Source organism: Massilia oculi (assembly GCF_017582745.1).
Taxonomy (GTDB): domain Bacteria; phylum Pseudomonadota; class Gammaproteobacteria; order Burkholderiales; family Burkholderiaceae_D; genus Telluria; species Telluria oculi_A.
Genome location: NZ_JAFVIM010000003.1, coordinates 1 through 115,343, shown reverse-complemented (window position 1 = coordinate 115,343; position 115,343 = coordinate 1). Strand labels below are relative to the sequence as shown.

Here is a 115,343-nt window from a genome sequence, read left to right as displayed (position 1 = left end):
GGCCGGTATGTCGTCAACCGTCGCCTGCCTGAAGATCGCGCCTGTCATGGCCATATTTTGTGCAGCTTGCCTTGTGCGGCGTTTTCGAGCATGGTGCGCGCGCGTGGGTCGATCCGTGCCGCAGGCACATGCCGGAGCACGTGGGCGGCGAATTCCGGAAGACCCATCTGCATTCCTGTCACCCGCACCATGATGCCCGATTCAAGCTCGAGCCGGTACCAGTTCATGCGCCTGTTAAAGGCGACACGCCGGACCTCGCCCCAGCGAAGATCCCCCCGCTTGCCCAGCGTGCGGCCATACGCCATTCCCTGGTCGTCGACCACGTGACGCGCCAGGTAATAGTCGCCGATGAGATACAGGGAGAGCAACGTCATCGTAGCGCCGACCACGAACGGAATCGGACCACCAGTTTCGGTGTACGAACCGAACAGCATCCCGATGGACATCGCGAGGCAGACGATGCCGACGATCAGAAGTGGCGTCGGCTGCCTCAGATTGCGGGCCTCGCTCGCAGGCCGCTCGCGCAGGCGGCTGCGGGCGAACCAGCGCATCATGAACGTCATGGCGACAATCCAGAACACGACCTGGAACAGAATGCCGAAGTAGTCAAAATCCATTGAGTTAAGTGCCAAGGAAAACCGCAACGATAGCAGATAGGTCCAGGCACGAAATGCACGGATATTCACAGCGGGCAGGGCGGCGGCAAGGTAACGCGCTCGCAAGGCGTGCGACCATAAAAAAAGCGCCCCCTCAGGAGCGCTCTTCGATGCCGTCAACCGGCGATTACTGCACCTTGGCCTTCTTGACCAGGCTTTCGCGGTACGCTGCCAGCTGACGCTGCTGCAGGCCTTCCGCGACTTGCTGCTTGACTTCGTCCAGTGCCGGGATCTTGGTCGCGCGCACGTCTTCCAGCTTGATGACGTGGAAGCCGAACTGCGATTTCACCGGGGTCTCGGTGATGGCGCCTTTTTGCAGGGCTACCATGGCTTTCGAGAACTCAGGCACGTAGGTGGCCGGGCTTGCCCAGCCCAGGTCGCCGCCGTTCTGGGCGCTGCCGTCTTTCGACTGCTTGGCCAGCTCTTCGAACTTGGCGCCGCCTTTCAGCTTGGCGATGATGTCCTTGGCGGTGGCTTCGGAATCGACCAGGATGTGGCGGGCGTGGTATTCCTTGTCGCCGATCATGGCTTTCTGCTTGTCGTACTCGGCCTTGATCTCGGCATCCTTGACCGGGTTCTTCTTGACGTAGTCGGCCAGCATCGCATTGATGATGATGCTCTGGCGGGCATTGTCGATGGCCGATTTGACGTCGGCACGGTTGCCGATGTTCTGCTTGTCGGCTTCCTGGATCAACACTTCACGGCTGATCAGGTCTTTCTTGATCGCTTCGCGCAGCTCAGGCGAGTCGGTGGCGCGGCCCTGGGCGACGACTTGCTTGACCAGCTGGTCGACCCTCGCTTGCGGGATCGCCTTGCCATTGACGGTTGCAGCGTTTTGCGCGAGTGCAGGCAGGGCAACCAATGCGGTCATGGCTAACAACAGGCGGGCTGGCTTCAAAATCATTGTTGAGATCCTATATAAACACGATAAGTATCGCCGCAGGCGACGAAAGCCGGCGCAAACTCAGCGCCGGCGACAGTACATATTACTGCACCTTTGCCTTTTTGACCATTTGCTCCTGATAGTCACGCAGCTTCTCTTGCGACAGGGAGTCGGCGATCTGCGGCTTGACTTCTTCGAGCGACGGCAGCTTGACCGCACGGGTGTCGTCCAGCTTGATCACGTGGAAACCGGCGTTGGTCTTGACCGGCACGTCGGTGATCGCGCCTTTCTGCAGCTTGGTGAAGCCGGCCGAGAATTCCGGCGGCAGGGCGTTCGGGGTGACCCAATCCAGGTCGCCGCCGTTGTTGGCGGTGCCGGTGTCCTTCGAGGTCTTGGCCAGATCTTCGAACTTGGCGCCGCCTTTCAGCTTGCCGATGGCAGCCTTGGCTTCGTCCTCGGTCGTGAACAGGATGTGACGCACATGGTATTCCTTGTCGCCGGTCTGCGCCTTGAACTTGTCGTACTCGGCCTTGATCTGGGCGTCGCTCACCGGATTCTTGGTGATGTACTCGCGGGCCAGGGCGTTGACGACGATCGACTGGCGGGCATTGTCCAGCGCTTCGCGCACTTCGGGCTTCTTGTCGTAGCCTTGCTTGACGGCTTCCTGCATCAGCACTTCGCGGGCGATCAGGTCATTCTTGACGGCTTCGCGCAGTTCTGGCGAATCCTGGCCCTGGCCCTGGGCCACGACCTGCTTGACGACGGCTTCTGCGCGCGACGAAGGGATCGCCTTGCCGTTCACCACTGCGAGGTTCTGGGCGAATGCGGGAGCCGATGCAACGGCGACAAGGGCTAACAGCAGGCGAGCTGGCTTAAAGGTCATGTGTGTTCCTGTAGCGGGGATAGTTGCTGGACGAGATTAGATTAGTTCTTGTGACTAGCAGTGTAAATTGTCGGGCACATTACTTAAAACTGCCTGAAGCCGACGCTCAGGACAGCTCGGAAGGCGCGGTCGCCTGGATGGCGAGCGCGTGGATTTCCGCCTTGTTGATCATATCGTGAACGGCATCATACACAAGACGATGGCGCATGACCAGCTTGAGGCCTTCGAAGCGCGATGACACGATTTTGACCGTGTAGTGGCTGCCCCCGGTGTTGCCCGCATGGCCGGCATGCAGGTGCGAGTCGTCGATGATCTCGAGCGACGCCGGGGCCAGCTCGGCCTCGAGGATGGCGCGCAGGCGTGATTCGCGGTCTATGGTGGTCATGCTTCTTCCTCCTTGATGTATTTTGAAAGCATCATCATCTGGATCACGATGAACCCGAACATGATGCCGGTAAAGCCGAACAGCTTGAAGCTGACCCAGGCGCTGGTATCGTTACGGAAGACCACGAAGGCCATCAACAAGTTCAACAGGCCCATGCCGGCGAAGAACAGGATCCAGCTGTAGCCGAGCCGGCTCCACACCAGATCGGGTAGCTTAATATTGGCCTCCATCACGGAGCGCATCAGGTTCTTCTTGTAGAACACCTGCGCCACCAGCAGGGCGACGGCGAAGGCCCAGTACAGGATGGTCGGCTTCCATTTGATAAACAGGTCGTCATGGAAATAGATCGTGGCGCCGCCGGCAACCAGGATCACGGCCATCGACAGCCATAGCATATTGTCGACCTTGCGTCCTCGCACCAGCAGGTAGCCCACCTGCAGCGCGGTGGCGACGATCGCGACCGCGGTGGCCAGCAGGATCGCCGATTGCGCCGGCGGCACCGCGCCGCCTGCGATCAGTCCACCAAGGTACTCGACGGCCATGCGGTGCGCCCACTCCTGGTTGCTGTCGCCGTATTTGTAGACGCCGAAGAACAGGAGGACCGGGAACAGGTCGAACAGAAATTTCTTCACTGCGTCACCTTCAGATCGGTTCGAACCGCATCGAGGCGGAATTGATGCAATAGCGCAGGCCGGTCGGCGGCGGGCCGTCCGGGAACACGTGGCCCAGGTGGGCGTCGCATACGCCGCAAATGACTTCTGTGCGCACCATGCCGTGGCTGCGGTCGACCTTCTCGATCACGTTCGCCGGGTCGAGGGCCTTGAAGTAGCTGGGCCAGCCGCAGCCCGAGTCGAACTTGGTGTCCGATTCGAACAGCGGGGTGTCGCAGCACACGCAGTGATAGATGCCGTGTTCGTGGTGGTCCCAGTACTTGCCGGTAAAGGCGCGCTCGGTGGCGGCGTGGCGGGTCACCTGGTATTCCATCGGGTCGAGCTGGGCGCGCCACTCGGCGTCGGTCTTGGTCACTTTATCGGTCATGATTCTCTTTCGTTGTGTGAGAGGCTGGGCCCGGATGCGGCCCAAGCGAGGCTCAGGACGAGCAGCTCACCTCGAGGTGGGCTGCCCAGTCAGGCGGCAGGGCCGCATAGGATTCGTTGTCGGGCTGGTCGTCGAACGGGCGTTCCAGCACGGCCAGCAGCTTGTGCACGCCACTGAAGTCGCCGTTCTGCGCCTGTTCGATGGCGATCTGCGCCAGATAGTTGCGCAGGATGTATTTCGGATTGACCCCGTGCATGGCCTCGCGCCTGGCCGCGTCGCTGCTCCCTTCCTGGCGCAGGCGGGCGCGGTATTCACCCGTCCAGGCGTCGCAGGCGGCGCGGTCGATGAGGAGGTCGCGCAATGGTTCATCCAGAGCGGGCTCCTCGACGCGCAGCTCGCCCAGGCGGCGGAAGAACAGCGTGAAGTCGGCATGGTTGTCCTGCAGCAGCGTGAACATATTGTCGAACAGGGCCGCGTCGCCGTCGCGCGTTTCCTTAAGGCCGAGCTTGGCGTGCAGCAGGGTGTCGAGCTGGCGGCCGAACTCGGGACGGTAGAGGTCGAGCGCTTCCTCTGCCGCCTCGGGCTCGCCGATCAGCGGCAGCAGGGCGTTGGCCAGCGCATAGCAGTTCCAGTGGCCGACCGGCACCTGGTTGGCATAGGAATAGCGGCCGCCCTGGTCCGTATGGTTGCAGATGTGCTTGGCATCAAAGGCTTCCATGAAGCCGAACGGGCCGTAGTCCAGGGTCAGGCCCAGGATCGACATATTGTCGGTGTTCATCACGCCATGCATGAAGCCGACCGCCTGCCAGTGCGCGATCATGCGCGCGGTGCGGCGGGTGACTTCGGCCAGCAATTCCTTGTATGGGTTGGCGGCGTCCTGGAATTCCGGGTAGAACTGGCGGATGACGTAGTCGGCGAGCGTCTTCAGCTCGGCCTCCTTCCCGCGCGACGCCCAGTGCTCGAAGGAGCCGAAGCGCACGAAAGTGGGCGCCATGCGCGTCACGACGGCGGTGCTTTCCATCGTCTCGCGCGCCACCTGCTGTGGCGAGCCGGTCACCATCAGTGCGCGCGTGGTCGGGATGCCGAGGGCGGCCATGGCTTCGGAACACAGGAATTCGCGGATCGACGAGCGCAGCACGGCGCGGCCGTCGCCCATGCGCGAATACGGCGTGCGCCCGGCGCCTTTCAGTTGCAGCTCCATCGGACCGCCCGGTGTGGCGAGGTCGCCCAGCGTGATCGCGCGGCCGTCGCCGAGTTGCCCCGCCCAGACGCCGAACTGGTGGCCGGAATACACGGCGGACAGGGGCTGCGATCGCGCCGCGACCTTATTGCCGGTAAAGACGTCGACAAAATCAGGGCGAGCAAGATCGGCCGCATCCAGCCCGATCAGGGCAGCGGCAGGACTGCTTGCCGCCACGAAATGGGGCGATGGCAGCGGCGTCGGCATGAGGCGCGTGTAGAACGCCGGTGGCAATTCGGCAAACGAATTGTTCAGTGGAAGTTCGTCGGCAGTGATGGCAGTATCCGTGGCAAAGTGGTCAAGATTGGCGGGATTTTACCGCACCAGGCCGATTCTATTCGCGCACCCGTGCGGTGTGGGCCGGCGTTACATCCGGTAACCGCTCATTGCCGATCTGGCTCAAGGAGTTGATGCGGTGCATCATCGAATCCGGTTGACGGGCGCAGGCTTCGGGTTAGACACTTTTTGTGTTGCCAGACTATTCATGGAGACCCGATGCACGCGTACCCGATGAGTCCTTTGCAAGGCCAGATGATGGATCAACCGCTGCTGGTCTCGGGCATTCTCGAGTTCGCGGCGCGCCATTACGGCGATACCGAGATCGTTTCGCGCCGCGTGGAGGGCGATTTGCACCGCTACACCTACCGCGATTGCGCGCGCCGCGCGCGTCAGCTGGCCAACGCCCTTGGCGCCCTGGGCATCGGGATGGGCGAGCGCATCGCAACCCTGGCCTGGAACGGCTACCGCCACCTGGAGCTGTACTATGGCGTGTCGGGCTCGGGCGCAGTGCTGCATACGATCAATCCGCGCCTGCATCCTGACCAGGTCGCCTACATCGTCAACCACGCCGACGATCGCGTGCTGTTCTTCGATTTGACCTTCCTGCCGGCGATCGAGGCGATGGCGCGCCAGTGCAAGACCGTCAAGGCTTATGTCGCCCTGTGCGGGCGTGAGCATATGCCGCAGGCGGGGGCGATTCCCGGCCTGCTGTGCTATTAAGAACTGATAGAACAAGCATCCAGCGATTACGACTGGCCGCAGTTCGACGAGCGTTCGTCGGCGGCCCTGTGCTATACCTCGGGCACGACCGGCAACCCGAAGGGCGCCCTGTACTCGCACCGCTCCACAGTGCTGCACGCCTATGCCTCTGCGCTGCCGAACGCGCTCGGTATCGCGAGCGCCGACGTGGTGCTGCCGGTGGTGCCAATGTTCCACGTCAACGCCTGGGGTTTGCCGTATTCGGCGCCGCTGGTGGGGGCGAAGCTGGTATTCCCGGGGCCTGCGCTGGACGGCAAGTCGCTGTACGCGCTGTTCGAGGCCGAAGGCGTGACGTTTTCGGCCGGCGTGCCGACGGTCTGGCTGGGGCTGATCAACCACGTGCTGGCCAACGACCTGCGCTTCTCGACCTTCCGCCGCACCGTGATCGGTGGTTCGGCCTGCCCGTCGGCGATGATGGACACCCTCATCGACCGCCTGGGTGTGCAGGTGGTGCACGCCTGGGGCATGACGGAAATGTCGCCGCTCGGCACCGCCTGCACCCTGCAGGCCAAACATACTGCATTACCGCAGGAGGCGCAGCGCTCCGTGCTGAGGAAGCAGGGCCACGCGATCTGTGGCGTCGACATGAAGATCGTCGACGACGACGGCGTCGAATTACCATGGGACGGCGCAACCTTTGGCCATTTGCTGGTCAAGGGGCCGTGGGTGGTGTCCGGGTATTTCCGGGGCGAGGGTGGCGACGTGCTGGAGGACGGCTGGTTCCCGACCGGCGACGTGGCCACGATCGACGCCGATGGCTACCTGGCGATCACCGACCGCAGCAAGGACGTCATCAAGTCGGGCGGCGAGTGGATCGGCACGATCGACCTGGAGAACGTCGCGATGTCGCACCCGGGGGTGTTGCAGGCGGCCTGCATCGGCGTACAGCATCCGAAGTGGGCCGAGCGGCCCTTGCTGGTGGTGGTACGCCGGCCCGGCATGGAAGTCTCGCGTGAAGATCTGCTGGACTGGTTCGCCGGCAAGGTTGCTAAATGGTGGACGCCGGACGACGTAGTGTTCGCCGAGAGCTTGCCGGTGGGCGGCACCGGCAAGATCCAGAAGAACAAGCTGCGCGAAGCGTATGCAGAGCATCGCTTGCCGACCGCCTGAGCCGCCTCAGCCGGCTAGGGATCGACTGCGACGGTCTCGCTGCGGCGCCGCTCGGCATGATCGAGGTCCGCGATCGGCGCCAGCAGTCCGCGATCGAAGTCGTCGAGCGGCAGGCTTGCCTGCACCCGGTGCGGCCAGTCGGCATGGGTCAGCGCACCGCGGCCCAGCGACACGAGGTCCGCCGCCCCATCGGCCAGCATCGCGGTGGCGCGGGCCGGATCGTGCAGCGAGCCGTTCGCCATCACCGGCAAGCCTGCATGGCGCCGCGCCAGCGCTGCCAGGCTCGGGGCGCCGCCGAAAGCCGGTTGCCAGGCCTCGAATTCGGTGATGTGCAGATAGTCCAACGGCAGCTCACCCAGGGCGCCGAAGATCTCGGCGGCTTCGTGTTCGCCTCGCCATTTGTGCACGAAATCGTTCACCTTGCCCTGCGAGATGCGCAGCCCGAGTGTGAAATCGCTGCCCAGCGCCGCGCGTACGGCGTGCACGGTCTCGCGTATCAGGCGCAGGCGGGATCGCGCTGGTCCACCATAACCGTCCTGGCGCTCGTTCACGCCCTCGGTCAGGAACTGGTCGAGCAGATAACCGTTGGCGCCGTGGATCTCCACGCCGTCGAAGCCCGCCGCACGGGCGCGCCGCGCCGCGTTGGCGAATCCCTCGACCGCCTCCGCGATCTCGGCCTCGTTCATCGCGCCCGGTACCGGGTATTGGCCATCGCCCCGGTAGAACGCCATCTGCGTGCCTCTCGGCCGAACTGCCGACGGCGCACGGGTGTCGTCGCGGTAGCGATTACCCTGCGAAAGGGCGCCGGCGTGCATCAACTGGGCGACGATCGCGCCGCCGTGCAGGTGCACGGCGTCGACCACCGGCTGCCAGGCATCACGTTGGGCGTCGTCGGCCAGGCCCGGCTGGAACAGGTAGCCCTGCGACCAGGCCTCGTCGGTGTAGATGCCCTCGGTGGTGATCAGCCCGAAGCCGCCGGCGGCGAAGCTGCCGTAATAGTGCCTCATCTGGGCGGTGGCCAGTCCCTCGGCGCTGGCGCTGACCCGGGTCATCGGCGCCACCGCGATCCGGTTGCGCAGGCGCAGCGCGCCGAGTTCGAACGGCGTGAACAGCGTGCTGGTGCGATCGATGTCCATTTCAGCGGCCCTCGCTGTCGCGCACGGCGGCGATGGCTTCGATCTCGATCATCGCGGCCGGGTCGTACAGGGCTTTGATCTCAGCGATGGTGTCGGCCGGGTAGGGGGCCGTGAAGTACTTGCGACGCAGCGCCACCACGTCGTCGAAGTGGCCCATGTCGGTGACGAAGATGGTGACCTTCACGACGTCTTCCAGGCGCGAGCCGCCCGCCTCCAGGGCGCGGCGCAGGTTGGCGAAGGCTTGCTCGCCCTGAGCCCGGAAGCCGCCGTCGACGATCTTGCCGTCATCGGCGGCGCCGGCCTGGCCCGAAATGAACAGCAGGTTGCCGAACTTGATGCCCTGCGATAACAGGAAGGGCTCGTAGTTGTCGGGCTGGGTGACGATGCGTTCGAACATGGTGGTTTCCTTTCTCATGAAGAGTCGTTTGAGGCTGCTGCGAAAGGCAGCGGCACCTGCACAAGATAGAGAGCCGGGCCTGCGTTGACAAACTCGAAATCGTCAGGCATAAGATGAATTCATTTCATCCGTACGCCATGCGCCGCCTTCCACCGTTATCGTCCTTGCGCGCCTTCGAGGCTGCGGCCCGCCATGGCAGTTTCAAGCTGGCCGCCGGCGAGCTGGCCGTCACGCCGACGGCGATCAGTCACCAGATCCGCTTTCTCGAGGAGTACACCGGCTTGACGTTGTTCGAGCGTCAGGTACGCAAGGTGGTGTTGACCGAGGCCGGCAAGCAGCTGTATCCGGTCTTGCGCGACGGCTTCAACGCGTTCGAGCACACGCTGTCGCAGTTGACGGCCGCCGGCGCGCGGCGCGAAGTCACGATTTCGGCCACCAGCGCCTTTACCGCGAAATGGCTGGCGCCGCGCGTAGCGCGTTTCAACGAACGTCATCCCGGCATCGACCTTCAGTTGCACGCATCCGACGTCCCCGCCGACGTGGCCGGCGCCGCGGTCGATATCGCGATCCGGTATGGCCGAGGCCCCTATGCCGGCGTGACAGCCGAGCCGATGTTCTCGGACAGTTTCGCACCGGTGGCGAGTGCGCAATTGGATCCGCTAGCCATCGCCGACCTGGCCCGCGTGCCGCTGATCGGATTTCGCTGGCTGCACCCGGACCCGCTGAACCCGACCTGGGAACGCTGGTATGCCGCTGCCGGCCTGCCATGGGAGCGCCCGGCCGGCCAACTGCGCTTCTCGGATGAAGGGCATGCGATCCAGGCGACGTTGGCAGGCCAGGGCATTGCGCTGCTCAGTCTGGCGCTGGTGGCGGACGACCTGGCGGCCGGACGCCTGGTGCGGCCGTTCGGGCCGGAGATTCCAGGGCATACCTACCACCTCGTGACCGGCGACGGCCGTGCGCCCGACGCAGCGGTGCTGGCGGCGGTGGACTGGCTGCGCGCGGAGGTGCGCGCCTTCCTGGGCTGAAGCCGCGGTGCGCCACCCGGCCGTGAGGGAAGGTAGACTGGTGCAAATTTTGCAAACTTTCGTCGATAAGGAAAACGCATGCGCCTGCTCATCGCCCTCGTCCTCCCCTGGCTGACCTTCTTCACCATCGGCCGCCCGATCGCCGGCATCATCTGCCTGATCCTGCAAATCACGCTGATCGGCTGGCTGCCGGCAGCGATCTGGGCCGTCTACGCACTGAGCCAGTACAAGACCGACCAGAAGATCGAGCGCGCACGCCAGCAGCGCGAGTTCTGACCGGGGCGGGCCGTTGCCTGAATAGTACGTTCGTGCATTTTCTACGGTATAGTGGACGGCTCAGCCAGCACCACCTACAAGGAGAACCAGAGACATGAGCGCCGACTACCAGGTCCACGGCAGCGTTGCCGTCATCACCCTGAACAACCCGCCGGTCAACGGACTGGGGCTCGCGACCCGCAGCGCCGTCGTGCAGGGCGTGCAGGCGGCCGAAAGCGATCCGGCGGTGAAGGCGATCGTGCTCACCGGCGCCGGCAAGGCCTTCTCGGGCGGCGCCGACATCCGCGAATTCAATTCGCCGAAGGCGCTCACCGAGCCGACGCTGCATTCGCTGATCCGGGTGGTAGAGGGTTCCTCCAAGCCGGTCGTGGCGGCGATCCACAGCGTGGCCATGGGCGGCGGCCTGGAGCTGGCGCTGGGTTGCCACTACCGTGTGGCGCTGCCCGGCGCGCAGATCGCACTGCCTGAAGTGAAGCTGGGCCTGATCCCGGGCGCCGGCGGCACCCAGCGCCTGCCGCGACTGCTCGGCCTGGAAAAGGCCTTGGGCATGATTCTCGGCGGGATTCCGGTGCTGTCCGAAAAGCTGGCCGGCACGCCGCTGTTCGACGAGGTGTTCCAGGCGGGTACCGAGCTGCTGCCGGCCGCCATCGCCTACGCCGAGCGCATCGCCGACTTGCGTCCGCTGCCGAAGGTGCGCGACCGGGCAGTCGAGCATCCCGACGCCGCCGGCTTCCTGGCCTCCGCACGCGCCCAGGTCGACGCCGCCGCCGGCCCGTTCCCGGCCCCGCGCGCCTGTGTGGAAGCGGTGGCCGCTTCGGTGACGGCCGACTCGTTCGAGGACGGCCTGCGCTTCGAGCGCGAGCGCTTCATTCAGCTCACCACGACGAGCGAATCGAAGGCGCTGCGCCATGCCTTCTTCGCCGAGCGCTCGGCCGGCAAGGTGCCGGACGTGCCGGCCGACACGCTGCTCCGCCGCATCGCGACGGCGGCGGTCGTCGGCGCCGGCACCATGGGGCGCGGGATCGCCATGAACTTCGCCAACGCCGGCATTCCGGTGACCCTCCTCGAGACGAAGCAGGATGCCCTGGACGGGGGGCTGGCCGCGATACGCAAGATGTACGAAAGCAGCGTCAGCAAGGGCAAGCTGAAGGCCGAACAGCTCGAACAGCGTATGGCGCTGGTCAGCGGCACGCTGTCCTATCACGCCATCGGCCAGGCCGACATCGTGGTCGAGGCGGTGTTCGAGGACATCGGCGTCAAGGAGCTCGTGTTCCGTGAGCTGGACAAGGTGATGAAGCCGGGCGCGATCCTGGCCACCAATACCTCGACGCTCGACGTGAACCGGATCGCCGCATTCACGCGGCGCCCGCAGGATGTGATCGGCCTGCATTTCTTTAGCCCCGCCCACGTGATGAAGCTGCTCGAGATCGTGCGCGGCGCCCAGACCGGCAAGGACGTGCTGGCCACCGCGCTGGCGCTGTCGAAAAAGCTGAAAAAGACCGGCGTGGTGTCGGGTGTGTGCGACGGCTTCATCGGCAACCGCATGCTGGAGCAGTATCTGCGCCAGGCGTATTTCCTGCTGGAGGAAGGTGCGCTGCCGGAGCAGGTCGACCGTGCGATCGAGGCCTTCGGCTTCGCCATGGGGCCGTTCCGCATGAGTGACCTGGCCGGCAACGACATCGGCTGGCATATCCGCAAGCGCCGCGCCATCGAGTCGCCGGGCTTCACCTATTCGAAACTGCCTGACCAGCTGTGCGAACAGGGGCGTTTCGGCCAGAAGACGGGAGCCGGCTGGTACGACTACCGCGCGGGCGAACGCAAGGCAGTGCCGTCGGATGCAGTGAACGACATGGTCGTGCGTTATTCGGCCGACATCGGCGTGACGCGGCGCGCGGTTTCCGACGAGGAGATCGTCGAGCGCCTGGTGTATGCGCTGGTGAACGAAGGCGCCAAGATCGTGGAAGAGGGCATTGCGCTGCGCGCCTCCGACGTCGACATGGTGTATCTGAGCGGGTATGGCTTCCCGTTGCATCGGGGTGGGCCGATGCTTTATGCGGATAGCGTCGGCTTGCCGAAGGTGCTGGCGGCGGTCGAAGGGTTCGCCCTCGGGCGCCAGGGCGATGCGTGGCAGCCGGCGCCATTGCTGGCGCGCCTAGTATCACTAGAGCTAAATTTCAACGATTAGCTAATTAAATATTTCCACGGTCAAGCCTGCTACATGCACTATCTTGGGAGTAGGTTCAGTTTGCGTCGGTCTAGCTAAATTTGTTAACGCCTCCCGCCATGCGTGGTCCAGGCGCGCTGTGCGGTCAGACGCGCACAGCATGAGCCAGCATAAGCGAGACCACGAGATCCAAGCAGCCCGTGGGTCAAAAGCCTCCTTGCCACTGAACCGAGTCCAGCCACGGTTGAGCAAAAGATAGCGTACCTTCAGAGTAGGTATATCGATAGATATATTGTCGATTCCGACATGCTGGAGGATTTCTGCCGTCGCTTTTCTATTTACCCAGCTCTCTACTTTATCAAGCCAACTTGTTCCCTTCTCCACTAATTCGTTATGTTGTTTCTCACGTAGTTCGAAGTTTGCACTGTGGACAGCCAGCCATTTCAGTTGTATTAAATACAAACAGTTGGTTGCTTTCTCGTATATTACCGAATCGATATCTGTCAGCGGTCGATTTCTAGCCCCGTAAATCTTCACCCCCGGTTCACCGAATATATAGTTGTCATCGGAAAGACGTCTCTGCAGATCTTTCTGAAACGGTTCCTCCCGTTCTTTAGTAAGGCGACGCATCTGAAAGGCATAGACCTTTGCCAAACGCATGACTAGAAACATATACGGATTGCCGAGTCGACCATAGCGCGTGATGTAGACGTCTTCGCCAAGGCGCACCAGGCAAGGCAGAGCTCCATCTGGCCCATATTCTGCTGTAGCGTTATCGCTGCTAAGAATTATACATTCCGCAAGCTCCTGAAAATCTGGCAGATTCTCGGTTGCCCCGGTAACATCGAAACACTTGCGTAACTCTTCATGCGTAATTAGTGACGGTCTCATCATCAAAAAACCTTCCGGATAATACAGATTTTCAAGCTGGAGTCCGGCGTCTTCCAATTCGCTTTTGGCAAAGCCTAATGCGCATATGTTAATCATAATTTCTTTCCACTGCTTAAATTTGAGTGGGCCAACAAATGATTCATCTGCAAATGCCTCGGCCTCAGGATACTCGTTTAGGTAGAATTCGAGGTAACGACGGCCAAGCTTGGCGAATGCGTCAAGGTCAGTCTGGGAGCACGGAAAGCCGCGAGCGACGTGTGCTTGGTGCTCACTTCTGACCATTGCAGCGATTTTTTTCCTTATTTCATCTCGCTGATCATGCTCAGCATCTAACAGCGCATTACGGTCGGCGTGTTCCAACGATTCCTGATCTTGCACGAGGTGATGAATTTGAATGTGGTCAGACGCAATTGTTCGGCACCGAGTCAGTCCATATCGCTCAATGTCTACATATCTTTGTGCTTGGATTAAATCGCCCATTACCCCTAAATACGAGCGCACGAGCAAATGGTCAACTAACACGCATTTCTCAGTTGTGGGGCTGCAGTTCGCGGCATGTTGCACCAGCCTTGGTAGTAGCACTGCAATTCCTTTTGATATTGCGCGATACGCACTGCCGGATTTTTTCTCAATTCCGACATAATCGCCTCGAGCTATCATGATCTCGAGATCAGCCACCTTAATCATTGCCAGTGCTGTTGGTATTTCGAGGCCATCAAATTCTTGATCAAACTCAGCCATGAATTTTGTGAGCTGGCGCTCAATGAGTGTCGTCGCGGATTCTACATCGATCATATTTTGCTCACTAAATTCTTAACTAAAGAATCGCTATTCGAATTGACGCCGAATAGCTCCTGATGGGAGGAGGTGTGTCGCGCTGTTTAGTGCTAGACGTACGGGTATGCGTGCGAGACTGAGTAACTGGTCGTGTTGCGAATTTTGCTCGTGAGTGAGCCCGTTAGGGGGGCAAGCCTCGGAATTCGCTGTAAGTTATTGAGGGCGAATTTCGCCTTTTTGTGTTCGTGGTCATAAAGAAGCACGTAATCATCAAGATATCGATTTCGCGTAATTATTTTTCAGTAGAGGGTTTAACTTAAGTAACATAGTTGGAAGTTGGAGCCTGTTCGTAAAAAAGAACAATGCCGCTGATTTTTCAGCGGCATTGTCTGATGAGAGCGTCAACTGTTAATCATTGGCGTAGATATTATTGTCCTTGGTCTCCCGCACGAACAGGGCGCCGATCACGAAGGTGATGAGCGCAATGATGATCGGATACCACAGGCCGTAATAGATGTCGCCCTTGAACGCCACCAGCGCGAAGGCCGTCGTCGGCAGCAGCCCGCCGAACCAGCCGTTACCGATGTGATACGGCAGCGACATCGAGGTATAACGGATCCGGGTCGGGAACATCTCGACCAGCATCGCCGCGATCGGGCCGTACACCATGGTCACGTATAGCACCAGGATGAACAGCAGCAGCACCAGCATCGGCTTGTTGATCTGCGTCGGGTCGGCCTTGTCCGGATAGCCGGCGGCCTTCAGCGCGCCGTTGACCTCCGACTTGAGCGCAGCTTCGCTGGCCAGCGAGGCCTTGTCGAAGTTGAGGTTATCCGGCGTCATGACGGCGTTGAACGAGCGGTACTCGGTCTCGCCGATCTTGATCGTGGCGACCGTGCCGGCCGGCGCATCGATGCGGTTGTAGCTCACCGAGGCGGCAGTCAGCATGCGCGTGGCGATGTCGCACGAGGACGGGAATTTCTTGGTGCCTGTCGCGTCGATCTGGAAGCTGCAGGTGTTCGGGTCGGCGACGACGACAACCGGTGAGGTCTGGATCGCGGTTTCGAGCGCCGGGTTGCCATAGTGGGTGATGGCCTTGAAGATGGGGAAGTAGGTGGCCGCGGCGATCACGCAGCCGCCCAGGATGATCCACTTGCGGCCGATCTTGTCCGACAGCGCGCCGAAGATGATGAAGAACGGGGTCGCCAGCAGCAGGGCGATGGCGATCAGGATGTTCGCGGTCGGGTCGTCGATCTTGAGCGTCTTGGTCAGGAAGAACAGGGCGTAGAACTGGCCGGTGTACCACACTACGGCCTGGCCCATCGTCAGGCCGATCAGCGCCAGCAGGGCGATCTTGGCGTTCTTGGGCTTGAGGAAGGCTTCGGACAGGGGCGCTTTCGAGGTCTTGCCCTCGGCCTTCATCTTGGCGAAGGCGGGCGATTCGTTCATCGACAGGCGGATCCAGACCGAAATGCCGAGCAGGATCACCGAGATCAGGAAGGGAATGCGCCAGCCCCAGGCCTGGAATTCCTCCTCGCCGGTCAGGGTGCGGGTGCCCAGGATGACCAGCAGCGACAGGAACAGGCCGATCGTGGCCGTGGTCTGGATGAAGGCCGTGAACAGGCCGCGCTTGCCGTGCGGCGCGTGCTCGGCCACGTAGGTTGCGGCGCCGCCGTATTCTCCGCCCAGCGCCAGGCCTTGCAGGATGCGCAGCGTGACGAGGATGATCGGCGCTGCAATGCCGATCTGGGCGTAGCTCGGCAGGATGCCGACCAGGAAGGTCGAGGCGCCCATCAGCAGGATGGTCACCAGGAAGGTGTACTTACGGCCGATCATGTCGCCCAGGCGCCCGAACACCAGCGCGCCGAACGGACGCACGATGAAGCCGGCGGCGAAGGCGAGCAGGGCGAAGATGAAGGTGGTGCTGGGGTCGCCGATGAAGAACTGCTTGGCGATGATGGAAGCGAGCGAACCGTAGAGATAGAAGTCGTACCATTCAAAAACGGTGCCGAGGGAAGAGGCGGCAATGACCTTGCGTTCTTCCTTGGTGAGTCCGGCGGAGGTGGGTGCAGCTTGTCCTCCGACAGTATTGCCGGGTGTGATAGCCATGGTGTCTCCGTAATTAATTTTGTGTAACCGGAAATGCTGATTGTTGGTCAGCTAACTTCACTGTGCGCCCGAAACCTTACGCGAATCTTGCATCATTCTTACACGCAGCTTACATGGCGCCTCAAGTGCCCCGTTTCTCCGTGTCGGAATACTCCCCGTTCATAGGAGAGAATCATCCTAGTTAGTCCGCGATATGAATTCGACATTTCATCGCGAACGGTCGTGCTGTCGCTATGCTATGCTCGATCGGCTTCCCTCCCCCGCAACGGCAGGCAAGGCAATCACCCACCATGAATAGAACAGGAAACAGAATGATCAAGCACATCGTGATGTGGAAACTGAAGGAACAGGCCGAAGGCGCGGATCGCGCCGCCAATGCGCGCGAGATGAAGCGCCGGCTGGACGAGTGCGCGACCATCGTGCCGGGCATCCTGACTTTTGAAGTGACCCTGGCCCAGCCCGACCTCGAGGCGACCTATGACGTGGTGCTGTATTCCGAATTCGCCGACCGCGCCGCGCTCGAGGCTTACATCAAGCACCCGACCCACCAGGCCGTCGTCCCCTTCATCGGCGCGATCCGCGAAGGACGCCAGTGCATGGACTACGAGGTCTGAGTTTTCACCACAAGAACCAGGAGAGCGCATGCGCACCACGCAGGAGCTGTTTTCACTGAAGGGCAAAACCGCCGTCGTGACCGGGGGCTCACGCGGCCTCGGCCTGCAGATGGCGCAGGCGCTCGGCGAGCAGGGCGCGCGCCTGGTGATCTCGTCGCGCAAGCAGGATGAACTCGACGCCACCGTCGCCCAGCTGCACGCGCTCGGCATCGAGGCGAGCTGCTTCGCGAGCGACCTGTCCGATCCCGCGCAGGCGCAGGCGCTGGTAGAGCAGGCGATCGCGCGCCTCGGGCACGTCGACATCTTGATCAACAATGCGGGCGCCACCTGGGGCGCGCCGGCCGAGGACTATCCGCTCGAGGCCTGGGACAAGGTGATGAACCTGAACGTGCGCTCGATCTTTCTGGTGTCGCAGGCGGTCGGCAAGCTGTCGATGATTCCGCGCCGCTACGGCCGCGTCATCAATATCTCGTCGATCGCCGGCCTGGCGGGCAACCCGCCCGATGCGATGCAGACGCTGGCGTACAACACGTCCAAGGGCGCAGTGGTAAATTTCACCCGTACGCTTGCCGGCGAATGGGGACGCTACGGCATCACGGTCAACTCGATCGCACCGGGCTTCTTCCCGTCGAAGATGACGAAGGGCGTGCTCGCCACCTATGGCGTCGATGGGCTGGCGGCCGCGGCGCCATTGAAGCGCTTGGGCGACGACGAAGACCTGAAAGGCGCCGTGGTGCTGTTCGCTTCGGATGCGGGCAAGCACATCACCGGACAGGTGCTGGCGGTGGATGGCGGGGTGACGGCGGTCTAGCTTAGGGAGGGGCAGGGATGGACGAGTTTCACGGAAAGGTTGCGGTCATCACGGGCGCCGCCAGCGGCATGGGGCGAGAATTCGCCAACCTGGCCGCCAGCCTGGGCATGAAGCTGGTGCTGGCCGACGTCCAGCCCAAGGCCCTCGAGAAGGCGGCCGATGAACTGGCGAAGCAGACCGAGGTGCTGGCCATGGTGTGCGACGTGCGCAAGGGCGAGCATGTGCAGGAACTGGCCGATTCGGCGATGGCGCGTTTCGGCGCGGTGCACCTGGTGTTCAACAATGCCGGCGTGGGCGCCGGGGGCCTGGTGTGGGAGAACTCCGAGGAAGACTGGGAGTGGGTGCTGGGCGTGAACCTGTGGGGCGTGATCCACGGCGTGCGCGTGTTCACGCGCACGATGCTCGAATGCGCGGCGCAGGACCCGGGCTATCGCGGATGGATCGTCAATACCGCCTCGATGGCGGGGCTGCTCAATTCGCCGGCGCTGGGCGTCTACAATGTGTCCAAGCATGCGGTGGTGTCGCTGACCGAGACCCTGTACCACGACCTCAAGCTGGTCGACGCGCCGATCGGCGCCTCGGTGCTGTGCCCGTATTTCATCCCGACCGCGATCGCGCAATCGCACCGCCACCGGCCGGACGAATTGCGCACCGACGAAATCATGACCGCGAGCCAGATGGCGGCGCAGGCGCTGACCGAAAAGGCGGTCGGTTCAGGCAAGGTGTCGGCGGCGGACGTGGCGCGGCTTACTTTTGACGCGATCCGTGAGGAGCGCTTCTATGTGTTCTCGCATCCGCAGGCGCTGGGCGCGGTGGCCGAACGCATGGATGCGCTGGTGCATGCAAGGCAGCCGGCGGATCCGTATGCGGCGACGCCGCATTTGAAGGAAATTTTGAAGGCGGGGATGAAAGGGCGACGATAGGTCGCGCTTTCAGGGCGACGATAGGTCGCGCTTTCAGGGCGACGATAGGTCGCGCTTTCAGGGCGACGATAGGTCGTGCTTTCAGGACGGCGGTAAATACTTGGGTTCCAGCGGAGGCGGGAACCCAAGCTCGCTCGCGTCTTCGCGACGTCGAATCACGCCGCGGCGACGACGCTCGGCTGCACCACCCGTTCATGCAACTCCGGCGCCGCATCCCGATACAGCTTGACCACGGTCGAGGTGCGTGTACCATACTCGGGCGACTCGATGCACACCGGCGACAGCATGCGCTCCATCTCAATCGGCACGCCGGTCTCCGGCAAGCGCACGTCCGGCGCGCGAGTGGTATCGGCCAGCATCTCGAAGTAGGCATCCTCGGGCGCACCCTGGCACAACAGGCTCGCGAACTGCGCCTTGGTGCGCAGCACCTTGGGCCAGGGCGTGTCGAGCAGGCCGTTGGAGATGCCGTAGATGCGGCCGCGTTCCAGCGGCTGGCCGTTGCGCGGATCTTCCTTGCCGCGGTTAGAGTACCAGTACAGGGAATCGCGGTCGCCCAGTACCAGGTTGTAGCCGTTGTACAGGTCGGGACGCGCCGCCAGTTCGGCCACATAGGCCGCCGCATCGAGCTCGCCGCGCAGGTAGTCGGCCACCAGCGCGCCGCGCGACGGCGCGTCCGTCCGGCGTTCCTGCGGGCCGCGGATATTCGTCAGCGCCGCGAAGCGCGGCCCGGTGGGGCCGGTGACCGAGACGCCCATCCAGCTGCCGCCGCCTTGCAGGTCGCGGCCCGCGATCACGTGCGGCGCATTGGGCCAGGGGCCGGCAGGCAGGGCGGGGCGGTCATAGAATTCGTCGCGGTTGGCGGCCGCGATGACGGGCACGCCGGGGACGACGTGCCAGGCGAAGACGATCAGGCACATGGCGGCAAATCCGTGAAAATTTCAAGGCGGCGCGGCCCGGCGAGCAGGCCGTCGATGCCGGCGTCACGCACCGCCTGCGCCAACACGGCATCGAAGGCATCCGTCACGCCCGGATAGACTTCCATCCAGGTCTGCAGGCCGTCCTTGTCTTCGGGACGGCGCTTGAGCGCTACCTGCACGCCCGCGTCCTGCGCCAAGCGGCGACCCATGGCGTGCACCAGTGGCGCCAGCTTGCCGGCGTCTTCGCTGCGCACCTTGTAGTAGACGTAGAGGTCGACCATCGCTAGTCGTCGATCGCGTCGAGGCTGTAGGGCATGGGCAGGAAGCGCAGCGGCGCGCCGGCGGCCGAGCCCAGGTGGACGTCTTCACCGAGCGCGGCCAGCTTGATCTCGACCAGCGCATCGGCGCCGCCGCGGCCGTTCGGCGCGGCGTTGACCACCATGCCGCAGGGTTGATCGGGGTCCGCCGCCGAGAAGACCTCGTCGCCGGCGCGCGCGGCGGCATTCTCGATGCCGGCCAGCGCGGTGCGGCGCTTGATCTTGCCCAGGTATTTGGTGCGCGCGACGATTTCCTGGCCCGGATAGCAGCCCTTCTTGAAATTGACGCCGCCCAGCAGCTCGAGGTTGACCATCTGCGGCACGAACTGCTCCTGCGTGGCCGCGTCCACCTGCGGCTCGCCGGCGTGGATCGCGGCCAGGCGCCAGGCCTGGTTGCCGCCCAGGGCCAGTTCTTCCTTCAACACCGGCAGGGCGGCGCTGGCCGTTTCGCTTGATGCGATCCACAGGTAGCGTGGCGCGCCGAAGGCGTCGTGCAGGCGCAGCGCGGTGCCGAATTCACCGCTGGTTTTACCCATCGGTGCAGTCGGGAGCGTATTGACGAAGCGACCCAGCGCCGCCTCCGCCTTGGCGCCGCCAAGGCCGAGCACGGCCGCGAACGGCGCTTCGTCGGTGGCGTCGCGCAGCTTGGCTTTGCTGCGCAGCACAAACATCGACAGGCGTTTTTGCAGCGGCGCCTGGATCGCGCGCGGCAGCTGCAAGTACACCGCGTCAGCATCGCGCCACATCAGGAAACTCGCCTGCAGGCGGCCTTTCGGCGTGCAGAATCCGGCGAAGCGGGCCTCGGTTTGCTGCAGGTGCTCGACGTCGTTGGTGAGCTGGGCATGCAGGAATTTCGCGGCTTCTTCGCCGGCGACGGCGATCAAGCCCTGGTCGGTCACGGTGGCGACGAAACCGGTCGCGAGCGCGTCGATATCCAGGGGCTGGCCGAAGTCCTCGACCTGGGTGGCTTCGTCGAGATGGAAGCGGGCGCCGTGCGTGGCGAGGTGATCAGTCCAGTTACTCATGAAATTCCGAAATATTTTGGCAATTAGGCTTTATCATTACGGCCTCATTATAGAGTTGTCGGGGAAATCGCGCCGGGAGCGCCGCAATCCGCATTTGCATCCGTGTTTGAACCCGCACACACCACATGGCAATCATAAAAAAATTACTCGTTACCGGCGTCGTGGTCACGCTGGCAGCCGCAGGCGGATTCTCCTGGTGGACCAAGCACTCGCTCACGACGAGCGGTGAGCCGATCGAATTCACGATCAATCCCGGCAGCGGTGTCGCCTCGAGCGCGCAGCAGATGGTGGCGGCCGGCGTGCCGATCAACCCGACCATGTTCGCGCTGCTGGCGCGCCTGACGGGCGACGCCGCCCGCATCAAGGCCGGCAGCTATGAACTCAAACCCAATACCAGTCCGCGCCGCCTGCTGACCCAGCTCGTACGCGGCGAGTTTGCGCAAGAAGCGATCGTCATCATCGAAGGCTGGACCTTCCGCCAGATGCGCCAGGCGATCGGTTCGCACAACCGTCTCAAGCACGATACCGTCAAGCTGTCCGACCAGGAATTGATGGGCAAGATCTCGACTGAATTCAAGGACCCGGAAGGGCTGTTCTTCCCGGATACCTATCTGTTCGCCAAGGGCTCGTCGGAAATCGAGATCTACCGGCGTGCGCACCAGGCCATGCTGGACCACCTGAATGCGGCGTGGGAAAAGCGCAATAAGGAGCTGCCGTACAAGACGCCGTACGAAGCGTTGATCATGGCCTCGATCGTCGAGAAGGAAACGGGCCAGAAGAGCGAGCGCAGTATGATCGCCGGCGTGTTCGTCAATCGCCTGCGCACCGGCATGCTGCTGCAGACCGATCCGACCGTGATCTACGGCATGGGTGAAGCCTATGCGGGCCAGATCCGCAAGAAGGACCTGCTGACCGATACCCCTTACAATACCTATACGCGCAGCGGACTGCCGCCGACGCCGATCGCGCTGCCCGGCTTGCAGTCGCTGAACGCGGCGCTTGCGCCAGCCGAGACTCCTGCGCTGTATTTCGTGGCGCGCGGCGATGGCACCAGCCACTTCTCGGACAACCTGCTGGACCATAACCGGGCAGTCAACCGGTTCCAGCGTGGCATCACCAACGGCCCACTTACCGAATCCCACTAACAAGAAGCAAGGCAGCACATGCAGGGCAAGTTCATTACATTCGAAGGCATCGACGGGGCCGGGAAATCGACCCACATCGGCTTCGTCACCGATTACCTGGCGTCGCGCGGCAAGCAGATCGTCTCGTCGCGCGAACCGGGCGGCACGCCGCTGGGCGAAAAGCTGCGCGACTTGCTGTTGCACGAAAAGATGCACCTGGAAACCGAGGCGCTGCTGATGTTCGCCAGCCGGCGCGAACACATCGCGCAAGTCATCGCGCCCAATCTGGCCGCAGGCAAATGGGTGCTGTCGGACCGTTTTACCGACGCCAGCTTCGCCTACCAGAGCGGCGGCCGCGGCCTGCCGCGCGCCAAGATGGAAGCGCTGGAAGCCTGGGTGCATCCAGAGCTGCAACCCGATCTGACCTTGCTGTTCGACGTGCCGCTCGAGGTAGCGCGCCAGCGCCTGGACGCGACGCGCACGCTCGATAAGTTCGAGCGCGAGCAGGCCGACTTCTTCGCGAAATGCCGCGCCGAATACCTGCGCCGCGCGGAGCAATTTCCCGAGCGTTTCGTCGTGGTCGACTCGACCAGGAGCATTGCCGATATCCAGGCCAGCCTGGCCCAAGTTCTGGAGAAATTGTTGTGACGATGTACCCGTGGCAAGGGGCCGCCTGGTCCCAGCTGCAGCAGATGCGCGAGCGCATGCCGCACGCGATCCTGTTCCATGGTCCGGCCGGCACCGGCAAGGCCGACTTTATCGAGACCTTTGCCCAGGCCCTGCTGTGCGAGAGCCCGCAGCCTGACGGCCATGCTTGCGGCGCCTGCGCGTCCTGCGGCTGGTTCGTGCAGCACAATCACCCGGATTACCGCCGCGTGCGGCCCGAGGCACTCGAAGACGACTTGCCGGCCGAGGGCGAGGACGGCGAGGCGGGCACCAAGTCGAAATCGACCAAGGCGCCGTCGAAAGAGATCAAGATCGAGCAGATCCGCAACTTGTCGGATTTCATGAACATCTCGACCCACCGCCAGGGTTTACGGGTAGTGGTGCTGTATCCGGCCGAGGCGTTGAACATGCCGGCCTCGAATGCGCTGCTCAAGACCCTGGAGGAACCGCCGCCGGGAACCGTGTTCCTGCTGTCGTCCAACAGCCTCGACCGTCTGTTGCCGACGATCTTGTCGCGCTGCCGCAAGTTCGCGCTGCCGACGCCGTCGCATGACGAGGCCCTGGCCTGGCTCAAGGAGCAGGGCGTGCCGGACGCGGACAGTTGGTTGCGCGAGCAGGGCGGCGCGCCGCTGACGGCGCTGGCCGAGTCGACCAACGGCAGCCGCGACGACATGGAGGCGCTGCTGCAATTCCTGGCGCGGCCCGCGCCGGATTCTGCGCTGCGCGCCGCCGAGAAGCTGGCCAAGGCCGAGCTGCCGGCCCTGGTGTCCTGGACCCAGCGCTGGCTGTACGATGTATTTTCGTACAAGTTGTCGGGCAAACTCCGCTACTACCCGCGCTACCAGAAGGAGCTGGCGGCGCTGGCCGGTCGCGTCCAGACGCCGGGCCTTCTACGGGTCATCAAGGCCGTGAACGAGCGGCGGGCTGTGGCGGATCATCCTTTGTCGGCAAAATTGTTTGTCGAAGATATGCTGCTTGAGTACACTGCGTGCTGCACATGAAAGGACCACGATGAGCGTCACCCAGCCAGAGACAAACGCAGCCCAGGCCCCGCGGCCTTCGGTGCTGTCGCTGGCGATCAAGGAAAAGGCGGCGCTGTACGCGGCCTACATGCCGTTTCTGAAGAATGGCGGCATGTTCGTGCCCACCAACAAGCCTTACAAGATCGGCGACGAGATCTACCTGATCCTGGCGCTGATGGACGACCCGAACAAGTATCCGATCGCCGGCACCGTGGCCTGGATCACCCCGAGCGGCGCCAATAACAACAAGGCGCAAGGCATCGGCGTGCATTTCCCGGCCGACGAGGCCGGGCAGCGCGCCAAGGCCCGGATCGAAGAGATCCTCGGCGCGGCGCTGCGATCGTCGCGCGCAACCCATACCCTGTAACCACCACCTTTCGTTTCATGCCATCCTACGTCCATCGCCTGGCTCGACGCGATGACCTGCCGGTCATCGTCGATATCTACAATTCCACCATCGCTTCGCGCGAGGTCACCGCCGACACCGCACCTATTACCGTCGAATCGCGCGAGGGCTGGTTCAACGATCACACGCCGGAACGTCGTCCGCTGTGGGTGATCCATGCCGCCGACGACAAGAGCGAGCATCCTGAAGTGCTGGGCTGGCTGTCGTATTCGAACTTCTATGGACGTCCGGCTTATTCGGGCACGGCCGAGGTGTCGATCTATATCGCCGAAAGCGCGCGCGGCAAAGGATTGGGGCGCTATTGCCTGGAGTTGGCGATGGCGTTTGCGCCCGAGGTCAAGGTGCATACCTTGCTGGGTTTCATTTTCGGCCACAACCAGCCAAGCTTGGCGCTGTTCCGCAAATACGGCTTCGAAACCTGGGCCAACTTCCCGCGGGTGGCCAATCTCGACGGGATCGAGCGCGACCTGATAATCCTCGGCAAGCGCGTCGCGGACTGATGTAAAAGAGCGGGATACATACCGCTCTTTTTTCTTGGGCACGACGCTGAGTCAGCGCAGCCTGGCGCTGTTTCAGCAATCACTTCGGCTTGTAGGAAACGCGTCCCGATAACGCAATCGTACCGGCGCCGGTGGACAGGTCTTCGGTGCCGCTCAAATAGCCGCCGCCGGTTGCGCGAGAATAGGTGCCGGAGCCGCCGGTGATGGTGAAGGTGCCGCCGTTCATGACGTAGGCAGTGCCTGCGCCGGTGGGAAGGAACTGGCCACCGTAGTTGGCGAAGATCTGGTCGCCGTTCGGAAACAGCAGGATGAACTTGCCGTTGCTGAAGGTGAATGTCGTGCCAGATTGGGCGAAGCAATCTCCGCCGACGAACGCGACTGGCGTTCCTTCGGCCGTCTCACCGTGGCCGGCAAGCTTGCCGCCGAGGGTGGACGCACATTGCGGCGCCGGACCGACTTTTTCATTGAATACGCCTTTGACTTCAAGCGCCGTGACCACGGTCGGGCCGGCCAAGGCCGGGAACGAAGCTGCCATCAGGACCAGGCTGGACAGGAGGCGGGTTGAAACACAAGTCATTGCAAGTTCCTTGGTTGTTAAAAAAATGATATTGCACATACTAAGATAAGCGACTAATTTTGTTGCGCGCACGATTCAATCTTTTTACTTTGTTGTAAGTTATTCACGCATAGACAACCGCGGTCCAGCATCTGCCAACGAATTCCAGCGCACACGCGCCGCCGATTTGCCGCATTGCGAACGCTACCCCGAAGGAGGATTGACGCTTCTGTCCGGTAAGTGGCCCGCATGGCACTCCCCGCCGCCTGCCTTTACAATGGCGGGATGTATATCGATTCCCATTGCCACATCAATTTCCCGGAACTGGCAGCCCGCATGCCCGAAGTCCTGGCCAAGATGGCCGAGAACAAGGTGACGCACGCACTGTGCGTGTCGGTCGACCTGCCGGACTTCCCGCAAGTGCTCGCCCTGGCCGAGCAGCATCCCCACATCTTCGCCTCGGTCGGCGTCCACCCCGACTATGAAGACACGCCGGAGCCGACCGTGCAGCAATTGGTCGAGCTGGCCAACCACCCGAAGATCGTCGCCATCGGCGAAACCGGCCTGGACTATTACCGTCTCGAAGGCGACCTGGAATGGCAGCGCGAGCGCTTCCGCGTCCACATCCGCGCCTCGCGCGAAACCCGCAAGCCCCTGATCATCCACACCCGCGCCGCCAGCGACGACACGATCCGCCTGATGAAGGAAGAGGGCGCCGGCACGGACGCCGGTGGCGTGGCCGGCGTCATGCACTGCTTCACCGAATCGCTGGCCGTGGCCGAAGCCGCCATGGCCCAGGGTTTCTATATTTCGTTCTCGGGCATCGTCACGTTCAAGAGCGCCAAGGAATTGCAGGCGGTGGCGCAAGCCGTGCCGCTCGAGCGCATGCTGATCGAGACCGATTCGCCGTATCTGGCGCCGGTGCCTTTCCGCGGCAGGATGAACGAGCCGGGCTATGTGGCCCACGTGGCCGAATACATCGCCACGCTCAAGGGCGTCTCGCTGCGCGAGGTGGCCGACCGCACCAGCGAGAATTTCTTCAACTTGTTCCAGACCGCCAGGAGCTGACACGTGCCGATCCGCCGCTTGCTTGCCACCAGTTTGCTGTTTGCCGCAATCGCCGGCGCCCACGCCGTCGAGCCGCCAACACCCCAGCAGGTGAGTTCCTTCTTCCGGGCCGTGCAGATGGATGACGCCAGTACGGTGCGCAAGATGGTCGGCGCGGTCGTCAATGCCAACGAGCTCAATCCCCTGGGGGGCGAGCCGGCCCTGGTGCTGGCGATCCGCGAAGGCTCGCGCGAGGTGATCCTTGAACTGCTGCGCCATCCGGGCACCGACCTCGAGCGCAAGGCGGTCAATGGCAATACGGCGCTGATGATGGCCGCCTTCAAGCGCGACGGAGAAGTCGTCCGTGCCTTGCTTAAAAAAGGCGCCAAGGTCAACCAGCCAGGCTGGACCGCGCTCCACTACGCCGCCGCCAGCGGCGACGACAAGATTGCGCAATTGCTGATCGAGCACGGCGCCAAGCTCGATGCCGTGTCGCCGCGCCCCAGCGGCGCCTTCACGCCGCTGATGATGGCGGCGCGCGAAGGGAAGGACACGACGGCGAAGCTGCTGGTCGCCCGTGGCGCCAACACCGCGCTGAAGAATACGGAAGGGCATACCGCGGCCCAGATCGCGAAGCAGGCGGGGCGCGACGAACTGGCCAAGGAATTGACACCTGCGCCGCGCTGATCCTGCCCGCGTGACAATTCGCTCGTGAATTAGACGGTAAAACGCACTTAGCTCGACCAATTGCGTGAGGGCAATGGTATCCATAATGTGTCTACGGTTTAACGACCACCGACCAACAAGGATACCCATGCTCAACGAACGCGAAATCGAAAGCTGCTACCTGGGGCAGTTCATTCCAGTCCACTACCATCACAATATGCTGATGGACCAGAACCGGATGCACAGCTTCAAGAATGCCATCCACTATTCCGTGTTCCCCGGCGCGAAAGTGCTGGAGCTGGGCGGCGGCACCGGTGTCCTTTCGTTCTTTGCGGCCCAGAGCGCCTCGAAAGTGTATTGCGTCGAGTTCAACCCGGACATGGTGCAAGAGGCGCGCCGCTTCCTGGCGATGAACCCCAACGGCGATAAAGTCGAGGTGATCCACGCCGACGCTTTCGACTACCTGCCGCCGGAGCCGGTCGACGTCGTGATCTGCGAGATGATCCACGTCGGCATGCTGCGCGAAAAACAGGTCGAGGTGATCGAATCGTTCAAGCGCCGCTACCTGGCCAAGTTCGGCGGCCCGCTGCCGCTGTTCATCCCGGAAGCGGTGATCATGGCGGCCCAGCCGATCCAGCAGGCGTATGATTTCGACGGCTTCTACGCCCCGATCGTTCAGTTCCAGGAAACCGGCGTGGTCCAGCCAGGCACGGTCGAACTGGCCCAGCCCGCCGTGTACAGCATCCTCGATTTCAGCCAGCCGGTCGACAGCCTGATCGCCTGGGAGGGCTCGATGGTGGTGGAGCAGGGCGGCACCCTGAACGCGATGCGATTCGTGACCAAGAACGTGCTGGCCATCGTGCAGGAGCAGGCGACCACGATCGATTGGCTCAACCACTACATGACCCTGCCGCTGTACCGTCCGGTCGAGGTCAAGGCCGGCGACCTGCTGCGCATCTCCTTCGCCTATCGCGCCGGCGGCTCGATCCCGTCGCTGCAGGCGTCGATCAAGGTCGAGGTCGTGACCGAGCAGGCGGCCACCGAAGAGCACGCGCCGGCGGTCGAAGAAGCAGCCAGCTTCGCCTGATGCAGGTCTTACGGGCGGACCGGGTGGTCCGCTCATCCTTTCCGGCGACCGTTCGGCCCGCCGTTTTCCCCGTTTATCGCACCCCGCTGGCCCCAGCACCGCTTTCGGCATACATTGACCATGATGCTTCTTCATGGAGAAAGACAATGCTGAGTTTCCTGGTATGGTTGGTGCTGCTGTTCCTTTGCTGGCCAATCGCGCTGCTCGCCCTGGTGCTGTATCCTGTGGTGTGGCTGCTGTTGCTGCCGTTCCGCCTGCTTGGCATCGGCGTCGATGCCGTATTCAGCCTGCTGCGCGCAATCGTCATGCTGCCCGCGCGCGTGCTCGGCTACAATCCGGCGCGCTGACGAGCTTGCTTAAGCCTTCGGCAGAATGTTCGGCAGATAACAGACTATGGCCACTTGATCTTCTACTGTGGAGCTGCGCGCTTTCATCCGGAAAGCGCGCATTGAATAGAGGAAAATGACTATGCGCCTGGATATTTACCGCAGAGCCGAACACGACGGCAAGTTCTCGTACCTGGCCGTGCCCGAAGCCAAGAACATCCCCGAAGAAGCTACCAATACCGACTGGGAGATCGAAGCCCGTGCCTTCGAGGTCGACGACAACGCCGACCAGATCGAGGATTTCGACATCGATAACCTCAACGGCCAGATCGCCGAAAAAGGGTATGCGATGACGTCGGTGCTGCACTGACATTTTCCCGGCGGTGTTGCCACCGCCAGCGCCGGCAGGCGGGCCATCCGGCCCGTACGCCGGCGCCATCCTCCCTCTCCACGAAGTCGGCGGGGCTCCACGGCCCAGTAGCCGATGTGGTATCCTGCGTCCTTGATCAAGAAGGTCAGCCACTCTCATGGCTGCGATGGAGGATGTGATGAAGTGGGTCGTGGTGGGTTTCTATATTCTGTCTATCCTGCACATCCATTTCCGCGGGCGCGTGCGTCTGCCATTCCGTCGCCAGATCTTCGACCATTCGTCGTTCATGGCGCCGATCAATATTTTCATGCACAAGTTCTCGAAGGTGCCGAACACGCCCTTCATCCCGGTGAGCGAGTTCCCCGAACTGGCGCGCCTGCAAGAGAACTGGCCGATCATCCGCGCCGAAGCCGAGAATCTGCTCGCGCTCAAGAAGATCAAGGCCGCCGAGCAGAACGACGATGCCGGCTTCAATTCCTTCTTCAAGAACGGCTGGAAGCGCTTCTACCTCAAGTGGTATGACGCCAGCCACCCGTCGGCTGAGCGCCTGTGCCCGCAAACCTATGCGCTGCTGCAATCGATCCCCTCGGTCAAGGCGGCGATGTTCGCCGAGCTGCCGCCGGGCGGCAAGCTCAATCCCCACCGCGACCCGTTCGCCGGCTCGATGCGCTACCACCTGGGCCTGGCCACGCCGAACGACGACCGCTGCTTCATCGACGTCGACGGCGAGCGCCACAGCTGGCGCGACGGCCAGGGCGTCGTGTTCGACGAAACCTTTATTCATTGGGCGATCAACGGCAGCGAGAGCGATCGCGTGATCCTGTTCTGCGACGTCGAGCGCCCAATGCGCTACCGCTGGATGCAGGCCTTCAACCGCTGGTTCGGCCGCACCGTCATGACCGCCGCCGCCTCGCCGAATGAAACCGGCGACCAGGTCGGCCTGGTGAGCAAGCTGTTCCGCATTTCCTTCTACGCCGGCCAGTACCGCCGCCGCTTCAAGGCCTGGAACAAGACCGCCTACAACATCACCCGCGTGCTGCTGGTGATCGCGCTGGCCGCCTTCATCTACTGGATCTGATCCCACTTAAGCCCTAGTGCGCGCAGGCGGCGGCGCCTGCACAATCCCTGTGTTCCCGAAAACGGACATTCGGCCATTGTCGCTACAATGGCCGTCCTGAATCCCACACATGGAGGAAGTCGATGGCAAAAGTACTGGTTCTGTATTACTCGTCGTATGGCCACATCGAGACGATGGCGAACGCCGTCGCCGAAGGCGCGCGCAGCACGGGCGCGACGGTCGACGTCAAGCGGGTTCCCGAAACCGTCCCCGAAGACGTCGCCAAGGGAGCCCACTTCAAGCTCGAGCAGGCCGCGCCAGTCGCCACCGTCGCCGAGCTGGAGCACTACGACGCCATCATCGTCGGCGCGCCGACCCGCTATGGCCGCATGCCGGGCCAGATGGCGGCCTTCCTCGACCAGACCGGCAGCCTGTGGGCGCGCGGCGCCCTGAACGGCAAGGTGGGCGGCGCCTTCACCTCGACCGCCACCCAACACGGCGGCCAGGAAGCGACGCTGTTCTCGATCATCACCAACCTGCTGCACTTCGGCATGACCATCGTCGGCCTGCCGTACAGCTACCAGGAACAGATGACGCTGGACGAGATCGTCGGCGGCAGTCCCTATGGCGCCACCACCATTGCCGGCGGCCAGGGCCAGCGCCAGCCGAGCGAGAAAGACCTGGGCGGCGCCCGCCACCAGGGTGAACTCATCGCCAAGACTGCCAACAAGCTGTTTGGCTGATCCGCGCGTTCTTGCCCGCCGTGCCGCTGGTGCGCGGCGGGCGTATTGAATATTTGGTATCGTGGCACTCTGCCGCCGCGGCGGTTCCAGAAGAGGCGCCAACGACATGACCACGCTTTCCGACTTTCCCATCACCCAGAAATGGCCGGCCGCCCATCCCGAGCGGTTGCAGCTGTACTCGATGCCCACTCCGAACGGCGTCAAGATCCCGATCATGCTGGAAGAGATCGGCCTGCCGTATGAGGTGCACAAGGTCGACTTCGCGAAAGACGAGCAGAACTCCCCGGCCTTCCTGTCGCTGAACCCGAATAACAAGATTCCCGCCATCATCGATCCGGACGGCCCGGACGGGCAGCCGCTGGCCTTGTTCGAATCGGGTGCGATCCTGCTCTACCTTGCCGAGAAGAGTGGCAAGCTGATCCCGGCCGATGCAGCGGGGCGCTATCGTGTCATCCAGTGGGTGATGTTCCAGATCGGCGGGGTGGGGCCGATGTTCGGCCAGCTCGGTTTCTTCGTCAAGTTCGCCGGCAAGGACTACGAGGACAAGCGCCCGCGCGATCGCTACGTGGCCGAATCGCGCAGGCTGCTCGGCGTGATCGACGCGCAGCTGGCGCAGCATACCTGGATCGCGGGCAACGAGTTCACGATTGCCGACATTGCGGTATTCCCCTGGATTAACGGCCTGCTGAACTTCTATGAGGCGGAGGACCTGATCGGCGCCGAGGATTTCGGCAATGTGAGGGACGCGCTGGAGCGCTTCCTGGCGCGCCCCTCGGTCAGGAAGGGACTCAAGATCCCCGCCTGACTCCGTTGCGGATCAGTAGGGGCTGGACGTCGGCCGCACGATCATCTCGCTGACGTCGACGTCCGCCGGCTGCTCGATGGCGAAGGCAATGGCGCGCGCGATCGCTTCCGGCTTGATCGCGCCCTTGCGGAATTCGCGCATCGTGTCGCGCGCCAGCGGGTCCGAGATCGAATCGGCCAGCTCCGACTCCACCACGCCGGGCGAGACCAGCGTCACGCGGATGTCGCTGCCCACTTCCTGGCGCAGGCCTTCGGTGATGGCCGCCACCGCGAACTTGGTGGCGCAGTAGACGGCCGCCGTCGGGCTGACGGTATAGGCGCCGATCGAGGCGATATTGATGAACTGGCCGCTGCGGCGCGCCTGCATCCCCGGCAGCACGGTGGCGATCCCGTGCAGCACGCCGCGGATGTTCACGTCGATCATGCGGTTCCATTCGTCGATCTTGAGCGCATCGAGTTTCGACAGCGGCATCACGCCCGCGTTGTTGATCAAGACGTCGACCTGGCCATGGCGCTCGATGGCGAAGTCGACGAATTCGCGCATGCTTTCCAGGCTCGTCACGTCGAGCTGGGCGACGTCGGCCTTGCCGCCGGCTTCGCGAATATCGGCCGCCAGCGCCACCAGGCGCTCGGTGCGGCGCGCGCCCAGCACCACGCGGTGGCCGAGCGCGGCGAGATGGCGGGCGGTGGCTTCGCCGATGCCGCTGCTGGCGCCGGTGATCAGGACGACTTTGTACAGTTGGTCTTTCATGGTGGGCTCCGTTGTGTGGTTGGACAGTGGAGCCAGTATGGACGCGGACGCGCGCGCCGCCCATGCCGAAAAATCGCGGCGGATTGCACAATAGTCCGGATGTGAAAACGGCGCCCACAGGCGCCGTTGAAAGAGGCAGCGTTCAACGCCGCCCGCACAAATCCCGTTTACGCTTTTGATCCTGCCGGGTCGCGCGGACGCTGGCGGTGGAACGTCAATGGGGTGTAGGCCACGTTCGACGGCGGCGGCGACTTCAGGATGTTCGTCTTCATGGCGCCCACCACGTGCATCTCGCACGGCTTGCAATCGAAGCGCAGCGTGTACTTCTCGTCGCCGCTCACCAGGGTCATCGGCTCGGCCTTCACCTGGCCCTGCACGCCTTGCACGCCTTTGGCCTGCTTCGGACAGAGGTTAAACGAGAAGCGCAGGCAGTGCTTGGTGATCATCAACGACACTTCGCCGGCTTCCTCGTGCGCTTCATACGCCGCGTCGATCAGCTGCACGCCGTGCTTGTGATAAAAGGCGCGCGCCTTCTCGTTGTAGACGTTGGCCAGGTAGCTGAGCTGGGTTTCCGGGTAGACGGGCGGCGGTTCCACCGATGCCTTGCGCTGCGGGCGCTCCCAGGCCGCAAGGCGCGCCGCTTCGTGCGCCGCGATGGCGTCGCGGCGCAGGGCGTTGATGGCGGCGCTCGGCACGAACCACGGCTGGCTCAATTGCAGCGCGACGTGGCCGGCCTCGAACATCGTGTTGCCCAGCTTGGCCAGGCTGGCGCGCAACCCCGCTTCGGCCTGTGCCGCCTGCTGGGCCGGCTGCAGCTCGAGCATGGCCTCGGCGCTCGAGGCGATGCCGTCCTCGTCGACGATGTCCAGGCGCAGGCCGCCCGCCACTTCGCTCAGGATCAGGTCGATCGCCACCTTGCGCTCGGACGACTTTTTACTGAGCGTGGCTTCCCACTGGTGATCGCGGTTGCGGTGGATGACGGTGCCCACTTTCAGACCGGCCAGCGAAGGCATTGGCTCGTTCGGGAACACGCGCCAGCGCTGGCCGTCCGGCTCTTCGCCCAGCTTCTCGGCGCGGTTGGCCTGGATACCGCAGGTGGCGCGCTTGTTCATGTAGTTCAGGCCGTCGCCATTGGCCATCGGCGCATTGGTGACGATATCGAAGCTGTCGCCGTTCAGGCGCGCCACGATGCCGAGTTCCACCCCGACGTATTTCGGCGAATCGAAGGCGCCGATGTCCGGCAGGCGGCCCTGGGCGAAGTATTCGGTGTGGCCGCGGTGGAAGTTCTTGTCGACGTCGGGCGTGAACATCACGCGGGTGCGGCCGCTGGCGGCGCGCGCGAATTCGGGACGGCGCTCGAGCAGCTCGTCCAGCAACAGGCGGTAGTGGGCGGTGATGTTCTTCACGTAACCCATGTCCTTGTAGCGGCCCTCGATCTTGAACGAGCGGATGCCGGCGTCGACCAGCGCTTCCAGGTTGCGGCTCTGGTCGTTGTCCTTCATCGACAGCAGGTGCTTGTCGTAGGCGACCACGCGGCCCTGGCCGTCGGAGAGGGTGTAGGGCAGCCGGCAGGCCTGCGAGCAGTCGCCGCGGTTGGCCGAGCGGCCGGTGTCGGCGTGCGAGATATAGCACTGGCCCGAATAGGCCACGCACAGCGCGCCGTGCACGAAGTATTCGAGCGGCGTGTCGGTGGCGGCGTGGATCTTGCGGATCTGGTCGACCGTCAGCTCGCGCGCCAGCACCAGCTGGGAAAAGCCGACGTCGCCCAGGAATTTCGCCTTCTCGGCGCCGCGGATGTCGCACTGGGTGCTGGCGTGCAGCTGGATCGGCGGCAGGTCGAGTTCGAGCAGGCCCAGGTCCTGGATGATCAGCGCATCCACGCCGGCCTCGTACAGCTGCCAGATCTGCTTGCGCGCCAGATCGAGTTCGCTGTCGTGCATGATCGTGTTCATGGTCACGAAGATGCGCGCACGGTAGCCGTGGGCGAACTGGACCAGCGCGGCGATGTCCTCCAGCGGATTGCTGGCGTTGTGGCGCGCCCCGAAGGCCGGTCCGCCGATGTACACGGCGTCGGCGCCGTGGAGGATCGCTTCGCGGCCGATCTCGGCGGTCTTGGCGGGCGAAAGCAATTCGAGCTCGTGGGCAAGCAGGGACATGGTATTTCCTTTGGGGCGAAGGACGAGATTATAGCGAGATGGCGCCTGCGCGTCATGCTTGGCGTGGCGTCTTGTCAGGATGAAACCATCTCGAGCGAACGCCGCAGCCTGGATGCGGTCCAACCCGCATTGACGCCGCATGCGAAAGGATGGCCGATGGCGGATCAGCCACAGTCCGGAGAGCCCACCGCGCAAGACCACGCGCGGCATGCGAGCTACCTGCTGCTCGGCGGTGGCCTGGCCGCGGCCACCGCCGCCGAAACGCTGCGCCTGGAGGGCGCGCAGGGCGCCATCGTGATGGTGGCGGACGAGCGCGACCCGCCTTATCACCGGCCGCAGCTCTCGACGCGCTTCCTCGAGGGGGACGTCGCGCCGCCCCTGGCGACGGTGCTGCCGCCCGACTACCTCCATGACAATGGCGTGACCCTGCTGTCCGGCGTGCGCGCGACAAGCCTCGATGCCGAGGCCAAGCTGGTGCGCACCGATCACGCGGGCGCGATCCGCTACGACCGGCTGCTGGTTGCCACCGGGGTGCGTCCCATTCACCTCGACGTGCCGGGCGCCGGGCTGCCCGGCATCCACTACCTGCGCACGGCGAGCGATGCGCGCACCTTGCGCGGCGCGATGGAGGGCGCGGCGCGGGCCGTGGTGGTCGGCTCCGGCTTCATCGCCCTCGAGCTGGCCGCGGCCTTCGCGCGCAAGGGCGTGCGGGTGACCGTGCTGGCGCGCCACGGCATCCTGTTCGACAAGCTGCACGATCACGGCATCAGCGACTACCTGCGCGCGCTCTACGTCGGCCAGGGGGTGGAAGTGCTGGCCGATAGCGCCGCCGCCTTCCATGGCGACAAAATGGTGGAAATGGTCGTGACCGAGGGCGGACGCCGGCTGCCGTGCGACCTGGTCGGGGTCGGCATCGGCGTCGCGCCCGATCTCGGCTGGCTCGAAGGCAGCGGGCTGGCGCTGGACGACGGCGTGTGCGTCGACCAGTACCTGCAAGCCTCGCATCCGCTGGTGTGGGCGGCGGGCGACGTCGCCAACTTCACCGATCCCGTGTTTCGCTTGCGCCACCGCATCGAGCATTGGGACAACGCCGTCAAGCAGGGGCGGCTGGCGGCGCGCAATATGCTCGGCATGCGCCTGCGCTACGACGAGGTGCCGTATTTTTCCTGCGAGCTGTTCGGCCAGGGCTTCCAGTTCCTGGGCATGCCCGAGGCCGGCCACCAGCATGCGCGGCTGGGTCGCCCCGACACCCGCTCCTGGGGCTGCCTCTACCTCGACCACGAGGTGCCGCGCGCCCTGTTTTCCACCGGGCGGCCGGCGATCGAGACGCGCGCGATCGAGTCCCTGATCCGCTACCGCACCAATATCGGCTGGGCCTGCAAGCGCCTGCACGAGCCGGATTTTTCCATCACCCGCATTCCCAGCCAGACCGCGCTGATCCTGCAGGGCGGCGGGGCGCTGGGCGCCTTCGAATGCGGCGTGGCTCATGCGCTCGAAGAAGCGGGCATTCAGCCCGACGTCATCGCCGGGGTGTCGATCGGGGCTTTCAATGGCGTGATCATGGCCGCCAATCCGGGCCATGCGGCCGAGGCGCTGGAGGACTTCTGGCGCAGGCTGTCGCTCGACGTGCCGCTCGACCTGCCACAGGCCGCCGAGAGCCTGCTCGACGATCGGGTGCGCCGCCTGCTCGGATCCTGGCAGACGCTCGCCTTTGGCGTCCCCGCGTTCTTCCGGCCGCGCTGGGCCGGCCTGCCGTTCATGGGCACGACGCCGCTGGCCTGGACCAGCCTCTACGATCCGACCCCGGTCAAGGAACTGTTGAAACGCTACGTCGATTTCGGAGCGCTGAAGTCGAGCCCGGTGCGGCTGCTGGTCAGCGCCGTCAACGTCGAGACGGCGCGCCTGGAAATCTTCGACAGCTACGTCGACGACCTGAGCGCCGACCACATCCTGGCCAGCGGCAGCCTGCCGCCGGGCTTTCCCTGGACCACCATCGACGGCAAGCACTACTGGGATGGCGGCATCATCAGCAATTCGCCGCTCGAGCTGCTGCTCGAGCATTCGGGCACGGCGCGCAAGCGCATCTTCATCGTCGACCTGTATCCGGAAACCGGTTCGCTGCCCACCAGCCTGATGGAGGTCCTGGGCCGGCGCGACGAGATCGTGTTCGCCGAGCGCATCCGCCGCGACAGCGCCGAGCAGTCGCTGGTGCGCGATTTTCGCAAGCTGGTCGAGGGCATCCTGGCCTACGCCACCTCGCCGGCCCAGGCCGACCAGGTGCGCCAGTGGCCCACTTATATCCAGCTGATGGGCGACAAGGATGCGGCGCCCAGCATCACCCGGATCGTGCGCAAGGGCACGGAATGCGAGACGGCGGCGCGCGACTACGATTTTTCGGCGCTGTCGATCGCGCGCCATATGGAAGAGGGGCGGACAGCCGCCCGCGAGGCGCTCGCGGCGCAGCGCGGCTAGGGATATCATGTCGTCGCGGCGCGCATGTTAGCGCAAACGGCAGGATGCTTTCCCCTGTTTCGCCCGAGAATCAAACCTTACCCGCAAAATCGGAAGCGGTCCCGATGGCAAAACCATAATCATGCTAACATCGGCCAACATTACTAACTTCTAAAGAAATTCACCGACATGAACAAAACCAGCATCGAGGCCGTCCGCGAATCGATGGAGCAGGGCAAGCCCACCATGGTGGACGTGGCCAGGCTCGCCGGCGTGTCCGCGATGACCGTGTCGCGGGTCATGAACGGCAAGAGCCTGGTGCGTGAAAGCACGCGGCGCAAGGTGGCCGAGGCGGTCGCGGCGCTCAACTACACCCCGAACCAGGAAGCGCGCAACCTGGCCGGCTCCAAGCCGATCCGCGTCGGTTTCCTGTACAGCAATCCGAGCGCCGCCTACCTGAGCGAATTCCTCGTGGGCCTGCTCAACCAGTCGGGCCTCAACAATGTCCAGCTGTTCGTCGAGAAGTGCGAAGCCGGCAACCACGAGATCGAGCATACCCAGCGCCTGATCAATAACGGCCTGGATGGCGTGATCCTGCCGCCGCCGCTGTGCGACAGCGTGGCCGTGCTCGACTGCGTGGCGAAAGCCGGGATTCCGGCGGTGGTCGTGGCCTGCGGCTCGCCGGCGCCGAGCGTGGGGGCGGTCAGCATCGATGACTACGAAGCGGCCCGCTACATGGCGCGGCACCTGATCGCGCTGGGCCACCAGCGCATCGGCTTCATCGTCGGCCATCCGAACCAGACCGCCAGCGCGCGGCGCCTCGACGGCTACCGTGCGGCGATCGCCGAAAAGGGCGCCGATGCCTCCGACGAACTGGTGGTGCAGGGCATGTTCACCTACCGCTCCGGCCTGGACGCGGCCGAGCAGCTGCTCGCGCTGCAGGATCGGCCGACGGCGATCTTTGCCAGTAACGACGACATGGCGGCCGCCACGGTGGCGGTCGCGCACCGCCTGGGCCTGGACGTGCCGGGCGACCTGACCGTGACCGGTTTCGACGATACCGCGCTGGCCACCACGATCTGGCCGGAACTGACCACAGTGCGCCAGCCGATCGCCGGCATGGCGCGCGAGGCGGTGCAGGCGCTGGTGCGCCGCGTGCGCGCACTGCGCGAAGACGAGCCGGCCGAGCCGGAACAGACGCACATGGACTTCGAACTGGTGCGGCGCCAGTCCGACGCCGCCCCGCGCATCCGCCCGCCGGCGCGCCTGCCGTCGGTGGCGAAAGCGCACTGATATCCGATAGATCCTGTCCCTATGAAATCCATTTCAATAATTCGTTGACAACCGTCAAAGGCGCGCTTTAGACTGGGATGATCGCGCTAACACTCCTGTTAAGGGAGTGTCCTGTGCATCCATAATACTCAGAATAATCTGGAGACGACCATGACGGCAGCCGCCGCCCCGACGCTGGGCTACGCGACCTATCCGGACCTGCGCGACAAGCGGGTCGTGATCACCGGGGGCGGCTCGGGGATCGGTAGTGAACTGGTCCGGGCCTTCGCCGGCCAGGGGGCGCGGGTCTGGTTCCTCGACATCGCGCAAGCCCCGGGCCAGGCCCTGGCCGCGGCGCTCCAGGCCGCGCCGCATGCGCCGCGTTTCCTGCACTGCGACCTGGCCGACCTCGATGCACTGGCCGCGAGCTTCGCCGCCATCGAGGGGGAGCTTGGTGGCATCGACATCCTTCTCAATAATGCCGCCAACGACGACCGCCACCACATCGAAGCCGTGACGCCGGCATACTGGGAAAACCGGATGGCGGTCAACCTGCGCCACCAGTTCTTCTGCGCCCAGGCGGCAGTCGATTCGATGCGGCGCCAGCAGGGCGGCGTGATCCTCAACTTCGGGTCGATTTCCTGGCACCTGCCGCACACCGAGCTGGCGCTGTACATGACGGCCAAGGCCGCGATCGAGGGCCTCAGTCGTGCGCTGGCGCGCGACCTCGGGCCTGACCATATCCGCGTCAACACCGTGGTGCCTGGCGCCGTGCGCACCCCGCGCCAGCAAGCGTTGTGGCATACGCCAGAAGAAGAAAACCGCATCCTGGCCGGCCAGTGCCTGCCGGCGCGCGTCGAGATGCAGGACGTGGCGGCGCTGTCGCTGTTCCTGGCTTCGAACAATGCGCGCCGCTGCAGCGGACGCGAATACTTCGTCGACGCTGGCTGGTACGGCGCGTGACTCGAATAGAATGTCAATACGGCGCATCGCGCAAGCGCGCGCGCCGACAATAAAGGAGACAACGATGAAACAAGGCTTCACGAAGATGGGCGTCGCCATCGGACTCGGTTGCGCGCTGCTGTTCGCATCCGGCCTGAGCATGGCCGACGCCAAAAATCCCAAGATCGGCTTCTCGATCGACGACTTGCGCCTCGAGCGCTGGACGCGCGACCGCGATTACTTCATCGGCGCCGCCGAGAAGCTCGGCGCCAAGGTCTATGTGCAATCGGCCGACGCCAGCGAGCAGCGCCAGATCGCGCAGATCGAGAACCTGATCTCACGCGGCGTCGACGTGCTGGTGATCGTTCCCTATAACGCCACGGTGTTGAACAATGCGATCCGCGAAGCGAAGAAGGCGAAAATCAAGGTGCTGTCGTACGACCGCCTGATCCTCAATGCCGACGTCGACGCCTACATCTCGTTCGACAACAAGGCGGTGGGCGAGCTGCAGGCGCAGTCGATCGTCGGCCTCAAACCGAAGGGTAACTACTACCTGCTGGGCGGGGCGCCCACCGACAACAACGCCAAGATCCTGCGCGAAGGCCAGATGAAGGTGCTGCAGCCGCTGATCGACAAGGGCGACATCAAGGTGGTCGGCAGCCAGTGGGTCAAGGACTGGAGCGCATCGGCGGCGATGTCGATCGTGGAGAATGCGCTCACCGCCAACGGCAACAAGATCGACGCCGTGGTCGCGTCCAACGACGCCACCGCCGGCGGCGCGATCCAGGCGCTGGCCGCGCAGAAGCTGGCCGGCAAGGTGCCGGTATCCGGCCAGGACGCCGACCTGGCCGGGGTGCGCCGCGTGATCGCCGGCACCCAGGCCATGACGGTCTACAAGCCGCTCAAGACCATCGCCACCAGCGCCGCCCTTCTCGCCGTGCAGCTGGTGCGCAATGAAAAGCCGGCCTATAACTCGCAGATCAACAATGGCTACAAGCAGGTCAGCACCGTCCTGCTCAAACCCATACTGCTGACCAAGTCGAACGTCGACATGCTGGTGAAGGACGGGTTCTATACCCAGGGCCAGCTGGCCGGCAAATAAGTCCGGATCTCTCCTTTCCCCGTGCCCGCTACCGCGGTCCGGGGATTTTTTCACGCCTTGGAAGTCTTGCGATGTCGGGCTATCTGCTTGAAATGAAGGGAATCGCCAAGCGATTCGACGGGGTACCGGCGCTGGACGGCATCGACCTGGCGATCCGGCCAGGCGAGTGCGTCGGCCTGTGCGGCGAGAACGGGGCCGGCAAGTCGACCCTGATGAAAGTGCTGTCGGCGGTCTACCCGCACGGCAGCTGGGATGGCGAGATCCTGTGGGACGGCCAGCCGCTCCGTGCGCGCTCGGTGCGCGAGACCGAAGAAGCGGGGATCATCATCATCCACCAGGAACTGATGCTGGTGCCCGAGCTGTCGGTCGCCGAGAACATCTTCCTGGGGAACGAGATCACCTTGCCCGGCGGCCGGCTCGACTATCCGGCGATGAACCGGCGCGCCGAGGAAATCCTGCGCGGCCTGCGCCTGCCGGACGTGAACGTGGTGCTGCCGGTGAAGCACTACGGCGGCGGTCACCAGCAGCTGATCGAGATCGGCAAGGCGCTGAACAAGAATGCGCGGCTGCTGATTCTCGACGAGCCGTCGGCTTCGCTCAGCGCCTCCGAGATCGACGTGCTGCTCGAGACGGTGCGCGACCTGAAGGCGCGCGGCGTGGCCTGCGTCTACATCTCGCACAAGCTCGAGGAGGTAGCGGCCATCTGCGACACCATCGTCGTCATCCGTGACGGCAAGCACATTGCCACCACGCCGATGCCGCAGATGAGCGTGGACCGGATTATCGCCCAGATGTGCGGGCGCGAGATGAACCAGATGTATCCGCTGCTACCGCATGACATCGGCGAAGTCGTGATGGAGGCGCGCCACATCACCTGCTACGACCCCGAGAATCCGCGCCGCAAGAAGGTGGACGACGTCTCGTTCCAGGTGCGCCGCGGCGAGATCCTCGGCATCGCCGGCATCGTCGGCGCCGGCCGCACCGAGCTGGTGACGGCGATCTTCGGCGCCTATCCGGGCCGCCACGAGGGCGAGGTCTGGCTCGAAGGGCAAAAAGTCGACACCTCGGACCCCTTGAAGGCGATCCGCGCCGGCTTCGCCCTGGTGCCCGAGGACCGCAAGCACCACGGCATCGTGCGTGACCTGTCGGTGGGCGAAAACATCACGCTGTCGGTGCTGCAGCGCTATGCGCACCTGACCCGCATCGACGACGGCGAGGAAGCCAGCGCGATTGGCGAACAGATCGGGCGCCTGGCGCTCAAGACCGCCAGCCCCGCGTTGCCGATCACGGCGCTCTCGGGCGGCAACCAGCAGAAGGCGGTGCTGGCCCGGATGCTGCTGACCGGGCCGAAGGTGCTGATCCTCGACGAGCCGACGCGCGGCGTCGACGTCGGCGCCAAGTTCGAGATCTATCGCCTGATGCTGGAACTGGCGGCCCAGGGCATCGCCATCGTCATGGTCTCGTCCGAGCTGGCCGAGGTGCTGGGCGTGTCCGACCGCGTGCTGGTGCTGGGCGAAGGCAAGCTGCGCGGAGAATTCATCAACGATGGCCTGAGCCAGGAGACGGTGCTGGCCGCCGCCCTGGGCCAGGCCTGACAAGCAAACGACATCCATGGATACAACGACACTCAAGCGGCTGTTCACCCAATATAAAATCCTGGCGCTGCTGGTGGCGGTCGCCCTGATCTGGACCTTCTTCCACTGGATGACCGAGGGCGGCTTCACCTCGGCGCGCAACGTCTCGAACCTGATGCGCCAGATGTCGATCACCGGCATCCTGGCCTGCGGCATGGTGTTCGTCATCATCGCCGGCGAGATCGACCTGTCGATCGGTTCGCTTCTGGGCCTGCTGGGCGGGATGGCGGCGGTGCTCGACGTCACCCACGGCATGCCGCTGCCGCTGTCGATCGCGGTGGTGCTGGGCGCGGGCTTGATGTGCGGCTTCCTCAACGGCTATCTGACGGCGTATGCGGGCATACCGTCGTTCATCGTCGGACTTGGCGGCATGCTGGCCTACCGTGGCGTGGTGCTGGGACTGACCGACGGCGCCACCGTGGCGCCGGTCTCGCCGGGCTTCGAGCAGATCGGTCAGGCCTATCTGCCGCCGGCATGGGGGATTGGACTCGGCGTGCTGCTGTTGGCGCTGGCCGGCGTGCTGGCCTGGCGCCAGCGGGTCAACCAGGCGCGTCATGGTTTACCGGTAATCGCGTTGTGGCGCTCGGTGGCTCGCGTGGCGCTGGTTGGCGCAGCGCTGGCCGGCCTGATCTCCACCTTCAACAGTTACGAGGGCATTCCGCTGCCGGTGCTGATCCTCCTGACCCTGCTGGGCGTGTTCAGCTACATCGCGCGCCAGACCGTGTTCGGCCGCCGCATCTATGCGGTGGGCAGTAATATGGAGGCGACCCGCCTGTCCGGCATCGACGTGCGCAAGGTGAAATTGTGGATCTTCGGCCTGATGGGGCTGATGTGCGCGCTGGCAGGCCTGATCAATACCGCGCGCCTGGCGGCCGGCTCGCCGTCGGCCGGCGTGTCGGCGGAGCTGGACGTGATCGCGGCCTGTTTCATTGGCGGCACCTCGATGCGCGGCGGCGCCGGCACCGTGCACGGCGCCCTGGTTGGCGCGCTGGTGATGGCCAGCCTGGACAACGGCATGTCGATGCTCGACGTCGACGCCTACTGGCAGATGATCGTCAAGGGCCTGATCCTGACCCTGGCCGTGTGGCTGGACGTGGCCACGCGCAGCAATACCCGCTGACGCGCGGCCACGTGGCTGGCGATTACGCCAGCTTCACTTCACCATCCACCAGGCGCACCAGGCCGAGCGGATTGCCGTCTTGCAGGGCTTCCGGCAGCAGGTCGGCCGGCACGTCCTGGTAGCACACCGGACGCAGGAAGCGCTCGATCGCAGTGGCGCCGACCGAGGTGCTGCGCGCATCCGAGGTCGCCGGGAACGGGCCGCCGTGCACCATCGCATACGACACCTCGACGCCGGTCGGGAAGCCGTTGAACAGGATGCGGCCCACCTTGCGCTCCAGCAGCGGCAGCAGGGCGCCGGCCAGTGCATGGTCGCTCTCCACCGCGTGCACGGTGGCGGTCAGCTGGCCCTCGAGGTGGCGGGTCACGGCCAGGATCTCGTCTTCAGTGCGGCAGGCGATCATCAGGGACACCGGTCCGAAGATTTCTTCTTCCAGCGCCGGGTTGGCGAGGAAGGTCGCGGCGTCGCACTGGTAGAGGGCGGCGCGCGCGGCGCAGCCGGGGCCTTCCTGGCTGCCGTTCGCCACCAGCTGTACGCCGCTGACGCCCGCGCGCTTGGCCGTGGCGTTGTCGTAGGCCTGATGGATGCCGGCCGTGAGCATGGTGCCGGCCGGCTTGAGCTGCAGCGCGGCAGCGGCGGCGTCGCGGAAGGCGTCGAGCTGCGGGCCTGCCAGGCCGATCACCAGGCCCGGGTTGGTGCAGAACTGGCCGACGCCCAGGGTCAGCGAATCGACGAAGGCGCCAGCCAGCCTGGCGCCACCCGCTTCCAATGCGCCCGGCAGCAGGTAGACCGGATTGATGCTGCTCATCTCGGCATACACGGGAATCGGTTCCTTGCGCTTGGCGGCGATCTGGGCCAGCGCCAGGCCGCCTCCGCGCGAGCCGGTGAAGCCGACGGCGCGGATCGCCGGATGGCTCACCAGGTCGCCGCCGATCTGATTGCCTTCGCCGATCAGCAGCGAGAACACGCCTTCCGGCATGCCGCATTCGAGGGCCGCCTGCAGCACGGCCTTGCCGACCAGCTCCGAGGTGCCGAGGTGGGCGTTGTGGGCCTTGACCACGACCGGGCAGCCGGCAGCCAGGCTTGATGCGGTGTCGCCACCGGCCACCGAGAACGCGAGCGGGAAGTTGCTGGCGCCGAAGACGGCGACCGCGCCGAGCGGGATCTTGCGCATGCGCAGGTCGGGGCGGGGCGGGGTGCGCTCGGGCAGGGCCGAATCCAGGGTCGCTTCCAGGAAGTGGCCGTCGCGGACCACCTTGGCGAACAGGCGCAATTGGTTCACGGTGCGGCCGCGCTCGCCCTCGAGGCGGGCCGCCGGCAAGCCGCTTTCCTGGCCGGCGCGTTCGATCAGCAGCGGGCCCAGGTCGAGGATGCGCTGGGCGATCGTCTCCAGGAAGCGTGCGCGCTGTTCCAGGGGCAGGGCGCGATAGGGCTCGACGGCGGCATCGGCCAGTTCGCAGGCGCGGGCCAGGTCGGACGGCGTCGCCAGGCCGAATTCGGGTTCCAGGTTTTGCTTCTTGGCGGGATCGTAGGCGCGGACGACGCCGGCGCTGCCGCGCAGGATCTGGTGGCCGATGATCATTTCGCCGCTGATATTCATGGTGGATCTCCTAGTTGGAATTGGTTGGGTTGTTGATGTCATACGCAATCAGGCGCTGTTGCGGGATCGTCGATAGAACATTCAGCCTAAATGATAACGTTTTCTGTTAGCGCGAACATTTTAGTTGCAAGCGTCTCCTGTATTGATTAGCATGGTTGCCAGCAAGCTAATAATAAAGACAGGCAGGAGACAAGATGCGTACCACGATCGCCCGTCGACCCGTCATGGGTTGGCGCTCGACCATGGGTGTGGTTGCGACCGTGTGCGTCGCCGCCGTGGCCATGGCCGCCCCTGTCGTCCAGGACGGCGCCAGCTATGTCTGGGACAGCGTCACCATTGGCGGCGGCGGCTTCGTGACCGCGATCGTGCCCAGCCGCAGCGAACCGGGCGTCGCGTACGCCCGCACCGACGTCGGCGGCGCGTATCTGTGGCGGGCAAAAGAAGGCCGCTGGACGCCGCTGCTCGATTGGGTGGGTGAGGACCAGACGGGCTTCCTGGGCATCGACGCGCTGGCGATCGATCCCGACAACGCCTCCAGGGTGTGGCTGCTGGCGGGGATCGCCTACCTGAACGGCGGACGGACCGCCATCCTGCGCTCGAACGATTACGGCAAGACCTTCGACGTGATCGACGTCAGCCATCAGTTCAAGACCCACGGCAACGGCTTCGGGCGCCAGGGCGGTGAGCGGCTGGCCGTCGATCCGGGCGCCAGCAAGCGCCTCTACCTCGGCTCGCGCCGCGATGGCCTGTTCGAGAGCGCCGACTCTGGCGCCACCTGGCAGCGCAACCGGGCGCTGGCGGTAACCACGACGCCCAACGACGTGGGCCTGAACATCGTGCTGCCCGACCCCGCCAGCGTGAAGAACGGCCGCGCGCAGCGCCTGTTCGTCGGCGTATCGCGCTTCGGCAGCGTCGGCCCGAACCTGTACCGCAGCGACGACGCCGGCGCGACCTTCGTGCCGGTGGCGGGAAGCCCGGCCGGCCTGATGCCGCAGCGCGCGGCCTTCGACGGCGCCGGCAAGCTGTACATCACCTATGCCAACGGCGCTGGCCCGCACCCGGACAAGAGCGCCAGCGAGCCGATCGACCGCGGCCAGGTGTGGCAATACGAAATTGCCGGCGGCGCCTGGCGCAATGTGACGCCGGTGGGATCGAACCGGCCGTTCGCCGGGATCAGCGTCGATCCGCGCAACCCCAGGCGGCTGGTGGTCTCCACCATCAATACCTTCATCGCCCAGGGCGATGCGCGCGGCGACCGCATTTTCGTGTCGACCGATGCCGGCGCCAACTGGGTCGACGTGATCGCACGCGGCTTCCAGCGCGACGCGGCCGGCGTGCCCTGGCTCGATGGCCATGCGATCCACTGGGCTGGCTCGGTCGAATTCGATCCGCTCGACCCGCGCGCGGTGTGGGTCACGTCCGGCAACGGGGTGTTCCGCACGCCCGATATCGACGCGACTCCCGCCACCTGGACCTTCACCGTGAAAGGCCTGGAAGAGACGGTGCCGCTCGGCCTGGTCAGCCTGCCGGGTGCGCCGCTGGTTTCGGCCATCGGCGACTACGACGGCTTCGTGCATGACGATCCGGCGCGCCCGGGACGCATCCACCGGCCCGAGATCGGCACCACCACCGGGCTCGATGCCGCCGCCCGCCGCCCGGGCAGCGTGGTGCGGGTGGGGGACGCGATGCTCATCACGCGCGACGGCGGCATGACCTGGACGCAGACGCCGGCGCTGCAGGGCAAGCGCGGGAAGGTCGCGATGTCGAGCGATGGCGCGACCCTCATCCATGCGCCGCAGGGCTCCTCGACCCTGTATCGTTCGGCCGACGATGGCGCCAGCTGGACGCGGGTGGCGGGCCTGGCCGGCCGGGACCTGCGCGCCGTCGCCGATCCCGTCGACCCGAAGGTGTTCTATGCCTATGACGGCAAGGCGTTGATGGCCAGCCTGGACGCCGGCGCCAGCTTCGCGCCGCGCGCCAGCCTGCCGCCGGGCGGCTCGACACTGATCCGCGCGCTGCCGGGCCGCGAGGGCGACCTGTGGGTGGCGCTCAAGGACGGCGGCCTGGTGCGCTCGCGCGATGGCGGCGCCAGCTTCGCGCCGGTGGCCGGCGTCGGCTACTGCGGCGCGGTCGGTTTCGGCAAGGCCGCCCCGGGAAAGGTTGAACCGACCGTGTACATCTGGGGCAGCGTCAAGGGCGTGCGCGGCATTCACCGCTCGCTCGACCTCGGGCGCAGCTGGCAGCGCATCAATGACGACGCCCACCAGTACGGCGGACCAGGCGACGGCCACTTCATCGTCGGCGACATGAACCGCTTCGGCGTGGTCTACATGAGCACCGCCGGGCGGGGCATCGTCTACGGAAGGCCGGGACCGACATGAAGATATTTTTTAGCCTGCGCCTCCTGCTGGGCGCCAGTGCCTTCGCGCTGGCGACGTGCGCCGTCGCAGCGCCCGAGATGGTGCTGCGCTACGACCGGCCGGCCCAGGACAATGACCAGGGCTGGGAGAAAGAGGCGCTCCCGATCGGCAATGGCCGCATCGGGGCCATGGTGTTCGGCCAGCCAGGCCGCGAGCACCTGCAGTTCAATGACATCACGTTGTGGACCGGCGACGACCGGACCATGGGCGCCTTCCAGCCTTTCGGCGACCTGCTGGTCGAGCTGCCCGGCCACGAGAGCGGCGTGCTTGAGTACCGCCGCACGCTCGACCTCGAGCGCGGCGTGCATACGGTGACCTATACGCATGGCGGCGTGCGCTACCGGCGCGAGGCCTGGGCGAGCTACCCGGCCCAGGTGATCGTGCTGCGCCTGACTGCCGACCGGCCTGGCCGCTACACCGGCGCCGTGGCCCTGACCGACCGCCATGGCGCCCATCTCGCGGTGGCGAACGGCCGCCTGTATGCGTCGGGCACCTTGGCCGGCTTCGCGCCGTCCGACCAGGCGCCGAGCGCCAACGTGATGTCCTACGCCAGCCAGGTGCAGGTGGTCAGCGATGGCGGCAAGCTGGTCGCGGACGGCGAGCGCCTCGCCTTCGCGGGCGCGGATGGCCTGACCCTGATCCTGGGCGCCGGCACCAGTTATGTGCTCGATGCCGCGCGCAACTTCGAGGGCGGGCATCCGCTGGCGCGCGTGACCGCACAGGTGGACAAGGCCGCTGAGCGAACGCCGGCGGCGCTTCTCGAGGAACACGCCGAAGATGTTGGGCGCCTGCTGAAACGTGTGGCGATCGACCTGGGCGAGACGCCGGCGGAACGTCGCGCGCTGCCGACCGATGCGCGGCTGCTCGCCTATACGAAGTCGGGTGGCGATCCGGAGCTGGAGGCCCAGTACTTCCAATATGGCCGCTACCTGCTGGCGTCCAGCTCGCGCGGCTCGCTGCCGGCCAATCTGCAGGGCCTGTGGAACAACAGCCTGACGCCGCCGTGGAATTCGGACTATCACACCAATATCAACATCCAGATGAACTACTGGCCGGCCGAGGTGACGAACCTGGGCGAGCTGGCCTTGCCGTTCTTCGATTTCGTGAACGGCGTGGCGCCCAGGTGGCGGCGCGCCACCGCGGCCGAATTCGGCCGCGCCGACGGCCGGCCGGTGCGCGGCTGGACCCTGCGCACCGAATCGAATCCCTTCGGCGCCATGGACTACCTGTGGAACAAGACCGGCAACGCCTGGTATGCCCAGCACTTCTGGGAACACTATGCGTTCAGCCGCGACGAGCGCTTCCTGCGCGAGGTGGCCTATCCGGTGATGAAGGAGGCCAGCGCCTTCTGGCAGGACTACCTCAAGGAACTGCCGGATGGGCGCCTGGTCGCGCCGCAGGGCTGGTCGCCGGAACACGGCCCGGTCGAGGATGGCGTCGCCTACGACCAGCAGATCGTGTGGGACCTGTTCAACAATACGGTCGAGGCGGCCGGCATCCTGCAGGTCGATCCGGAGCTGCGCGCAACACTGACTGCCATGCGCGACCGCCTCGCCGGCCCGCGCATCGGCAGCTGGGGACAACTGCTCGAATGGCTGGAAGAGAAGAAGGACCCGGTGCTCGACACGCCGCACGACACCCACCGCCACGTGTCGCACCTGTTCGCGCTGTTCCCGGGACGCCAGATCGATGCCGTGCGCACGCCGGACCTCGCCCGCGCCGCGCGCCGCACGCTGGAAGCGCGCGGCGACGCCGGGACCGGCTGGTCGATGGCGTGGAAGATGGCGTTCTGGGCCAGGCTGCACGACGGCGACCGCGCCCATCGCATGCTGCGTGGCCTGCTGGCGGCGCCGGGCGCGCGTGCGGCCGAACAGGCCGGCATCTTTTCGGAGCATAACAATGCCGGCGGCACCTATCCGAACCTGCTCGACGCCCATCCGCCGTTCCAGATCGACGGCAATTTCGGCGCCACCGCCGCGATCGCCGAAATGCTGCTGCAATCGCAGGGCGGCGAACTGCACTTGCTGCCGGCGCTGCCATCGACCTGGGCGCGCGGCTCGGTGAAGGGATTGCGTGCGCGGGGCGGCTATGAAGTCGACCTGCGCTGGGCCGATAGCCGCTTGCAGGACGCCACGGTGCGGGCGGTGGCCGGGAAGGGTGGACCAGTCAAGGTCCGCTACGGCGCCAAGCGCATCGAGATCGATGTGGCCAAGGGCCAGGGCCGCAGCCTGGACGCGGCGCGCTTCCGCTAACGACAAGAATGACAACCAAGGAGACGACCAGCATGACCTTGAAACAACTCGTCCGCACGCTTGCTCCGCTCTGCCTCTTGTGGGCCAGCGCCGGCGCGAGCGCCGCCGACCCCGAGCTGCCGCGCCTCGTCGAAAAGGATGGCCGGCACGCGCTGATGGTGGACGGCGCGCCGTTCCTGATGCTCGCCGGCCAGGCCCATAACTCCAGCAACTATCCGGGCGCCTTGCCCAAGGTGTGGGCGGCGTTGAAGGATGCGCACGCCAATACGCTCGAGATGCCGGTCGCCTGGGAGCAGGTGGAGCCGAAGGAAGGAGAATTCGACTTCAGCTTCCTCGACGCCTTGATTGCGCAAGCGCGTGAAAACGATATCAGGCTCGTCATCGTCTGGTTCGGCACCTGGAAGAACACGGGGCCGGGCTACCTGCCGGAATGGGTCAAGTTCGATAACAGCCGCTTTCCGCGCATGAAGGACAAGGACGGCAAGACGGTCTACAGCCATTCGCCGTTCGGCGAAGAGACCCTCGCGCTCGATCGGCGCGCCTTCGTCAAGATGATGGAGCACATCAGGAAGATCGACAGCGGTCACCGCACCGTGATCATGGTGCAGGTCGAGAACGAGGTGGGCACCTACGGCGTCCCGCGCGACCATGGAGAGCGCGCCGAGGCGGCCTTCCGCCAGCCGGTGCCGGCCGCGGTGCTGGCGCGCCAGAAGCCGAAGGTCGCGGGCGTGACGCAAGGATCCTGGCGCCAGGTGTATGGCGACTATGCCGACCAGTACTTCCATTCCTGGGCCATCGCCAGCTATATCGAGTCGATCGCCAGCGCCGGGCGCGCGGTGTACGACCTGCCGATGTTCGTCAACGCCGCCCTGCGCGAGCCTTCGCTCGACGGCAAGCCGGCGGCGCCGTGGAAATCGAACTTCGCCAGCGGCGGGCCGACCTGGGACGTGATCGACATCTACAAGGCGGCCGCGCCGCACATCGACCTGGCGGCGCCCGACATCTACATGCCGGAATCGAACAAGGTGACGGCGGTGCTGAAGTCCTACCAGCGGCCGGACAACGCGCTGATGGTGCCGGAGATGGGCAATGCGGCGGGCTATGCGCGCTATGTGTACCAGATCGTCGGCATGGGAGCCCTGGGCGTGGCGCCGTTCGGGCTCGACTACTTCAAGTACAGCAATTACCCGCTGGGCTCGAAGTACACCGACCGCCGCATGATCGAACCCTTCGCCACCGTGTACGGCGTGTTCGCGCCGATGCAGCGCCAGTGGGCGCGCTGGGCCTTCGAGGGCCGCACCCATGGCGTGGCCGAGGGCGACGACCGCGCGCCGCAGACGGTGGCGCTGAACGGCTGGAAGGCGACCGTGTCGTTCCGCGAATTCCAGTTCGGCGAGCGCCAGTACCTGAAGGACAAGAGCGAATACAAGGAAGGAACCGAGAAGCCGGGCGGCGGCGTGGCCATCGCCCAGGTCGGCGAGAACGAGTTCGTGCTCGTCGGCCAGCAGGCGCGGGTCAAGTTCGCGGGCGATGGCCCGAACGCGGGCAAGCCCTCGCTGCTGGCGCGGGTGGAGGAAGGGCGTTTCGACGCCAATGGCCGCTGGGTGATGGAACGCAACTGGAACGGCGACCAGACCGACTATGGCCTCAATCTGCCGGCGACACCGGTGGTGCTGAAGGTCAGGCTCGGGACGTACCAGGAATAACAACGATGAAGACAGGAGATCGACAATGCGTATGCGTATGAGACAGACCCAGGTGGCAGCCGCGGTGCTGTTCCTCGCCTCCGGGCTCCAGGCCCATGCGGGCACTTTTCAACAGACCGCCACCGGCATCGACGTGCGGCCCGATACTGGCGCCAAGGTGGTGCGCCTGAATCTGATGAGCGATAACATCATCCAGGTCGTGAAGCTCGCCGAGGAGAACAAGACGCTCACGCCCTCGCTGATGACGGTGGCGGCGCCGTGCGGCGACAAATGCACGTTCATGGTCACGCCCGCGACGGACGAGGTCCAGCTCAAGGCGGGCAAGATCGCGGCCACCGTGTCCCTGAAGGACGGCCAGGTCCAGTTCTTCGACGCCGCCGGCAAGCGCTTCCTGGCCCAGGCATCGGAATCGATGAAGCCGGTCGACGTCGGCGGAAAGCCGTTCCTGGCGATCAAGCAGGGCTTCAACCACGGCACGAAGGACGCCTATTACGGCCTGGGCCAGCACCAGAACAACCAGATGAACTACAACGGCGAAGACGTGCTGCTGGCCCAGCACAATATGATTGCCGCCGTGCCTTTCGTGGTGTCGGACAAGGGCTATGGCCTCCTGTGGGACAACAACTCGATCTCCCGCTTCGGCGATGCCACGCCTTACGACCACATGTCGCGCGACCTGGTCCTGCGCAGCCTTGATGGCAAGCAGGCCGGCCTGACCGCGCGCTACTACGTCGACGGCAAGCTGGCCCTGACGCGCCAGGAAAAGGACATCGATTACCAGTACCTGAAGGACGTGGACGAGAACTGGCCGAAGGAGCTGAAGCCCGCCAAGGACCTCAAGAACGTGCGCGTGGTATGGGAAGGCACCATGAGCAGCGACAAGCCGGGCGTGCACAAGATGCAGCTCTATTCGTCGGACTACGCCAGGCTGACGGTGGACGGCAAGGAAGTGATGGACGTGTGGCGCATGGGCTGGAACCCGTGGTACCACAACTTCGAGGTCAAGTTCGACAAGAACCAGCCGGTCAAGCTGCACCTCGAGTGGAAGCCGTCGGGCGGCATGGTGGCCATCACCCACAACAACCCGCTCCCAAGCGCGGAGCGCCATTCGCTGACCATGTCGTCCGAGATCGCCGAGGCGATCAACTACCACGTGATCAGCGCCGACAGCATGGACGGCGCGATCGCCGGCTACCGCCACCTGACCGGCCAGGCGCCGATGATGCCGAAATGGGCCTATGGCTTCTGGCAGTCGCGCCAGCGCTACGAGACCCAGCAGCAGCTGCTCGACGCCCTGGGAGAATACCGCAAGCGCGGCTGGCCGCTCGATAACATCGTCCAGGACTGGTTCTACTGGCCCGAGGATGGCTGGGGTTCGCACGACTTCGACAAGACCCGCTTCGCGGATCCGAAAGGCATGGTCGATGCCGTCCACAAGCAGAACGCCCGCATCATGCTGTCGGTGTGGGGCAAGTTCTACGCCAATACCGACAACTACAAGGAGTTCGCATCCAAGGGCTATATGTGGACCAAGAACGTTGAGAATGGCTCGCGCGACTGGGTCGGCAAGGGTTACCTGAACAGCCACTACGACCCGTACACTCCGGAAGCGCGCGCGATCTACTATCGCCAGCTGAAGACAAAGCTGGTCGACCTGGGCTTCGACGCCTGGTGGATGGACAATACCGAACCTGACGTGCTGTCCAACAGCCGCCTGGAAGACTTCAAGCAGCTGATCGGACCGACCGTGTATGGCGCCGGCGAAATCACCTTCAATCCCTACAGCCTGGTGAGCACGGGCGCCATGATCGATGGTCTCAAGCGCGACCAGCCCGACAAGCGCCAGTTCATCCTGTCGCGCTCGGGCTTCGCCGGTATCCAGCGCAACGCCGTGGCGGTGTGGAGCGGCGACACGGTCGGGCGCTGGAACAACCTGTACGACCAGATCGCGTCAGGCACCAATATGTCGATGTCGGGCGTCCCGAACTGGACCCACGACATCGGCGGCTATGCCCAGGAGGTGCGGTTCCAGACCGGCGACGTCGGCTCGGCCCAGGAAAACCGCGTCACCAGCCGCGCCGCGGCCAATCCGGAAGACATGGAAGAGTGGCGCGAGCTGAACCACCGCTGGTTCCAGTTCGGTGCCTTCACGCCGCTATTCCGTTCGCACGGCGAGGTGGTCAAGCGCGAAATCTATAACATCGCCGCTGGCGACGATGCGATGCGCGACAATATGGTCTGGTGGCTGAAGCTGCGCTACCGCCTGATGCCGTATATTTATACCGCCGCATCCGATACCCACTACCGCTCGGGCACAATCATGCGCGGCCTGGCGATGGACTTCCCGAACGACGACAAGGCCAAGAACGTCAAGGACCAGTACATGTTCGGGCCTTCGTTCCTGGTCGCGCCGGTGTATGAATACAAGGCGCGCCAGCGCCAGGTCTACCTGCCGGCCGGCGCCGACTGGTACGACTTCCACACCGGCGAGCGCCACCAGGGCGGCGCGACCCGCACCATCCAGGCGCCGCGCGAGCGCATGCCGCTGTTCGTCAAGGCGGGTTCGTTGATCACCGCCGGTCCGGTGACCCAGTACGTCGACGAGAAGCCGGATGCGCCGGTGACGGTGTTCGTCTACGCCGGCGCGAATGGCGTGGCGACCCTGTACGAGGACGATGGCGTTTCGAACGCTTACCAGCGCGGCGAAGCCAGCCGCATCCCGATCAGCTACGACGACAAGGCCGGCGTGGTGCAGATCGGCGAGCGTGTCGGCCGCTACCAGGGCATGGTGGAGAAGCGCGAGTTCCGCGTGCGGGTCATCAAGCCTGGCGTGTCGACCGCGGCCGACATGGATGCGTCGGACAAGTCGGTGGTCTATGACGGCAAGCCGGTAAGCATCAAGCTGTAATCATGGGCCGGGCGCGTGCGCGCGCCCGGCTTTTTCGACCGAGACCCATGAACATCATTCCTTACGCGGCTGGCCTGGTCCTGGCTGGTCTCCTCGCGCTGGCGCCAGCCAGCGCGCTCGAGACGGTTGCGGCCGACCACCAGCGCCTGCAGTACACCGGACGAGTCGATTTCCGCGACCGCCGTGCGCCGGTACTGAGCTGGCCCGGCACGTCGGTGGCCGCCACCTTCACCGGCACGTCGCTGTCCATCGTCCTCGACGACCAGCACGGCAAGAACTACTACAACGTCTTCCTCGACGGCGATACCGAGCGCCCGATCATCCTGCAGCTCGACAAGGGGAAGAAGCGCTACCTGGTCGCCAATGGGCTGAAGCCTGGCGCGCATCGGCTCCTGCTGACCAAGCGCACCGAGGGCGAGGAAGGCGCCACCGTCTTCCTCGGCCTGGAGCTGGACGACAAGGCGGTATTGCAAGCGCCGCCGGCCAGGCCGGGACGGCGGATCGAGTTCTTCGGCGACTCCATCACCAGCGGCATGGGCAACGAAGCCCCTGATGATGGCGAGGACCACCACGGCAAGGACAAGAACAACTACCGCTCCTATGCCGCGATCGCGGCCCGCCAGCTCGGCGCCGAAGCGCATTTCACCTCGCAGGGCGGCATCGGCATCATGATCAGCTGGTTCCCGTTCACCATGCCGGACTTTTATGACCAGCTGAGCGCGGTCGGCGACAACGACAGCCGCTGGGATTTCTCGCGCTGGACGCCGGACGTGGTGGTGGTGAACCTGATGCAGAACGACAGCTGGCTGATCGGGCGCGACCACAAGCTGCAGCCGGAACCCGATGAGGCGCAGCGGATCGCGGCCTACCAGGCCTTCGTCGCGCGTGTGCGGTCGCTGTATCCGAAAGCCTATATCGTCTGTGCGCTCGGCAGCATGGATGCGACCCGGGCCGGATCGCCGTGGCCGGGCTACGTCAAGACAGCGGTCGGGAATCTCCAGGCAGCGGGCGACCGGCGCATCGATACGCTGTTCTTCCCATTCACCGGCTATGGCAAGCACCCGCGGGTGGCGCAGCACCAGGCGAATGCCGACATGCTGACGACTTTTGTGCGGCAAAGAATGGGGTGGTAGGCGAGTGCGGTATCATGCCGGTCTTCGTCAAGAAAGCCGCACATGCTCATCATCACCATCAAGCAGGGCAAGGAACAATCCATCCTTGCCGGCGACCCGTGGATCTACCAGTCCGCCATCGAGAAAGTCGAGGGCAAGCCGCACGAGCGCAACAAGATCGGCGTCACCGCGCTAGTCCAATCGTCGTCGCGCCGCTTCCTGGCGCGCGCCGCCTACAACGGCAAGTCGCAGATCGCGGCCCGCGTCTGGACCTTGCGCGAGGATGAAGCGATCGACCATGCGCTGATCAAGCGCCGCGTGGGGGCCGCCATCGAACGCCGCCTCGATACCTGGCGTGCGGTCGGACCGGATGCGCTGATCCAGCTGGTCGATGGGGAAAAGGATGGCCTGCCTGGCCTGGTGGTGCAGGGCTATGGCGGCCCGGACGGCTACCTGGTCTGCCAGTTCAACGCCGGCGGCGTCGACCTGTGGAAGGTGCCGGTGGTGCAGGCGCTGCTGGCCGCCACCGGCTGTCCCAACGTCTACGAGCGCTGCGATGCGCTGGTGCGCAAGGCCGAGGGATTGCCGTTCGCGCCGGGCGCCCTGGCCGGCGAGGAGCCCCCGCAGCGCCTGGTGGTGCGCACCCGCGAAAGCCTGGCGCCGATGGATATCCGCACCGGCTTCACTTATCCGCGCTAGGCAGGATCAGGCCAGCGCTTCCTTCGCCGCCTCTTCGGGAGTGAGGCCATCGTAGAACTGGTCGGTGAACCATTCGATCTGTTCTTCGATGTGGTCCTGGGCCTCTTTCACGGTGGCGCCGCCGGCGACCAGGAACCCTTCCACCTCGATGCACCACTGGATCAATGCCAGGGTTTCCTCGTCCAACTCTTCTTTCTTGGCCATGCCAATCATTCCCTTCAGTGCTGCGTGAATGGCGGATCGGACCGATCCGCGCCTGCGCGATTCTACCGCAGCGGGAAGGTGGGCCGAAGAATGATTGATCGATCGCGCAACTGATCTTATATTAACGGTTACGCGCCATCCGCCACTTCCTGTCGGCCGCGCCTTCTGCAGAGGATCGCCATGCCCAACCGGTTGCTCCAACTGTGCGTCATATTGGCGAGTATCGTATCCGTGGCCCAGGCGGCATCCCGGCACGAGCGGATCGACGCGCTGTTCGCGCCCTACGCGCGACCGGACACGCCTGGCTGCGCGGTGGCGGTCAGTCGTGATGGAACGCTCGATCATGCCCGCGGCTACGGCAGCGCGAACCTGGAGACGGGCGGCGCGATCACGCCGGCCACGACCTTCCATGCGGCTTCGCTCAACAAGCAGTTCGTCGCCTTTTCCATCCTGCTGCTGCAGCAGGACGGCAAGCTCTCGCTCGACGATCCCGTCCACCGGCACATTCCGGAACTGCCCGACTATGGCGCGCCGGTCACGCTGCGCCAGCTGATGCACCACACGAGCGGCATGCGCGAGCAGGGCCAGTTGCTGCAGCTGGCCGGCTGGCGCAGCGGCGACGTGACCACCGACGAAGACCTGCTCGGCATCATCAAGGCCCAGCGCTCGCTCAACTACCGCCCCGGCAGCGAAGTCCTGTACACGAACGCCGCCTACACGCTGCTGGGCGAAGTCGTGGTGCGCCGATCAGGCATGAGCCAGCGCGAGTTCGCACGCAGCCGCATCTTCGCGCCATTGGGCATGAGGCACTCGTTCTTCCGCGACGACGGCAATGAGCCGACGCCCGGCCGGGCCATCGGCTACAACCCGCGTGCGGGCGGGGGCTGGCAGATCGCCACGCCGCTGGGCGGCGCCGCCAGCCTGTCGACCACCGTCGGCGACATGCTCGCCTGGCAGCGCAACCTGCAGGATGGCCGGGTGGGTGGCAAGGAGGTGATGACGCAGATGCAGACCTCGGGCATGCTCGACAACGGGGTGGTGCACGGCTATGGTGGAGGCCTGAGGATCGAGCGCTACCGCGGCCTGCGCACCGTCTCGCATGACGGCCTGAACGGCGGCTACCGCGCCGACGCCGTGACCTTTCCCGACCACGGCCTGTCGGTGGCGGTGCTGTGCAATAACGGCGCCGCGATCGCCTGGGAGCTGAGCCGCCGCATCGCGGACATTTATCTGGAACCGCACATGACGCCCCTGCAGCCGGCCCGCGTGGCGCTGGCGGCCGGACAGGTGGCGAAGCTGGCCGGCCTGTACTGGTCGCCGATCACCGACGAAATCGTGCGGCTGGAGCTGGTGGACGGTGCGCTGCGCCCGCGCTTTCGCCAGGAAAGCCTGCACCATATCGGCGGCGGCGCTTTCCAGCTCGGCGATGGCATCGAGCGCTGGCGCTTTGCCCAGGACGAGCTGAGCATCTGGGATTCGTGGCCGGTCCCGCGCGTGTTCCAGCGCCTGACGGCGCCCGGCGTGAGCGACGGACTGGAGCGCTATGCCGGCACCTACCGCAGCCACGATCTTGGCGCCGACTACGTGGCGCGCGTTACCGACGGCAAGCTGACCCTGCATTTCGGCCGCAACGGGCGCGCCGTGCTGGAGCCGGCCAGCGGCGACAAATTCTTCAGCACCAGCCTGGGCACAGTGACGTTCGCACGCGCGCCGACGGGCGAGGTGGCCGGGCTCACGGTCAGCAGCCGGCGGCTGCGCCGCTTCGCTGCCGAGCGCATGGTTGAGTCCCATTAGCGTGATCGCGTTGCACGCTTCTGACGTCGTCGCAGGTCGACGCCAAGGCGTCACCGCCAGCAGGGGCTAACCGGCGCCAGGCTTGTTATAGATATAAAAAGCCGTCCGCGGGGCGCGTCATGATATTCCCTCTATCGACGCAGATTCAGGGAGGTCATGATGAAATTGCTCTTGGCGCGTGCAGCGATCGCCGGCTCGGTTCTCGGGCTGACAGGTTGTGCAGCATTCGATTGGTGGCCGCAGTCGACGGCCAATGCGGGCGGCAAGACCGCACAGCAGTCCGCGGGCCACGCGGCCGGCGCTTCGGGGACATACCCGCGCACCGCGGATGGCGGGCCCGGCGGACAAGGCCCGAAAAGCCTTCCAGCGCATGATACTGCTGGCAGCGCCGCGGATGGCGCCTCGTCCCCAGCCGCCAGGTCGACCGACACTCCCGAGCCCGATCTGGCGAAGGCGCCGGCCGCCATCGCCGAGGCCGGGCTCGATACCGCGACCATGGTTGACATGCTCGGCATGGCCTGGCAAGGTCTCCAGCGGCCGCAGCCGATCGACCCGGCCATCGGGAAATACCTCGGCGGCTTCGGTGTCGTGGTCGACATGCTGCAACGGGGCTTCGATGCCCGGGCGGCGCGGGAGGCGCATGCCGCTGTCGCGCGTTTGCGCGACGCCATGGGGCCGGGAGAGACCAAGATCATCCATATTAGGCAGGGCGCGGACGGCCGGGTCCAGGTTGTCGAAGTCCCCGGCCGCTTCACACCGATCGCGAAGAACCGGGACGAGAAGGTCATCGAGTCAGAGATCGTTACGCCCGAGGTCGTCGTGCAGCGCGACGGCAGCCTGCTGCACATATTCACCTCGAGAGGTGCGCTCACGCAAAAGGCGAGGGCGAGCTATGACCAGGAATGGCCGGAGTTCTACAAACGCTCCGATGCGGCGATCGCCGCCATCCTGGCGAGAGGCTGACCCATCATTTTGCGGGGGCGAACTGCAGCAGGTAGACGTCGTTCTCGCGCAGCGGCAAGCTGGTGGCCAGCCGTCCATCGGCGCCGACGGTGACCGTCTTTTGCTGCGACGGCTTGCCGGTGGCGTGGGCCTTGAGCGTCGCGACCTGCTGCCGGGTCAATTGTTTCGGCGAGCCCATGCCGATATAGGCGGTGAAGGCGTCGTTCTGCTTGTAGCCGACCTGGGACACCGTCATCGTGTAGGCGCCCGGCTTCATGCCCCGCAGCGCCACCGCGACCTGGCCCTTGGCCTTCGGCGGCAAGTCCTTGATGTAGAACTGCTGGTTGTTGACCTTGTCAGGCAGCGTATGGGTCACGTCCCAGAGCAGGACCTGGGCATTGCCCTTGTCGTCGAGCGTCGCCCAGGAATCCTTGTCCGCATTCTTCAGCTCCGTGTGGCCGAGCTGGTTCAGGAACTGGTAGGCGAAATAGGCCGGCTTCTTGATGCCTTGCGTGTTCATCAGGCCGAAGCCGCCGTGGAAGGCCTCGAAGCGCGGGCCGGGCTCTTCGAAGATATCGGTAAACACCCAGTACGACATCGACTGCACGGCGCCGCTGCTTTGCTTGAGCTTTTTCAGGATATAAGCGGCCTGATGGTAGCTGTCGTGGGTCGGATCGGCCGGGGTATAGGACGAACTCCATTCGGTGTAGTGCAGTTCCAGCTTCGGCATGGGTGAGGCGGCGATCTCCTTGCGGTTCTTTAGCACGTCGCTGGCCACCGCCATGTCGTCGCGGCTCAAAATCGTCCCGGTGGTGCCGAACTCGTCGAGGAAGCCCTGGCTCACGCCGTAGGAATGGGTGCTGACGAAGTCCAGCGGCACCTTGTTCTTGTCGGCGTAGGCGATCATCTCGGGAATCCAGGCCGCGCCGGCGGTGGCCGGCCCGCCGACCCGGTAGGCCGGGTCGACGCGCTTGATGGCGCGCGCCGCGTGGGTGTACAAGCGGAAGTACTCGTCCTGGGTGCCGGCCCAGAAGCCGTCCAGGTTCGGTTCGTTCCACACCTCGAAGTACCAGCTCGCCACCTCGTCGCGGCCATAGCGTTCGGTCCAGTGCCGCGTGAGGGCCTCGATCAGGCGTTCCCACTGGCCATAGTCGCGCGGCGGCGTGACGTTGCCGCGCCACCAGAAGATCGTCTTGGTGCCGCTGGCCATGGCATTGGGCATGAAGCCCAGCTCCACGAAAGGCTTGATGCCGATGCTCAGCAGATAGTCGAACAGCGCATCGATGTACTGGAAGTTGTACTGCTCCTTGCCCTGGGCGTCGATCTTGTACACGCCCATGTCGTCGGTCAGGAGGCCATGGAAGCGGATGTAACGAAAGCCCGCGTCGCGCCGGATCTCGGCCAGTTGCTGCTGCCAGTCGGCGCGCAAGCCTTCGTTGGCGCGGCCGGCGCCGACCGACAGGTTGAACATGCGGTCGAGCTTGCCCTGGACCTGGGTGACGTCGACGTCGATATTGCGCTGCTGCGCGAACGCACTGACAGGCAGGATGAACGTGGCGGCCAGCAAGGCCTGGGCGAATGGCTGAAGTCTCATGGATCGAATTTCCGTGGTGAGGAACGGCCAGCATACGGCGCGCTGCCCGCCATGGCGTGGTCCATGCGGATAGTTGAAGCAATCGTGCCGGACGTGTCAGCGCAGGTGTCATGACCCGGGACCGCATCCGGCGCGCCGGCGAGCGAAGCGCGGAACGCCTTCGGCGTGCAGCCATACTCCTGCCTGAACAGCTTGTTGAAGTAGGAGGCGTTGTTGTAGCCGACCGTGTAGGCGACCTCCGAGACCGTGGCCGATCCCTTCTCGGCCAGCAGCCGCGCGGCCTCGGTCAGGCGCAGCTTGTTCAGGTAGCCGGTAAACGTAAAACCCAATTCGGCCTTGAGGATCTCGTTGACCTTGTTGCGGTTGACGCCGGCGGCCTGCACCACGGCTTCCAGGTCCAGGTCGGCCTCGGCATAGCGGCTCGCCATCGCCTGGAGGATGGCCGCCTTTTCGCGGTCGCGCCGCGGCTCGAGCGGGAGCTCGAGCGAGAGCTGCTGGTAGGCCACGATCGGCAAGTCCTTCTGCAGCTTGTCCTGCAGCTCGAGCCGCAGGGCAAGCGCGTGGGCGCGGAACAGCCACAGGCCGAAGCCGGCCCAGGCGAACAAAAGAAACGCGCCGGGCACGAAGATCCAGCGCAGGTCGCGCCCATGCAGGGTCAGGCTGCTGACGTCGACCACCAGCGGCACGTCGCGCGGCGTCTGGAAAGTGCTGCCGATGGCCAGCTTGGGCACCTGGTCCAGGCGGTAGGCTTGGCTGGACAGCGGCAGCCCGGAATGGGCGAACCACCACTGCGGTGTCTCCATGCGCGTCAGGTCCAGTTCGACCAGGCTGCCTTGCTTGCTGCAGGAAAAGAAGCTCGAGGGGGAGCGGTAACTGGCCGGATCGCCGCGCCGGGACAGTCCCTCCTCAAAGGTCGGCGCCACCAGCGACAGGGTATTGCGTGGCGCGCAGGTGGCGACGAAGGACACCGATGCGTAGCGCGTCAGGTCGGCGTGCGCCGGTTCTCCGTCCGCCCCGAGGAAGAACAGGTTGGCTTCGGCGTACGGATAGGCGGTGCCGCTGGCGACGGTCAGCGCCATGCGCAGGCGACGGCCGTCGTCGAGCACCTGGACGTTCGATGCGCCGCCGGCCGAGGCGTCGCCGCCCGGACGGACGCGCCAGGCCGCCTGGCCGTCGCCCGGGCCGCTCAATAGCGCCACTTCGAGGAAGCTGCGCCGGTAGCCGGCGAGGCCGAGCAGGACGCTCGCCACGAGCAGCGCCACGAAGGCCAGCAGTGCCCGGCGCTGGAAGGCATGCATGGCGTACCCTTAGCGTGCTCCGGCCGCGAACTCGCGCGCCGGCAGGCGCACCGTCACCGTCTGCACCGGGGCGTCGGCCGCCGTGGCGAGCATCACCCGGTATTCGCCGGCCGCGATCTTCCAGCGCTTCGACCCGGCGTCGAACACCGCCAGCGTGCGCGGGTCGACCGCCACCTTGCTGGCGCGGCGCTCGCCGGCATTCAGGGCCAGCTTGTCCCAGCCGCCCAGCCGCTTCGGCGCTTCCCAGCCGGCGCCGACCTTCGACACGTATATTTGCGGCACCGCCTTGCCGGCGCGCGCGCCGCTGTTCAGGGTGTCGAAGCTGACCTGGATGCCGCCGTCCGCCGCCTCGGCCTTGAGATTGGTGTAGGTGAAGCTGGTGTACGACAGGCCGTGGCCGAAGGCGAACAGCGGTTTGATGCCCTTCAGGTCGAACCATTTGTAGCCGACCGCCGCGCCTTCGATGTCGTAGTCGACGTCGAAGCGGCTGTCCTTGGGCAGGTCGAGACCATCGAGTTTCGGGCGCGGCAGCTGGCTCTCGGACAGCGGGAAGGTCTGCGGCAGGCGTCCCGAGGCATCGACTTCGCCGCTCAGCATGCGCGCGATCGCCTCGCCGCCATTCGTGCCCGGATACCAGGCCTGGACCACCCCAGCTACGGCGTCCACCCACGGCATCGTCACCGGAGTGCCGGTCTGCAGCACCACGACCGTGCGCGGATTGGCGTTGGCCACGGCGGCGATCAAGGCGTCTTGCGCATTCGGCAGCGACAGGTTCGGCACGTCGTTCGCCTCGGAGGTCCACTGGGTCGCGAACACCAGCACCACGTCAGCACCGGCGGCGACTTTCGCGGCGGCAGCGGCATCCTTGCCGTCATGCCAGTCGAGCTTCGCCTTGCTGCGGCGCGCCAGGGCCTGCATCGGCGACCCTGGCAGGTAGACCATCGGCCCCGGCCAGGCCTTCGGCCCCTCGTTCGGCACCGCCATGCCGCCGCGCGGATAGACCTGGGCCGAGCCGCCCCCGGACAGCACGCCCTTGTTGGCGTGGCCGCCAATAATGGCGATACGTTTCAATCGCTGAGCCAGCGGCAGCACATTGCCCGCGTTCTTGAGCAGGACGATGCCTTCCTCCGCGTCTTCCTGCGAGATGCGGGCGTGGGCGGCGTAGTCGATCTCCTTGTCGCGCACCTTGACCGGGTGGTCCAGCACGCCGTGCGTGCCCATCGCCCACAGGATGCGCGCCACCATATCGTCCAGGCGCGCCTCCGGCACGTGGCCGTTCTGCACCGCCTCTTTCAGCGCGCCGTCGAAGTAGGGCGATTTGTCGAAGGGGTAGCCGGACTGCTGGTCCAGGCCCGCCAGCGCTGCGGGAATAGTCGAGTGCACGGCGCCCCAGTCGGACATCACATAACCCTTGTAGCCCCAGTCGCGCTTGAGCACCTTGTTCAGCAGGTGGTCGTTCTCGCAGCCATACACGCCGCCGATACGGTTGTACGAGCACATGACCGAGCCCGGATTGCCGCGCTCGATGGCGATCTGGAAGGCCAGCAGGTCGGACATGCGACCGGCCGCGTCGTCGATCTTGACGTTCAATTGGTTGCGGCCCGTCTCCTGGTCGTTGTAGGCATAGTGCTTGATGGTCGAGATCACGTGATTCGACTGCACGCCGCGAATCTGCTCGCCGGCCATGATCCCGGCCAGCAGCGGATCTTCGCCGGTGTATTCGAAGTTGCGGCCGTTGCGCGGCTCGCGCGCCAGGTTGACGCTCCCGCCCAGCATCACGTTAAAGCCCGACAGGCGCGCTTCCTTGCCGATCATGGCGGCGCCCTTGAAGGCCAGCGCCGGATTCCAGGTGGCGGCGGTGGCGATCCCCGCCGGCAGCGAGGTGCGCTCTCGGGTCTGCTTGCCCGGCTGCGAGGCGACGCCGATGCCGGCGTCGGTCAGCCACTGCGGCGTGATGCCGAGCCGTTCGATGCCCTTGATGTAGCCGGCGGACTGCACCAGGGCCTCGGCGGGCGGCTGCTTGCCCTGGAATTCGGTGCCGAACTGGCCGAACACCATGCCGATCTTCTCGTCGAGGGTCATCTGGCTCACCAGCTTGGCCGCGCGTTCCTGGGCGGCGTCGGGGGCCGCTTGCGCGCACTGGACGGCGCAGGCGGCGGCGAGGGCAATGGCCCAGCGGGCGTTCGGCAAAGCATGCTGCATACTCTTGTCTCCTTGTCTTCTTGTTTGATGGCCGCGCCGCCCATGAACGGGGCGGCGCGGCCGGGGTGCAACCTTAGAACGACACGCCAAGACGCACGCTGTAGCGCGGTCCCGTCACGAACCATGCGCGGCCCTTGTCGCCGACGTGGTGGGTCATGATCTGCTTGTACTTCGCGTCGGTCAGGTTCTGGGCCTGGAAATCGATGCGGTAGTGGTCGTTGAACTTGTAGCTGACGCCGCCATCGAGCTGGCCATAGTCGTCGGCCCAGATCGGCAAGCCCCAGGCGACGACGCTCTGGCCGAAGGTCGGGCTGTCCGGATTGGTGTCGACGCCATTGGTGCCATTGGTGCCGTTGTTGTTATTGCCCAGCAGGCTCTTCGAACGCCAGCTCCAGGCCAGGCGCGCCGACCACGGACCGCGGTCGTACAGCAGCGCCAGGTTATAGGAGTTGCGCGACATGTACTCCAGCGGCAGGTCGCCGAAGGAGCGACCGTCGGTGTCGCAGCCGTTCAGGTTCAGGTTCAGGTTGGCCGCATTGTTGCCGGCGCCGCACCAGGGCGAGAACACCGGGTTGTACAGGTCGCGTTTGGTCTTGACGTGGGTGTAGTTGGCCTGCACCCCGAAGCCCGCGAGCCAGCCCGGCAGGCGGTCGAAGTACTGCTGGTAGGCGACTTCCATGCCGCGTGCGCTGCCGCGCGCGCCGTTCACCGGGGTGGCAACGGTGAAATCGATTGCACGACCGGCCGAATCGGTCAGCTGATAGAACGAGCTCTGCTTGATGATGATGTCCCGCAGGCGCTTGTCGAACAGGCCCACGGTGAGCGAGCCGGCCTTGGCGAAGTACCATTCCGCGGTCAGGTCGATATTGCGTGAGGTGACCGGACGCAGCAGAGGGTTGCCTTTCGCTTCACCGGTGTGGCCGACCGAGGTGACGTTGGTGACCTGTCCGGCGCCGGTGCCGGTGGTGGTGCTCGTCACGTTCTGGCTGAGCGTGGTATAGGCCTGCAACTGGTCGAAGTTCGGACGCGACATGCCCTTGCCGATGGCGAAGCGGAACTGCAGCTCGTCGCTGGCCTTCATCCGCAGGTTCAGGCTCGGCAGCCAGTTGTGATACCCGTTCTCGTAGTCTTCGCGGCCGGCGAAGGGGGCGATGACGGGCACGGGCAGGCCGGTGGTGCCGCCGGGAGGAATGTTGAAGGTCGAGTTGTAGACCGTATAGCCGTAGGACTTGGCATCGGTCTTGACATAGCGAACGCCGATATTGCCGTCCACAGGGAAGCGCAGGTTGTCGAAGCCGAAGCGCATCTGCGTGTACAGCGCCTTGGTCTTCTCTCCCTGTTCATTGTCGCCCGATGGATTGGCTTCGCCGAACGCGGCCGGCGTCCATGGCGCGCAGGCGTTGCCGACTTCGGCGCACAGGATGTCGTGGAAGCCATGCAGCTGGGCGTAGCTGCCTGGGTAGCCCCCGGTGACCGAGCGCGCCGGGAAGATGATGGCCGGCACGCTGGCGTCGCCATTGAAGAAATTCTTGAACTGATTGACCGTCGTCGGAGCCTGGAAGCGTGGATCGCTCAGGTAGGCCAGGTTGTTGATCTGCCAGGGCATCATCCAGCGCTGCGAGATCCCGACCCAGTTGAAGTCAGGGTTGGATACGATGGTTTTCGCGTCGCGATCGGTCAGGCGCACACCGATGCGCAGGTCGCGCAGCACCGGGTGGTCGAAGTCGTACTTGACGTCGCCTTTCCACGCCTTCTGCTCGGCCACGCTGCGGTCGAGGTGTTCCATCGAGAACGCCCAGAAGAAGTTGTTCGGGTCGCTCATCGCCGCCGCCTGCGTTGGACTGAAGCTGATGCGTGGCAGCTTGCCGGTCAGGTCGAGGTTCAGTTCCGGCATCAGTGTGCCGAGGGCGACCGTCGAATCGAAGCCTTCCGACCTGGCTTTCACGTGCTGGAAGTCCGAGGTCAGCGTCCAGTTGCTGGCGGGTTTCCACTCGACGTTCCAGGCGACGTCGGTGGTCGTCGAATCGCGGCTCGCGGTACGGGCATTGTTGGCGTACTCGATGCTGCCCGCGGTCGGATTGACGATGGTGCCGCTCAGGAAGGCGCCGTTGGCATCGTAGACGCCGTTCTGCACGCGCAACTGGGTTGGATTGCCCTCGGCCGAGAACAGCGCGTTCTCGTCCCAGCGCATATCGTATTTCGAGCGGAACCAGGTCAGGTGGCTCTTGAGCGTATTGTCCTTTTTCCACTGCAGGGCGCCATAGGTGCCCTGGCGCTTGCGGTCGAAGTCCAGCGTGCGCCACTGCGCGCCTTTCGGGATCCAGACGGTGCGGCCCGGCTCGGCGTCGGCCACCGGATAATAGGGCTCCACCTGGAAGGCGTCGGTGCGGGTGACGCTGCGCGAGCTGGCGAAGTTGACCAGGGCGCCAATTTCGCCGATGCCGGTCTGCCAGCGGTTCGAATACAGGACCGAGCCGGCCGGATGGGACTTGCCCTTCTTGAGTTCCGAATACGTGCCCTCGATGCTGCCCGAGATGCGCTGGCCCTTGATGTCGAACGGCAGCGCGGTGCGCAGGTTCACCAGGCCCGAGATGCCGCCCTCGATCTGTTCCGCCGACGGATTCTTGTAGACGTCGACGCCGGCCATCAGCTCGGGCGGCACGTCTTCGAAGTTCAGGGCCCTGCCGCCGGTGGACGAGAAGGAGTCGCGGCCGTTCAGTTCCGAGCGCACCCAGGAGAGGCCGCGGATCGATACGCCCGAGCCTTCGACCGAGAAGTGCTCGGGGTCGCTGCGCGACATGGTGCGATCGATCGTCACGCCCGGCACGCGCTGCAGCACTTCGGTGATGGATTTGTCGGGCAGCTTGCCGATGTCCTCGGCGACGATCGAATCGACGACTTCCTCCGAGTTCTTTTTTAGCTGCTGGGCGCTGTCGAGGGCGGCGCGCTGGCCGGTGACCGTGACCACCTGGGGAGTGGCCGGGGCCGCGCCGGCCGCTGGCGCTGCTTGCTGTGCGAAGGCTGTCGACAACCAGCACAGATGTGCGACGCCCACGGCAATGGCCGACTTGTTCAACTGTCTCATGTTGTGTCTCCGTCTTTGTTGTGAAGAACCCGTCTGTGGGATTCTTTTCAGGTACTACCGAGGTTGCCGGCGGTCTGCAGCCGCATAACCTGTCAGTAAATATAACACCTAATGTTAGGCGCAATCATTGCCTTTTCGACCTCGTTGTAAATATTTATTGATCTTGTTGCCATTTAGATGAAATCGTTATCATGGCGTAGCACGTTTACATCGTTGCCGGGCCGGACGTGGACTGTGCGAAGCGCCAACTGCCTAAAAGCGACAGGCCGGCGTTTCCGGTGCCTGCACTTCATCCATGGGCGAATGCCTGCCTCGAGTGTCGAATCGGACGAGGGAGGACATCATGCCTATCAAAAACATCGCCATCGCCTGCCAGGGCGGTGGCAGTCATGCGGCCTATGCCGCCGGCGCCTTGCCGGTGCTGCTGCCGCAGTTTCGCAACGCCGTGCTGGCGACGAGCCAGGGACGGGCGATGCTGGCGGAGGAATCGGACGACGTGCTGCGCCTGACCGGCATCAGCGGCACCTCGGGCGGCGCGATCAGCGCCTTGCTGGCCTGGTATGGCTACTTGGTAGGCGGCCCCGATGCGGCCAGGGCCGGTCTCGAGCGCTTCTGGAGTGCCAACTGCGCCCAGGCGCCGGGCGAGCGCCTGCTGAACGACATCGGCCAGTGGATGGGCAGCCTGGCCCAGGTCGACCTCAAGTTCAGTCCCTATCTGTCGCCGCTGCGCGAGATCGAAAGTTTCGCCACCGCGACCTGGCCGATGATGGCCGCCATGTGGCCGGCGCTGGGCGGCTGGATCCGCGGGCCATATTTCCAGCTGCGCGAGTCGATCGCGCCACACATCGATTTCGACTTGGTCGGCGCCATCGGCGACTTCTGCAGCATCCCGCAAGAGATCAAGCGCTGGCAGGCGATCGCGCTGGAGGCGCGGATGGCCGGTGCGCCGGCCGAGCGCGAACGGCTGCACACCCGCCAGGCCGCGATCGAGCAGGACATCCGGGCCCGGCTGGCTTCGAGCGGGTGGATCGCGGCCTGGTCGAAGGCGCACGCTCTGGCGCCCGATGCGCTGCTGCGCGTCGTCTTCGACGGCCTGCAATTGCCGGCGTTGCGCTTCGAGCGCGATGCCCTCGACGGCCTGGCGCATGCGGTGCGCAACGCCACCCGCGCGCTGCCGCAATTGCTGATCGGCGCGGTGGACATCGATAGCGGCGCCTTCGTCGCCTTCAGTTCGGAACATGCGCCGATCGATGCCGGCATCACCCTCGACGCGGTGGTGGCCTCGGCCTCGCTGCCCTGGGTCTTCATGGCGCAGTCGATCCAGGCGCTCGACCCCGAGACCCACGAGCCGCGCCGCATGGCATGCTGGGACGGCTTGTTCTCGCAAAACCCGCCGATCAAGAATTTCATCTCGTCCGGCCTGGACCCGGCCAAGAAGCCGGACGGGGTCTGGATCCTGCAGATCAACCAGGACCGCTATGATTTCAGCGGCAAGGTCGCCGGTCCCGGCAACGCCCAGTCGGGCGACGAGCTGTGGCACCGGCGCGATACGCTGTCGGGCAACCTGTCGCTGAACCAGGAGGTCGCCTTCATCGAGGCCGTCAATGCCCGGCTCGACGATCCGGGCCAGCGCTTCCGGCCCCACGACAAGCCGATCGAGGTGGTGCGCATCGTGCTCGACGGCGAGGCGGTCGGCGGCGCGGTGCGCAAGGAACTGGGCCTGTTCTCCAAGTTCGACCGCGATCCCCTGCTGGCCCAGGCGCTGCTGGCCCATGGCCGTGAGCAGGCCGAACGCTACCTGGCGCTGCGCACGCAGGCCGCTGCCCTGTGGGACACCCTGGCTAGCCAGGTCGGCATGATGGGCGCACGGCCCAGCAGCCGCCTGACCCAGGCGATGCCCTTCCTGCCGGGGCATGCGCGGATCGCCGGCGGCCTGGTGGCCCCGGACGTGATCACCATCGAGGGTGCCGGCCAGGCCAGCCTGCGCTGGCACGCGAGCGAGGCCGAGATGGATGGACGCCTGGTGCGGATGAAGGGGAGCACGCTGTTGCGCCTGGGAGAGCAGGGGTGGGGGCTGGGCGAAACCCGCTTGCTCGACGTCGAGGAAAGGAAAGCCCAGGAACCCGAAGACGTGCAGCAAGCGGCGGATGGGCAGCCGCCCGCGCGGAGGCGAGCCAGCGGAGGACGCAAGGAAGAGGGCGGCGGAACGTCTTTACACTGAGCGCCCTTGGCGGCCTTAACACAACAATGACGGTTCAATTCTCACATAATGTCACGCAGAAATTGCCCATATTGCGTAAAATACTTATATGTAGCGTTCATCATTTCATATATATTTCTCATATATCTCAATGTCAACGGATATTGCAATGCAACATAACCCTCATATGAAGAATCGCATCCTGTTGAGCACCGGCGTGTTGGCCGCCGTGCTCGCCCTGTCCGCCTGCGGCAAGAAGGCGGACGTCGAGGCCTCCCCGGCGCCGACCGATCCGGCTTCGCCGGCCGCGGTCGCGGCCCAGAATCCCGATCCGCACGCCGCGATCGTGGCCGAGCCGGCCACCTCGCCGGACGCCGTCCCCGGCACCGGTCCGGGAGAGGGCGGCACCGCGATCGGCGGCGTCGTCGCCGGCCAGGATGCGGACAAGCCCCGCGACAGCGGTGCATCGGAACCAACCGGTGGCGATGGCGCCACCGAGGCAACCACCCCACCGGCCAAGTAACACGGTCGAGGGTGTAGAAGGTGCGCAGGCCACTTGGCGGTGGCAGCGGCGCAACGGGACAAGCATGCCGGGGCATCGACCCCGGCAGGCCCCTTTGCGGCGTGCGCAATCCATTACTAGTAGGAGAACCTAGATGGGCATGAATCGTAGGCAGTTCCTCCGCGTAAGCGGGGCGGGACTGGCCGCGTCCACCATCGTCGCGCTCGGCTTTTCGCCGCTGCCGGCAATGGCCGAGACCCGGCACTATAAACTGGCGAAAGCCAAGGAGACGCGCAACACGTGTCCGTACTGCTCGGTGGGCTGCGGCCTGCTGATGTACAGCATCGGCGACGGCGCGAAGAACGTCACCTCGGACATCATTCATATCGAAGGCGACCCGGACCATCCGGTGAACCGCGGCACCCTGTGCCCGAAAGGCGCAGGCCTGCTCGACTTCGTGCACTCCCCGAACCGCCTCAAGTATCCTGAAGTCCGCGAGCCGGGCAGCAAGGAATGGAAGCGTATTTCCTGGGACCAGGCGATGTCGCGCATCGCCAAGTTCATGAAGGACGACCGCGACGCCAACTTCGTGGTCAACAATGCCGAAGGCAAACTCGTCAACCGCTGGACCAGCACCGGTATGCTGTGTGCGTCCGCGGCGAGCAACGAAACGGGCTACATCACGCACAAAGCGATGCGTTCGATGGGCATGCTCGTCTTCGATAACCAGGCTCGCGTTTGACACGGACCTACGGTGGCCGGTCTGGCCCCGACGTTCGGACGTGGCGCGATGACCAACCATTGGGTTGACATCAAGAATGCCGATGTAGTACTGATTATGGGCGGCAATGCCGCCGAAGCTCACCCCTGCGGTTTCAAGTGGGTGATCGAAGCCAAGCATCACAATAAAGCCAAGCTGGTCGTGGTCGACCCGCGCTTCACGCGTTCGGCCGCCATGAGCGACTATTACGCGCCGATCCGCGCCGGCTCCGACATCGCCTTCCTGGGCGGCGTCATCAATTATCTGCTGAGCAACGACAAGATCCAGACCGAATACGTCCGGAGCTATACCAACGCCAGCTTCATCGTCGGCCCGGACTTCCAGTTCGAGGATGGCCTGTTCTCGGGCTACGACGAAACCAAGCGCCGCTACGACAACAAGTCGTGGGGCTACGCCATGGGCGAAGACGGTTACGCCAAGGTCGATCCGACCATGCAAGACCCGAATTGCGTCCTGCAGGTGATGAAGCGCCACTACGCGCGCTACACCCCTGAGCAAGTCAGCAAGATCACCGGTACCCCGGTCAAGCAATTCCTGAAAGTCTGCGAGTACATCTCGTCGACCGCCGTGCCGGGCCGCGCCATGACGATCATGTATGCGCTGGGCTGGACGCAACACAGCCAGGGTAGCCAGATCATCCGTACCGGCGCCATCATGCAGCTGCTGCTGGGTAACGTCGGCGTCGCCGGCGGTGGCCTGAACGCGCTGCGCGGCCACTCCAATATCCAGGGCCTGACCGACCTGGGCCTGCTGTCGAACTCGCTGCCGGGCTACCTGTCCCTGCCGACCGACAACGAGCAGGACCTGGAGACCTACTACAAGCCGCGCGCACTCAAGCCGCTGCGTCCGAACCAGATGAGCTACTGGCAGAACTATCCCAAGTTCTTCGTCAGCCTGCAAAAAGCCTGGTGGGGCGATGCCGCGACCGCGGAAAACAACTGGGCCTTCGACTATCTGCCGAAGATCGACAAGCTGTACGACGTGCTGCAGGCCTTCGAACTGATGGGCCAGGGCAAGATGAACGGCTACATCTGCCAGGGTTTCAACCCTGTCGGCTCCTTCCCTAACAAGAAGAAGATCATCGCCGGCCTGTCGAAGCTGAAGTTCCTGGTGACGATGGATCCGCTGAACACCGAGACCTCGGAGTTCTGGAAGAACCACGGCGAGTCGAACGACGTCGACAGCGCGTCGATCCAGACCACCGTGTTCCGCCTGCCGACCACCTGCTTCGCCGAGGAAGACGGTTCACTGTCGAACTCGTCGCGCTGGCTGCAGTGGCACTGGAAGGGCGCCGAGGCGCCGTGGGAATCGAAGCCGGACATCGAGATCATCGCCGACCTGTTCACCCGCATGAAGAACGCCTACATCAAGGATGGCGGCGCCTTCCCTGACGCGATGGTGAACCTGGCCTGGCCGTACAAGATCCCGCACAGCCCGTCGGCTGAAGAACTCGCCAAGGAGTTCAACGGCAAGGCGCTGGCCGACCTGTACGATCCGAAGGATCCGTCCAAGCTGCTGCTCAAGAAGGGCCAGCAGGTGCCGGGCTTCGGCGTGCTGCGCGACGATGGCTCGACCGCCAGCGGCTGCTGGATCTATGCTGGCGCCTGGACCGAGGCCGGCAACCAGATGGCCAACCGCGACAACGCCGACCCGTATGGCGTGGGTAACACGCTGGGCTGGGCCTGGGCATGGCCGGCCAACCGCCGCGTGCTGTACAACGGCGCTTCGGCCGATCCGAAGACCGGCAAGCCGTGGAACGCGCACCGCAACCTGATCGCATGGAACGGCAGCAGCTGGACCGGTTCGGATATCCCGGACATCCGTCCCGACGCCAATCCGAACGACGAGGACCGCGTGCAGCCGTTCATCATGACGGCCGAAGGCGTGGCGCGCATGTTCGCGCCGACCGGCATGGCCGAAGGCCCGCTGCCTGAGCACTACGAGCCGTTCGAGTCGCCGTTCCCGGTCAACCCGATGCACCCGAAGAACCCGAAAGCCCGTGCCAACCCAGCGGCGCGAGTGTTCAAGGGCGATATGGAAGCGTTCGGCACGGCCAAGGAATTCCCGTACGTCGCGACCAGCTACCGCCTGACCGAGCACTTCCACTACTGGACCAAGAACGTCCAGAGTAACGCGATCATCCAGCCGGAGCAGTTCGTGGAGATCGGCGAAGAGCTGGCCAAGGCCAAGGGCATCGCCAATGGCGACATGGTCAAGGTGTCGTCGATGCGCGGCTACATCAAGGCCAAGTGCGTCGTCACCAAGCGTATTCCGCAGCTCGACTGCGATGGCATGAAGGTGGATACGGTGGGCTTGCCGAACCACTGGGGCTTCGTCGGTTTGACCAAGCCGGGCTTCCTGGTGAACACGCTGACCCCGTTCGTGGGCGATGCGAATACCCAGACGCCTGAGTTCAAGTCGTTCCTGGTCAATATCGAAAGGGCTTAATACCATGTCTTCGCTTCAATCTCTCGATATCGCCAAGCGGTCGGCAACGACTGCGACGACGCCGGTGGCGCGTACACACAAGCCGGAAGTCGCGAAGCTGATCGACGTCTCCAGCTGCATCGGCTGCAAGGCATGCCAGGTGGCCTGCATGCAGTGGAACGACCTGCGCGACGACATCGGCGAAACCCACGGCACCTACGACAACCCGCGCGACCTGACGCCGCAGTCGTGGACGGTCATGAAGTACTCGGAAGTCGTCACCAAGACGGAAGACGAGGGTGACCGCCTGGAGTGGCTGATCCGCAAGGACGGCTGCATGCACTGCGACGAGCCGGGCTGCCTGAAGGCCTGCCCGGCGCCGGGCGCGATCGTCAAGTACACCAACGGCATCGTCGACTTCATCAGCGAGAACTGCATCGGCTGCGGCTACTGCGTCGCCGGCTGCCCGTTCGATGTGCCACGCATCAGCAAGGTGGACTCGAAGGCCTATAAATGCTCGCTGTGCGCGGACCGCGTGGCAGTGAACATGGAGCCTGCCTGCGTCAAGATCTGTCCTACCGGCGCCATTCGTTTCGGCACCAAGGAAGACATGATCGAATACGCGGGCGACCGTGTGGTCGACCTGAAGGAGCGCGGTTACCAGAACGCGGGCCTGTACAACCCGGCCGGCGTCGGCGGCACGCACGTCATGTACGTGCTGCAGCACGCCGACAAGCCGAACCTGTACGCCGGCCTGCCGGAAAACCCGACCATCAGCCCGACCGTGGCGCTGTGGAAGGGCGTGGCCAAGCCGCTGGGCGTGGCCGCGATGATCGGCGCCGCCGTGGCGGGCTTCTTCCACTACATGAAGGTCGGTCCGATCGAGACCACCGTGGACGAACCGCCGGTGCAGCCGACGCCCGGTGCAGACCAGCGCGACGTAGTCCGCGATGAACCGCGCGTTTAAGGAGAAGAACATGTTTATCACTCGCTATCGTGACCGTACGCGGATGAACCACTGGGCCGTGGCCCTGCTGTTCATCTGCGCGGGATTGACCGGGCTGGCATTGTTCCATCCTTCGATGTACTTCTTCAGCGCCTTCTTCGGCGGCGGCTACTGGACCCGTGTGCTGCACCCGTTCTTCGGGCTGCTGATGGTGCTGGGCTTCGTGTTCCTGTTCTTCGCCGTGGTGCGCGACAACTTCTGGACCAAGTCCGATACGGAATGGGTCAAGAAGGCGCCGAAGATGGTGACCACCGGCGACGAGCACCACATGCCGCCGGTACACAAGTACAACGCCGGCCAGAAGGGCGTGTTCTGGGTGTTCGCGATCAGCCTCGTGCTGCTCCTGATCACCGGCTTCATGTTCTGGCAGCCATGGTTCGCGGACTTCTTCCCGATTCCGCTGCGCCGCGCCGCCATGCTGGTGCATGCGGTGGCAGCGTTCGCGCTGGTGCTGAGCGTCATCATCCACGTGTATGCCGCGATCTGGGTCAAGGGCTCGTTCCGCGCCATGACCCGTGGCACCGTGCACGAGGACTGGGCGAAGTCGCACCACCCGCTGTGGTATAAGGAAGTCACGCAAACCACGCGGGACAGCGCCACGCGCAAGAAACCTTAAGGACTTCACTGCTTTATGAGTGTTACCAAAGCAACACAGCTGCTCAGCCCGGAAGAAATCGCGGTCCGGTCCGGGCAGCAGATGCCCTACCTGCACCTCCCGGTGCGGGCAGAGCTGTTCGCCACCCGTGAAACCCGCCTGCGCGAGCTGGCGGCCGGGCATGCGATGCGCGACTTCCTGCTGTTCGCCGCCGAACTGGCGCACGTGCAGCATGAAGTCCTGCAGGACTACCCGGAGGTCGCGCTGCCCAGCGGCGACGACCTGGTGGCCGCCGGCCGCGCCGCCCGGGCGCCGCTGCCGGCGCCGCTGTGGCCGCGTGACCCGGCCTGGCGTGCGGCGTTCCGCCGCATGCTGGAGCTCCTGGTCCCGCGCCTCGCGGGCAGCCCGGCCCAGGCGGCCGTGCAGGCCTTGCTGGCCGCCAGTGACGACCATCTCGAAGGCCAGGCCGAACTGCTGCTGCAAGGCGCAGCCGGCCTGGACATGAGCGCGGCGCCGCTGGTGGCGGCCGGCCTGCAGGTCTACTGGACCCATATGGTGCTGGCGGTCCAGCAGGCCCACGGCGCGGCGCGCCAGGAACCGTTCGGGCGTACGCTCGACGTGACCTTGTGCCCGTGCTGCGGCAGCCTGCCGACTTCGTCGGTCACCAGGCTGGACGCCAGCGGCAGCAACTTCCGCTACCTGAACTGCGCACTGTGCTCGACGCAGTGGCATATGGTGCGGGTCAAGTGCAGCCACTGCCAGTCGACCAAGGGCATCCACTACCACTCGCTGCAGGCGGTGGCTACCGATGGCGCGCAGGAAGACACGGCGCAGGCGTCGGTGCAAGCCGAAACCTGCGACGAGTGCGGCCACTACCTCAAGATCGTGCGCATGGAGAGAGATCTCCACGTCGATCCGGTGGCGGACGACGTGGCCACCCTGACGCTGGACATCCTGGTGTCGGAAGCCGGCTACCAGCCGCATGGCGTCAACCTGTTGCTGCTCACGGGCGGCGAAGAAGGGCCGTCGGATGACGACGGCGCATCCCCTCAATCAAGGAGTAATTGATCATGTCGCTCGACGAGTCCGTGGTCCACGGCTCGAAGGCGACAGTCAAGGATCTGCCTTCGATCGATAAACTGCTGCGCCTGCCATCCGTGCAGGCGCTGGTTTCCAGCCACGGCCATACCCTGGTCGCGGCGGAAGCGCGCGCGCAAGTGGACAACCTGCGCGCGCAGGCCCTGGCAGGCGTGCTCCCCGCGAGCGCGCTGTTGCCGGAGGCGCTCGGCCAGTCTCTGGCCGGGCGTATCGCCGGACGCCTGGCGCCGAATATGCGCCGGGTGATCAACCTGACCGGCACGGTCATCCATACCAATCTCGGACGCGCCGTCCTGCCGCAAGCGGCAATCGACCACCTGGTCGCGATGATGGCCGGCCCGAACAACCTCGAATACGACCTTGACAGCGGGTCGCGCGGCGATCGCGACAGCATCGTCGAAGGCCTGCTGTGCGAGATCACGGGCGCCGAAGCGGCGACCGTGGTCAACAACAATGCCGCCGCCGTGCTGCTGTCGCTGGCCGCCCTGGGCGGCGGACGCGAGGCGATCGTCTCGCGCGGCGAGCTGGTGGAAATCGGCGGCGCCTTCCGCATGCCCGACGTGATGGCCAGCGCCGGCGCCCACATGGTCGAAGTCGGCACCACCAACCGCACCCACCTGGCGGACTACGAACGTGCGATCAACGAACGCACGGCGCTGCTGATGAAGGTCCATACCAGCAATTACGCTGTGCAGGGTTTTACCAGCTCGGTGTCCGAAGCCGAGCTGGCGCCGCTGGCGCGTGCCCGCAACGTCGCCCTGGTCAGCGACCTGGGCAGCGGTTCGCTGATCGACATGGGCAAATACGGCCTGCCGCAGGAACCGACGCCGCAGCAGATGCTGGCGGCCGGCTGCGACGTGGTCACCTTCTCGGGCGACAAGCTGCTGGGCGGGCCGCAGGCCGGCCTGATCGTCGGCTCGAAGGAATTCGTCACCCGCATCCGCAAGTTCCCGATGAAGCGCGCGCTGCGCCTGTCCAAGCTGCCGCTGGCGGCGCTGGAGGCGACCCTGCGGCTCTACCTGCAGCCCGAGCTGCTGGTGCGCGACCTGCCGACGCTGCGCTGGCTGACCCGCACGCAAGAGCAGGTGGGCGCGACGGCGAACGCGATCCTGACGCCGCTGCGCGAGGCGCTGGCGCCGCGCTATACGGTGACGCTGGAGACGATGCTGAGCCAGATCGGCTCCGGCTCGCTCCCGATCGACCGCCTGCCGTCGAGCGGGGTGGCGATCGCGCCGAACCTGTCGGGCAAGCGCGGCATGGGCACGGCGCTGGACAACCTGGCCGAGGCGTTGCGCGGGCTGCCGCTGCCGGTGATCGGCCGCATCGCCGACGACCGCCTGCTGCTCGACTGCCGCTGCATCGACGACCCGGCCGAGCTGCTGGGGCAACTGGGCGCACTGCGCGCGGCGCTCGTCGAAGAATAAGAACGAACGTAAAGGATTTCGCATGATCGTCGGCACTGCCGGACATATTGACCACGGCAAGACCGCGCTGGTGCGCGCGCTGACCGGCATCGACGCCGACCGCCTGCCGGAAGAAAAGAAGCGTGGCATCACCATCGAGCTGGGCTATGCCTGGATGCCGCTCGAGGATGGCGGCCGTATCGGCTTCGTTGATGTGCCGGGCCACGAAAAACTGGTGCGCACCATGGTGGCCGGCGCCAGCGGCATCGATTTCGGCCTTCTCCTGATCGCGGCCGACGACGGCCCGATGCCGCAGACGATCGAGCATGCGACCATCCTTTCCCTGCTGGGCGTGCGGCGCGGCGCCGCCGTGATCACCAAGATCGACCGCGTCGACGCCGACCGCCTGGCCGAGACCGAGGCAGCGGTTGCCGGCCTCTTGGCCAGCGCGGGTCTCGAGGATTACCCGGTGCTGAAAGTGTCGAGCATCAGCGGCGACGGCATCGATGCCTTGCGCGCACTGCTGGTGCGGGCGTTTCACGCGGCCCCCGGCGATGGCGTGCCGGGCGCGGGATTCCGCATGGGTCTGGACCGCGCCTTCACGCTCGACGGCGTGGGGACCGTGGTCGCGGGCAGCGTCTCGAGCGGCAAGGTCGGCATCGGCGACGGCCTGTCGCTGGCAGCCGCGCCGGACAAGGAATACCGGGTGCGCAGCCTGCAGGTGCACAGCCGGGCGGCGCAGGAGGCCCACGCCGGCCAGCGCTGCGCGGTCGGCCTGGCAGGCCTGGAACGCAGCGACGATTTGCGGGGCCAGGTGCTGTGCGACCCGGCGATCGCGTTGACGACCGGGCGCATCGACGTCTGGCTGCAGGTGGCGGCGACCGAGGAACGCGCGCTGCGCTCGGGCACCCTGGTGCACCTGCACGCCGCGACCCAGGACTGCCTGGCCACCGTGGCCGTATTGGGCCAGCCGTCGATCGCGCCTGGCGCGGCGGCGCCGGCGCAACTAGTGCTGCACAAGCCGGCCAACGTCTGGCACGGCGACCGTTTCATCTTGCGCGACGCCTCGGCGATCCGCACCGTGGCCGGCGGGTCGGTGCTCGATCCACTGGGACCGGTGCGCTACCGCCAGACGCCGGAACGCCTGGCCTACCTGGAGACCCAGCGCGCCGACGAACCCCTGACGCGCCTGCTGGGCGCGCTGGCCCAGGCTCCATATGGCGTCAACGGCGCGACCTGGCTGAGGAGCAGCGGCCTGGCGCGCTGGCCGTTCGACCTGGAGAAGGTGCCGGACATCGTGGTCGGCGCCGGCGGCGAATGGCTGATTTCACGCGCGCGGCTGCAGGAGAACGAAGCCGGCCTGCTGCGCGCGCTGGGCGACTTCCATGCGAAGTATCCTGACGAGATCGGCCCCGACCTGCTGCGCGCGCGCCGCCTGGCCGCGCCGCGCATGCCCGAGGCGCTGTGGCTGCAGCTGACCGAACACATGATCGCGGCCGGCGGCATCAATCGCCGCAACGGCTTCCTGCACCTGCCGGAGCACGGCGTGGCCTTGCGCGCGGCCGAGCAGGTGGTGGCCGAGCACGCGCTGCCGAAACTGCTGGACGGCCGCTTCGACCCGCCCTGGGTGCGCGACATCGCCCAGACCGCGCGCCTGCCCGAAGTGCAGGTGCGCCAGGTGCTGGGCCGCATGGCGCGCGGCGGCGACGTCTACCAGGTCGTCAAGGACCTGTTCTACCACCCGGCCGTGATGCAGGAGGCCGCCGACCTGGTGCGTCGCCTGGCGCGCGAGGATGCCCAGGGCCAGGTCACGGCGGCGCGCTTCCGCGACGAGACGGGACTCGGCCGCAAGCGCGCGATCCAGATCCTCGAGTTCTTCGACCGGATCGGCTTCTTGCGCCGGGTCGGCGACGTGCACCTGCTACGGCCGGGGACCTTGCTGTTTCCGCCGAAGGACTAGCAGGCCGCCGGCGCCGGCCAGCAGCAGGGCCGGCATGCCCGGCTCCGGCACTTGGGCGGGATCGACGAAGGTGAAGTCGTCCATCGCGTAGGAGCCCTGGGCGCCGGTACGCACGACCACCGAGTCAATGGCGCCATCCCAGCCGGCGTCCAGGAAGGCCGACGTTCCCGAGAGTTGCAGCAGAGCCGAGCTGGCGACCAGTTGGCCGGCGAGGTAGAGGTCGAAACGCACGCTGCTGTCTTCATACCCCGAAAACCAGGCGCCGTTGAACACCGTCGGCGCCAGGAAACGGATGGTGCTCGCGATCGGTCCGCCGTCGATCCAGTCGGTCGTCACCTGGCCCATCCCCGAGCGGGGCGTGAACGGCGCGCCTTGCGCAGTAAAAACGTTCAGGCCGGACGCCGACCAGTCGAGGCCGCCGTAGTTGCCAGGCACGGCGGCAAAACCGTCGGGGCCGACGATGTCGTCGAAGTTCAGCACGGCGGCCGAGGCGAAGGGGGCGCACAGCGTCATGGCGGCAGCGAGCGCGAGATGGCGAATCATCGATTGCATGAAAATTCCTTTCAATGGTTGTCTAGATGCGGCCCAGCGCCGGGTCGCTGACCGTGTGGCGGCCGGTTTCGACGCGGCCGGCGAAGCGGCGCAGGTAGTCGGGCTGGCCGGAAACCGTGGCGCTGAAGTCGTACCAGTAGTCGTTGTTCGCCACGGGAATGTGCACGGTGAGTTCGGTGCGCGGCGCCAGCGTGTGCTGCTGTCGTAGCTGCGCATAGGCGTTGGCGGCCAGGTTGAAGGTGCAGGGCGCGGCGCCGCCATTCACCAGGCGCAGCACGAGCTCTCCGGTAGCGGCGTCGCAGCGCACCTGGACATCGGGACGCGGCTGGCCCGCGGCCACGGCGCGCAGCGCGCTGCCGGTAAAGTGGCGGTGGTAGCCGTTCGGCCCCAGCACCCACAGGTCATAGGCGCCGCCGACCGCCGGTGTCCAGACGTCCGCCAGCAACTTGCCCGCCTCGACCGTGTAGCGGCGCGGGATGGCGGCCAGGTTCTTGCGGTCGTAGACGTGGAACACCGCGCCTTGCCGGCCGCTGTTGATGAAGTTGAGCGCCACCCGCGCCGCGGCCATCGTGGCGCCGGGCTGTACTTCGCAGGTGGTCGCCAGTTCATACGGCAGCGCGCGCGAAGGGCGCGTGCCCGCGGCTTGATTCGGCATCTGCGGCGCAGCCGGGGCGGGGATCTGCGGCAGCCGTTGCTGGGCGGCGCGCAAGGCGTCGGCCTCGCCCTTCGTCTTGCGGCCAGTCAGGACCGGCGGCGCCTCGTCGTTGGGCGACACGAAGTTGAAGGCGCTGGTCAGGTCGCCGCAGACGGCGCGGCGGAACGGACTGATGTTCGGCTCCTTCACGCCGAAGCGCGCTTCCAGGAAGCGCAGCACCGACGTGTGGTCGAACACCTGCGAGTTGACCCAGCCGCCGCGGCTCCACGGCGAGATCACGTACATCGGGACCCGCGGGCCAGGGCCGTACACGCGGCCGTCCGGCGCCGGCTGCCTGGTGCTGCCGGGAGGGCGCGGATGCGTGAAGTACTCGTGCGCCAGGTCGCCCGGCGCCAGCGTGGTCTTGCCGGCGTAGCCGCCCTTGCCGTCGGGCGAGGGAGCCGACGGGGAGGGCACGTGGTCGAAGTAGCCGTCGTTCTCGTCGAAGTTGACGATCAGGACGGTCTTGCTCCAGACCTCGGGGTTGGCGGTCAGGGCGTCCAGCACCTCCTGCAAGAACCAGGAGCCCTGCACCGGGCTCGATGGGCCCGGGTGCTCGCAATAGATCGACGGCGCGTTCATCCACGACACGGCAGGCAGCTTGCCCTCGCGGATGTCGCGCTTGAAGGCGTCCAGGTACTGCTCGGGGCGGGTGCCCGGCAGGGTATTGGCGATGCCCTTGTAGAGCGGATTGTTCGGGTTGTCGGTCGCCGCATCGTAGGCTTTATATGGCAGCGACTGGCCGGTGTTGGTATAGGGTTGGCCGGGGGCGCCGCCGCTCGAGACCGGATAGCCCGACGCGATATTGGCCCGTTTGAACTGGCGGAACGCGCCGAGCATATTGTCGCCCCACTCGTCGGGCATGTTCTGGTAGCTGATCCAGCTGACGCCTGCCGCTTCGAGGCGTTCCGCATACGTGGTCCAGGTGTAGCCGGTATTCACGCCGCCCGGCAAGCCGTCGATGGCATCCCACTCGTTGGTGACGAAGGCCGTGCCGGTCGGCACTGCGCCGTTGGTACCGGTCAGGAGGAACGAGCGGTTGGCGTCGGTCCCGGTGTGCATCGCGCAGTGGTAGGCATCGCACAGGGTGAAGGCATTGGCCAGGGCGAAGGCGAAGGGGATTTCGCTTTCCTTGAAATAGCCCATCGAGATGGGATTCTTGTAGCGCGGCCATTGGTCCATGCGGCCGTTGTCCCAGGCCAGCTGGCTGTCGAGCCAGTCGTGCGGCGTGCCGTTGGCGCGCTGGGCATTGCCCTTGCTGCCGTCGAGATGGAACGGCATCATCAGGTTGCCGTTGCCCATGCGCTGCTGCCACACATTGCGGCCTTCCGGCAGCGGGATCGGGAAGCGGTCGCCGAAGCCGCGCACGCCGGCCAGTGTGCCGAAGTAATGGTCGAAGGCGCGGTTTTCCTGCATCAGGATCACCACGTGCTCGACGTCGTGGATGGTGCCCGTGGCGTTGTTGGCGGGGATGGCGAGCGCGCGCTGGATGGCGGGCGGGAAGGCGGCATAGGTGGCGGCGGCGATGCCGGCGCGGGCGGTGCTGCCCAGGAATCTGCGGCGTGAAGTCATGAGATCTTTCCGGAAATAGATGTTTGCGATTAGGTAACAACAATTGCCGCGTTATGTTGTTGGCCCGATATGCTTTGCAACTTCGTCAGAGTAAGCGAGCTGCATGACGACGTAATGACAAACCCATGCGAGCACCCCGTCGCCCCTGTCGAAACGCACGCCGCTCCGGTATCATGGCGGGATGAATCAGAACCCTTCGCAACCTTTTGTACCCTTCGTCATTGGCGTCGCCGGCGGCAGCGGCAGTGGCAAGTCGACGGTGACGCAGCAAGTGCTGTCGTCGTTCGGCACCGATCTCGTCTCGGTCGTCATGCAGGACGACTACTATCGCGACCAGACCCATCTCACCATGGAAGAGCGGCGCGAGCAGAACTACGATCACCCGCAAGCCTTCGACTGGCCGCTGCTGGTCGAGCATGTGCGCGCCTTGCGCAACGGCGAATCGATCGCGATGCCGATCTACGACTTCACGGTGTCCAACCGCACCGACCAGACCATTCCCGTCAAGCCGGCGCCGGTGATCGTGATCGAGGGCTTGTTCGCCCTGTACGACGCCGACCTGCGCGACATGATGTCGCTGAAGATCTTCGTCGACACCGCGCCCGATGTGCGCTTCATCCGCCGGCTGCAGCGCGACGTCGCCGAACGCGGCCGTTCCCTGGACAGCATCGTCGGCCAGTACCTCGATACCGTGCGCCCGATGCACAAGCAATTCATCGAGCCGACCAGGCGCAAGGCCGACATGATCCTGCCGCACGGCGCCAACGGCCCGGCGATCGACGTCATCACCACCAAAGTGGCGAGCGTGCTCGGCAAACTGCAGATCCTGGAGCGTCGTTCCGGCCCGGCACTGGATTGAATTGCCCGCAAGAGGTAAAATGCGGGCTCTTCGGAAGGAAATCGTCCCTGGTGGGGCGGCTGGGCTTCAAACCCAGTTGGTGGCGCCATGCGTCGCCGGGTGGGTTCGACTCCCGCATCCTTCCGCCATGCGGTTGCTTCCAAGATCCTTCCCCAGACCAAAATAACCATGCTCATTCTCGGCTTCGACTATCCGGACGACTGCTATTTCGATCTCGAGAACGATATGTGGTGCCGCGACCTGGGCGACGGCCGCGTGCAGGTCGGCGTCAGCGCCTTTGGCGTCAAGATCAGCGGTAATTACTTCTATATGTGCCGGCCGAAGCCGGTCGGCACCGAGCTCGAGCAGGGCAAGACCATGGGCGTCGTCGAGTTGAGCAAGACGGTGGTGACGATCAAGACGCCGGTCTCGGGCACCATGGTCGAGGTCAACGAGCTGCTCGAAGACGAGCCCGAACTCATCAACCAGGACCCGTATGGCAAGGGCTGGATCGCCGTGGTCCAGGCCAGCGACTGGGAACAGGATCGGGCGCGGCTGGCGCATGGCGCTACCCTGGTCGAACAGGCGGAACGCCGCATGCGGCTCGAGCCGATCGACGACTGGATCAAGCCGTGAGCGAGGAACAGCGCGGGCTGGCCATCCTGGTCTGGTCGTGCGACCTGTCGCGTCCCGAACTGCTCGCCACCCCCTTCATGACCGCGCAAGCCGCGGCGGCGCTCGATATGCGGGTCAGGATGCTGTTCTCAAACCAGTCGGTGCAATGGCTGCTGGCTGAGAACGCCGCGCGCCCGACCGGCTTCGGGGCCGAGCAGTGGCCGATCTCACGGCACCTGGAGGCGAGCGTTGATCTGGGCGTGGAGATCCGCGCCTGCACCCAGGCGCTGCACGCCAGCGGCGCCGACCGCGCCATGCTCGCGCCGCACTGCGCCGGCGTCGAAGGCATGGTGTCGTTCGTCGAGCAGGGCAGCGCGCCGGGCTGGCGCATGCTCGTCTTTTAGGCGGCGACCATCGCGCGTTCCTCGGGACGCAAGGTCAGCACCGCGACACCGGTGGCCGTGACGGCGACTGTGTGCTCGAACTGCGCCGATAGGGATCCGTCGCGCGTCACCACTGTCCAGCCGTCGTCCTCGGTGCGCACGCTGCGCCCACCGCGGTTGAGCATGGGCTCGATCGTGAACACCATGCCTTCGCGCAGCCGCAAGCCCGCGCCCTTCGTGCCGAAATGCAGCACCTGCGGTTCCTCGTGCATCTCGCGGCCGATGCCATGGCCGCAATATTCGCGCACCACCGAACAGCCATTGCGCTTGGCATGGCGCTCGATCGCCCAGCCAACGTCGCCCAGGGTGGCGCCGGGCCGAACCGCGCGGATGCCCTTCCACATCGCCTCGTAGGTGGTCTGCACCAGCCGGCGCGCGTCCAGCTCGACCGCGCCGACCAGGTAGGTCTTGCTGGAGTCGGCGATATAGCCGTTCTTTTCGAGCGTGATGTCGAAGTTCACGATGTCGCCGTCCCTCAGCACGTCGCCCGTCGACGGCACGCCGTGGCAGACCACGTGGTTGATCGACGAGTTGAGCACGAAACCGTAGTCGTACTGGCCCTTGCTGGCCGGCCGTGCCTGGAGCTCGTCCACGATGAAGCGTTCGACGAGCGTGTCGACTTCGAGCGTGGTCATGCCGGCCAGGGACAGCTTGTCGAGCATCCCGAACACGGAGGCCAGCAGGCGGCCGGATTCGGCCATCAGCGCCAGCTCATGCGGTTGCTTGGTCATGCCGCGCTCAGGGTGAGGGGTGGCGCAGAAACACCGGCGGCAGCCAGCTCGCGCTGGACGATCTCGTTGAAGCTGAGGGTGGGGTTGGTCTCGCACAGCATGCCGATCTTGATCCAGAACGCGGCTTGCGCGTTGATCGAGCGGCAGGAAACCTTGGTGGCGAGGCGGACCTGGTCGTGCAGGTCGTCTTCGATGTTGACGATGCCCATGGTGAAGCTCCATATATATGATTCGTATATTTATTGTATACGTTCCATATATTAAGTCAACGTCGCCCTTGAATGTAAAAATGGCGCCGGGATTGCTCCCGGCGCCATTCACGCTCGCTGTATGATGCTTACAGCGAGCGCAGGAAGGCCATCAGCTCGTCGCGCTGGGCTTTCGCCAGCTTCGCGAAGCGGTTGCGCGCCGCGGCGGCTTCGCCGTCGTGCCACATGATCGCTTCGGTCAGGTTGCGCGCGCGGCCATCGTGCAGGTAGCCGACGGTGCCTTCGCCGTCCAGCACCTTGTCGGTATAGCCCAGGCCCCACAGCGTCGCGGTACGCCACATGCGGCCGTTGGCCTGGCCTTCCTTGTATTCGTCGGCAAGGCCGGGACCCATATCGTGCAGCAACAGGTCGCTGTAGGGACGGATCGTCTGGTCGCGTAGTTCAGCGAACAGGTGGTTCGAGCCGGTCTTCATCGACGCGGTGTGGCAGGCCACGCAGCGCATCGCCTCGAACAGCTTGGCGCCGGCGGCGACCTGGCGGCTGTCGACGTCCAGCTCCTCGATCGGCGACACGCCTTTCGGGAAGCCGCTAGGCAGGCTGCGCTGTGCAGGCACGGCCAGCAGGGCCAGGTAGTTCGAGATCTGCTGCAGGTCGGCTTCCGAGATGCCGCGCTGCTTCGGCGCCGTGGCGCAGCCGGCCGGGTTGTTGTCGCAGCTGCGGTTCGGATAGACCGGCGACGTCACCGACATGTCCTGCAGCAGCGCGCTGGCGGCCTGGTGACGCAGCGTTGCCTTCGAGGCCTTCCAGCCGAAGCGGCCCACGTGCACCGCGCCAGTCTCCGGATCGAACACGAAGTTGGCCACGCCCTTGACGCCGTCCTGGTCGGGGGTGCTGCGCACGCGCGCCAGGATGTCGGCCTCGGGCACCGCTTCGAGCAGGCCGGTGCCGATCATCGGCTGTGCCGCGCGCAGCGACACGGTGTCCGGCGTCGGGCCGTCGAACACCAGCACCGGCTTGCGCAACTGCACGTTGGTGCCGTCGGCCAGCTTGACGTTGTGCGTGTCGAACTCCTTCACGCGCACGCCGCCCCAGTTCTGCGGCGTGCCGGCCGCGGTGGAGGCGTTCATCTGCACCGTCGTGCCATAGGTCGGGTGCGGCAGCTGGGTGCCGTCCGCCGTGGTCTTTGCGACGCGCACCGCCATGGTGTCCAGGCGGCGGCCGATTTCCGGCGCCGCGCTGCGGCCATTATTGGTATGGCAGGCGATACAGGCCGACTGGCTGAAACGCTGGCCCTGGAGTCCGACCACGTTCGGATGCGGATCGTTGCCCGGCTCGTTGTGCTTGCCCGTGGTGAAGTTGGTGTGCACCAGGCGACGTCCTTCGACGAAGCGCTGCATGTTCTGCATGCCGGTGTTGTTATGCGGCTGCTGGAACATGAAACTGCCGTTGTCGCTGTAGTTATAGGACACCGAGCCGATGCCGCCCGACAGGGTGTCGAGGGGCAGCGGGGCGTTCATCAGGCGCGGCTGCACGCCATACCACGGACGCAGGCCCTGGCCGACCACATAGGTCCACTCGTTCGAGTAGTAGCGGATGCCGCCGAAGTCGCCCTTGGCCTGCATTGCCGCATTGGTCGAGAACATCGAGGGCGAGATTTCCACGACGTCGCCGGCCACCAGCGGACGGGCCTGGACGGTGCGGCCGTTCGGGAAGCCGTCGGAGTTCAGCTCGGCGTGGCCCGGATAGGTCCAATGCTGCAGGGCGCAGTCGCCATTGGCCAGGTTCGCGTTGTACAAGGTATTGTTGCGCGGATACGGCGTCGGCGGGCAGATCGCGACCTTGTCGTTGACCAGCTGGCCCGGATTCATCCAGCCGTAGCCGGTGTCGCCCGGCCGGTCGAAGGCGCGGAAGAACGCCACGCCACCCGGCAGGAAGTCCACCAGCGTGTACTGGTTGACGATCAGGACCGGACGGGTGTTGTTCGGCACGCGGCTGCGGTCGATGACCTCGACGCCCCAGGTGCGGTTCTGGTGGTATTGCGGCACGAAGGTCAGGTGGCGTCCCGGCGCCTTGTTACGTGGCAGGCCGGTAGCGGGGTCGACCGTCTCGTTGGGACCATAGCCGATCTCGTTCCATTCCTCGCCGCGTTCGCGACCGTGGCGGTCCTGGACGCGGGCGCCGAAGCGCGTCACCAGGGTGCCGTCGGGCAGCGTGAACTGGAGCGACTCGATGGCGTCGTTCGAACCCGGCAACGGGGTCCAGCCATTGCCGTTGGCCGGGAATGCCTGGGCCGAGGTCGGCTGCTCGGGGATGGTGTTGTCGCTGCCCGGCGTCTTGAACTCGACTTCCCACAGCGAATAGCCGTATTGCGTCGCGCGCATCAGGCCCTGCAGGCGGATGTGCTTGGCGACGATATTGAGGTTGAAGAATTCCTCGACCCCGCCCTGGCCCTTGTCGACGATGCGCAGGTCGGTCCAGTTGACGTTGTCGTTCGAGGTCTGCAGCTTGTACTGCTTCGCGTAGGAATTCTCCCAGTTCAGCTTGATGTAGCCGATAGGGGTCGGGCCGGCGAAGTCGAACTGGATCCAGCCGCCATTGCCATCGTCCTGGTGGCTGGCCCAGCGGGTGTTCGGCTTGCCGTCGATCGCCATCGAGGCGCTCATGCCGCCGTTCTCGGGTCGCGACGAGGTCGCGCCCGCCGGCTTGACCGGCACGCCCGGCTTGCTCAGGTCGACCGGGATCTCGGGAGCGGGCACGGTCGGCGCGTCGGGGTCGGATGGGGTGCCGGTGAAGGCCTGGATCTCGAGGATCGAATAGCCATACTGCCCGGCGCGCTCGACGCCTTTCACGCGCAGGTAGCGGCCCTCGCCGGCGAAGCCTTTCAGGTCCTCGACGCCACCCTGGCTGTCGGTCACGGTCTTGATCGTGGTCCAGCTGTCGCCGTCCTCGGAGACCTGCAGCTCGTACTTGCGCGCGTGCGCGTTTTCCCAGTCGATGCGGACCCGGGTGATCACCACGCTTTCCGCGAACTCGAGCACGAGATCTTCGTCATTCGTGAACTTGCTGCCCCAGCGGGTGTTGCGGTCGCCGTCGATGGCGAATTTGGCGTCGAGATCGTCCCGCTCGCGCGAGGTGGCGGTGGCGCCCTTCGGGGTGAGGGGCATTTCCGGCCCCTCGGCCGCTGCGGAAAAGGCCCTGAACAGGCTCTTGCTGGCGCTTTGCATGGAAGACATGGGCGATTCGCCATCTCCGCCACCGCCGCAACCGGCAAGCAACATCGTGAGCGCGAGCGTCAGGCCGGGCATGCGGTAACGGCCTGAAGACTGCCCGCAAGGCAGTAAGTTCATTTGATACTCCTTGGTTATCAATTTTTGATTGGGAATCCTGCGCCGGCGGCAACCGCCGTCCGCACCGCGCAGGCCGTGCTCTTTCCGCATGCCTCGGGAAGCAATGATCGATTCATGGCACCCGCCAGAATTAATCGGTGCTTCCCAGGCCGAATTATCGTACCTCCCCCCTTGATACCAAGGGTAAATTGCTCTAAGGCAACTTTTAACGTTAAGATAGCCGGCGCGTCAATACCTGTCAAGCGCATGCGTCATGATCTACACTATGGAAGAGCTTTTGGATGCAGCTTTTGGCGTTGACGGAAGGGGAAGTCATCACCAATAATCGAAGGTCATGCACATCCTGCGCACATCGTCGATGCTGGTCCGATTGGTCCTGGCCTGGTTCGTCCTCACCCTGGGCGCAGCCAGTGCCGCCCCCATGGTGCAGCCGGTCGCCATGGCGCTGGTGTGTTCCGAGGGCGGCGTCAAGGTCGTCCTCGTCGACCGCGACGGCGCCGCCGTGCACGCCAAGGGGCATACCCTCGATTGTCCGCTGTGCCTGCCCGCCGCCGTGCCGCCGCTGCCGACGGCGCCGTGCGTCCCGCCGCCACAGCCGGCATCCGCCGTGGTGCATGTACCCGCCGCCTTCCACGTCGCCGCCACGGCCGGCGCACCGCTGCCGCCACGCGGGCCGCCCGCGCATTCCTGATGTATTCGAGCCGGCAACAAGGCCGGCCCAGTGTTTACGCGCGCAGCGCGGTGTGGCCCATGGGGTTTGCGTCCGCACGTCGCGCGCTCATCCAGAAGTATCCAGGAGTGGCAAGATGAATCAACGAGTTTCAAGCATCACCTCGCGGCGCGCCTTCGTGCTGTCCGGCGCGACCCTCGCGCTGGGGCTGCTTTCCGGCTGCAGCATCGGCAGTTCGGTCAGCTTCAACGGCACCGACATCACGGGCGCCGATTTCGGCCGCGATTTCCGTCTCAAGGATCCGACCGGGCAGGAACGCACGCTGGCCGATTTCAAGGACAAGGTCGTGCTGGTGTTCTTTGGCTTCACCCAATGTCCGGACGTGTGCCCGACCGCGCTGGCGCGCGCGGCCGAGGTCAAGACCCTGCTCGGACCGGATGGCGACCGCCTGCAGGTGCTGTTCGTCAGCGTCGACCCGGAGCGCGACACGCCCGAGGTCCTGAATGCCTACACGGCCGCCTTCGATCCGACCTTCCTCGCCCTGTACGGCGACCCGGAACGCCTGGCCGAGACCGCGAAGGAATTCAAGGTCATCTACCAGAAGGTGCCGACCGGCGATTCCTACACCATCGACCACACCTCGGTCACCTATGCCTACGACACCAAGGGCAAGCTGCGCCTGAAACTGTCGCACAGCCAGTCGGCGATCGAGTACGCTGCCGACGTGCGCAAGCTGCTGCATGCCGCCTGAGTCATCCCTATTCAGATCAATCAAGGAGAACACCATGAACCACTTCATCCGCACCGTCGCCGCCGCCGCCATGCTGGCCGCCGTCGCTGGTTCCGCGCAAGCCCAGGCCAACGTCAGCGTCAAGGACGCCTGGGTGCGCGCCACCGTTCCGCAACAGAAGGCGACCGGCGCCTTCATGCAGCTGCAAGCCGCGAAGGACAGCAAGTTCGTGTCGGCCAGCTCGCCGCTGACCCCGACGGTCGAAGTGCACGAAATGGCGATGCAGGGCGACGTGATGCGCATGCGCCAGGTGCAGTCGGTCGACCTGCCTGCCGGCAAAACCGTGGAGCTCAAGCCGGGCGGCTATCACATCATGATGATGAACCTGAAAGCCCAGGTGAAGGAGGGCGATACCGTGCCGTTCACCCTGGTCTTCGAAGGCAAGGACGGCAAGCGCGAGCAGGTCGAGATCAAGGCGCCCGTGAAAGCCCTGAACAATGCCGCCAAGCCGGCCCACGCCGGCCACTGAAGAGGCGCCGCGTGCGATGGTTAACGTAAAAACAACAACCATTGGTGGTAGTTTTCCGTAAAACCAATCGTGCGCATGGGTCCGCTCCGTACAATCGCGTGATTGCCGACAGGTTTCCCGACAGGGGAGCCCCGGTCTCATTCGAATGGAGCGGATATGCGACGAGGTTCTTCACGGCCGCCGGCCGGACGCGGCGAGTGGGCGCTGCTGGCGGCGCTGGCCGCCTGCTATCCGGCCAGTGTGGTGCTGCCCGCGGCCTGGGCGCGCGAGGGCGGCCTGCTGGAAAACCTGCAGGTGCTGGTGCTTCTCGCCGGCTGCGCGCTGGCGCTGCTGATGTATGTGCGCGCCCGGCCGGCGCGCGTCGCCATGCTGGCGTTGTGGGTCGCGCCGGTCTGGCTGCTGCTGGCGGGGCGTGAGCTGAGCTGGGGCAGGGCATGGCTGCCCGACCCCGCCACTGCGACCGACTCCATCGCGGCGATGGCGCCCTGGTTCCAGCCGCTGGTTCGGTCCGGCGCCGCGGTGTTGCTGGCGGCGCTGGTGCTCAGTGCGGTGTACTACCGGATCGACGGGCCGCTGCGGGCCGCTTTCGCCCGGCGTGTCCCCTGGATAGTCCTGGTGGTCCTGCTGGCGGCCGCCATGGGATCGACCTGCGCCGAAGGCCATATGTCTTGTCATCTCGATCGCCTGCTCCCCAGTGCCCAGACGTTCGAGGAGTTGTGCGAGCTGCTCGCCTATGTCGCGCTGTGCATGGGCCAGCATGTGGTTTTTGTGCATCAGATCCCTGCAAAACGCGTGCCCGACGTCGTGCGTGCGCCCGCGGTGGTGCCCGAAGAAGTGGGTTGATAGCCCAAATTCCATGGCATGGACGGCAACTGGGACATTTTGCCCGTTTGTCTGCACCGCAATTTCCTCTAGGATGTCGGGTTTTGGGTAAGGACCGCCATCTTCGCACTGCGGTCGAGCGATCATGTCGAACGTTAAAGTTGTAGAGTTAGAAACGGCGCAAGCGGGCGACGGCGCCGCTGCCGGCCTGGCCCGCTACTGCTCGCAGTACTGGGCGCTGACCAAGCCGCGCGTCACGATGCTGACCGTGTTCTGCGCCGTCATCGGCAGCCTGCTGGCCAGCGACGGCTTCCCCGGCTGGGGCGTGCTGCTGTACAGCGGCGCCGGCATCTGGCTGCTGGCCGGCGCCGCGTTCGCCGTCAATTGCCTGCTCGAGGCGCGGATCGACGCCCGCATGGCGCGCACCGCCCGCCGCGCGACCGCCAGCGGCAGCCTGAGTCCGCTGCAAACCGTCGTATTCTCGCTGGTGCTGGGCGCCGCCGGCGCCGCGCTGCTGTACACCCGGGTCAATCCGCTGACGATGTGGCTGACGCTGGCCACCTTCGTCGGCTATGCCTTCATCTATACGCTGCTGCTCAAGCCGAACACCTCGCAAAACATCGTGATCGGCGGCTTCGCCGGCGCCATGCCGCCGGCGCTGGGCTGGGCCGCGGTGGCCAATGCGGTGCCGATGGAAGCCTGGCTGCTGGTCCTGATCATTTTCTTGTGGACGCCGCCGCACTTCTGGGCGCTGGCCATGTATCGCCGCGACGACTACGCGCGTTCCGGCCTGCCGATGCTGCCCGTCACGCACGGCATGGCCCACACCGGCCTGCAGGTGTGGCGCTATAGCCTGGCGCTGGCGGCCGGCACCGCGCTGCCGTGGGCGGTGGGCATGAGCGGGATCGTGTACCTGGTGGCGGCCTGCGCGCTGAACGCCGTATTCCTGCGCTACGGCTGGCTGGTCCACAAGCGCTACAGCGACGGGATCGCCCGCAAATCCTTCGCCTGGTCGATCATGTACCTGGCGCTGCTGTTCGCGGCGCTGCTGCTGGACCATTACATCGGGCTTTGAACCATCGCGCCCTGACAGTTGCCACCAGGGAAATTGTCAGTTTGAGTACGCTGGCGCACGGTGGGGTGGAACGTTAACATATTAAGCTGTTTGCATGACAGCGAGATACCAAACCCACCCCACCACGCGGGTGCGCGGCAATCCAGCGCATCTACCGACTCACTTGCCCGACGGGCTGTCCGGCGAGCGCCGCCGCCACGAGCGCAACCTCAAAACGCCGAGCAGCCTGCTCACCCCGGCCGACGTGCGCGACAGCGCCGACCTGGCCCGCCTGCTCGAACAGCTGGGCTGCGGCGACGACCTGATCGTCGTCTCGAACCGCGCTCCCTGCATCCATTCCCATACGCCCGACGGCATCGTCTCCCAGCGCCCCGCCGGCGGCCTGGTCACGGCGCTCGAAGCCGTGCTGGCCCAGGAAGGCGGCTGCTGGATCGCGCACGGCAGCGGCGACGCCGACCGCGCCACCTGCGACGAGCGCGACCACGTGCGCAAGCAATACTTGGATGCACCATACCGCCTGCGCCGCCTGTGGCTGGACGAGGACGAAGTGGCCGGCTATTACGACGGCCTGTCCAACGAGGGTTTGTGGCCGTTGTGCCACCGCACCGACGTCGAACCGACCTTCCGCGCCGCCGACTGGGACCATTATGTGCGGGTCAACCGCCGCTTCGCCGAGGCCGTCGTGGCCGAAGCCGCGACCGCGCGTCCGGTGGTCCTGGTCCAGGATTACCACCTGGCGCTGGTGCCGCAGATGGTGCGCGAGCGCCTGCCGGAGGCGGTCATCGTGCTGTTCTGGCACATCCCGTTCCCGGCACCGCAGCGCCTGGCGCGCCTGCCGTGGCGCGAACAGGTGCTGCGCGGCCTGCTGGCCAGCACCGTGGTCGGCCTGCAGACCCCGGCCGACGCGGCCAACTTCAAGCTGGCGCGCGCCGCCTGCGCCCACGGCGAGGGCGGCGCCCACGTCGATGCCTATCCGATCTCGATCGCCTGGCCCGGCCGCCAGGAGCCGCCCGTGCCTGGCCTGGGCGACGATGTCCGGCGCCGCTTCGGCATCGCGCCAGGGGTGCGCCTGCTGGTCGGCGTCGACCGCATGGATTACACCAAGGGCATTCCGGAGCGGCTGCAGGCCTTCGAGCTGCTGCTGGAGGAGCGCCCGGAACTGCTGGGCCAGGTCACTTTGCTGCAGATCGGCGCGCCATGCCGTGGCGCCTTGCCGGCCTATCAGGAAATCTCGCGCCAGGTGAAGGCGCTCACCGAGCGGATCAACGCGCGCTTCGGTAATGGCGCCTGGCAGCCGGTCGTGCTGCACGCCGCCAGCGCCAACGCGGCCACCGTCACCGACTGCTATCGCGCCAGCGACGTCTGCCTGGTCACGAGCCTGCACGACGGGATGAACCTGGTGGCCAAGGAGTTCGTGGCGGCCCGCAACGACCTGCGTGGTGCGCTGGTGCTCAGCCGCCAGGCCGGCGCCGCGGCCGAGCTGGAGCATGCCCTGCTGGTCGAGCCGCGCGATATCGCCGGCATCGCCCGCGCCATCGGTCGCGCACTGGACATGCCGCCGCAGGAACAGATGGATCGCATGCGCGCGATGCGTGGCGTAGTGAGCCAGAACACGGTATTCGGCTGGGCGGCCCGCCTGCTGGGCGACGGCATGCGCGTCGCGGCGGGCCGTACGGCGCGCCCGGACCTGGCGCGTGTCGGCCGGTGGGCCGTGGCGTAGGCTAGGAACCAGGGTGCGGCGTTGCGGGCAGCAGGCCGGCCGCCAGTGCCCGCAGCGTGTCGCCGAAGCCGCCGCGCGCCCGCGCGTCGATCCGGGCGCTGGTGACGACCCTGGGCTGCGCGCTCCAGGCGAAACGGGCCCCGATGCCTTCCAGTGCCCGTACCAGCAGCACGTCTTCATGGCAGTCGACGCAGGCGAATCCGCCCGCCGCCAGGTAGGCCTCGGCGCTCACGCCGAGGTTCGCCCCGTGGATGTGGCGATGGCCGTCGCGGTCCTGGTAGTCGCTTCTGAATCGTTCGCACAGCACGGAGGACTGTTCGCCATGCGCCGTCCAGTCCTCGACGCCGACCGACCCGCACACCACATCGGCGCCGAGGGCGATTTGCGCCGCCAGCCAGCCGGGCGCGGCGCAGGTGTCGGCATCGGTGAAGGCCAACCAGCGCGCGCCGCTTTCCAGCAGGCGCCGGGCGCCGGCGGCGCGGGCTGCGCCGACCTGGCGCGCCGAGATTTCGCACCATTCCAGGCGACAGCCCGCGGCCTCGAACAGCGCCTCATGCGTGACGACGATGTCGAGCGAGCGGTCGCTGCATGCGTCGAGCACCACACAGACCCGCACTTCCTCTCCCGCCAGCGCCGGATGGCACGCGGCGCGCAGTAAAGCGTGCAGGCAGGCGTCGAGGCAGGCTTCCTCGTCGTGAGCCGGGATGGCGACGCCGATCATGGCCGGCCTCCATGCCCCGTCCAGGTCTCGAGCAGGAAATCCTGGTCACGATGAACCATGCTGCGCCGCAGGCCGGGAATATCGCCGGCGGACCGGTGCAGCGCCTCCGTGCCGCAGGCGCGGTCGTCGAAGTCGTGCAGGTAATGGCACATCACCAGCTCGCCGTCGGGCGCGAGGCCGTTGGCGGCGCGGGCCAGCAGCGCGGCGGCCTCGGGTAGCGGAAAATAATAGGCCAGCTCGCTGATGACGATCAGGTCGAACGTTTCGCCATCGGGCCAGTCGTTCGGTAGTGTGCGTTGCTCGAAGCGTACCGCGTCGGCCAGAGCGGGCGGCAAACCCTTGCGCGCCGCATCGAGTGCGGCGGACGCGCCGTCGCTGGCCAGCAGGCGTTCGCAGCGCGGCGCGAGCGCGGCGCTCAGCGCGCCATTGCCGCAGCCGGGCTCGAAGGCATTGCGGTAGTGCGGCCTGGCCAGGCTCGCGAGAAGGATGGCGCGCTTGCGCCGTTCGTACCAGGCGCCGCGCACGTTCCATGGATCGTCGCTGGCGCTGTACAGCGCCTCGAAGTGGCGCAGGCGGGATTCAGTCATGGCAGTCGAAGAACAGTTCGAAGGGGTGGAGCACGCGCTCCATGGCGAAGGCAGCCAGGATCGGGGCGGCGCCGGTGCTGGCGTCGCCCTCGACCTGGCTGGTGAAGCAGGCCAGCGCGGCGCGCTTGCGCGCCAGCGCATCGAGCGACAGCGTGAGTTTGCTGGCCTGCCCCCAGGGCATCGCCCCATCGCCGGGCGCGCTCCAGTGCCAGCCCCACACCGGCGCCTGGAGCAAACGGGCTTTATGCTCCAGCGCCGCCGTGGCGCAGGCGCGCGCCGTGGCCTCGTGATCCGGATGGCCATCGTGGCGCCAGGTGGTGATCACGAGGTCGCCGGGCCGCAGCAGCGCGGGCAGGCGGGCGGCCAGCATCGGCTCGGCCGCCGCGACGCCGCCGTCGGGAATGCCGAGCCGCTCGATGCGCGGGCGCGCCAGGCCGAGGCAGGCGAGCGCGGTCTCGGTTTCCCGTATCCGCTGCGCGCGCAGGCGCGCCGGCGGCCAGTCGGTCGAGCCGGGATGGCTCGCTTCGCCATCGGTGACGGCCACCACCAGCGGGGCGTCGCCCCGCTGCGCCAGCAAGTAGAGCAGAGCGCCGCAGGCGAGGATCTCGTCGTCCGGATGCGGCGCGACCACCACGACCCGCGTGCCGGGCGGCACGAGCCGGTCGAGGGTCGTCGACGGCGCCGTCGCCAGCTCAGGAGCGAGGCGCCAGGCCGCGGCCGTGGTGCCGGCGCCAGCGATATGGCGCGAGCGTGCTACAGCGTCCATGGCGACGCTCCCGACTCGCTGACGAGGCGACCGACCGCTTCGAGGTCGCGTTCGGCGTGGCTCTGGCGCATGAAGACCGGCAGGTCGGCGTACAGCCGCGCCAGCGCCGCGTCCTTGCACAGCGGCCCGGCGCCCAGCGCGCGCCCGGCCGCGCGCAGCACCAGGCCGGCGCTGGCTTCGACGCTCAGGCGTGCCGACAGTGCATCGGCCATCGCGTTGGCTTGCGGTGTGCGGTCGATCCGCGCCGCGGCTTCGCGCATCAGCGCGGCGCTTCCCTGCAGCGCCACCGCCACTTCGCCCAGTTGCGCGAGGCGGTGAGGATCGCCGCGGCCGGCCACGCGTTCGCGCAGGGCGTCGGCGAGATGGGTCGCGGCGCCGAACCAGCAAGCCGCGACACCGGCGCCGCCGTGCCAGAAACCGGCGCGTTCGACATAGAACCCCGGGCCACCCAGCACCCGGGCCTGGACCCCGTCGAAGAGCACGTCGACGCTGCCGCTGTTCGCCATGCCGACCGCGTTCCAGCCATCGCCGGTCACCGTGACGCCGGGCTGGCGCAGGTCGACCGCCGCCAGCATCGCGGCGCCGTCCGGATCCCAGCAGCTCACCACGGCGTGGGTGACGTCGCGCGCGCCCGAACACCAGGCCTTGCGCCCGTCCAGGCGCAGCTCTCCATGGCTGTCGGGAGAAAGCGCCAGGCGCGCATCGGGCGGCTCGGCGCACCAGGTGGCCCAGAGCGCGTCGTCGGCGCCGCCATGGACGCCTGCCTCATCGAGGATGGCCAGGGCGTCGGTATGGCCTTCGAACAGCTTGGCGAGCGCGAGGTCGTGGGCGCCCACGGTCGCCAGCGCGCGCCAGCGTTCGAGGGTGGCGCCGTGGCCGGGGAGCGGCAGGCGGTCCAGGCCCGAGGTGACGAGCTGATTCAATGCGGCCGCTGGCGGGGCATCCTGCAGGGATGGAAGCGCGGTGCGCAGGAGTGCCGCGAGGGGCGCGCGGGTAGAGGATATTTCGGAATGCATAGCAACTGTCTTGCAAAAATTGCATCGTACCACTTGCTCAAGAGTTAGCTTGTCCGGCAGGCGGCCAAGCGTGCGCGGCTAAATGGCATTCCTGGAGTTGCGATAACGACCACCGACCTGCCAGCTCCGCCATAAGGAAGAGGCGAAGTGCGACCTGACATGCCGTGCTGCTACACTTGCCGCATGTCCGTCACCACGCCGTTCCCATGAACCTTCAGCTCAGCGACATCGGTGAAGCCATCCAGCTGGCGATCGCGCCGGTATTCCTGCTGGCCGGGGTGGGCACGATGCTAATCGTGCTGACCAACCGGCTGGGTCGACTGATCGACCGCAGCCGGGTGCTGGAAGACCGCCTGAAGGCCGATCCCGACAACGAATGCGTCGGTGAACTGCTCAGCCTGTATTACCGCGCCCGCCTGATCAACGTCGGCATCACCGCCAGCACCGCTTGCGGGCTGCTGGTCTGCGTCGTGATCGCCATGCTGTTCCTGGGAGACACCACCGACCTGCCGCTCGACCAGTACATCGCCCTGTGCTTCGTGGGCGGCATGCTGGCGCTGATCGTCGGCTTCGTCTATTTTATGCGCGAGATCCTGATCTGCTGCAGCTTCATGCGTGCGCAGCAGCTGAAGGTGCTGGAAGGCTGCGGGGCGACGGCGGGATAGGATTGGATTGGCCGGCGCAGGACGCCGGCCGGGGGAATGCCGGGCTCAGAACTCCTGGGCCGTCGGGCGCAGGACGATCTCGTTGATGTCGATGTCGTCCGGCTGCTCGATCGCATACGCGACGGCGCGGGCGATCGTCACGGCCGGGATCGCCGCCTTGTAGAAGTCCATGACCGCCGCCTGCGAGGTGCCCGAGGTCGAGAACTTGAGGTCGCTCTCGACGGCGCCCGGTGCGATCGAGGTCACCCGCATCTTGTTGCCCACCTCATGGCGCAACCCCTCCGAGATGGCGCTGACGGCGAACTTGGTGCCCGAATACACCGTGCCGCCGGGCGAGAACACCTTGGTGCCGGCGACCGAGCTGATGTTGATGACGTGGCCGCTGCCGCGTCCCAGGAACAGCGGCAGGGTGGCGGCGATCCCGTACAGCACCCCTTTCAGGTTAATGTCGATCATCGCGTCCCATTCGTCGGTGTTCACCTCGGCCATGGGCCGGATCGGCATCAGTCCGGCATTGTTGATCAGGACGTCGAGCTTGCCGAAGTCGGCCACCACGGCGTCGACCACCTGTTTGAACTCGTCCTTGCGCGCGACGTCCAGCTGGTAGGCCCGCGCCTGGCCGCCGGCGCCGTCGATCTGGCCCACCACTTCCTCGAGCTTGTCCTTGCGCCGGCCGGCCACCGCGATTTTCGCGCCACGGGCAGCCAGGTAGCGCGCCGTCTCCGCGCCGAGCCCGGTGCCGCCGCCGGTGATCAGGACGACCTTGCCTTCGATTCCGCGTTTGCTTATTTCGCTCATGCTGTTCTCCTTGTATGGCGGGTCGGCGTCAGGCGTGGGCCACGACGACCATTTTCTGGTTGACGAATTCCTTGATGCCGTACTCGGACAGCTCGCGCCCGTAGCCGGAGCGCTTGACGCCGCCGAACGGCAGTTCCGGAGAAGTGCTGGAACGGGTATGAATCCACATCGATCCGGTCTCCAGCCGCGAAGCCAGCCTGCGCGCGCGGTCGACGTCGTTGGTGAAGATCGCGCCCGACAGGCCGAAATGGGAATCGTTGGCCAGCTCCACCGCCTCGTCGTCGCCGCGCACCACATGGACTTGCGCCACCGGTCCGAAGAATTCCTCGAAATAGGCCGGGTTGTCGCGCCGGATGCCGGTGAGGATGGTCGGCTGGTAGAAGGCGCCGGGACCGTCTAGGAAATTGCTTGTTGACCTCTCCGGTAGTGGGGTTGACGCTGACATATGGCATGACGGACTCCCTCTGAGTAATCGAGGTTCGGTGGGTACTACCAATCTGAGCCCGCATCTTGATCAAGCGCAGACGTGTTCTAGCCTAGCAGCGCGATATATGGTAAAAAAGTAAATTATGGTCAAGTGGAAAAGGTAAAAAAATGGCGTGACTTTTACCTGGAAAGACGCAAACTTACTAGACAGGCATGGTCAATCCGGAGTCTCTTATGGATATGGAATCCAATCACGCAATGCCGGCCGCGGCGCCCAACGACATCGAGCGCGAATATCTGTTCGGACCGTTCCGGTTCGTGCCGGCGCGCCAGCGATTGGCCTGCGGCGACACCCCGGTGCGCGTGGGCAGCCGGGCGCTGGAGATCCTGGCGGTGTTGACCGAGCGTGCCGGCGAAGTGGTCTCCAAGCAGGAGCTGATCGCCCGCGCCTGGCCCCGGAGCGTGGTCGAGGACAGGAATCTGAAGGTCCAGCTGTCGGCGCTGCGCCGCGCCCTGGACCAAAGCCAGCGCGCATGCGGCGAACTGGTTACCGATTACGTGGCCACCGTCACGGGGCGGGGCTACCGCTTCGTGGCCCCGGTCAGCCTGGCCCTGCATGTGGCGCAGCCCCAGCATCGGCCGCAGGCCCAGCGCGCTGGTGTTCCCATGAACAATCTGCCGGCGACGGGTACGCGCGCCATCGGTCGCGCCGACGCCGTGTCCAGCCTGCTGGGCGCTCTCGGACAACGCCGCATCGTGAGCGTCGTCGGTCCGGGCGGCATCGGCAAGACGACGGTGGCGCTGGCCGTCGCCGAGGCGGCGTTGCAGCGTCAGGGACGCCGCATCTGTTTCGTCGACCTGGGGCCGGCGCGCGACGCGCAATGCGTGGCGCAGGCGCTGGCGGCGGCCCTGGGTCTGGAGCTCGGCCCCGGCGACCCGGTGCCGCAGCTGCTGGCCGGCTTGCGTCACGAACACCTGCTGCTGGTGCTGGACAGCTGCGAACACGTGCTCGAAGCGAGCGCGCTCCTGGCCGAGCTGATCGCGGCGCATGCGCCCGGCGTGAGCGTGCTGGCGACCAGCCGCGAACCGCTGCGCGTCGGCGGCGAGGGCGTGCACCGGCTGGCGCCGCTCGCCTGTCCTCCGGCGAGCATGCCGGGCGCGGCGCCCCTGTCGGCGAGCCAGGCGCTGGCGTTCGGGGCGGTGCGGCTGTTCGTCGAGCGCGCGGCTGAATGCCAGGGCGGCTATCGCCTCGACGATGCCGACGCGCCGGCGGTGGCCGAGATCTGCCGCCGCCTGGAAGGCCTGGCGCTGGCGATCGAGCTGGCGGCCACGCGCCTGGATGCGCTTGGCGCGCGGGAGCTCGCGGCCCGGCTCGACGCGCGCTACCGCCTGCTGGCGCGCGGACGCCACACCTTGCTGCGGCGCCATCGCACCCTGGCGGCGGCGCTCGACTGGAGCTATGACTTCCTGCCCGAGGACGAACGCCTGATCCTGCGTGCGCTGTCGGTGTTCTCCGGGCCCTTCACCCTGGACGCCGCCACGATGCTGATGGCCGGCGGCGCGCTCACCGGCGGCCAGATCGTCGACGGGGTGGCGAACCTGGTCGAGAAGTCGCTGCTGGCGGCCGACCCGCACGGGGTGGTGGTGCTGTACCGCCTGTTCGGCGCCACCCGCGCCTATGCGCTCGACAAGCTCGAGGCCGAAGGCGAAGCGCCGGAGATGCGCCGGCGCCTGGCCCGGCTGGAATGCGCGCTGGACGATGCTCGCGTTGGCGCCAGCCCGCCGCTGCTGGCCAGGGCGGGCGGCATCCCAGTCCGCGCCGCGCGCATCGGCCTGCGCGCGAACGACGGCATCGCCGTGCCGCGGGCCACGCCATGAACGCCACGCCCATCCTGGCGCCGCTACCCACCCCGAACCTGGAGAAGCGGCGCCACCAGATCTATCCGGTGCTGGACGAGGACGACCTGGAGCACGTGCGCCAGTTCGGCGCGCAGCAACGCTACCGCGACGGCGCCGCCGTGTTCGAGGCCGGCCAGGCCAGGCCCGCCATCCTGTTCATCCTGCGCGGCCAGCTGCTGCTGCGGCGCCACGATGGGCTCGGCGTGAACGAGGCGATGGCGCTGCTGGGTCCCGGCCAGTTCAGCGGCGAGGAAGGGCAGCTGGCGGGCCGTCCGGCAATGGAAGACGGCTGGGCCGTCGGCGAACTCGAGACGCTGGCGCTGTCGTCCGAGTCGCTGCGCATGCTGCTGGTCGCGCACGCCGAACTGGGCGAGCGCATCGTGCGCTCCCTGATATTGCGCCGGGTGATCCTGATGCAGAAGAACTCGGGCGGACCGGTCATCGTCGCGCCGCATGGCCACCCGGGCATTCGCGACCTCGAGCGTTTCCTGTCGTCCAACGCCCATCCCTACAGCCTGCACGATCCCGCGCACGACCCGGCGGCCGCCGCGTTGGCCGAAGGGCTGCGGCCGGGGCCGGACGATTGGCCGCTGGTGTTCTGCCCGGGCAGCGAACCCAAGCGCAACCCCTCGCTGGCCGAGCTGGGCCGCTGCATCGGCCTGCTGCAGGAATGCGAACCCGGCAAGGTCTGGGACGTGGCGGTGGTCGGCGGCGGACCGGCCGGCCTGGCCACCGCCGTGTATGCGGCGTCGGAAGGCCTGTCGGTGGTGGTGCTCGAGACCTTCTCGTATGGCGGCCAGGCCGCCGCCAGCGCCCGCATCGAGAACTACCTGGGTTTTCCGACCGGGATATCGGGCGGGGCCCTGACCGGCCGCGCCTATGTACAGGCCGAGAAATTCGGCGTCGAGGTGGCGATTCCGGCGTCTGCGACCTGTCTCGACAGAGATGCGGGTCAGCTGCGCATGACCTTGTGCGAGGGCCTCGGCACGGTGCGCGCGCGCAGCGTGGTGCTGGCCTGCGGCGCCCGGTACCGGCGGCCATCGCTGGCCAACCTGAAGCGGCTCGAGGGACGCGGTGTGTATTACTGGGCCTCGTCGCTCGAGACGCGCCTGTGCAAGGGGCACGAGGTGATCCTGGTGGGCGGCGGCAACTCGGCCGGCCAGGCCGCGGTATTCCTGGCCGGGCATGCGGCCCGGGTCCATGTGCTGGTGCGGCGCGACGGGCTGGCGGCGACGATGTCGAACTACCTGATCGAGCGCATCGCGGCCACCCCCAATATCTCCCTGCATACCTGCGCCGAGATCGCGGGGCTGGTCGATACCGACAAAGGCCTGGAACGGGTGCAGGTGCGCGACCTGCGCACCGGGCTCGAGACCGATTACGACATCCGCCACGTATTCCTGTTCATCGGCGCCGACCCGAACACCGGCTGGCTGCACGGCAGTGACATCGAAGTCGACCGCAACGGTTTCATCTGCACCGGCAGCGACGTCACCGCCGCCACCGACCGGCCGCGCAAGATGCTGGAAACCAGCATGAACGGGGTGTTCGCGATCGGCGACGTGCGCGCCGGCTCGACCAAGCGGGTGGCGGCGGCGGTGGGGGAAGGCGCGGCCGTCGTCGCCCAGATCCACCAGTATCTTGGCGACGCCGGATCGTAGACCTACTTGGCCCCGCCCAGGTGGCGATCCAGGAAGCTGCGCATCGCCTGCGCGATCTCGGCGCCGTGGGTCTCGATCGCGAAGTGGCCGGTGTCCAGGAACCGCACCTCCGCCTTCGGATTGTCGCGCTTGAAGGCCTCGGCGCCGGGCGGCAGGAAGAAGGGATCGTTCTTGCCCCAGATGGCCAGCAGCGGCGGCTGGTGCTGGCGGAAGAAGGCGTGCAGCTGCCCGTATTGCTTGATGTTCTGGCCGTAGTCCACCAGCAGGTCCATCTGCGGGTCGACGCCGATGCGCTCGATCGCCTCGTGGGCCAGCAGGTAACCGTCGGGCGCCACGGTCGACGTGTCCTTCACGCCCTCGACGTATTGCCACTTGAGCATGTCCAGGGTATTGAACTTGCGCAGCGCTTCCCGGTTCGCCGGCGTCGGATCGGCCCAGGCGGCCCGCATCGGCGCCCAGCCGGGACTCAGGCCCTCCTCGTAGGCATTGCCGTTCTGGCTCACGATCGCCGTGATCTTCTCGGGATGGCGCACCGCCAGGCGCCAGCCCACCGGCGCGCCATAGTCGAACACATAGATCGCATAGCGCTGCAGGCCCCTGGCGGTGGTGAAGGCATCGATCACGTCGGCCAGGTTGTCGAAGGTGTACTTGAACGACTTGTCCGCATGCGTCAGCCCGAAGCCGGGCAGGTCGGGCGCGATCACGCGGTAGCCGCTGGCCAGCTGCGGGATCAGGTCGCGGAACATGTGCGAAGAGGCGCCGAACCCGTGCAGCAGCAGGACGGCGGGCGCGTCCTTCGGACCGGCTTCGCGGTAGAACACGTCGACGCCCTTGACCTGGACCGTGTCGTAGCGCACGGCGGGCGCCTTTTCATTTACCTGAGCGGCTGCCTGGACGGCGCCGGCGCTGCCGATCGCGGCGGCCATGAACAGTGGTTTCAGAATGCTTTTCATGATGGGCTCCCTGTATTAGATGGGGTTATTTGAGTAACCTGTAAACGTATATGTAAGAGGTTATGAGTCCAGTATGGCACGCTTTCGGTAACTGTTCAAGTATAATATTGACGGTTATTGCGAAAGGAAGACCATGTCCGACAACAAACAGGAAGCCGCCCTGACCGAACCGCTGCTCGTGGGCGATCATCCGGCGCTCGACCTGCTCAATACGGAAGCGGGTAGCGGTGAGCAGTACGTCGATTTCTGGCGCAGCGGCGATGATGTGCTGCGCTGGCTGGGGCGTTGCGGCATCGATGCGGGCCAAGCGGGAGACGGGGCAGCAAAGGACGCCCTGTTACGGGACGCCAGGGAGCTGAGGGCGATCGCGCGGGAGCTGGTCGAGCAGCGCAAGCAGGGGGAGCGGGGCAATCCGGAGCGGATCAACCGTTACCTGGCGGCGATGCAGTCGGCGCCGGTGCTGGAGTGGAGCGAGGACGGCCCGCTGCTCAGGCGGCGGCTTTCCGCGCCGTCGCCGCAACAGGCGCTGGGGCAGGTGGCCGAGTCGGTGGCGGAGTTGCTGGCCAACGGGCAGTTCGAGTACGTGCGCCAGTGCGAGCATCCCGATTGCGTGCTGTGGTTCTATGACCGGACCAAGTCGCATCGCCGTCGCTGGTGCAGCATGGCGCTGTGCGGCAACCGCCACAAGGCGGCCGAATTCCGCAAGAGGACCCGCGCCGCGGCTTGAAAGGTTGGACCACCCGAATCGACCATCCGAATTGACCATCATTTACTGGCCTCGGCGGCCGGACCTTGCCATCATGCAGGTGAAATCCGCTGGCGCCTGCAGCGCTCCCATGCGCCCAGCCTGACTCCCGGAGCGTCGACGACAACGAGGAGCAACCATGAGCCTGAAAGACAAGCTGCCGGCGAACCCGCTCGGTTTCGGCACGGCGCCGCTTGGCAATATGTTCCGCAAGATCCCCGAGCAGGAAGCGGCCGACACCATCGACGCCGCCTGGCGCGAAGGTACGCGCTATTTCGATACGGCGCCGTTCTACGGGGCCGGCCTGTCCGAGATCCGCCTGGGCGAGCTGCTGGCGAAGTACCCGCGCGACGAGTACGTGCTGAGCACCAAGGTCGGACGCCTGATCCTGGACGAGATCGAGGACCCGGCTGCGCGCGAGCTGGGCGACAAGGGCGGCCTGTTCGAGCATGGCCGGCCGAACCGCATCGTCAACGACTACTCGGCCGACGCCACGCTGCGCTCGATCGAGGACAGCCTCAAGCGACTAAGGACAGACCGCCTGGAGATCGTCTGGGTCCACGACATCGCCCAGGATTTCTACGGCGATTCCTGGCTGTCGCACTTCGAGCAGGCCCGCACCGGCGCGTTCCGGGTCCTCGACCGGCTGCGCGACGAAGGCGTGATCAAGGCCTGGGGCCTGGGCGTGAACCGGGTCGAGCCGTGCGAACTGACGCTCGACCTCGAAGGAGCGCGGCCCGACGGCTTCCTGCTGGCCGGACGCTATACCCTGCTCGATCATGCACGCGCCTTGCAGCGCCTGATGCCGGCGGCCCTGAAACGCGGCGTGGAAATCGTGGTTGGCGGCCCTTACAGCTCGGGCGTGCTGGTGGGCGGCACGCATTTCGAATACCAGCCGGCCTCGCCCGAAATCCTGGCCCGGGTGGCGCGGCTCCATGCAGTGGCCGAGCGCCATGGGGTGCCGATCAAGGCGGCCGGGCTGCAGTTCGCGCTGGCCAACCCGGCGGTCGCGGCGGTGATCCCCGGCGCGAGCCGTCCGGAGCGGGTGGCCGAAGACCAGCTGGCGCTGCAGGCCGACATCCCGCCCGCCTTCTGGCATGAGCTGCGCGAACAAGGGCTGGTGGCGCCCGACGCGCCGCTGCCGATCGACGCGCAAGGGCGTTGAAGCCAGGACGGCGATTACGGCCGCTGGTGGGTCTCGATCGCCTTAACCGCCGGCCTTGCCTGCAGCGTCACCGATGCAGGCGCCAGGCCGTCGGCCGTCACCCGCACCGTGATCGGGCCGCTGGCGCCCGGCCTGGCGCGCACGATGCCCAGCACCAGTCCGTTGAAGGCGGCGCGCTCGAGCGACGGGAATGGCTCGAAGCTGGTCGGGTCGCCGTTGTCGGTGGCCACCAGTTCGCCCGGGCCCTCGACCGCGAAACGCACCCGCTGCATGCTGCGCGGCACATCGATGCCGGCCTTGTCGGCGATGCGCACGGTGACGAAGGACAGGTCGCGGCCATCGCCGTCGATCGTCGCGCGGTCGGCGCTGGCCTGCAGCGCGGCCGCCTCGCCCGCGGTGCGGCTTGACGCGCGCGCCCATTCCTTCCCGGCCTTGTAGCTCACCACGCGTACCTCGCCCGGCTCGTACTTGACCTCGTCCCAGCGCAGGCGGTAGGTGAACGGCGCCTTCTTCTTGCGGCCCTGCGACTTGCCGTTGACGAACAGCTCGGCCTCGTCGCCCGAGGTGAACACGTGCACCGGCGTGACCTGGCCGACCCGTTCCGGCCAAGTCCAGTGCGGCAGGATGTGGGCCATCTTGAGCTCAGGGCGCCAGCGCGACTGGTACAGCCAGAAGCGGTCCTTCTTGAAGCCGGCCAGGTCGAGGATGCCGGTGTAGGAGCTGCGCGCGCCATAGTACGGCGTCGGCTCGCCCAGGTAGTCGAAGCCGGTCCAGACGAATTCGCCGGCGACATACGGATGGCGGTCGAGCGAGGCGAATACCTTGTCGGCCGACGAGCCGAAATCGACGGCATACAGTTCGTAGGAGCTCACTTGCTGCAGCTTCGAATCGCCCCCGCGGCCGTCGCGCACGATCGAGCTGTCGGCGGGATGGACGGGGAAGAAATAGACGCCGCGGCTGCTGAACGCCGACGCCGATTCGCTGGTGAGGATCACCTTGTCCGGGAAGGCCTGGTGGAAGCCGGGATATTGCGGCGGCGTGCGGATGCGGTCGGTGCCTTCGAACTCCGGATCCTGGCGGATGCCTTCGCCCTGGTAGTTCAGGCTGATGATGTCCACCTCGGCCGGCAGCGGCATGTGCGGCTTGGCGTAGTTCATGGACAGGGTGGTCGGCCGGCTCGGGTCTTCGTCGCGCGCGATCCCGTGCAGGCGGCGCGCGAGCTCTGCGCCTTCCTTGTCGGTGTACTGCTCGCCGACCTCGTTCCCGATGCTCCACATGATGATCGACGGGTGGTTGCGGTCGCGCCGGATCATCGAGCGCAGGTCCTGCTCGTGCCAGTCGTCGAAGATCAGGTGGAAGTCGAGCGGCGTCTTCTTGCGCTGCCAGGAGTCGAACACCTCGTCCACCACCAGGATGCCCATGCGGTCGGTCAGGGCCAAGAGTTGCGGGTCGGGCGGATTGTGGGCCATGCGCAGGGCGTTGGCGCCCATTTCCTGCAGCAGTTCGAGCTGGCGTTCGGCCGCGCGCACGTTGAAGGCGGCGCCGAGCGCACCGAGGTCATGGTGGTTGTTCACGCCGCGCAGCACGATCTTCTCGCCGTTGACGAACATGCCTTCCTTGCCGTCGAAGCGCAGCGTGCGGATGCCGAACGGCGTTTCGACGCGGTCGACGACGCGGCCATCCTGGCGCACCGTCGTCACCGCCAGGTAGCGGTTGGGCTGCTGGGTCGGCAGCGGGCCCCACAGGCGCGGCTTGGCCAGCGTCGCCGTACCGTCCACGCTGGCACTGGCGCCAGGCGCGACGGTCGATGCGGGAGACGTCACGGTTGCCACCGGCTTGCCTGTCGGCTTGCCCTGGGCGTCGAGCACGAGCAGTTCCGTGACCACGTCGGCCTTGACCGGCGCCGTGCCCTTGTTGTCGAGGGTGACGCGCCAGGCCACCTGGGCCGATTCCTTCGATACCCGCGGCGTCGTGACCTGCACGCCCCACTGGCCGACGTGCAGCGGCGCCGTCTTGGTGATCCAGACGTTGCGGTACAGGCCCGCGCCAGGATACCAGCGCGCGGATTCGGGGGTGTTGTCGAGGCGGATCGCCACCTGGTTGGTGGCGCCCGGCGTCACGTAAGGGGTAAGGTCGATGCGGAACGAGTTGTAGCCATAGGGCCAGCCGCCGGCCAGGCGGCCGTTGACCCAGACGCTGGCATAGGCCATGGCGCCGTCGACGTCGAGGTAGATCTGCTTGCCGCGGTCGGCCGCGCTCAGGTCGAGCGTCTTGCGGTACCACGCCGGGCCCCAGGTCTTGAGACGGCCCATGCCGCCATACGGCCCGGTTTCCAGGAAGGGGCCGGCGATCGCCCAGTCGTGCGGCAGGCGCACCTGGGTCCAGGCGCTGTCGTCGAAGCCGAGGCGCGCGAACGGCGCATCGATGGCCGGGTCAAGCGCCGGCCGCGCATGGCGGCGTGCCGGATCCTTGATGAAGGCATTGCCGCTCGGGAGGATCCATGGCTTGAGCAGGGCCACGCCGCTGCGCTCGACCTGGACCGCCTGGTCGGGCCTGGCGTCGGCGTCCTTGCCGTCGGCCGACTTCTTGACCTCGGGGCGCACGTCGTACAGGTAGGGCGCCGAATTGCCGCCCGGGTCGCCCAGGGTAAAGCGCCAGCCGTCGTTGAAGCTGATGCGCTGGCGGCCTTCGGATTGCGCTGCGGGTGCGGCTGATTGGGTTGCCGGCTGCGCGCCAGCCGGCGCCATCGCCAGCGTTGCGCCGAGCGTCGCGGCCAGCAGGCAGGTGGCCATGAATGCGCGGGGCGCGGGCCTGCCTGCCATGGATGTTGGCGGATGTCGTTCCAAGTCTCCTCCTATCGATATTGTTATGCTTCAGGCACGTTATCCTGTAAGCCTACCATTGCTTAACTTAAAATGGTAGCGCATAACAAATATTGTTAGGGATAACTTTGGCCGCGCTTCCAGCTGCGGCCAGGAGACGACGGCCTCGTCAATACGTCGAATCCGCGCCTTTGGCGCCGGCCCGCCACACGTAGGGGCCGATGATCGTGCCGGTGAATCCGCCAGCCTTGCTGGTCGACAGGAAGGTCGCGTCGACCCCGGCACGCAGCTCGCGCCGCACGCCGCCGACAGTGTAGAAGAAGTCCATGCGGCCACCGTCGGCGCGGATCTCGAGGTCGATCGCATCGCCTTCCAGCGGTATGCTGGCCAGCAGGCGGTCGGTGTCGGACTTGGCGCGCACGGTCAGGGCCAGCACATTGCGCTGCCCGATGCGGGTTACCCCATAGAACAGGTGCGATGCGTCGCTCTGGTAGGCCACCAGTCCGGCGCGGTCGCCTTCACGGGCGGGACGAAAGCGCAGGCTGGTGCCGACCGTGGCGACGTGATGCTGCTGGCGGCGGGCGAGGAAGGCCGGGGTGGCGTCGAGGTCACCGAGCCGGCCGCGCGGATCGAGCACCAGGCGGCCCGCTTCCAGCCGGTGGAACGGCGCCGCCGGCGTGCGCACGCCGATCCACGCGTCGGACAGGAGGGCGCCATCGAATTCGTCGACATAGGCGAAGTCGCCCGAGAGCGGCAGCGCGGGGCGCGCCTGCGCCGGCAGCGCCGGCCGGGCGGCGGCGAAGGGAATCGGCTTGCCGTCCTCCAGTACCATCGGCCAGTCATCCTTCCAGGTGACCGGCAGCAAGAAGGTCTCGCGTCCGATGTTGTACATGCCGTCGCGGTAGGGGCGGGTGGCCAGGAAGGTCGCCCACCATTGCCCATCCGGGGTCTGGACGAATTTGGCGTGGCCGGCCGACGTCACCGGGTTCGGGCGCGCCGGGTCGAGCTTGCGCTGGCTGAGGATCGGATTGTGCGCGTAGGGCGTGAACGGGCCGCGCACGCTGTCCGAGCGGAACACCACCTGGGAGTGGTTGTCGCCGGTGCCGCCCTCGGCTGCGATCAGGTAGTAATAGGCGCCGCGGCGGAAGATGTGGGGGCCTTCGATCCAGCTCGGCTCAAGCGTGATGTCGACGCCGCCATTGACCAGCAGGGTGCGCTCGCCCTTGACGGCCAGGGCGGCCGGATCGAATTCCTGGACCCATATGGCGCGGTGGCCGTCGTAGCGGGGCTTTTCGGCCGGCGCGTCGTTGCCGACCAGGTAGACCTTGCCGTCCGTATCCCAGAACAGCGAAGGATCGATGCCGCCGAAGGCCAGTTTGACGGGCTCGGACCAGGGCCCCTCCGGCCTGGTCGCCGTCATGACCATATTGCCGCCGCAATCGACGCAGGTGGTGACCACGTAGAAGACGCCCTTGTGGTACGAGATGTCGGGGGCGTAGATGCCGCGCGACGAGCGCAGGCCCTGGAAGTTCGCCTGCGAGGGGCGGGTGATCACGTTGGCGATCTGGGTCCAGGTGCTCAGGTCGCGCGAATGGAAGAGTGGCAGGCCGGGGAAGTTCGTGAACGACGAGTTGATCAGGTAATAGTCGTCCTCCACGCGCAGCACGGAAGGATCGGGGTAGTAGCCGGACAGGATCGGATTGCGGTATTGGGAGGCGGTGGGCGTTGTCGTTTCCTGCGAGCGGCCTTCGTAGCTGAAGCGTTCGAAGAGGGCGGCTTCGGTCGGTACGCCGTGGATGTCGGGTCGGCCGCCCGGAGTCGAGCAGGCCGCCAATCCGGCCAGCGATGCGATCCCGGCCAGGGTGCGAAGAGAAATCATGATGACCTTGAAAGAGTAGTCCCTGCGGGGCGGATGGAAATCAGCGAGGGATGAAACAATTGATTGCGCAATCATTGTCGTTTATTAAATACTGAACTGCAACAATCTTGCATGTGGAAGATGCGTCGACGGGAGTCACGTTTGGACTATCCCAAATGCTCATGTCTAGAAATGTAACTAACCAACATAAAAAACTATTCCACTAGTTATCCGAAGAGATACGGACTACGGACGAAATAACACAACACATAGAAGCCACCAGGGAATGGTGGTCAATGATCGATGCGATCTGGCGGGGCAGGGCGTTGCAACAAACGACCAGAAATGAGAACTCCTGCAGTGGCGTTTGCATTTCTTCATAACGATACTTTCGGAGTTGCGGTATCCTCGTGGCAGGAGGAAATCGATGAGAGCTGACTTTCGGCTGGCGCGCATGCTGCATGCGCTGGTTCATATACACGGACGCAAGGGCACGACGAGCTCGGAAGAGCTGGCCGTCATGCTGGATACCAATCCGGTCCTGGTGCGCCGCATGATGGGCGGTTTGCGCGATGCGGGTTATGTGCGGTCGACGGCGGGGCGCAATGGCGGATGGGTGCTGGCGGTGGAACCAGACAGCATCACGGTGCTGGATGTTTACCAGGCGCTCGAGGAACCGGTGATCTTCGCCATCGGCGCGAATGTCGATCATCCGGGCTGTGTCCAAGAGCAGGCGATCAATGGCGCGCTCGAGGTGGCGATGTCGCAGGCGGCAGGCGCTCTGCTGCGCGAGTTCAGTCAGGTCAAGTTGTCGGCCTTTATTCCGCCCGAGGCAGCGTAAGCCGGAGCGAGCGCTGCCTGCGGGCGGTGCCGATCTTCACGGCGCGAATACCGCGCGCACGCAGCCGTCCTTCTTATGCTTGAACATGTCATAGCCGCGCGGCGCGTCCTCGAGCGAGAAGCGGTGGGTGGCGAGATAGGCCGGGTTCAACTCGCCTTTCTGCGCGTGCGCCAGCAGCCGGTCCATATAGGCTTGGCCATGCTGCTGGGCGGTGCGCATCGTCATGCCCTTGTTCATGATGGCGCCCATCGGGAACTTGTCGATCAGCCCGTAGACGCCGAGTACCGATACCGTTCCTCCCTTACGGCAGGCCATGATGGCCTCGCGCAGGGCCTGTCCACGGTCCGTTTCCAGGTGCAGCGCCTGCTTGACGCGGTCATAAGCGTATTGCGGCCCCGTGCCGTGCGCCCCCATGCCCACCGCGTCGATGCAGGCATCGGGACCGCGTCCGCCCGTCATTTCCTTCAGCACCTCCAGTACGCTGTCGACCTGCGTGTAGTCGATCGTCTCGGAGCCGGCCTGTTCGCGCGCCATCTGCAGGCGTTCGGGAAAGCGATCGATCGCGATCACCCGCTCCGCGCCCATCAGCCGCGCGCTCTGTTGCGCCATCAGGCCCACGCCGCCGCAGCCCCACACGGCGACCGTGTCGCCCGGCTGGATGTCACAGAAGTCGGCGCCCATATAGCCGGTCGGCGCCGCATCCGAAAGAAACAGCGCCGTCTCGTCCGCTACCCCGTCCGGGACCTTGAAGCAGTCATTGTCGGCAAACGGCACGCGCACGTACTGCGCATGCGCGCCTGCGTAGCCGCCGAAGGCATGGGTGTAGCCGTAGATGCCCGCGGTGGGATAGCCGCCCAGCAGCGGCTCCTGCAGTTCGGGCTTGGGATGGGTGTTGTCGCACAACGAGTACAACGAGTGTTGGCAATACCAGCATTGTCCGCAAACGATGAAAGAGGGGACGACGACCCGGTCGCCTTTCCTGACGCGCTTGACCGCGGGGCCGACCTCCTCGATTACACCCATGAACTCGTGGCCGATCACGTCGCCGGCCCTCATGGTCGGGATATCGCCGTCGATGAGGTGCAGGTCGGAGCCGCAGGTCGTCGACAGGCTGACGCGCAAGATGGCGTCGTGAGGATTGACGATCTCGGGATCCTTCACCGTGCCAACCCGCAGGTCGTTCACGCCGTTCCAGTAAAGTGCTCGCATGTCCTGCTCCTTCAGTGTGTGTCGGCGCGAGCGGCGGGCTGGCGCACGGTGGTCGGGATCTCGCCGGTCTCGACGAGGTTCTTGAAGCGCCGCAGCGCGCCGTCGGCGACCATGCGCAGGGGTATGGTTCCCAGCAATTCGAGGAGCCACTCGCCGAACGCGCCGCCGGGCGGTTCGAAGCGCAAGCGCAGGGTGACCACGGTCCCGCGGCCGGCCGGGGCGGCGTGGAAGCGGATCCATCCCTCATTCGAGACGGCGCCGTCGGACAGCGCACGCCAGCCCAGGCCATCGCCGGGCCGGTCCACCGTCTCGGTAACCCATTCGCAGGCGCGCCCGAGCGGACCCTCGATCTTCCAGTGCAGGTGGCCCGCGCCGGTGGCGCGCACGGTCGCGAAGCCGGACATGATTTGCGGCAGCGTGCCCGGGTCGAGCCAGTACTGGCGCAATTCGTCCGCGCTCTTGCTAATGGTGATCGAGCGCTCCACTTCCGGCGCCCGGTCGGCAGTCGCATGCCCGGTCTGCGTGCTGCGCATTGCGCCCAGCGCACCGGCGCCGGCGACCGCGCTCAGCGCGAGCGCCGCGGCGCCCCTCCTGCGGCCGCCGAGTCCGGCCACGATGGCGGCGCCACCCAGTGCGATGGGAATCCAGCCAAGATCGTGCGTCGGTCCACCGCGTGAGATGGTCGGTGATGCGGTGCCCGGTCGTGCGGCAGAGTGTCTGCTTGCCATGATTGAACTCCCGTGCTGATTGCCCGCCATGCGGACTGGTTGCTGACGGCGCCAGGCGCCGCATGAAGATGTCACTTGCGCGGCGCAGGCAGGCGCCACAGCTGGGTCGGCAGCGCCAGCGGCGCCTGCCGGTCGAAGAAGGCCGAATCCTGTATGCGCGAGCTGGTCACGTACAGGCTGCCGTCCGGTCCCTCGCTGAAGGTGTCGGGCCAGCGCAGGCGTGAATCCTGCTGCACCGTGCGCAGGGCGCCGCCCGGTCCTTCGGACAATCTGCGCGCCTTGATCGCGTTGTCTTCGATCGAGGTGAGATAGAGGATGTCGGCGCCGCGCCCGATCCAGAGGCCGTCCGTGGGCCCGACCTTGCCGTCCGACTGGACCTGGCTGGAGAGATCTTCTCTGGCCAGGCCGTTTCGGACGAGCGCGGCGCTCGGGATGCGATACAGGGTCGTGCCGGTGAGCGCTTTCCAGTACAGCCAGGCGCCGTCGGACGACAGGGCGATGCTGTCGGCGGCGAACAGCACCGGCCTCCCGTCCGGGTAACGCAGCGGTTTGCCATCGGTGCGAACTACAACGCCTTTCTCTGGTTGGGTGGACGGATGGCCGTCGAGTACCCGGCGCGCCTTGCCGCTGGCCAGGTCGACCACGACCAGGGCGCCGCGCTGTCCGGCATCGGTGAGGAAGGCATGCCTGCCGTCGCGCGAGAGGCGCACGTCGTTGAGGTAGGAACCGGGTATCGCGACGTCCTGGCCGAATTGGATCACCTGGGCCACGCGATCGGTAGCCAGATCGATGCGCACCAGCTTCGGTCCTCCTGGCACCAGGCCGTCGACGGCCGGAGCCGCAGGATCGACGACCCATACGCTGCCGCGACCATCGGCGACCACGCTTTGCACGCAGACCCAGTGCTGCGCTGGATCGAGCTCGTCGCGCCGCACGTTGCGCCAGGCGTTCCATTGCTCGTTGGGATAAGGGCGCAAGCTGCCGTCCTTCATGACTTCGGCGACCGATACCGGCGAGTCTTCCGTCCAGCGGGGGAAGTTGACGAAGATCCGGCCCCGTTCGCTGACCGTCACACCGGTGACCTGGTGTTCGAACTGGGCAGCCTGTTGTAGCGTGCTGCCGGCTCGACGGTGTTCGGGCTGGGCGGGAGAGGGCGCCTGGTCTTGCGCAGGCGCCGTCGCGGCGGAGAGGCCGGCGCCGGCAAGGACGAGTGCGAGAAAAGTGGCCGAGATTCGCATGACGCTTCCTTTCTGAAGACAGCAGCCTGCGCTGCAAGAACCCCGAGAACTGGACGCCGCCGATCGCCGGCGGAACATGGAATGCGCAAAGCTCCACCGATCCCCACCACCCCGCAAGGCTGTTTCGCGAGTTTGTGAAAACGTCCAAATATAGCGACTCGGCTGTGCTCGCTTCAATCGAATCGCCGCTTGCGGCGGCGCGAACGCGTGTCTACCCTGTGTCGATTCTGCCGCGGACTTTCGATGCGCCGGCGGCAGGCAGATGGTCCCGCGGGCGTCTTCCGCGGGTATCGCCAACCACTGCCAGAAGCTGGTGTCGCGTGCCGTCTTCGGTCGCGCAGGGCACGCTATTTCCTGGCAGCTCAAGGAGTAAATTATGAAAGCTGTTGTCTATCGAGGTCCCAACCAGGTCGCCGTCGAAGACGTGCCGGATCCAAAGATCGAACGTCCGACGGATGCCATCGTCAAGATCACCAGCACCAACATCTGCGGCTCCGACCTGCACATGTACGAGGGCCGTACCGATTTCGAGCAGGGCCGCGTCTTCGGCCACGAGAATCTTGGGGTCGTCATGGAAGTCGGTCCCGCGGTCGAACGCCTGAAGCCCGGCGACTGGGTCTGCATGCCCTTCAATATCAGCTGCGGACATTGCAGGAACTGCGAACGCGGCCTGACCGCCTACTGCCTCAAGGCGAACGAGCCCGGCGTGGCCGGCGGCGCTTTCGGCTTTGCCGACATGGGGCCGTGGCAGGGCGGGCAAGCCGAGTATCTGCGCGTCCCCTGGGCCGACTTCATGTGCCTGAAGCTGCCGCCAGACGCGGAAGAAAAGCAGTCCGACTACGTGATGTGCGCCGACATCTTCCCGACCGGCTGGCATGCGACCGAACTGGCCGGTATGAAGCCTGGCGATGCAGTGGTCATCTACGGCGCCGGACCTGTCGGCCTGATGGCGGCGCACTCTGCGATGATCAAGGGAGCGTGCAGCGTGATGGTGGTCGACTGCCATTCGGACCGGCTCAAGCTGGCCGAGTCGATCGGTGCGGTCGCGATCGATTATTCCAAGGAGGATCCGGTGCACGGGTGATGGACCTGACCCACGGACAGGGCGCGGACGTGGGCTGCGAATGCGTCGGCTACCAGTGTCACGACCATCATCATCACCGCCAGGAGCGTCCCAACCTCACGATGAACAACCTGGTCAACTCGGTCAAGTTCACGGGCGGGATCGGTGTGGTGGGCGTATTCGTTCCCGAGGACCCGAACGGCCCGGACGCGCTGGAGAAAGAAGGCAAGATCGCGCTCGATTGGGGCAAGCTCTGGTTCAAGGGCCAGCGCGTGGCCACCGGACAGTGCAATGTCAAGGCCTACAACCGGCAGCTACGCGACCTGATTCATGCCAGCCGCGCGAAACCTTCGTTCATCGTGTCGCATGAGCTGAAGCTGGACCAGGCGCCGGACGCCTACCAGCACTTCGACGTGCGCGATCACGGCTGGACCAAGGTGATCTTGCATCCTGGTTCCTAGCGCGGCAGGGCCTTGTCGCTGCGTCGTGCCGCTGCGCCTCGGACAAGTAAGCCTGCCGGCTTTCCTTGCGTCCGCAGCAGCCTGACCGGTTCGCACGCGGCGGTGCCAACGTCGATCTTTCGGGGCGTGATCGCTGGGGTCCCTGTGGATGCTTTATCGTAATTCCAGCAGTGGCGGAATTGAAGCCATTACGAAACTTGAGGAGTGGCAGTTACTGCCTCGACCATTTCCAGACCCGCATCCATCTGCCGTCAAGCTCAGGGGCGGCGCCATCGGCAAGGACGCCTCGCCACTGGAGTTTGAGGGGGCATGGAACGCGCCGACATCTGCGGTGGTCGATCCTCATGCGTGCGTTCACGGGCACAGAACGGTGAGGCGGCGTCGAGATGCCGCTTCGAGATCGTGCAGTGCGGGGCTGGGACTGGTCGATAAACCCATGCCAAGACGAACAACCGGTACTTCGCATTCTTGGTAGTTTAGGGACAGTTGAATCGCCACGAGTTCACTAGACACTCCTGAGCCTATAATTGTAGGTTCAAGGAGAAGTTATGAGCGGCAAGCGGTACACCGAAGAATTCAAGATTGAAGCAGTCAAGCAAGTGACAGAGCGTGGGCACGCGGCTACGGAAGTCGCTGCACGGTTGGGCGTAAGCTCGCACAGCCTGTACCAGTGGGTAAAGCGCTACAGCGCACCGCCGGTCGAGCGGCAGAAGATGGACGATCAGCAGGCTGAGATGAAGCGCCTGAAGGCCGAGTTGAAACGCGTTACTGAGGAGCGCGATATCTTAAAAAAGGCCGCCGCGTACTTTGCCAAGATGTCCGGGTAAGGTACGCCTTCATTCGCGATGCGCGCCATGAGCATTCGATCCGGCGGCTTTGCAAAATGATGGCGGTGCATCCCAGCGGTTTCTATGCCTGGCATGCCGAGCCGGAAAGTCAGCGGGCCCAGGAAGATCGGCGCCTCCT

97 protein-coding genes, 1 tRNA gene and 3 pseudogenes (1 of these 101 running past the window's edge) are annotated in these 115,343 nt (G+C 65.7%); 60 read left to right on the top strand and 41 right to left on the bottom strand.

The window, feature by feature from the left end; all coding sequences use genetic code 11:
- The 8 genes from J3U95_RS04690 to J3U95_RS04655 form a co-directional block, all read right to left on the bottom strand.
- A protein-coding gene (locus J3U95_RS04690) for a GNAT family N-acetyltransferase (RefSeq protein WP_229519641.1) crosses the window boundary here: on the bottom strand, positions 1–48 show its 5' end (the start). It extends 384 nt beyond the left edge of the window; only the first 48 of its 432 coding nucleotides appear in the window; its start codon is at positions 46–48; its stop codon lies beyond the left edge, outside the window.
- Positions 45–776 carry a PH domain-containing protein gene (locus J3U95_RS04685; RefSeq protein WP_208277490.1) on the bottom strand — a complete coding sequence of 244 codons (732 nt, stop codon included), beginning with the start codon at positions 774–776 and terminating at the stop codon, positions 45–47. Before J3U95_RS04685 ends, J3U95_RS04690 begins: the two co-directional genes overlap by 4 nt.
- A gap of 7 nt (positions 777–783) precedes the next feature.
- A complete protein-coding gene (locus J3U95_RS04680) occupies positions 784–1,560 on the bottom strand; it encodes a peptidylprolyl isomerase (protein ID WP_208277489.1) in 777 nt (258 codons plus the stop codon).
- A gap of 82 nt (positions 1,561–1,642) precedes the next feature.
- On the bottom strand, positions 1,643–2,422 hold the full coding sequence (locus tag J3U95_RS04675; RefSeq protein WP_208277488.1) for a peptidylprolyl isomerase: 780 nt from the start codon (positions 2,420–2,422) through the stop codon (positions 1,643–1,645).
- 106 nt (positions 2,423–2,528) lie between these two features.
- Positions 2,529–2,807: a BolA family protein gene (locus J3U95_RS04670; RefSeq protein WP_208277487.1), complete on the bottom strand. Its 279-nt coding sequence runs from the start codon at positions 2,805–2,807 to the stop codon at positions 2,529–2,531.
- Complete coding sequence (locus J3U95_RS04665; protein WP_208277486.1) at positions 2,804–3,439, bottom strand: septation protein A; 636 nt, start codon at positions 3,437–3,439, stop codon at positions 2,804–2,806. Before J3U95_RS04665 ends, J3U95_RS04670 begins: the two co-directional genes overlap by 4 nt.
- A gap of 10 nt (positions 3,440–3,449) precedes the next feature.
- The gene (msrB, locus tag J3U95_RS04660; protein ID WP_208277485.1) at positions 3,450–3,845 is read right to left on the bottom strand and encodes a peptide-methionine (R)-S-oxide reductase MsrB; all 396 of its coding nucleotides are present in this window, start codon (positions 3,843–3,845) and stop codon (positions 3,450–3,452) included.
- A 52-nt stretch (positions 3,846–3,897) separates the two neighbouring features.
- A complete protein-coding gene (locus tag J3U95_RS04655) occupies positions 3,898–5,361 on the bottom strand; it encodes a protein adenylyltransferase SelO (protein ID WP_441295263.1) in 1,464 nt (487 codons plus the stop codon).
- Between the two features lie 219 nt (positions 5,362–5,580).
- Here J3U95_RS04655 and J3U95_RS04650 point away from each other — a divergent pair.
- Positions 5,581–7,233 (top strand): annotated as a pseudogene (locus J3U95_RS04650) (3-(methylthio)propionyl-CoA ligase).
- Positions 7,234–7,247: 14 nt separating this feature from the next.
- Here J3U95_RS04650 and J3U95_RS04645 read toward each other — a convergent pair.
- On the bottom strand, positions 7,248–8,369 hold the full coding sequence (locus J3U95_RS04645; protein WP_208277484.1) for an oxidoreductase: 1,122 nt from the start codon (positions 8,367–8,369) through the stop codon (positions 7,248–7,250).
- Between the two features lies 1 nt (position 8,370).
- A complete protein-coding gene (locus J3U95_RS04640) occupies positions 8,371–8,766 on the bottom strand; it encodes a RidA family protein (RefSeq protein ID WP_208277483.1) in 396 nt (131 codons plus the stop codon).
- Between the two features lie 113 nt (positions 8,767–8,879).
- On the opposite strand from J3U95_RS04640, the gene J3U95_RS04635 reads away from it, so the two are divergent.
- The 3 genes from J3U95_RS04635 to J3U95_RS04625 all read left to right on the top strand — a co-directional run bounded on the left by J3U95_RS04635 (position 8,880) and on the right by J3U95_RS04625 (position 12,255).
- Positions 8,880–9,794, top strand: a complete 915-nt coding sequence (locus J3U95_RS04635; protein ID WP_229519639.1) for a LysR substrate-binding domain-containing protein — start codon at positions 8,880–8,882, stop codon at positions 9,792–9,794.
- A gap of 78 nt (positions 9,795–9,872) precedes the next feature.
- Positions 9,873–10,070 (top strand): YqaE/Pmp3 family membrane protein, encoded by a 198-nt coding sequence (locus J3U95_RS04630; RefSeq protein ID WP_208277482.1) that lies wholly within the window; start codon positions 9,873–9,875, stop codon positions 10,068–10,070.
- Between the two features lie 94 nt (positions 10,071–10,164).
- Entirely contained in the window at positions 10,165–12,255 is a 2,091-nt protein-coding gene (locus J3U95_RS04625; RefSeq protein ID WP_208277481.1) for a 3-hydroxyacyl-CoA dehydrogenase NAD-binding domain-containing protein, read from the top strand.
- Here J3U95_RS04625 and J3U95_RS04620 read toward each other — a convergent pair whose 3' ends face one another.
- Together J3U95_RS04620 and J3U95_RS04615 are read right to left on the bottom strand one after the other, a co-directional pair.
- Positions 12,256–13,920 carry a hypothetical protein gene (locus J3U95_RS04620; protein ID WP_208277480.1) on the bottom strand — a complete coding sequence of 555 codons (1,665 nt, stop codon included), beginning with the start codon at positions 13,918–13,920 and terminating at the stop codon, positions 12,256–12,258.
- Between the two features lie 390 nt (positions 13,921–14,310).
- The gene (locus J3U95_RS04615) at positions 14,311–16,011 is read right to left on the bottom strand and encodes an MFS transporter (RefSeq protein WP_208277479.1); all 1,701 of its coding nucleotides are present in this window, start codon (positions 16,009–16,011) and stop codon (positions 14,311–14,313) included.
- 311 nt (positions 16,012–16,322) lie between these two features.
- On the opposite strand from J3U95_RS04615, the gene J3U95_RS04610 reads away from it, so the two are divergent.
- The 3 genes from J3U95_RS04610 to J3U95_RS04600 are packed head-to-tail and all read left to right on the top strand — an operon-like array spanning position 16,323 to position 18,359.
- Positions 16,323–16,625, top strand: a complete 303-nt coding sequence (locus tag J3U95_RS04610) for a Dabb family protein (protein ID WP_208277478.1) — start codon at positions 16,323–16,325, stop codon at positions 16,623–16,625.
- Between the two features lie 28 nt (positions 16,626–16,653).
- Positions 16,654–17,436, top strand: a complete 783-nt coding sequence (locus J3U95_RS04605) for an SDR family oxidoreductase (protein ID WP_208277477.1) — start codon at positions 16,654–16,656, stop codon at positions 17,434–17,436.
- Positions 17,437–17,453: 17 nt separating this feature from the next.
- Positions 17,454–18,359, top strand: coding sequence for an SDR family oxidoreductase (locus tag J3U95_RS04600; protein ID WP_208277476.1), 906 nt, complete (start codon positions 17,454–17,456; stop codon positions 18,357–18,359).
- A gap of 155 nt (positions 18,360–18,514) precedes the next feature.
- Here J3U95_RS04600 and J3U95_RS04595 read toward each other — a convergent pair whose 3' ends face one another.
- Genes J3U95_RS04595 through ygfZ form a run of 3 tightly spaced genes read right to left on the bottom strand, consistent with a single transcriptional unit; the run spans position 18,515 to position 20,618 of the window.
- Entirely contained in the window at positions 18,515–19,276 is a 762-nt protein-coding gene (locus tag J3U95_RS04595; RefSeq protein WP_208277475.1) for an NRDE family protein, read from the bottom strand.
- Positions 19,267–19,557 carry a DUF4936 family protein gene (locus J3U95_RS04590; RefSeq protein ID WP_208277474.1) on the bottom strand — a complete coding sequence of 97 codons (291 nt, stop codon included), beginning with the start codon at positions 19,555–19,557 and terminating at the stop codon, positions 19,267–19,269. Before J3U95_RS04590 ends, J3U95_RS04595 begins: the two co-directional genes overlap by 10 nt.
- A gap of 2 nt (positions 19,558–19,559) precedes the next feature.
- Positions 19,560–20,618 (bottom strand): CAF17-like 4Fe-4S cluster assembly/insertion protein YgfZ, encoded by a 1,059-nt coding sequence (gene ygfZ / locus J3U95_RS04585; RefSeq protein ID WP_208277473.1) that lies wholly within the window; start codon positions 20,616–20,618, stop codon positions 19,560–19,562.
- Between the two features lie 125 nt (positions 20,619–20,743).
- Between ygfZ and mltG the strand changes: the two genes are divergently transcribed.
- From mltG to J3U95_RS04560, 5 genes are read left to right on the top strand one after another with little or no spacing between them, the layout of a single operon-like run.
- Complete coding sequence (gene mltG / locus J3U95_RS04580) at positions 20,744–21,763, top strand: endolytic transglycosylase MltG (protein WP_208277472.1); 1,020 nt, start codon at positions 20,744–20,746, stop codon at positions 21,761–21,763.
- An 18-nt stretch (positions 21,764–21,781) separates the two neighbouring features.
- The gene (tmk, locus tag J3U95_RS04575) at positions 21,782–22,390 is read left to right on the top strand and encodes a dTMP kinase (protein ID WP_208277471.1); all 609 of its coding nucleotides are present in this window, start codon (positions 21,782–21,784) and stop codon (positions 22,388–22,390) included.
- A gap of 2 nt (positions 22,391–22,392) precedes the next feature.
- Positions 22,393–23,409, top strand: a complete 1,017-nt coding sequence (locus J3U95_RS04570) for a DNA polymerase III subunit delta' (protein WP_229519656.1) — start codon at positions 22,393–22,395, stop codon at positions 23,407–23,409.
- A gap of 10 nt (positions 23,410–23,419) precedes the next feature.
- Positions 23,420–23,797: a PilZ domain-containing protein gene (locus J3U95_RS04565; RefSeq protein ID WP_071362970.1), complete on the top strand. Its 378-nt coding sequence runs from the start codon at positions 23,420–23,422 to the stop codon at positions 23,795–23,797.
- Positions 23,798–23,814: 17 nt separating this feature from the next.
- Positions 23,815–24,336: a GNAT family N-acetyltransferase gene (locus J3U95_RS04560; RefSeq protein WP_208277470.1), complete on the top strand. Its 522-nt coding sequence runs from the start codon at positions 23,815–23,817 to the stop codon at positions 24,334–24,336.
- Positions 24,337–24,415: 79 nt separating this feature from the next.
- Here J3U95_RS04560 and J3U95_RS04555 read toward each other — a convergent pair whose 3' ends face one another.
- On the bottom strand, positions 24,416–24,985 hold the full coding sequence (locus tag J3U95_RS04555) for a hypothetical protein (RefSeq protein WP_370662041.1): 570 nt from the start codon (positions 24,983–24,985) through the stop codon (positions 24,416–24,418).
- A gap of 192 nt (positions 24,986–25,177) precedes the next feature.
- Between J3U95_RS04555 and J3U95_RS04550 the strand changes: the two genes are divergently transcribed.
- The 8 genes from J3U95_RS04550 (at position 25,178) to J3U95_RS04515 (ending at position 30,993) form a co-directional block, all read left to right on the top strand.
- A complete protein-coding gene (locus J3U95_RS04550; protein ID WP_208277681.1) occupies positions 25,178–25,960 on the top strand; it encodes a TatD family hydrolase in 783 nt (260 codons plus the stop codon).
- Between the two features lie 3 nt (positions 25,961–25,963).
- On the top strand, positions 25,964–26,626 hold the full coding sequence (locus J3U95_RS04545) for an ankyrin repeat domain-containing protein (protein ID WP_208277469.1): 663 nt from the start codon (positions 25,964–25,966) through the stop codon (positions 26,624–26,626).
- A gap of 127 nt (positions 26,627–26,753) precedes the next feature.
- Positions 26,754–27,692 (top strand): class I SAM-dependent methyltransferase, encoded by a 939-nt coding sequence (locus J3U95_RS04540; protein ID WP_208277468.1) that lies wholly within the window; start codon positions 26,754–26,756, stop codon positions 27,690–27,692.
- 146 nt (positions 27,693–27,838) lie between these two features.
- Positions 27,839–28,039 carry a hypothetical protein gene (locus J3U95_RS04535; protein WP_109343564.1) on the top strand — a complete coding sequence of 67 codons (201 nt, stop codon included), beginning with the start codon at positions 27,839–27,841 and terminating at the stop codon, positions 28,037–28,039.
- A 121-nt stretch (positions 28,040–28,160) separates the two neighbouring features.
- Positions 28,161–28,388, top strand: coding sequence for a DUF6139 family protein (locus J3U95_RS04530; RefSeq protein WP_109343563.1), 228 nt, complete (start codon positions 28,161–28,163; stop codon positions 28,386–28,388).
- Between the two features lie 178 nt (positions 28,389–28,566).
- On the top strand, positions 28,567–29,466 hold the full coding sequence (gene lpxO, locus J3U95_RS04525; RefSeq protein ID WP_208277467.1) for a lipid A hydroxylase LpxO: 900 nt from the start codon (positions 28,567–28,569) through the stop codon (positions 29,464–29,466).
- 122 nt (positions 29,467–29,588) lie between these two features.
- Positions 29,589–30,188 carry an NAD(P)H:quinone oxidoreductase gene (wrbA, locus tag J3U95_RS04520; RefSeq protein WP_208277466.1) on the top strand — a complete coding sequence of 200 codons (600 nt, stop codon included), beginning with the start codon at positions 29,589–29,591 and terminating at the stop codon, positions 30,186–30,188.
- Between the two features lie 106 nt (positions 30,189–30,294).
- Positions 30,295–30,993, top strand: a complete 699-nt coding sequence (locus J3U95_RS04515; protein WP_208277465.1) for a glutathione S-transferase N-terminal domain-containing protein — start codon at positions 30,295–30,297, stop codon at positions 30,991–30,993.
- A gap of 12 nt (positions 30,994–31,005) precedes the next feature.
- Here J3U95_RS04515 and J3U95_RS04510 read toward each other — a convergent pair whose 3' ends face one another.
- Positions 31,006–31,743: an SDR family oxidoreductase gene (locus J3U95_RS04510; protein WP_208277464.1), complete on the bottom strand. Its 738-nt coding sequence runs from the start codon at positions 31,741–31,743 to the stop codon at positions 31,006–31,008.
- A gap of 167 nt (positions 31,744–31,910) precedes the next feature.
- Entirely contained in the window at positions 31,911–33,899 is a 1,989-nt protein-coding gene (locus J3U95_RS04505; protein WP_208277463.1) for a peptidase U32 family protein, read from the bottom strand.
- A gap of 156 nt (positions 33,900–34,055) precedes the next feature.
- Between J3U95_RS04505 and J3U95_RS04500 the strand changes: the two genes are divergently transcribed.
- From J3U95_RS04500 to J3U95_RS04475, 6 genes are all read left to right on the top strand, one after another.
- Positions 34,056–36,371: an FAD-dependent oxidoreductase gene (locus J3U95_RS04500; protein WP_208277462.1), complete on the top strand. Its 2,316-nt coding sequence runs from the start codon at positions 34,056–34,058 to the stop codon at positions 36,369–36,371.
- 168 nt (positions 36,372–36,539) lie between these two features.
- The gene (locus tag J3U95_RS04495) at positions 36,540–37,643 is read left to right on the top strand and encodes a LacI family DNA-binding transcriptional regulator (RefSeq protein WP_208277461.1); all 1,104 of its coding nucleotides are present in this window, start codon (positions 36,540–36,542) and stop codon (positions 37,641–37,643) included.
- A gap of 150 nt (positions 37,644–37,793) precedes the next feature.
- A complete protein-coding gene (gene xylB / locus J3U95_RS04490) occupies positions 37,794–38,585 on the top strand; it encodes a D-xylose 1-dehydrogenase (RefSeq protein ID WP_307728338.1) in 792 nt (263 codons plus the stop codon).
- A gap of 85 nt (positions 38,586–38,670) precedes the next feature.
- Entirely contained in the window at positions 38,671–39,666 is a 996-nt protein-coding gene (xylF, locus tag J3U95_RS04485; protein WP_229519653.1) for a D-xylose ABC transporter substrate-binding protein, read from the top strand.
- 71 nt (positions 39,667–39,737) lie between these two features.
- Positions 39,738–41,261, top strand: a complete 1,524-nt coding sequence (xylG, locus tag J3U95_RS04480) for a D-xylose ABC transporter ATP-binding protein (RefSeq protein WP_208277459.1) — start codon at positions 39,738–39,740, stop codon at positions 41,259–41,261.
- Between the two features lie 16 nt (positions 41,262–41,277).
- A complete protein-coding gene (locus J3U95_RS04475; protein WP_208277458.1) occupies positions 41,278–42,420 on the top strand; it encodes a sugar ABC transporter permease in 1,143 nt (380 codons plus the stop codon).
- Between the two features lie 22 nt (positions 42,421–42,442).
- Here J3U95_RS04475 and J3U95_RS04470 read toward each other — a convergent pair whose 3' ends face one another.
- Entirely contained in the window at positions 42,443–44,020 is a 1,578-nt protein-coding gene (locus tag J3U95_RS04470; protein WP_208277457.1) for an aldehyde dehydrogenase (NADP(+)), read from the bottom strand.
- A gap of 194 nt (positions 44,021–44,214) precedes the next feature.
- On the opposite strand from J3U95_RS04470, the gene J3U95_RS04465 reads away from it, so the two are divergent.
- From J3U95_RS04465 to J3U95_RS04440, 6 genes are read left to right on the top strand one after another with little or no spacing between them, the layout of a single operon-like run.
- A complete protein-coding gene (locus J3U95_RS04465) occupies positions 44,215–46,401 on the top strand; it encodes a beta propeller repeat protein (protein WP_208277456.1) in 2,187 nt (728 codons plus the stop codon).
- Positions 46,398–48,692 (top strand): glycoside hydrolase family 95 protein, encoded by a 2,295-nt coding sequence (locus J3U95_RS04460; RefSeq protein ID WP_208277455.1) that lies wholly within the window; start codon positions 46,398–46,400, stop codon positions 48,690–48,692. The genes J3U95_RS04465 and J3U95_RS04460 overlap by 4 nt, the downstream gene beginning before the upstream one ends.
- Before the next feature lie 32 nt (positions 48,693–48,724).
- Positions 48,725–50,398, top strand: a complete 1,674-nt coding sequence (locus J3U95_RS04455) for a GH35 family beta-galactosidase (RefSeq protein ID WP_208277454.1) — start codon at positions 48,725–48,727, stop codon at positions 50,396–50,398.
- A 31-nt stretch (positions 50,399–50,429) separates the two neighbouring features.
- Positions 50,430–53,306, top strand: a complete 2,877-nt coding sequence (locus J3U95_RS04450) for a glycoside hydrolase family 31 protein (RefSeq protein WP_229519638.1) — start codon at positions 50,430–50,432, stop codon at positions 53,304–53,306.
- A gap of 47 nt (positions 53,307–53,353) precedes the next feature.
- A complete protein-coding gene (locus J3U95_RS04445) occupies positions 53,354–54,439 on the top strand; it encodes an SGNH/GDSL hydrolase family protein (protein WP_208277453.1) in 1,086 nt (361 codons plus the stop codon).
- Between the two features lie 42 nt (positions 54,440–54,481).
- Complete coding sequence (locus tag J3U95_RS04440; protein WP_208277452.1) at positions 54,482–55,117, top strand: class I SAM-dependent rRNA methyltransferase; 636 nt, start codon at positions 54,482–54,484, stop codon at positions 55,115–55,117.
- Positions 55,118–55,123: 6 nt separating this feature from the next.
- On the opposite strand, the gene J3U95_RS04435 is transcribed toward J3U95_RS04440, so the two are convergent.
- A complete protein-coding gene (locus J3U95_RS04435) occupies positions 55,124–55,321 on the bottom strand; it encodes a hypothetical protein (RefSeq protein ID WP_208277451.1) in 198 nt (65 codons plus the stop codon).
- Positions 55,322–55,501: 180 nt separating this feature from the next.
- Between J3U95_RS04435 and J3U95_RS04430 the strand changes: the two genes are divergently transcribed.
- Complete coding sequence (locus tag J3U95_RS04430; RefSeq protein ID WP_208277450.1) at positions 55,502–57,115, top strand: serine hydrolase; 1,614 nt, start codon at positions 55,502–55,504, stop codon at positions 57,113–57,115.
- A 156-nt stretch (positions 57,116–57,271) separates the two neighbouring features.
- Entirely contained in the window at positions 57,272–58,078 is an 807-nt protein-coding gene (locus J3U95_RS04425) for a hypothetical protein (RefSeq protein ID WP_208277449.1), read from the top strand.
- Positions 58,079–58,082: 4 nt separating this feature from the next.
- Here J3U95_RS04425 and J3U95_RS04420 read toward each other — a convergent pair whose 3' ends face one another.
- The 4 genes from J3U95_RS04420 to J3U95_RS04405 form a co-directional block, all read right to left on the bottom strand.
- A complete protein-coding gene (locus tag J3U95_RS04420; RefSeq protein WP_208277448.1) occupies positions 58,083–59,651 on the bottom strand; it encodes a GH39 family glycosyl hydrolase in 1,569 nt (522 codons plus the stop codon).
- Entirely contained in the window at positions 59,648–60,949 is a 1,302-nt protein-coding gene (locus J3U95_RS04415; protein ID WP_208277447.1) for a helix-turn-helix domain-containing protein, read from the bottom strand. Before J3U95_RS04415 ends, J3U95_RS04420 begins: the two co-directional genes overlap by 4 nt.
- A 9-nt stretch (positions 60,950–60,958) precedes the next feature.
- Positions 60,959–63,151: a beta-glucosidase family protein gene (locus J3U95_RS04410; RefSeq protein WP_208277446.1), complete on the bottom strand. Its 2,193-nt coding sequence runs from the start codon at positions 63,149–63,151 to the stop codon at positions 60,959–60,961.
- A 73-nt stretch (positions 63,152–63,224) separates the two neighbouring features.
- On the bottom strand, positions 63,225–66,236 hold the full coding sequence (locus tag J3U95_RS04405; RefSeq protein ID WP_208277445.1) for a TonB-dependent receptor: 3,012 nt from the start codon (positions 66,234–66,236) through the stop codon (positions 63,225–63,227).
- Positions 66,237–66,579: 343 nt separating this feature from the next.
- Between J3U95_RS04405 and J3U95_RS04400 the strand changes: the two genes are divergently transcribed.
- From J3U95_RS04400 to selB, 8 genes are all read left to right on the top strand, one after another.
- Positions 66,580–68,457: a patatin-like phospholipase family protein gene (locus J3U95_RS04400; RefSeq protein ID WP_208277444.1), complete on the top strand. Its 1,878-nt coding sequence runs from the start codon at positions 66,580–66,582 to the stop codon at positions 68,455–68,457.
- Positions 68,458–68,605: 148 nt separating this feature from the next.
- Positions 68,606–68,959, top strand: coding sequence for a hypothetical protein (locus tag J3U95_RS04395; RefSeq protein WP_208277443.1), 354 nt, complete (start codon positions 68,606–68,608; stop codon positions 68,957–68,959).
- Positions 68,960–69,092: 133 nt separating this feature from the next.
- Positions 69,093–72,167: a formate dehydrogenase-N subunit alpha gene (gene fdnG / locus J3U95_RS04390; protein WP_208277442.1), complete on the top strand. Its 3,075-nt coding sequence runs from the start codon at positions 69,093–69,095 to the stop codon at positions 72,165–72,167.
- Between the two features lie 4 nt (positions 72,168–72,171).
- Entirely contained in the window at positions 72,172–73,113 is a 942-nt protein-coding gene (gene fdxH / locus J3U95_RS04385; RefSeq protein ID WP_208277441.1) for a formate dehydrogenase subunit beta, read from the top strand.
- Between the two features lie 10 nt (positions 73,114–73,123).
- Complete coding sequence (locus J3U95_RS04380; RefSeq protein WP_208277440.1) at positions 73,124–73,768, top strand: formate dehydrogenase subunit gamma; 645 nt, start codon at positions 73,124–73,126, stop codon at positions 73,766–73,768.
- A 15-nt stretch (positions 73,769–73,783) separates the two neighbouring features.
- Complete coding sequence (gene fdhE / locus J3U95_RS04375; protein ID WP_208277439.1) at positions 73,784–74,815, top strand: formate dehydrogenase accessory protein FdhE; 1,032 nt, start codon at positions 73,784–73,786, stop codon at positions 74,813–74,815.
- 2 nt (positions 74,816–74,817) lie between these two features.
- Positions 74,818–76,269 carry an L-seryl-tRNA(Sec) selenium transferase gene (gene selA / locus J3U95_RS04370; RefSeq protein WP_208277438.1) on the top strand — a complete coding sequence of 484 codons (1,452 nt, stop codon included), beginning with the start codon at positions 74,818–74,820 and terminating at the stop codon, positions 76,267–76,269.
- A 22-nt stretch (positions 76,270–76,291) separates the two neighbouring features.
- Entirely contained in the window at positions 76,292–78,208 is a 1,917-nt protein-coding gene (gene selB, locus J3U95_RS04365; RefSeq protein ID WP_208277437.1) for a selenocysteine-specific translation elongation factor, read from the top strand.
- Here the strand turns inward: selB and J3U95_RS04360 are convergent.
- Both J3U95_RS04360 and J3U95_RS04355 read right to left on the bottom strand, forming a co-directional pair.
- On the bottom strand, positions 78,170–78,760 hold the full coding sequence (locus J3U95_RS04360; protein ID WP_208277436.1) for a PEP-CTERM sorting domain-containing protein: 591 nt from the start codon (positions 78,758–78,760) through the stop codon (positions 78,170–78,172). The two genes, selB and J3U95_RS04360, sit on opposite strands and share 39 nt — an antisense overlap.
- A 22-nt stretch (positions 78,761–78,782) precedes the next feature.
- Complete coding sequence (locus J3U95_RS04355) at positions 78,783–81,026, bottom strand: phosphocholine-specific phospholipase C (RefSeq protein WP_208277435.1); 2,244 nt, start codon at positions 81,024–81,026, stop codon at positions 78,783–78,785.
- Between the two features lie 181 nt (positions 81,027–81,207).
- On the opposite strand from J3U95_RS04355, the gene udk reads away from it, so the two are divergent.
- From udk to J3U95_RS04335, 4 genes are all read left to right on the top strand, one after another.
- Positions 81,208–81,885 carry a uridine kinase gene (gene udk / locus J3U95_RS04350; RefSeq protein WP_208277434.1) on the top strand — a complete coding sequence of 226 codons (678 nt, stop codon included), beginning with the start codon at positions 81,208–81,210 and terminating at the stop codon, positions 81,883–81,885.
- Between the two features lie 32 nt (positions 81,886–81,917).
- Positions 81,918–82,013: transfer RNA gene (locus tag J3U95_RS04345), tRNA-Sec, on the top strand.
- Positions 82,014–82,053: 40 nt separating this feature from the next.
- Positions 82,054–82,500 (top strand): glycine cleavage system protein H, encoded by a 447-nt coding sequence (locus J3U95_RS04340; RefSeq protein ID WP_208277433.1) that lies wholly within the window; start codon positions 82,054–82,056, stop codon positions 82,498–82,500.
- Complete coding sequence (locus J3U95_RS04335) at positions 82,497–82,883, top strand: DsrE family protein (protein WP_208277432.1); 387 nt, start codon at positions 82,497–82,499, stop codon at positions 82,881–82,883. The genes J3U95_RS04340 and J3U95_RS04335 overlap by 4 nt, the downstream gene beginning before the upstream one ends.
- Here the strand turns inward: J3U95_RS04335 and map are convergent.
- The 3 genes from map to J3U95_RS04320 all read right to left on the bottom strand — a co-directional run bounded on the left by map (position 82,880) and on the right by J3U95_RS04320 (position 87,209).
- A complete protein-coding gene (map, locus tag J3U95_RS04330) occupies positions 82,880–83,653 on the bottom strand; it encodes a type I methionyl aminopeptidase (RefSeq protein ID WP_208277431.1) in 774 nt (257 codons plus the stop codon). The two genes, J3U95_RS04335 and map, sit on opposite strands and share 4 nt — an antisense overlap.
- Positions 83,650–83,862: a ParD-like family protein gene (locus J3U95_RS04325; protein ID WP_123068662.1), complete on the bottom strand. Its 213-nt coding sequence runs from the start codon at positions 83,860–83,862 to the stop codon at positions 83,650–83,652. Before J3U95_RS04325 ends, map begins: the two co-directional genes overlap by 4 nt.
- 128 nt (positions 83,863–83,990) lie before the next feature.
- Complete coding sequence (locus J3U95_RS04320; RefSeq protein ID WP_208277430.1) at positions 83,991–87,209, bottom strand: di-heme oxidoredictase family protein; 3,219 nt, start codon at positions 87,207–87,209, stop codon at positions 83,991–83,993.
- A 358-nt stretch (positions 87,210–87,567) separates the two neighbouring features.
- Between J3U95_RS04320 and J3U95_RS04315 the strand changes: the two genes are divergently transcribed.
- The 6 genes from J3U95_RS04315 to J3U95_RS04290 all read left to right on the top strand — a co-directional run bounded on the left by J3U95_RS04315 (position 87,568) and on the right by J3U95_RS04290 (position 92,755).
- On the top strand, positions 87,568–87,900 hold the full coding sequence (locus J3U95_RS04315) for a DUF2946 domain-containing protein (RefSeq protein ID WP_307728337.1): 333 nt from the start codon (positions 87,568–87,570) through the stop codon (positions 87,898–87,900).
- A 115-nt stretch (positions 87,901–88,015) separates the two neighbouring features.
- Positions 88,016–88,630 (top strand): SCO family protein, encoded by a 615-nt coding sequence (locus J3U95_RS04310; RefSeq protein WP_208277428.1) that lies wholly within the window; start codon positions 88,016–88,018, stop codon positions 88,628–88,630.
- A 34-nt stretch (positions 88,631–88,664) separates the two neighbouring features.
- Complete coding sequence (locus tag J3U95_RS04305; protein ID WP_208277427.1) at positions 88,665–89,138, top strand: copper chaperone PCu(A)C; 474 nt, start codon at positions 88,665–88,667, stop codon at positions 89,136–89,138.
- Between the two features lie 156 nt (positions 89,139–89,294).
- Complete coding sequence (locus tag J3U95_RS04300; RefSeq protein WP_208277426.1) at positions 89,295–89,981, top strand: hypothetical protein; 687 nt, start codon at positions 89,295–89,297, stop codon at positions 89,979–89,981.
- 124 nt (positions 89,982–90,105) lie between these two features.
- The gene (gene cyoE / locus J3U95_RS04295; RefSeq protein ID WP_229519636.1) at positions 90,106–91,035 is read left to right on the top strand and encodes a heme o synthase; all 930 of its coding nucleotides are present in this window, start codon (positions 90,106–90,108) and stop codon (positions 91,033–91,035) included.
- A 94-nt stretch (positions 91,036–91,129) separates the two neighbouring features.
- Positions 91,130–92,755, top strand: coding sequence for an alpha,alpha-trehalose-phosphate synthase (UDP-forming) (locus J3U95_RS04290; protein ID WP_208277425.1), 1,626 nt, complete (start codon positions 91,130–91,132; stop codon positions 92,753–92,755).
- A gap of 1 nt (position 92,756) precedes the next feature.
- On the opposite strand, the gene J3U95_RS04285 is transcribed toward J3U95_RS04290, so the two are convergent.
- The 4 genes from J3U95_RS04285 to J3U95_RS04270 are packed head-to-tail and all read right to left on the bottom strand — an operon-like array spanning position 92,757 to position 95,845.
- Positions 92,757–93,476 carry a glycosyltransferase family 2 protein gene (locus J3U95_RS04285; RefSeq protein WP_208277424.1) on the bottom strand — a complete coding sequence of 240 codons (720 nt, stop codon included), beginning with the start codon at positions 93,474–93,476 and terminating at the stop codon, positions 92,757–92,759.
- Positions 93,473–94,063 (bottom strand): class I SAM-dependent methyltransferase, encoded by a 591-nt coding sequence (locus tag J3U95_RS04280; RefSeq protein WP_208277423.1) that lies wholly within the window; start codon positions 94,061–94,063, stop codon positions 93,473–93,475. Before J3U95_RS04280 ends, J3U95_RS04285 begins: the two co-directional genes overlap by 4 nt.
- On the bottom strand, positions 94,056–94,829 hold the full coding sequence (locus J3U95_RS04275; RefSeq protein WP_208277422.1) for a PIG-L deacetylase family protein: 774 nt from the start codon (positions 94,827–94,829) through the stop codon (positions 94,056–94,058). The genes J3U95_RS04280 and J3U95_RS04275 overlap by 8 nt, the downstream gene beginning before the upstream one ends.
- On the bottom strand, positions 94,817–95,845 hold the full coding sequence (locus J3U95_RS04270; RefSeq protein ID WP_229519635.1) for an acyl-CoA dehydrogenase family protein: 1,029 nt from the start codon (positions 95,843–95,845) through the stop codon (positions 94,817–94,819). Before J3U95_RS04270 ends, J3U95_RS04275 begins: the two co-directional genes overlap by 13 nt.
- A gap of 206 nt (positions 95,846–96,051) precedes the next feature.
- Here J3U95_RS04270 and J3U95_RS04265 point away from each other — a divergent pair, with 206 nt between their 5' ends.
- Positions 96,052–96,510, top strand: coding sequence for a DUF2721 domain-containing protein (locus tag J3U95_RS04265; protein WP_208277421.1), 459 nt, complete (start codon positions 96,052–96,054; stop codon positions 96,508–96,510).
- A 45-nt stretch (positions 96,511–96,555) separates the two neighbouring features.
- On the opposite strand, the gene J3U95_RS04260 is transcribed toward J3U95_RS04265, so the two are convergent.
- Positions 96,556–97,308 (bottom strand): SDR family oxidoreductase, encoded by a 753-nt coding sequence (locus J3U95_RS04260; RefSeq protein ID WP_208277420.1) that lies wholly within the window; start codon positions 97,306–97,308, stop codon positions 96,556–96,558.
- 28 nt (positions 97,309–97,336) lie between these two features.
- On the bottom strand, positions 97,337–97,753 hold the full coding sequence (locus J3U95_RS04255; RefSeq protein ID WP_208277419.1) for an aldehyde dehydrogenase family protein: 417 nt from the start codon (positions 97,751–97,753) through the stop codon (positions 97,337–97,339).
- A gap of 221 nt (positions 97,754–97,974) precedes the next feature.
- Between J3U95_RS04255 and J3U95_RS04250 the strand changes: the two genes are divergently transcribed.
- On the top strand, positions 97,975–99,612 hold the full coding sequence (locus J3U95_RS04250) for an ATP-binding protein (protein ID WP_208277418.1): 1,638 nt from the start codon (positions 97,975–97,977) through the stop codon (positions 99,610–99,612).
- Positions 99,609–101,294, top strand: a complete 1,686-nt coding sequence (locus J3U95_RS04245; RefSeq protein ID WP_208277417.1) for an FAD-dependent oxidoreductase — start codon at positions 99,609–99,611, stop codon at positions 101,292–101,294. Before J3U95_RS04250 ends, J3U95_RS04245 begins: the two co-directional genes overlap by 4 nt.
- Before the next feature lie 2 nt (positions 101,295–101,296).
- Here the strand turns inward: J3U95_RS04245 and J3U95_RS04240 are convergent, their stop codons facing one another.
- A complete protein-coding gene (locus tag J3U95_RS04240; RefSeq protein ID WP_208277416.1) occupies positions 101,297–102,247 on the bottom strand; it encodes an alpha/beta fold hydrolase in 951 nt (316 codons plus the stop codon).
- A 133-nt stretch (positions 102,248–102,380) separates the two neighbouring features.
- Between J3U95_RS04240 and J3U95_RS04235 the strand changes: the two genes are divergently transcribed.
- Complete coding sequence (locus J3U95_RS04235) at positions 102,381–102,974, top strand: CGNR zinc finger domain-containing protein (protein ID WP_208277415.1); 594 nt, start codon at positions 102,381–102,383, stop codon at positions 102,972–102,974.
- A gap of 157 nt (positions 102,975–103,131) precedes the next feature.
- Positions 103,132–104,157, top strand: a complete 1,026-nt coding sequence (locus J3U95_RS04230) for an aldo/keto reductase (RefSeq protein ID WP_208277414.1) — start codon at positions 103,132–103,134, stop codon at positions 104,155–104,157.
- Between the two features lie 14 nt (positions 104,158–104,171).
- On the opposite strand, the gene galB is transcribed toward J3U95_RS04230, so the two are convergent.
- Positions 104,172–106,949, bottom strand: a complete 2,778-nt coding sequence (gene galB, locus J3U95_RS04225) for a beta-galactosidase GalB (protein WP_229519634.1) — start codon at positions 106,947–106,949, stop codon at positions 104,172–104,174.
- Positions 106,950–107,148: 199 nt separating this feature from the next.
- Positions 107,149–108,858 carry a glycoside hydrolase family 43 protein gene (locus J3U95_RS04220; protein ID WP_208277412.1) on the bottom strand — a complete coding sequence of 570 codons (1,710 nt, stop codon included), beginning with the start codon at positions 108,856–108,858 and terminating at the stop codon, positions 107,149–107,151.
- A gap of 406 nt (positions 108,859–109,264) precedes the next feature.
- Between J3U95_RS04220 and J3U95_RS04215 the strand changes: the two genes are divergently transcribed.
- The gene (locus tag J3U95_RS04215; protein ID WP_208277411.1) at positions 109,265–109,678 is read left to right on the top strand and encodes an Rrf2 family transcriptional regulator; all 414 of its coding nucleotides are present in this window, start codon (positions 109,265–109,267) and stop codon (positions 109,676–109,678) included.
- Between the two features lie 36 nt (positions 109,679–109,714).
- Here the strand turns inward: J3U95_RS04215 and J3U95_RS04210 are convergent, their stop codons facing one another.
- From J3U95_RS04210 to J3U95_RS04200, 3 genes are all read right to left on the bottom strand, one after another.
- The gene (locus J3U95_RS04210; RefSeq protein ID WP_208277410.1) at positions 109,715–110,887 is read right to left on the bottom strand and encodes a zinc-dependent alcohol dehydrogenase; all 1,173 of its coding nucleotides are present in this window, start codon (positions 110,885–110,887) and stop codon (positions 109,715–109,717) included.
- 11 nt (positions 110,888–110,898) lie between these two features.
- Positions 110,899–111,615, bottom strand: coding sequence for an SRPBCC family protein (locus J3U95_RS04205; RefSeq protein ID WP_208277409.1), 717 nt, complete (start codon positions 111,613–111,615; stop codon positions 110,899–110,901).
- A 71-nt stretch (positions 111,616–111,686) separates the two neighbouring features.
- Positions 111,687–112,853: an L-dopachrome tautomerase-related protein gene (locus J3U95_RS04200; RefSeq protein ID WP_208277408.1), complete on the bottom strand. Its 1,167-nt coding sequence runs from the start codon at positions 112,851–112,853 to the stop codon at positions 111,687–111,689.
- Positions 112,854–113,229: 376 nt separating this feature from the next.
- Here J3U95_RS04200 and J3U95_RS04195 point away from each other — a divergent pair.
- Positions 113,230–114,377 (top strand): annotated as a pseudogene (locus J3U95_RS04195) (glutathione-independent formaldehyde dehydrogenase).
- Between the two features lie 548 nt (positions 114,378–114,925).
- Positions 114,926–115,343, top strand: a pseudogene (locus tag J3U95_RS04190) (transposase); the annotation flags it as partial.

Bases quoted from the DNA above. Each gene is read 5' to 3' on its own strand.
- wrbA (WP_208277466.1), top strand. From the start codon at position 29,589: ATGGCAAAAGTACTGGTTCTGTATTACTCGTCGTATGGCCACATCGAG.
- J3U95_RS04630 (WP_208277482.1), top strand. From the start codon at position 9,873: ATGCGCCTGCTCATCGCCCTCGTCCTCCCCTGGCTGACCTTCTTCACC.
- J3U95_RS04435 (WP_208277451.1), bottom strand. From the start codon at position 55,321: ATGGCCAAGAAAGAAGAGTTGGACGAGGAAACCCTGGCATTGATCCAG.
- J3U95_RS04470 (WP_208277457.1), bottom strand. From the start codon at position 44,020: ATGAATATCAGCGGCGAAATGATCATCGGCCACCAGATCCTGCGCGGC.
- J3U95_RS04460 (WP_208277455.1), top strand. From the start codon at position 46,398: ATGAAGATATTTTTTAGCCTGCGCCTCCTGCTGGGCGCCAGTGCCTTC.
- J3U95_RS04285 (WP_208277424.1), bottom strand. From the start codon at position 93,476: ATGATCGGCGTCGCCATCCCGGCTCACGACGAGGAAGCCTGCCTCGAC.
- J3U95_RS04475 (WP_208277458.1), top strand. From the start codon at position 41,278: ATGGATACAACGACACTCAAGCGGCTGTTCACCCAATATAAAATCCTG.
- J3U95_RS04300 (WP_208277426.1), top strand. From the start codon at position 89,295: ATGCGACGAGGTTCTTCACGGCCGCCGGCCGGACGCGGCGAGTGGGCG.
- J3U95_RS04550 (WP_208277681.1), top strand. From the start codon at position 25,178: ATGTATATCGATTCCCATTGCCACATCAATTTCCCGGAACTGGCAGCC.
- J3U95_RS04205 (WP_208277409.1), bottom strand. From the start codon at position 111,615: ATGGCAAGCAGACACTCTGCCGCACGACCGGGCACCGCATCACCGACC.
- ygfZ (WP_208277473.1), bottom strand. From the start codon at position 20,618: ATGAGTAACTGGACTGATCACCTCGCCACGCACGGCGCCCGCTTCCAT.
- J3U95_RS04250 (WP_208277418.1), top strand. From the start codon at position 97,975: ATGGAATCCAATCACGCAATGCCGGCCGCGGCGCCCAACGACATCGAG.
- J3U95_RS04635 (WP_229519639.1), top strand. From the start codon at position 8,880: ATGAATTCATTTCATCCGTACGCCATGCGCCGCCTTCCACCGTTATCG.
- J3U95_RS04500 (WP_208277462.1), top strand. From the start codon at position 34,056: ATGGCGGATCAGCCACAGTCCGGAGAGCCCACCGCGCAAGACCACGCG.
- J3U95_RS04395 (WP_208277443.1), top strand. From the start codon at position 68,606: ATGCAACATAACCCTCATATGAAGAATCGCATCCTGTTGAGCACCGGC.
- J3U95_RS04590 (WP_208277474.1), bottom strand. From the start codon at position 19,557: ATGGTCGACCTCTACGTCTACTACAAGGTGCGCAGCGAAGACGCCGGC.
- msrB (WP_208277485.1), bottom strand. From the start codon at position 3,845: ATGACCGATAAAGTGACCAAGACCGACGCCGAGTGGCGCGCCCAGCTC.
- J3U95_RS04315 (WP_307728337.1), top strand. From the start codon at position 87,568: ATGCTGGTCCGATTGGTCCTGGCCTGGTTCGTCCTCACCCTGGGCGCA.
- selA (WP_208277438.1), top strand. From the start codon at position 74,818: ATGTCGCTCGACGAGTCCGTGGTCCACGGCTCGAAGGCGACAGTCAAG.
- J3U95_RS04410 (WP_208277446.1), bottom strand. From the start codon at position 63,151: ATGCAGCATGCTTTGCCGAACGCCCGCTGGGCCATTGCCCTCGCCGCC.
- udk (WP_208277434.1), top strand. From the start codon at position 81,208: ATGAATCAGAACCCTTCGCAACCTTTTGTACCCTTCGTCATTGGCGTC.
- map (WP_208277431.1), bottom strand. From the start codon at position 83,653: ATGACCAAGCAACCGCATGAGCTGGCGCTGATGGCCGAATCCGGCCGC.
- J3U95_RS04325 (WP_123068662.1), bottom strand. From the start codon at position 83,862: ATGGGCATCGTCAACATCGAAGACGACCTGCACGACCAGGTCCGCCTC.
- tmk (WP_208277471.1), top strand. From the start codon at position 21,782: ATGCAGGGCAAGTTCATTACATTCGAAGGCATCGACGGGGCCGGGAAA.
- J3U95_RS04445 (WP_208277453.1), top strand. From the start codon at position 53,354: ATGAACATCATTCCTTACGCGGCTGGCCTGGTCCTGGCTGGTCTCCTC.
- selB (WP_208277437.1), top strand. From the start codon at position 76,292: ATGATCGTCGGCACTGCCGGACATATTGACCACGGCAAGACCGCGCTG.
- J3U95_RS04425 (WP_208277449.1), top strand. From the start codon at position 57,272: ATGATGAAATTGCTCTTGGCGCGTGCAGCGATCGCCGGCTCGGTTCTC.
- J3U95_RS04515 (WP_208277465.1), top strand. From the start codon at position 30,295: ATGACCACGCTTTCCGACTTTCCCATCACCCAGAAATGGCCGGCCGCC.
- J3U95_RS04280 (WP_208277423.1), bottom strand. From the start codon at position 94,063: ATGACTGAATCCCGCCTGCGCCACTTCGAGGCGCTGTACAGCGCCAGC.
- xylG (WP_208277459.1), top strand. From the start codon at position 39,738: ATGTCGGGCTATCTGCTTGAAATGAAGGGAATCGCCAAGCGATTCGAC.
- J3U95_RS04605 (WP_208277477.1), top strand. From the start codon at position 16,654: ATGCGCACCACGCAGGAGCTGTTTTCACTGAAGGGCAAAACCGCCGTC.
- J3U95_RS04680 (WP_208277489.1), bottom strand. From the start codon at position 1,560: ATGATTTTGAAGCCAGCCCGCCTGTTGTTAGCCATGACCGCATTGGTT.
- J3U95_RS04540 (WP_208277468.1), top strand. From the start codon at position 26,754: ATGCTCAACGAACGCGAAATCGAAAGCTGCTACCTGGGGCAGTTCATT.
- J3U95_RS04640 (WP_208277483.1), bottom strand. From the start codon at position 8,766: ATGTTCGAACGCATCGTCACCCAGCCCGACAACTACGAGCCCTTCCTG.
- J3U95_RS04200 (WP_208277408.1), bottom strand. From the start codon at position 112,853: ATGCGAATCTCGGCCACTTTTCTCGCACTCGTCCTTGCCGGCGCCGGC.
- J3U95_RS04310 (WP_208277428.1), top strand. From the start codon at position 88,016: ATGAATCAACGAGTTTCAAGCATCACCTCGCGGCGCGCCTTCGTGCTG.
- J3U95_RS04240 (WP_208277416.1), bottom strand. From the start codon at position 102,247: ATGAAAAGCATTCTGAAACCACTGTTCATGGCCGCCGCGATCGGCAGC.
- J3U95_RS04420 (WP_208277448.1), bottom strand. From the start codon at position 59,651: ATGAGACTTCAGCCATTCGCCCAGGCCTTGCTGGCCGCCACGTTCATC.
- J3U95_RS04245 (WP_208277417.1), top strand. From the start codon at position 99,609: ATGAACGCCACGCCCATCCTGGCGCCGCTACCCACCCCGAACCTGGAG.
- J3U95_RS04275 (WP_208277422.1), bottom strand. From the start codon at position 94,829: ATGGACGCTGTAGCACGCTCGCGCCATATCGCTGGCGCCGGCACCACG.
- J3U95_RS04400 (WP_208277444.1), top strand. From the start codon at position 66,580: ATGCCTATCAAAAACATCGCCATCGCCTGCCAGGGCGGTGGCAGTCAT.
- xylF (WP_229519653.1), top strand. From the start codon at position 38,671: ATGGGCGTCGCCATCGGACTCGGTTGCGCGCTGCTGTTCGCATCCGGC.
- galB (WP_229519634.1), bottom strand. From the start codon at position 106,949: ATGGCCACCTGCCTGCTGGCCGCGACGCTCGGCGCAACGCTGGCGATG.
- J3U95_RS04360 (WP_208277436.1), bottom strand. From the start codon at position 78,760: ATGCAATCGATGATTCGCCATCTCGCGCTCGCTGCCGCCATGACGCTG.
- J3U95_RS04230 (WP_208277414.1), top strand. From the start codon at position 103,132: ATGAGCCTGAAAGACAAGCTGCCGGCGAACCCGCTCGGTTTCGGCACG.
- J3U95_RS04645 (WP_208277484.1), bottom strand. From the start codon at position 8,369: ATGGACATCGATCGCACCAGCACGCTGTTCACGCCGTTCGAACTCGGC.
- J3U95_RS04265 (WP_208277421.1), top strand. From the start codon at position 96,052: ATGAACCTTCAGCTCAGCGACATCGGTGAAGCCATCCAGCTGGCGATC.
- fdxH (WP_208277441.1), top strand. From the start codon at position 72,172: ATGTCTTCGCTTCAATCTCTCGATATCGCCAAGCGGTCGGCAACGACT.
- J3U95_RS04570 (WP_229519656.1), top strand. From the start codon at position 22,393: ATGTACCCGTGGCAAGGGGCCGCCTGGTCCCAGCTGCAGCAGATGCGC.
- fdhE (WP_208277439.1), top strand. From the start codon at position 73,784: ATGAGTGTTACCAAAGCAACACAGCTGCTCAGCCCGGAAGAAATCGCG.
- J3U95_RS04495 (WP_208277461.1), top strand. From the start codon at position 36,540: ATGAACAAAACCAGCATCGAGGCCGTCCGCGAATCGATGGAGCAGGGC.
- cyoE (WP_229519636.1), top strand. From the start codon at position 90,106: ATGTCGAACGTTAAAGTTGTAGAGTTAGAAACGGCGCAAGCGGGCGAC.
- J3U95_RS04620 (WP_208277480.1), bottom strand. From the start codon at position 13,920: ATGATCGATGTAGAATCCGCGACGACACTCATTGAGCGCCAGCTCACA.
- xylB (WP_307728338.1), top strand. From the start codon at position 37,794: ATGACGGCAGCCGCCGCCCCGACGCTGGGCTACGCGACCTATCCGGAC.
- J3U95_RS04670 (WP_208277487.1), bottom strand. From the start codon at position 2,807: ATGACCACCATAGACCGCGAATCACGCCTGCGCGCCATCCTCGAGGCC.
- J3U95_RS04565 (WP_071362970.1), top strand. From the start codon at position 23,420: ATGAGCGTCACCCAGCCAGAGACAAACGCAGCCCAGGCCCCGCGGCCT.
- J3U95_RS04270 (WP_229519635.1), bottom strand. From the start codon at position 95,845: ATGCATTCCGAAATATCCTCTACCCGCGCGCCCCTCGCGGCACTCCTG.
- J3U95_RS04430 (WP_208277450.1), top strand. From the start codon at position 55,502: ATGCCCAACCGGTTGCTCCAACTGTGCGTCATATTGGCGAGTATCGTA.
- J3U95_RS04600 (WP_208277476.1), top strand. From the start codon at position 17,454: ATGGACGAGTTTCACGGAAAGGTTGCGGTCATCACGGGCGCCGCCAGC.
- J3U95_RS04235 (WP_208277415.1), top strand. From the start codon at position 102,381: ATGTCCGACAACAAACAGGAAGCCGCCCTGACCGAACCGCTGCTCGTG.
- J3U95_RS04465 (WP_208277456.1), top strand. From the start codon at position 44,215: ATGCGTACCACGATCGCCCGTCGACCCGTCATGGGTTGGCGCTCGACC.
- J3U95_RS04505 (WP_208277463.1), bottom strand. From the start codon at position 33,899: ATGTCCCTGCTTGCCCACGAGCTCGAATTGCTTTCGCCCGCCAAGACC.
- J3U95_RS04560 (WP_208277470.1), top strand. From the start codon at position 23,815: ATGCCATCCTACGTCCATCGCCTGGCTCGACGCGATGACCTGCCGGTC.
- J3U95_RS04610 (WP_208277478.1), top strand. From the start codon at position 16,323: ATGATCAAGCACATCGTGATGTGGAAACTGAAGGAACAGGCCGAAGGC.
- J3U95_RS04340 (WP_208277433.1), top strand. From the start codon at position 82,054: ATGCTCATTCTCGGCTTCGACTATCCGGACGACTGCTATTTCGATCTC.
- J3U95_RS04215 (WP_208277411.1), top strand. From the start codon at position 109,265: ATGAGAGCTGACTTTCGGCTGGCGCGCATGCTGCATGCGCTGGTTCAT.
- J3U95_RS04530 (WP_109343563.1), top strand. From the start codon at position 28,161: ATGCGCCTGGATATTTACCGCAGAGCCGAACACGACGGCAAGTTCTCG.
- J3U95_RS04535 (WP_109343564.1), top strand. From the start codon at position 27,839: ATGCTGAGTTTCCTGGTATGGTTGGTGCTGCTGTTCCTTTGCTGGCCA.
- J3U95_RS04510 (WP_208277464.1), bottom strand. From the start codon at position 31,743: ATGAAAGACCAACTGTACAAAGTCGTCCTGATCACCGGCGCCAGCAGC.
- J3U95_RS04405 (WP_208277445.1), bottom strand. From the start codon at position 66,236: ATGAGACAGTTGAACAAGTCGGCCATTGCCGTGGGCGTCGCACATCTG.
- J3U95_RS04380 (WP_208277440.1), top strand. From the start codon at position 73,124: ATGTTTATCACTCGCTATCGTGACCGTACGCGGATGAACCACTGGGCC.
- mltG (WP_208277472.1), top strand. From the start codon at position 20,744: ATGGCAATCATAAAAAAATTACTCGTTACCGGCGTCGTGGTCACGCTG.
- lpxO (WP_208277467.1), top strand. From the start codon at position 28,567: ATGAAGTGGGTCGTGGTGGGTTTCTATATTCTGTCTATCCTGCACATC.
- J3U95_RS04210 (WP_208277410.1), bottom strand. From the start codon at position 110,887: ATGCGAGCACTTTACTGGAACGGCGTGAACGACCTGCGGGTTGGCACG.
- J3U95_RS04415 (WP_208277447.1), bottom strand. From the start codon at position 60,949: ATGCATGCCTTCCAGCGCCGGGCACTGCTGGCCTTCGTGGCGCTGCTC.
- J3U95_RS04220 (WP_208277412.1), bottom strand. From the start codon at position 108,858: ATGATTTCTCTTCGCACCCTGGCCGGGATCGCATCGCTGGCCGGATTG.
- J3U95_RS04255 (WP_208277419.1), bottom strand. From the start codon at position 97,753: ATGTCAGCGTCAACCCCACTACCGGAGAGGTCAACAAGCAATTTCCTA.
- J3U95_RS04675 (WP_208277488.1), bottom strand. From the start codon at position 2,422: ATGACCTTTAAGCCAGCTCGCCTGCTGTTAGCCCTTGTCGCCGTTGCA.
- J3U95_RS04320 (WP_208277430.1), bottom strand. From the start codon at position 87,209: ATGAACTTACTGCCTTGCGGGCAGTCTTCAGGCCGTTACCGCATGCCC.
- J3U95_RS04450 (WP_229519638.1), top strand. From the start codon at position 50,430: ATGCGTATGAGACAGACCCAGGTGGCAGCCGCGGTGCTGTTCCTCGCC.
- J3U95_RS04260 (WP_208277420.1), bottom strand. From the start codon at position 97,308: ATGAGCGAAATAAGCAAACGCGGAATCGAAGGCAAGGTCGTCCTGATC.
- J3U95_RS04440 (WP_208277452.1), top strand. From the start codon at position 54,482: ATGCTCATCATCACCATCAAGCAGGGCAAGGAACAATCCATCCTTGCC.
- J3U95_RS04290 (WP_208277425.1), top strand. From the start codon at position 91,130: ATGACAGCGAGATACCAAACCCACCCCACCACGCGGGTGCGCGGCAAT.
- J3U95_RS04615 (WP_208277479.1), bottom strand. From the start codon at position 16,011: ATGGCTATCACACCCGGCAATACTGTCGGAGGACAAGCTGCACCCACC.
- J3U95_RS04455 (WP_208277454.1), top strand. From the start codon at position 48,725: ATGACCTTGAAACAACTCGTCCGCACGCTTGCTCCGCTCTGCCTCTTG.
- J3U95_RS04625 (WP_208277481.1), top strand. From the start codon at position 10,165: ATGAGCGCCGACTACCAGGTCCACGGCAGCGTTGCCGTCATCACCCTG.
- J3U95_RS04595 (WP_208277475.1), bottom strand. From the start codon at position 19,276: ATGTGCCTGATCGTCTTCGCCTGGCACGTCGTCCCCGGCGTGCCCGTC.
- J3U95_RS04355 (WP_208277435.1), bottom strand. From the start codon at position 81,026: ATGACTTCACGCCGCAGATTCCTGGGCAGCACCGCCCGCGCCGGCATC.
- J3U95_RS04305 (WP_208277427.1), top strand. From the start codon at position 88,665: ATGAACCACTTCATCCGCACCGTCGCCGCCGCCGCCATGCTGGCCGCC.